The sequence below is a fragment of the Psychrobacter pacificensis genome (genome assembly GCF_018336615.1).
GTDB classification, from domain to species: domain Bacteria; phylum Pseudomonadota; class Gammaproteobacteria; order Pseudomonadales; family Moraxellaceae; genus Psychrobacter; species Psychrobacter pacificensis.
The window spans coordinates 1,441,786-1,557,128 of the sequence record NZ_CP048752.1 but is presented as its reverse complement, the minus strand read 5'-3'; the positions used below and the strand labels follow the sequence as shown (position 1 = coordinate 1,557,128).

At 43.9% G+C, this 115,343-nt stretch carries 84 protein-coding genes, 1 other RNA gene and 3 pseudogenes (1 of these 88 running past the window's edge); 37 read left to right on the top strand and 51 right to left on the bottom strand.

Annotated elements, in window-relative coordinates; genetic code table 11:
* Positions 1-72: 72 nt before the first annotated feature.
* The 6 genes from GYK50_RS06630 to yghU all read right to left on the bottom strand — a co-directional run bounded on the left by GYK50_RS06630 (position 73) and on the right by yghU (position 9,897).
* A complete protein-coding gene (locus GYK50_RS06630) occupies positions 73-828 on the bottom strand; it encodes a M90 family metallopeptidase (RefSeq protein WP_071001568.1) in 756 nt (251 codons plus the stop codon).
* Positions 829-1,206: 378 nt separating this feature from the next.
* Positions 1,207-3,774, bottom strand: coding sequence for an excinuclease ABC subunit UvrA (gene uvrA, locus GYK50_RS06625; RefSeq protein ID WP_071001569.1), 2,568 nt, complete (start codon positions 3,772-3,774; stop codon positions 1,207-1,209).
* A 236-nt stretch (positions 3,775-4,010) separates the two neighbouring features.
* Positions 4,011-5,255, bottom strand: a complete 1,245-nt coding sequence (locus GYK50_RS06620; RefSeq protein WP_212563545.1) for a DUF819 family protein — start codon at positions 5,253-5,255, stop codon at positions 4,011-4,013.
* Between the two features lie 264 nt (positions 5,256-5,519).
* Positions 5,520-7,166 carry a DEAD/DEAH box helicase CsdA gene (gene csdA / locus GYK50_RS06615; RefSeq protein WP_212563544.1) on the bottom strand — a complete coding sequence of 549 codons (1,647 nt, stop codon included), beginning with the start codon at positions 7,164-7,166 and terminating at the stop codon, positions 5,520-5,522.
* 565 nt (positions 7,167-7,731) lie between these two features.
* The gene (locus GYK50_RS06610) at positions 7,732-8,814 is read right to left on the bottom strand and encodes a DUF1176 domain-containing protein (protein WP_093071040.1); all 1,083 of its coding nucleotides are present in this window, start codon (positions 8,812-8,814) and stop codon (positions 7,732-7,734) included.
* Positions 8,815-9,057: 243 nt separating this feature from the next.
* Complete coding sequence (yghU, locus tag GYK50_RS06605) at positions 9,058-9,897, bottom strand: glutathione-dependent disulfide-bond oxidoreductase (protein ID WP_093071037.1); 840 nt, start codon at positions 9,895-9,897, stop codon at positions 9,058-9,060.
* Positions 9,898-10,401: 504 nt separating this feature from the next.
* On the opposite strand from yghU, the gene GYK50_RS06600 reads away from it, so the two are divergent.
* The gene (locus tag GYK50_RS06600; protein ID WP_093071035.1) at positions 10,402-11,778 is read left to right on the top strand and encodes a DHA2 family efflux MFS transporter permease subunit; all 1,377 of its coding nucleotides are present in this window, start codon (positions 10,402-10,404) and stop codon (positions 11,776-11,778) included.
* A gap of 156 nt (positions 11,779-11,934) precedes the next feature.
* Here GYK50_RS06600 and bfr (GYK50_RS06595) read toward each other — a convergent pair whose 3' ends face one another.
* From bfr (GYK50_RS06595) to GYK50_RS06585, 3 genes are all read right to left on the bottom strand, one after another.
* The gene (bfr, locus tag GYK50_RS06595) at positions 11,935-12,417 is read right to left on the bottom strand and encodes a bacterioferritin (RefSeq protein ID WP_071001574.1); all 483 of its coding nucleotides are present in this window, start codon (positions 12,415-12,417) and stop codon (positions 11,935-11,937) included.
* A 62-nt stretch (positions 12,418-12,479) separates the two neighbouring features.
* Positions 12,480-12,968 carry a bacterioferritin gene (gene bfr, locus GYK50_RS06590; RefSeq protein WP_212563543.1) on the bottom strand — a complete coding sequence of 163 codons (489 nt, stop codon included), beginning with the start codon at positions 12,966-12,968 and terminating at the stop codon, positions 12,480-12,482.
* 374 nt (positions 12,969-13,342) lie between these two features.
* Entirely contained in the window at positions 13,343-13,534 is a 192-nt protein-coding gene (locus GYK50_RS06585) for a (2Fe-2S)-binding protein (protein ID WP_058025142.1), read from the bottom strand.
* A gap of 306 nt (positions 13,535-13,840) precedes the next feature.
* Between GYK50_RS06585 and GYK50_RS06580 the strand changes: the two genes are divergently transcribed.
* Complete coding sequence (locus GYK50_RS06580) at positions 13,841-14,170, top strand: ArsR/SmtB family transcription factor (RefSeq protein WP_071001576.1); 330 nt, start codon at positions 13,841-13,843, stop codon at positions 14,168-14,170.
* A gap of 131 nt (positions 14,171-14,301) precedes the next feature.
* Here the strand turns inward: GYK50_RS06580 and GYK50_RS06575 are convergent.
* From GYK50_RS06575 to GYK50_RS06555, 5 genes and pseudogenes are all read right to left on the bottom strand, one after another.
* Positions 14,302-15,021 (bottom strand): annotated as a pseudogene (locus GYK50_RS06575) (sulfate/molybdate ABC transporter ATP-binding protein); the annotation flags it as partial.
* Between the two features lie 97 nt (positions 15,022-15,118).
* Positions 15,119-16,057: a sulfate ABC transporter permease subunit CysW gene (gene cysW, locus GYK50_RS06570; RefSeq protein WP_093071030.1), complete on the bottom strand. Its 939-nt coding sequence runs from the start codon at positions 16,055-16,057 to the stop codon at positions 15,119-15,121.
* A gap of 1 nt (position 16,058) precedes the next feature.
* Positions 16,059-16,943 (bottom strand): sulfate ABC transporter permease subunit CysT, encoded by an 885-nt coding sequence (gene cysT / locus GYK50_RS06565; RefSeq protein WP_071001578.1) that lies wholly within the window; start codon positions 16,941-16,943, stop codon positions 16,059-16,061.
* Positions 16,944-17,170: 227 nt separating this feature from the next.
* Complete coding sequence (locus GYK50_RS06560; RefSeq protein ID WP_093071053.1) at positions 17,171-18,262, bottom strand: sulfate ABC transporter substrate-binding protein; 1,092 nt, start codon at positions 18,260-18,262, stop codon at positions 17,171-17,173.
* 258 nt (positions 18,263-18,520) lie between these two features.
* Entirely contained in the window at positions 18,521-19,648 is a 1,128-nt protein-coding gene (locus GYK50_RS06555) for a sulfate ABC transporter substrate-binding protein (protein ID WP_286708328.1), read from the bottom strand.
* Positions 19,649-20,014: 366 nt separating this feature from the next.
* On the opposite strand from GYK50_RS06555, the gene GYK50_RS06550 reads away from it, so the two are divergent.
* Positions 20,015-20,533: a hypothetical protein gene (locus tag GYK50_RS06550; protein WP_212563542.1), complete on the top strand. Its 519-nt coding sequence runs from the start codon at positions 20,015-20,017 to the stop codon at positions 20,531-20,533.
* Positions 20,534-20,657: 124 nt separating this feature from the next.
* Here GYK50_RS06550 and sat read toward each other — a convergent pair whose 3' ends face one another.
* Complete coding sequence (gene sat / locus GYK50_RS06545; protein WP_212563541.1) at positions 20,658-21,926, bottom strand: sulfate adenylyltransferase; 1,269 nt, start codon at positions 21,924-21,926, stop codon at positions 20,658-20,660.
* Between the two features lie 355 nt (positions 21,927-22,281).
* Between sat and GYK50_RS06540 the strand changes: the two genes are divergently transcribed.
* Genes GYK50_RS06540 through GYK50_RS06530 form a run of 3 tightly spaced genes read left to right on the top strand, consistent with a single transcriptional unit; the run spans position 22,282 to position 25,240 of the window.
* A complete protein-coding gene (locus GYK50_RS06540) occupies positions 22,282-23,967 on the top strand; it encodes a nitrite/sulfite reductase (RefSeq protein ID WP_212563540.1) in 1,686 nt (561 codons plus the stop codon).
* On the top strand, positions 23,960-24,550 hold the full coding sequence (locus GYK50_RS06535; RefSeq protein WP_212563539.1) for a DUF934 domain-containing protein: 591 nt from the start codon (positions 23,960-23,962) through the stop codon (positions 24,548-24,550). The genes GYK50_RS06540 and GYK50_RS06535 overlap by 8 nt, the downstream gene beginning before the upstream one ends.
* A 51-nt stretch (positions 24,551-24,601) precedes the next feature.
* Entirely contained in the window at positions 24,602-25,240 is a 639-nt protein-coding gene (locus GYK50_RS06530) for a phosphoadenosine phosphosulfate reductase domain-containing protein (protein WP_212563538.1), read from the top strand.
* A gap of 2 nt (positions 25,241-25,242) precedes the next feature.
* Here the strand turns inward: GYK50_RS06530 and GYK50_RS06525 are convergent, their stop codons facing one another.
* A complete protein-coding gene (locus GYK50_RS06525; RefSeq protein WP_286708329.1) occupies positions 25,243-25,461 on the bottom strand; it encodes an SDR family NAD(P)-dependent oxidoreductase in 219 nt (72 codons plus the stop codon).
* A gap of 415 nt (positions 25,462-25,876) precedes the next feature.
* Between GYK50_RS06525 and cysG the strand changes: the two genes are divergently transcribed.
* The 3 genes from cysG (at position 25,877) to GYK50_RS06510 (ending at position 33,178) form a co-directional block, all read left to right on the top strand.
* A complete protein-coding gene (cysG, locus tag GYK50_RS06520) occupies positions 25,877-27,499 on the top strand; it encodes a siroheme synthase CysG (protein WP_212563537.1) in 1,623 nt (540 codons plus the stop codon).
* A 153-nt stretch (positions 27,500-27,652) separates the two neighbouring features.
* The gene (locus GYK50_RS06515; RefSeq protein ID WP_212563536.1) at positions 27,653-29,224 is read left to right on the top strand and encodes an exonuclease SbcCD subunit D C-terminal domain-containing protein; all 1,572 of its coding nucleotides are present in this window, start codon (positions 27,653-27,655) and stop codon (positions 29,222-29,224) included.
* Positions 29,225-29,302: 78 nt separating this feature from the next.
* Entirely contained in the window at positions 29,303-33,178 is a 3,876-nt protein-coding gene (locus GYK50_RS06510) for an AAA family ATPase (protein ID WP_212563535.1), read from the top strand.
* 135 nt (positions 33,179-33,313) lie between these two features.
* Here the strand turns inward: GYK50_RS06510 and GYK50_RS06505 are convergent, their stop codons facing one another.
* A complete protein-coding gene (locus GYK50_RS06505; protein WP_212563534.1) occupies positions 33,314-38,158 on the bottom strand; it encodes an NAD-glutamate dehydrogenase in 4,845 nt (1,614 codons plus the stop codon).
* A 567-nt stretch (positions 38,159-38,725) separates the two neighbouring features.
* Here GYK50_RS06505 and purD point away from each other — a divergent pair.
* Together purD and GYK50_RS06495 are read left to right on the top strand one after the other, a co-directional pair.
* On the top strand, positions 38,726-40,036 hold the full coding sequence (gene purD, locus GYK50_RS06500) for a phosphoribosylamine--glycine ligase (protein WP_093071009.1): 1,311 nt from the start codon (positions 38,726-38,728) through the stop codon (positions 40,034-40,036).
* Positions 40,037-40,427: 391 nt separating this feature from the next.
* Complete coding sequence (locus GYK50_RS06495) at positions 40,428-41,822, top strand: ABC1 kinase family protein (protein ID WP_212563533.1); 1,395 nt, start codon at positions 40,428-40,430, stop codon at positions 41,820-41,822.
* 86 nt (positions 41,823-41,908) lie between these two features.
* On the opposite strand, the gene GYK50_RS06490 is transcribed toward GYK50_RS06495, so the two are convergent.
* Positions 41,909-42,565, bottom strand: coding sequence for a class I SAM-dependent methyltransferase (locus GYK50_RS06490; protein WP_093071005.1), 657 nt, complete (start codon positions 42,563-42,565; stop codon positions 41,909-41,911).
* Between the two features lie 182 nt (positions 42,566-42,747).
* On the opposite strand from GYK50_RS06490, the gene GYK50_RS06485 reads away from it, so the two are divergent.
* Both GYK50_RS06485 and GYK50_RS06480 read left to right on the top strand, forming a co-directional pair.
* Entirely contained in the window at positions 42,748-42,939 is a 192-nt protein-coding gene (locus GYK50_RS06485) for a DNA gyrase inhibitor YacG (protein ID WP_093071003.1), read from the top strand.
* 41 nt (positions 42,940-42,980) lie between these two features.
* Positions 42,981-44,162, top strand: a complete 1,182-nt coding sequence (locus GYK50_RS06480) for an aspartate aminotransferase family protein (RefSeq protein ID WP_093071001.1) — start codon at positions 42,981-42,983, stop codon at positions 44,160-44,162.
* A gap of 108 nt (positions 44,163-44,270) precedes the next feature.
* Here GYK50_RS06480 and GYK50_RS06475 read toward each other — a convergent pair whose 3' ends face one another.
* The 7 genes from GYK50_RS06475 to GYK50_RS06445 all read right to left on the bottom strand — a co-directional run bounded on the left by GYK50_RS06475 (position 44,271) and on the right by GYK50_RS06445 (position 52,475).
* Positions 44,271-45,170: a LysR family transcriptional regulator gene (locus GYK50_RS06475; RefSeq protein ID WP_071001594.1), complete on the bottom strand. Its 900-nt coding sequence runs from the start codon at positions 45,168-45,170 to the stop codon at positions 44,271-44,273.
* A gap of 234 nt (positions 45,171-45,404) precedes the next feature.
* On the bottom strand, positions 45,405-47,480 hold the full coding sequence (gene dnaX, locus GYK50_RS12940; RefSeq protein ID WP_212563532.1) for a DNA polymerase III subunit gamma/tau: 2,076 nt from the start codon (positions 47,478-47,480) through the stop codon (positions 45,405-45,407).
* 158 nt (positions 47,481-47,638) lie between these two features.
* The gene (lysS, locus tag GYK50_RS06465; RefSeq protein WP_093070814.1) at positions 47,639-49,165 is read right to left on the bottom strand and encodes a lysine--tRNA ligase; all 1,527 of its coding nucleotides are present in this window, start codon (positions 49,163-49,165) and stop codon (positions 47,639-47,641) included.
* A gap of 83 nt (positions 49,166-49,248) precedes the next feature.
* A complete protein-coding gene (locus tag GYK50_RS06460) occupies positions 49,249-49,599 on the bottom strand; it encodes a helix-turn-helix domain-containing protein (RefSeq protein ID WP_071001597.1) in 351 nt (116 codons plus the stop codon).
* Positions 49,589-49,897 carry a type II toxin-antitoxin system HigB family toxin gene (locus GYK50_RS06455; RefSeq protein ID WP_071001598.1) on the bottom strand — a complete coding sequence of 103 codons (309 nt, stop codon included), beginning with the start codon at positions 49,895-49,897 and terminating at the stop codon, positions 49,589-49,591. Before GYK50_RS06455 ends, GYK50_RS06460 begins: the two co-directional genes overlap by 11 nt.
* A gap of 104 nt (positions 49,898-50,001) precedes the next feature.
* Positions 50,002-51,093 (bottom strand): peptide chain release factor 1, encoded by a 1,092-nt coding sequence (gene prfA / locus GYK50_RS06450; RefSeq protein WP_058024705.1) that lies wholly within the window; start codon positions 51,091-51,093, stop codon positions 50,002-50,004.
* Positions 51,094-51,329: 236 nt separating this feature from the next.
* Complete coding sequence (locus tag GYK50_RS06445; RefSeq protein WP_071001599.1) at positions 51,330-52,475, bottom strand: beta-ketoacyl-ACP synthase III; 1,146 nt, start codon at positions 52,473-52,475, stop codon at positions 51,330-51,332.
* 278 nt (positions 52,476-52,753) lie between these two features.
* Between GYK50_RS06445 and pnuC the strand changes: the two genes are divergently transcribed.
* The 3 genes from pnuC (at position 52,754) to GYK50_RS06430 (ending at position 54,451) form a co-directional block, all read left to right on the top strand.
* Complete coding sequence (pnuC, locus tag GYK50_RS06440) at positions 52,754-53,458, top strand: nicotinamide riboside transporter PnuC (protein WP_071001600.1); 705 nt, start codon at positions 52,754-52,756, stop codon at positions 53,456-53,458.
* Positions 53,430-54,008, top strand: coding sequence for an AAA family ATPase (locus tag GYK50_RS06435; RefSeq protein WP_240366416.1), 579 nt, complete (start codon positions 53,430-53,432; stop codon positions 54,006-54,008). The genes pnuC and GYK50_RS06435 overlap by 29 nt, the downstream gene beginning before the upstream one ends.
* A 140-nt stretch (positions 54,009-54,148) precedes the next feature.
* Positions 54,149-54,451 (top strand): inner membrane CreD family protein, encoded by a 303-nt coding sequence (locus tag GYK50_RS06430; protein WP_093070806.1) that lies wholly within the window; start codon positions 54,149-54,151, stop codon positions 54,449-54,451.
* A 109-nt stretch (positions 54,452-54,560) separates the two neighbouring features.
* Here GYK50_RS06430 and GYK50_RS06425 read toward each other — a convergent pair whose 3' ends face one another.
* Positions 54,561-55,244, bottom strand: coding sequence for a DUF421 domain-containing protein (locus tag GYK50_RS06425; protein WP_071001602.1), 684 nt, complete (start codon positions 55,242-55,244; stop codon positions 54,561-54,563).
* A gap of 287 nt (positions 55,245-55,531) precedes the next feature.
* On the opposite strand from GYK50_RS06425, the gene GYK50_RS06420 reads away from it, so the two are divergent.
* The 3 genes from GYK50_RS06420 to GYK50_RS06410 all read left to right on the top strand — a co-directional run bounded on the left by GYK50_RS06420 (position 55,532) and on the right by GYK50_RS06410 (position 57,624).
* The gene (locus GYK50_RS06420) at positions 55,532-56,446 is read left to right on the top strand and encodes a DMT family transporter (RefSeq protein ID WP_093070804.1); all 915 of its coding nucleotides are present in this window, start codon (positions 55,532-55,534) and stop codon (positions 56,444-56,446) included.
* A 176-nt stretch (positions 56,447-56,622) separates the two neighbouring features.
* A complete protein-coding gene (locus GYK50_RS06415; protein ID WP_083328816.1) occupies positions 56,623-56,994 on the top strand; it encodes an MliC family protein in 372 nt (123 codons plus the stop codon).
* Positions 56,995-57,294: 300 nt separating this feature from the next.
* Complete coding sequence (locus GYK50_RS06410) at positions 57,295-57,624, top strand: hypothetical protein (protein WP_071001605.1); 330 nt, start codon at positions 57,295-57,297, stop codon at positions 57,622-57,624.
* Positions 57,625-57,694: 70 nt separating this feature from the next.
* Here the strand turns inward: GYK50_RS06410 and hrpA are convergent, their stop codons facing one another.
* The 5 genes from hrpA to GYK50_RS06385 form a co-directional block, all read right to left on the bottom strand.
* Positions 57,695-61,909, bottom strand: coding sequence for an ATP-dependent RNA helicase HrpA (gene hrpA / locus GYK50_RS06405; protein ID WP_313907269.1), 4,215 nt, complete (start codon positions 61,907-61,909; stop codon positions 57,695-57,697).
* Between the two features lie 234 nt (positions 61,910-62,143).
* Positions 62,144-62,461 (bottom strand): hypothetical protein, encoded by a 318-nt coding sequence (locus GYK50_RS06400; RefSeq protein ID WP_186474445.1) that lies wholly within the window; start codon positions 62,459-62,461, stop codon positions 62,144-62,146.
* Position 62,462: 1 nt separating this feature from the next.
* Complete coding sequence (locus GYK50_RS06395) at positions 62,463-63,050, bottom strand: DUF1543 domain-containing protein (protein ID WP_071001608.1); 588 nt, start codon at positions 63,048-63,050, stop codon at positions 62,463-62,465.
* Between the two features lie 68 nt (positions 63,051-63,118).
* Positions 63,119-63,301 carry a hypothetical protein gene (locus GYK50_RS06390; RefSeq protein ID WP_071001609.1) on the bottom strand — a complete coding sequence of 61 codons (183 nt, stop codon included), beginning with the start codon at positions 63,299-63,301 and terminating at the stop codon, positions 63,119-63,121.
* A gap of 633 nt (positions 63,302-63,934) precedes the next feature.
* Positions 63,935-65,356, bottom strand: a complete 1,422-nt coding sequence (locus GYK50_RS06385) for an SLC13 family permease (protein WP_212563531.1) — start codon at positions 65,354-65,356, stop codon at positions 63,935-63,937.
* 388 nt (positions 65,357-65,744) lie between these two features.
* On the opposite strand from GYK50_RS06385, the gene GYK50_RS06380 reads away from it, so the two are divergent.
* Positions 65,745-65,909 (top strand): hypothetical protein, encoded by a 165-nt coding sequence (locus tag GYK50_RS06380; RefSeq protein WP_212563530.1) that lies wholly within the window; start codon positions 65,745-65,747, stop codon positions 65,907-65,909.
* A 64-nt stretch (positions 65,910-65,973) separates the two neighbouring features.
* Here GYK50_RS06380 and GYK50_RS06375 read toward each other — a convergent pair.
* Positions 65,974-66,686, bottom strand: a pseudogene (locus GYK50_RS06375) (YoaK family protein).
* 135 nt (positions 66,687-66,821) lie between these two features.
* Positions 66,822-67,631: an enoyl-ACP reductase FabI gene (locus tag GYK50_RS06370; RefSeq protein WP_071001612.1), complete on the bottom strand. Its 810-nt coding sequence runs from the start codon at positions 67,629-67,631 to the stop codon at positions 66,822-66,824.
* A gap of 384 nt (positions 67,632-68,015) precedes the next feature.
* Between GYK50_RS06370 and folE the strand changes: the two genes are divergently transcribed.
* Positions 68,016-68,612, top strand: a complete 597-nt coding sequence (gene folE / locus GYK50_RS06365; protein WP_212563529.1) for a GTP cyclohydrolase I FolE — start codon at positions 68,016-68,018, stop codon at positions 68,610-68,612.
* A 473-nt stretch (positions 68,613-69,085) separates the two neighbouring features.
* Here folE and GYK50_RS06360 read toward each other — a convergent pair whose 3' ends face one another.
* From GYK50_RS06360 to ffs, 11 genes are all read right to left on the bottom strand, one after another.
* Positions 69,086-70,390, bottom strand: a complete 1,305-nt coding sequence (locus GYK50_RS06360) for an iron-containing alcohol dehydrogenase (protein ID WP_212563528.1) — start codon at positions 70,388-70,390, stop codon at positions 69,086-69,088.
* Positions 70,391-70,573: 183 nt separating this feature from the next.
* Positions 70,574-72,241, bottom strand: a complete 1,668-nt coding sequence (locus GYK50_RS06355; RefSeq protein WP_252962453.1) for an ABC transporter ATP-binding protein — start codon at positions 72,239-72,241, stop codon at positions 70,574-70,576.
* A 16-nt stretch (positions 72,242-72,257) separates the two neighbouring features.
* Entirely contained in the window at positions 72,258-73,316 is a 1,059-nt protein-coding gene (locus GYK50_RS06350) for an ABC transporter permease (RefSeq protein ID WP_071003610.1), read from the bottom strand.
* A gap of 62 nt (positions 73,317-73,378) precedes the next feature.
* On the bottom strand, positions 73,379-74,449 hold the full coding sequence (gene yejB, locus GYK50_RS06345; RefSeq protein ID WP_212563526.1) for a microcin C ABC transporter permease YejB: 1,071 nt from the start codon (positions 74,447-74,449) through the stop codon (positions 73,379-73,381).
* Positions 74,450-74,550: 101 nt separating this feature from the next.
* On the bottom strand, positions 74,551-75,330 hold the full coding sequence (gloB, locus tag GYK50_RS06340) for a hydroxyacylglutathione hydrolase (protein ID WP_212563525.1): 780 nt from the start codon (positions 75,328-75,330) through the stop codon (positions 74,551-74,553).
* 145 nt (positions 75,331-75,475) lie between these two features.
* The gene (locus tag GYK50_RS06335; protein ID WP_212564511.1) at positions 75,476-77,308 is read right to left on the bottom strand and encodes an extracellular solute-binding protein; all 1,833 of its coding nucleotides are present in this window, start codon (positions 77,306-77,308) and stop codon (positions 75,476-75,478) included.
* Positions 77,309-77,603: 295 nt separating this feature from the next.
* Positions 77,604-78,740 (bottom strand): 3-phosphoserine/phosphohydroxythreonine transaminase, encoded by a 1,137-nt coding sequence (gene serC, locus GYK50_RS06330; protein WP_212563524.1) that lies wholly within the window; start codon positions 78,738-78,740, stop codon positions 77,604-77,606.
* 92 nt (positions 78,741-78,832) lie between these two features.
* Entirely contained in the window at positions 78,833-79,723 is an 891-nt protein-coding gene (locus tag GYK50_RS06325; RefSeq protein WP_071001618.1) for a DNA polymerase III subunit psi, read from the bottom strand.
* A 62-nt stretch (positions 79,724-79,785) separates the two neighbouring features.
* Entirely contained in the window at positions 79,786-82,674 is a 2,889-nt protein-coding gene (locus GYK50_RS06320; RefSeq protein ID WP_212563523.1) for a M48 family metalloprotease, read from the bottom strand.
* A 39-nt stretch (positions 82,675-82,713) separates the two neighbouring features.
* Entirely contained in the window at positions 82,714-83,310 is a 597-nt protein-coding gene (locus GYK50_RS06315; protein WP_071001620.1) for a LemA family protein, read from the bottom strand.
* A 209-nt stretch (positions 83,311-83,519) separates the two neighbouring features.
* An RNA gene (ffs, locus tag GYK50_RS06310) (signal recognition particle sRNA small type) lies at positions 83,520-83,616 on the bottom strand.
* A 314-nt stretch (positions 83,617-83,930) separates the two neighbouring features.
* On the opposite strand from ffs, the gene GYK50_RS06305 reads away from it, so the two are divergent.
* Positions 83,931-84,584, top strand: a complete 654-nt coding sequence (locus tag GYK50_RS06305; RefSeq protein ID WP_420070440.1) for an SIMPL domain-containing protein — start codon at positions 83,931-83,933, stop codon at positions 84,582-84,584.
* 105 nt (positions 84,585-84,689) lie between these two features.
* Here the strand turns inward: GYK50_RS06305 and GYK50_RS06300 are convergent, their stop codons facing one another.
* Positions 84,690-85,382: a DUF4124 domain-containing protein gene (locus GYK50_RS06300; RefSeq protein ID WP_071001622.1), complete on the bottom strand. Its 693-nt coding sequence runs from the start codon at positions 85,380-85,382 to the stop codon at positions 84,690-84,692.
* 222 nt (positions 85,383-85,604) lie between these two features.
* A complete protein-coding gene (gene glnA, locus GYK50_RS06295; protein ID WP_071001623.1) occupies positions 85,605-87,014 on the bottom strand; it encodes a type I glutamate--ammonia ligase in 1,410 nt (469 codons plus the stop codon).
* 810 nt (positions 87,015-87,824) lie between these two features.
* On the opposite strand from glnA, the gene GYK50_RS06290 reads away from it, so the two are divergent.
* From GYK50_RS06290 to GYK50_RS06270, 5 genes are all read left to right on the top strand, one after another.
* Positions 87,825-88,448 carry an anthranilate synthase component II gene (locus GYK50_RS06290; RefSeq protein WP_071001624.1) on the top strand — a complete coding sequence of 208 codons (624 nt, stop codon included), beginning with the start codon at positions 87,825-87,827 and terminating at the stop codon, positions 88,446-88,448.
* A gap of 100 nt (positions 88,449-88,548) precedes the next feature.
* Complete coding sequence (gene trpD / locus GYK50_RS06285; protein WP_071001625.1) at positions 88,549-89,670, top strand: anthranilate phosphoribosyltransferase; 1,122 nt, start codon at positions 88,549-88,551, stop codon at positions 89,668-89,670.
* A 72-nt stretch (positions 89,671-89,742) separates the two neighbouring features.
* Positions 89,743-90,618 carry an indole-3-glycerol phosphate synthase TrpC gene (gene trpC / locus GYK50_RS06280; protein ID WP_212564473.1) on the top strand — a complete coding sequence of 292 codons (876 nt, stop codon included), beginning with the start codon at positions 89,743-89,745 and terminating at the stop codon, positions 90,616-90,618.
* A 107-nt stretch (positions 90,619-90,725) separates the two neighbouring features.
* Positions 90,726-91,457, top strand: coding sequence for a Smr/MutS family protein (locus tag GYK50_RS06275; protein ID WP_186474426.1), 732 nt, complete (start codon positions 90,726-90,728; stop codon positions 91,455-91,457).
* A gap of 171 nt (positions 91,458-91,628) precedes the next feature.
* Positions 91,629-92,261 carry a DNA-3-methyladenine glycosylase family protein gene (locus GYK50_RS06270; RefSeq protein ID WP_212564472.1) on the top strand — a complete coding sequence of 211 codons (633 nt, stop codon included), beginning with the start codon at positions 91,629-91,631 and terminating at the stop codon, positions 92,259-92,261.
* Between the two features lie 40 nt (positions 92,262-92,301).
* Here GYK50_RS06270 and GYK50_RS06265 read toward each other — a convergent pair whose 3' ends face one another.
* Positions 92,302-94,173, bottom strand: coding sequence for a mechanosensitive ion channel family protein (locus tag GYK50_RS06265; RefSeq protein ID WP_420070486.1), 1,872 nt, complete (start codon positions 94,171-94,173; stop codon positions 92,302-92,304).
* Positions 94,174-94,670: 497 nt separating this feature from the next.
* On the opposite strand from GYK50_RS06265, the gene GYK50_RS06260 reads away from it, so the two are divergent.
* The 9 genes from GYK50_RS06260 to GYK50_RS06220 all read left to right on the top strand — a co-directional run bounded on the left by GYK50_RS06260 (position 94,671) and on the right by GYK50_RS06220 (position 110,197).
* On the top strand, positions 94,671-96,608 hold the full coding sequence (locus GYK50_RS06260) for a TonB-dependent receptor plug domain-containing protein (protein WP_212564470.1): 1,938 nt from the start codon (positions 94,671-94,673) through the stop codon (positions 96,606-96,608).
* 312 nt (positions 96,609-96,920) lie between these two features.
* Positions 96,921-98,345: an adenosylhomocysteinase gene (ahcY, locus tag GYK50_RS06255; protein WP_212564469.1), complete on the top strand. Its 1,425-nt coding sequence runs from the start codon at positions 96,921-96,923 to the stop codon at positions 98,343-98,345.
* A gap of 13 nt (positions 98,346-98,358) precedes the next feature.
* Positions 98,359-99,207: a methylenetetrahydrofolate reductase [NAD(P)H] gene (gene metF, locus GYK50_RS06250; RefSeq protein ID WP_071001631.1), complete on the top strand. Its 849-nt coding sequence runs from the start codon at positions 98,359-98,361 to the stop codon at positions 99,205-99,207.
* 297 nt (positions 99,208-99,504) lie between these two features.
* Positions 99,505-100,371: a 16S rRNA (uracil(1498)-N(3))-methyltransferase gene (locus GYK50_RS06245; RefSeq protein WP_071001632.1), complete on the top strand. Its 867-nt coding sequence runs from the start codon at positions 99,505-99,507 to the stop codon at positions 100,369-100,371.
* Between the two features lie 160 nt (positions 100,372-100,531).
* Positions 100,532-102,244, top strand: coding sequence for a putative bifunctional diguanylate cyclase/phosphodiesterase (locus GYK50_RS06240; RefSeq protein WP_071001633.1), 1,713 nt, complete (start codon positions 100,532-100,534; stop codon positions 102,242-102,244).
* A gap of 494 nt (positions 102,245-102,738) precedes the next feature.
* Positions 102,739-104,532 (top strand): acyl-CoA dehydrogenase C-terminal domain-containing protein, encoded by a 1,794-nt coding sequence (locus GYK50_RS06235; protein WP_093070758.1) that lies wholly within the window; start codon positions 102,739-102,741, stop codon positions 104,530-104,532.
* A 329-nt stretch (positions 104,533-104,861) separates the two neighbouring features.
* On the top strand, positions 104,862-106,646 hold the full coding sequence (locus tag GYK50_RS06230) for an acyl-CoA dehydrogenase C-terminal domain-containing protein (RefSeq protein WP_212564468.1): 1,785 nt from the start codon (positions 104,862-104,864) through the stop codon (positions 106,644-106,646).
* Positions 106,647-106,879: 233 nt separating this feature from the next.
* The gene (locus GYK50_RS06225) at positions 106,880-109,327 is read left to right on the top strand and encodes a site-specific recombinase (RefSeq protein ID WP_071001636.1); all 2,448 of its coding nucleotides are present in this window, start codon (positions 106,880-106,882) and stop codon (positions 109,325-109,327) included.
* 234 nt (positions 109,328-109,561) lie between these two features.
* Positions 109,562-110,197 carry a BLUF domain-containing protein gene (locus GYK50_RS06220; RefSeq protein ID WP_071001637.1) on the top strand — a complete coding sequence of 212 codons (636 nt, stop codon included), beginning with the start codon at positions 109,562-109,564 and terminating at the stop codon, positions 110,195-110,197.
* 194 nt (positions 110,198-110,391) lie between these two features.
* Here GYK50_RS06220 and GYK50_RS06215 read toward each other — a convergent pair whose 3' ends face one another.
* The 3 genes from GYK50_RS06215 to GYK50_RS06205 form a co-directional block, all read right to left on the bottom strand.
* Positions 110,392-111,228 carry a symmetrical bis(5'-nucleosyl)-tetraphosphatase gene (locus GYK50_RS06215; RefSeq protein ID WP_071001638.1) on the bottom strand — a complete coding sequence of 279 codons (837 nt, stop codon included), beginning with the start codon at positions 111,226-111,228 and terminating at the stop codon, positions 110,392-110,394.
* Between the two features lie 51 nt (positions 111,229-111,279).
* The gene (rsmA, locus tag GYK50_RS06210) at positions 111,280-112,134 is read right to left on the bottom strand and encodes a 16S rRNA (adenine(1518)-N(6)/adenine(1519)-N(6))-dimethyltransferase RsmA (protein WP_071001639.1); all 855 of its coding nucleotides are present in this window, start codon (positions 112,132-112,134) and stop codon (positions 111,280-111,282) included.
* A gap of 621 nt (positions 112,135-112,755) precedes the next feature.
* On the bottom strand, positions 112,756-113,589 hold the full coding sequence (locus GYK50_RS06205) for a cation efflux transmembrane domain-containing protein (RefSeq protein WP_186474716.1): 834 nt from the start codon (positions 113,587-113,589) through the stop codon (positions 112,756-112,758).
* Positions 113,590-113,760: 171 nt separating this feature from the next.
* On the opposite strand from GYK50_RS06205, the pseudogene GYK50_RS06200 reads away from it, so the two are divergent.
* A pseudogene (locus tag GYK50_RS06200) lies at positions 113,761-114,642 on the top strand (IS982 family transposase).
* Positions 114,643-114,847: 205 nt separating this feature from the next.
* On the opposite strand, the gene dsbD reads toward GYK50_RS06200, so the two are convergent.
* On the bottom strand, positions 114,848-115,343 hold the 3' end of the coding sequence (gene dsbD, locus GYK50_RS06195; RefSeq protein WP_212564467.1) for a protein-disulfide reductase DsbD. Its footprint extends 1,673 nt past the window's final position; only the last 496 of its 2,169 coding nucleotides appear in the window; the start codon falls outside the window, past its right edge; its stop codon occupies positions 114,848-114,850.

The window sequence follows — 115,343 nt, the reverse complement described above, 5'->3', positions numbered from 1 at the left end:
ATATATGAAGCACTGCCCTTTTTGTCTCTTTATCATATTGAATTATATTTAATTTTTGATATATATTTTACTTTATGCTTTTGGCTGAAGTGGACTTTGCTTAAAAAACTTCACCATAATATCGTAAATGTCAGGATAAGCATCCACTAGCTTTTGCGGCGTCTCAAAAAATACTTCGCTCAATACCGCAAAAAACTCGGCAGGATTGGTCGCACCATAACGATCTAAACCTGACTTACGATGCGTTTGAAAGTCTTCGAAATCTCGCGACATGATTTGTGTCCAACGTGCAGGATCCATGTCAGGCTGCATCGGTGGAAAGCCATTAGCGCGGCCATTCATCATATCAAGCTTATGCACAAACTCGTGAATCACCACATTGTGTCCGTCACGCTCACCTGAGTGCTTGGCATCCTTCCATGAGAGAATGACAGGACCTCGCTGCCATGCTTCCCCACTACGGTGCTGACTGCCCTCATGGACGATACCAAATTCATCTACCGTTGTACTCTCACTTTTGTACGAACCTTGATAAATAATAATAGATGACCAACCGCTATACCACTCAAGGCTGAGGTTTAAGATAGGCAAGCACGCCTGTAGTGCAATGGATTGTCTGACCGCATTAGTAATCTCAAAACCTTGTGCACCCACAATCGACTTATCATCCAAAAACAAAGTCGCCAAGTCAAACAAGCGGCTTAGCTCGTCTTCAGTCAACCTATCCAATATCATGATACACTCAGCCGCCCGCGCCCAGTCTTCATGCGTGAACTTGCTGTTGTCCAATATACGCTGCTCACGCCAGTCTTTTATGATGTCAAACATACACTTTATCCCTATTCTTCTTAGTATATAGGCCAGCCGTTCTACGTATATTATAGCGATAACCAGTAGCACGCCATGATAATTACTATATTAAAATGTATAAAAACGCCGCTCATAAATACATTACTGAGCGGCGCAGACTGTCATCCATACATTATGTTTTAAAATTGATATTGTAAGCCTAACTGTAATGACAGTTTAATCTTACCCAAAGGTCGCCGTATTGATGAGGGTGATGAGTACTTTAATACCATCCGTCATCAATGGTCAGATGCGTTGCGTCGCACGTTAGTTGAATTGCCCAAATGCCCTGATAATTATTGGGGATACCCTTCACTCTTAGACCCAATTTGAAAACTGGTCGTCACATCAATAAAATCACACCAATAAAAACGGTGCGGTGCGACTGTCTTCTGATTGGGCCACGTCTTCTGGCGTACCTTGAGCGACAATTAACCCGCCCTCATCACCTGCCCCTGGCCCCATATCAATCACCCAGTCGCTATTGCTGGCCACTTGCATATCATGCTCAACCATGATGACGGTGTTCCCCGCATCGACCAAACCGTTTAATTGCGTCATCAGCATGGATACATCAGCAGGATGTAAACCTGTGGTTGGCTCATCTAAGATATAGAGCGTATCGCCTCGTTGCGTGCGTTGTAGTTCAGTGGCAAGCTTAATACGCTGTGCTTCACCCCCTGACAACTCAGTGGCGGGCTGCCCCAAACGTAAGTAGCCAAGCCCCACTTGCAGCAACGCATCCAATGCGCGCAAGATAGGCGCTTCATCAACAAAGAACTCATGAGCCGCTTCAACGGTTAAATTTAATACTTCAGCAATGTTTTTATCTCGATACGTGATGGTAAGTGTTTCTTCATCATAGCGTTGCCCGTGACAGACCTGGCAAGGTGCATAGACACTTGGTAAAAATAGCAGCTCCACACTGACAAAACCCAAACCTTCACAATTTGGACAGCGGCCTTTTTTGGTGTTAAACGAGAAACGTCCAGCGTCATAGCCATGTGCTTTTGCTTGCTTAGTTGCGGCAAACAGCTTACGCACATCATCGAACAATCCTGTATAGGTTGCTAGGTTTGAGCGCGGTGTCCGCCCAATCGCCTTTTGATTGATATTAATAAGACGACGGACTTGCTCCATGCCAGCGACGATTTCACCACCAGTGACTGTCTCAAGCTCTTGCTCAAGCAAATCTGCCTCACCTACAGGCGCTTCAGTAACCGTCTTTTGCCCCAATACTTCACTGATAAGCTCTACCAATGCTTGGCTGATAAGACTCGACTTACCTGACCCTGAGACACCCGTGACACTAGTCATCACCCCAAGCGGAAACTCAACATCCAAGCCGATTATATTATTGCGCTCGATATTTGCGAGTTTCAGCCACGCTGTCGGTTGCCTTGTGTCAGATTTTGACTGATGATTCGCCGTGTCGTTAGCAAAGAGATATTGACCCGTATGCGACTGCGCAACCTCACGTAGCCCTTCTACAGGCCCACTATAGACAATCTCGCCGCCATGCGTGCCAGCCTGTGGCCCGACATCGACCACCCAATCAGCATGCCCAATCACACTCACGTCGTGCTCAACCACAAACACCGAGTTACCAGATGCGATCAACTCATCTAGCGCCCCAAGTAGCGCCTGCGTGTCAGCAGGGTGCAGACCTGCTGATGGCTCATCAAGGACATAAACCACGCCAAACAGTTGCGAGCGAATCTGGGTCGCTAATCGCAATCGCTGTAGCTCACCAGGCGATAGTGTTGGTGTGGTACGCTCAAGTGACAGATAACCGAGCCCAAGCCTTGTTAGTGCCTCAATACGAGAGAGAATATCACTGGCAATACGCTGGGCAACGATGGCTTTTTCGCGGTTTGGTGTATCATCAGCTATCTTGGTATGCGCTGTTTTCTCAAGTTTTTGGGCCATGTCCGTCAATGTAAGCTGTGACAGCTCACCGATATCGAGTCCTGCAAATTTAACCGACAGTGATTCTTTCTTAAGTTTTTTGCCGTGACATTCTGGACACTCGGATATCTGCATAAATTGCGACACGCGTTTCTTGGTGCGCGGGCTTTGAGTGGTGGCAAAAGAATGCAAAACAAAGTTTTTGGCACTGGTAAACGTACCCATATAGTTTGGCTTTTCCCCTTTCTCAATGGCCTCCCGTGTCTGTTCTATATCATACTCAGGATAAACAGGCACTGTTGGTGTCTCATCGGTAAACAAGATCCAGTCGCGGGTCTTCTTTGGTAAGGTGTGCCAAGGTTTATCAATATCATAGCCGAGCGTGGTCAATATACGGCTCAGGTTTTGACCTTGCCACGCTGGTGGCCATGCGGCAATGGCTCGCTCGCGAATGCTTTTGGTATTATCTGGTACCAGCAGATCCTCGGTGACCTCAAACACACGGCCGATACCTGAACACGTGGGACAGGCACCATCTGGCGTATTGGGCGAGAACGCATCGGCATACAGCATCTCTTGGCCGGCGGGATACTCTCCGGCTCGTGAATACAACATACGAAGACCATTAGATATGGTTGTTACACTACCGACGGACGAGCGTACTGACGGCGTACCCCGCTGCTGCTGTAAGGCAACTGCTGGCGGTAACCCTTCTATAGTATCGACATCGGGTTCATCAACCTGATCGATGAGCCTTCTGGCATAAGGCGATACTGAATCAAGATAGCGGCGCTGTGACTCGGCAAATAGCGTACCAAATGCCAGTGATGATTTTCCCGATCCAGATATACCCGTAAAGACCACTAAGGCATTGCGCGGTAAATCCACATCGACGTTCTTTAAATTATGAACACGCGCACCTCTGACCTGAATATTTTCTTGATTAGGGTTGTATAGAGCGTTCTTGACGATACTTGTCTTATTTTCTGTTGCTTCTAATTGTTTTGGATTGGCCATGACGCTATTTTTCCTATTGAGACACTATCTATTGCTAACGTATTTATTATTATTCATCTGAGTAGCAGGAAGGTTAACACGTACTCATGCAGGGGTGTGGCAATGCTTACGTATCAATAGCATAGATAGACAAAACGACAACTTAAGTCATTAGGCACCTTATAATAAAAAAACCCGCAATCATTGCAGGTTTTTTGAGGAAAAAAAATGCTATCAGAATATGGATAACCTAAATACTAACCCACTACCAAGCGCATCAATTGGGTACTGATATACCCGCCAAACGTACCCACCGCATAGCCCATAATACCCAAAAATACCCCAACAGGCGCAAGCGATGGATGAAAAGCCGTCGCGACAATCGGCGCAGAGGACGCACCGCCTGTATTGGCATTAGAACCTACCGCCAAAAAGAAAAACGACGCACGGATAAGTCTGGCAACCCCAAAGATAAGCACGACGTGAATACTCATCCATAAAAAGCCGATAAGCAATAGCCGCCACTGCGAGACAATACCCGCTAAATTAATCTGCATACCAATCGCGGCAATCAGCACGAAGATAAATACGGTACCCATTTTGGAGGCGCCCACATGGTCGAGTCTGCGAATCTTAGTAAAAGAAAAAATGACGCCTAACAGAGTGATAATGACCACCATCCAAAAGAATGAACTGGCAAAACTATATTGCACCGCCCATTTATATGGGGCAAAAAAGTCAGCAATTTGTCCACCAACAAAGTGCGCCACTCCTACCATGGCAAAGCACAAGCCGAACATCACCATCAAATCATTGATGGTGGCTGGGCGGGCATGATCGCGCTCATAGCTTTCGACGGCTTTGATAACTTTATCAATACTACTGGTATCCGCTCGCAAAAATCGATCGATCTTTTCGCTGTGTTTTGCCATCACCAAGATTGCGAGTAACCACAATGAGGCATTAGTGGCATCCACCAAGATCATCATGCCAAATAGATCATCACTGACCCCAAACAGCTCTTTCATTGCCGCTTGGTTAGCTGCACCGCCGATCCAACTGCCTGCCACGGCTGAAAATCCACGCCATAATGTATCATCGAGGAACATTTCAGGCGATACCCACTTAGCGATTCCTAAACTAATGGGACCGCTAATAACAATAGCGATACTGGCGGCAAAGAACATGGCAATCGCTTTCCAACCCAATCCTAGTATTTTGGGAACATCCATGGACAAGGTCATCAATAGCAAACTGGCTGGCAGCAGATACGTCGCGGTAAATCCATAAATCTGTGAACCCACCCCATCGGCGAACACCCCTAAGCTATTCAAAGTAGCAGGTATAAAGCAGCACAGCACAATACCGGGCAATACCGCATAAAACCGTCGCCAGAATTTACCCGGCAAACCTTGGGTATAGAATACTAGGCCAATGATTGCCATAATGATACCGAAAGCTAATGGCAGGCTATCAATTGCTAAAGTGGAGGTAGTAGGCATCAAGGCGCTCCGAGGCAAACAACTGGCAAAAGTGAATCAGTATAGACAAGCTAAAAAACTCGTGCAAGCAGCCATGTCAATGATCTTAATAACTGCTGAGTTCTAAACGAATCATAGTTAGTCAAGCCTGTAAAAGCTTAACTATACCATCAGCGAACAATGGGTCACACACAAAAAAGCCAGATAACAAGTATCTGGCTTTTTACTACTTTAGACGATTAATGAATTAGTAATTAGTAGTTTTAATCGTTCGTTATAGCGATATTATGAGTTTTTACCACGGTTGCCACCGTTTGGATGACCTTGACCGCGGCTGTCAGAACGACTTGCTGGGCGACCTTGGCTGCCACTTGGACGACCACGGCCTGTAGCTGCACGGTCACCGCGCTTGCCCTGATATGGTTTACCACCAAAACGGTCTTTTGGCTTACCTGATGAATCACGTGACTTGCCAGCACCTTGGCCTTGGTATCCACTATCATTGCTGGCGCGCTGGCCTGTTGCTGCGCGATCGTTTGAGCGACCACGGCCACCGCCAGTAGACTTGCCAGCATAACCACCGCTTGAGCGGCCACGGCCTTGACCACCACCGTTAGAGCGTCCGCGACCACGGCCACGCCCGCGTCCTTTGTTTTCGCTTGGTACGTAGGTTTTCTTAGGCTCCATGCCTTCGATAACGCACACTTCCATCTTGCGATCTAAGTAACGGTTGATGGCGGCCAATTGTGGACGATCGTCCATGCTGCATAGGCTGATAGCCACACCAGTACGGCCAGCACGGCCACAACGACCAATACGGTGGACGTAATCTTCAGTCTGACGTGGTAAATCATAGTTGATGACGTGCGAGATGGCTGGCACGTCAAGACCACGGGCAGCAACGTCAGTCGCTACTAAGATTTTTACCTTACCATTACGCAAATCTTGAACGATGCGGTTACGCTTGCTCTGTGGCAGGTCACCATGTAGGAAGCTTGCTTTATGACCCGCTTCTTGTAGTTGTTTTGCCAATTTTTCAGTGCTACGTTTGGTTGCAGCAAAGATAATGATTTGATCCATCTCTTGTTGGCAAACGATTTTGTCAAGCAAGCGGTTTTTGTGATCAAAATCATCACAGTAGTACACTTTTTCTTCGATGTGTGCAGATTCTACTTTGATTGATACGCGCTCAGGGTTCTTAGTGAAGCTGGCAGCGATTTTACCGACTGGGCCATCCCAAGTTGCTGAACACATGATCGTCTGACGATCGATTGGCGCGGCGCTTAAGATATCACTGATGTCATCAGCAAAACCCATGTCTAGCATACGGTCCGCTTCATCTAGTACCAACACTTCAAGGTTTGATAAATCCACACGGCCTGCTTTTATATGGTCAAGCAAACGACCAGGCGTGGCGACGATGACCTGTACACCTTTACGTAGGGCGGTGATTTGACCGTTGTAAGGCGCGCCGCCGACCAAGGGCACGCAGAACAAACCGCGCATGTCTTTTGAATACGTGCGTACGCTGTCATGCACCTGCTGAGCAAGCTCGCGCGTTGGCGTTAGGATAAGTGCTTTGGTCAGTTTATCAAAGCTGGTGGCACGGCTTAAGCGATCGAGTACTGGGATTACGAATGCTGCTGTTTTACCACTACCTGTTTGCGCTGACAATAAAAGGTCACGGCCGGCTAGTGCAAACGGAATGGCTTGTTCTTGGATAGGGGTTGGATTGGTATAACCGATGCGATCAAGCGCGGTCAAAATCGGCTTGGCAATATTAAGATCGCTAAAGGTTGTTTTGTCTTCTGAGGCCGCATCTGTTGCTGCTTGAGCAGTAGCGTCATTGTTAGAGGTGTCAGTGTTTGCAGTAGTGTCGTTGCTTTCGATGATACCGTTTTCAGCGGCAATTGCAGATAAGATGTCAGTCATAGGAATCCTTGGTAAGTATAAGCTGCTGTAAATTCAGCAAACTTGATGCATACCACTGATAACCGTTCATTACGCTGCTTTTATTAAAGGTTACCGAGCAACATAAAAGTGTCGATAATCAGAAACCAAGCCATTAGAGCTTAGCGTCTTTATAATAAATGCGTTCGTGCTGTCTGACGTATTTTGGTGGTAGTGCCGAGTGTCTTATCCATGCTTGATATACGCGCATTATCAATGCTTTGTCCAAAGCAGATAATCGCAAACAGCAACCAATCTAGACCCTATATAGGTCAGTAGATAAGATATGAGTCAAAAATAACTGATATGTTTAAGACGTTATTTAAGTACACAAAATCATCGGCAACAATTACTTATGGTCATCCTAGACCCAAAATCGCAGGCGATGTTATCAATCTCATAATTCACGAAAGCCTAAGCTTGCGTGGCGACGCAGTATAGCACAATAAAAAATTATGTGTAGCCATTTATTCAATTACTAAGTAAATAGCCCGAATAAGTCCTCTATTGAGCATGCTAAACGTCTCATTCAACAAAAAATCGGTGATTATTTGACTACTTTAACATCCGTGACATAAGTCGGCAGCTGCCATGCCCCGCCCGCTTCAATAAGACGGCACAGTCCAGTGGTGCTTTCATGGCTTTTCTCAAACGCGCGGCCCGTCCACACCCAATCGACTTGACTCATACAGTCGCCAATACCGCGACCTTTTTGTACTGAGCTAAGCTTACCTTTGTCGTAATTGGTGGCGCTAGTCGTGACCAATGTCGGCTTGTAAGGTTTGCTATCATTGATCACCCACACCCCACTACCCACATTGTAAGCAGCTGTCCAACAATCATGCTGTGCCAGCAGCTGTGAATCATTTAGGCGACTGACACGCCAAGGTGACTTGTCTGATAGATTTGGGCAGTCAGCATCGGCATCTTTCATCGTTCCTTTCATCAATGAGGCCAATTGAGAGGATCTCATGACAAACTTTTTATCGCTAGCAGCAGACTTACCACTAGGCTCTACAAAACGTAGTACAGGTACTGCTTTAGGGGGTAAGACATTACTATTAGATTTGGTCGCATTATCATGGTTCATCAGCGCACTTGGCGTACCCACGCGTCCTTGGACATCATCGGCCTTTAACATGACCGCACTAGCTCCTCTGTCTGAGAGTTGCCAGCGCGAGTTACGTAATGCGAATGTGATTTTGCTTGATCGCTGAAGGGCGCTAACTAAGGCGGTAACTTGCGCTTGGGTTAGCTCAGCACTGCCTGCGGCTGCAGAATACGGCTTGGTTTCACCATAATTTCGATCGTTAATAAATAGTGATATCCGGTGACGGTTACCTAATTGCATTAAGGCTTTAGAGGAGCTGTCTTTGGTACCACCAAGCTTGACTTTGCCATCTACAGCGGCGTTTGCCCCTGCACGGCGGGTCAATAAGACAGAGACAGGAAATTCACTATTATTTTCTGCTTGATAGCCTGCTATCCGACAAGTACGGGTATTATCACAGACCACCTGCCAATCTTGGCTGGTAAACTCAGTTTTGGCGTTCACCATACTCGCTGTACCAAACAAAGCCATACTAACTGCTGCAAGCATAGGTAAGCGCATTTTATTATTGTGTTTCATAATCCATTACTCATCAATCAAATAAGTATAAACACCTGTCTGTCACGGTGATAAGCGGTTATCTTAACGCTTTAATGTTTCTATCTGTTGTTCTAATGTACCATTATGTAAATACAAAAGAAAGTGGTCATCAATTTTATATTTATTATTTTAAATATAATAAAAATAAGCCGATAAGTGCGTAACTTAAACTTACCAGCCTAAATGTCATTGAAAATAATTAAATGATGCTCGTGCTAATAATTAATCGATTGGTTTTAACTCTAGCTCCACAGCACGCTTGACGGCAGGTCTCTCAGCAATTTTTTTCGCCCAGCGCTGTATGTGTTTGTAGTCTTGTACTTGCAAAAACTCTGCCGCATCATATAGCTTACCGAGTACCAACTGTCCATACCATGCCCAAATAATCATATCGGCAATATTATAATCAGCTTCATCATTACCGCATAAATACTCACTGTCTTTTAGATGGGTATCTAATACATCAAGCTGACGTTTAGTCTCCATGGTGTAACGATTAATTGGATATTCTAACGGCTCTGGTGCATAGGCATAGAAATGTCCGAAGCCGCCACCTAAAAAAGGCGCACTACCCATTTGCCACATCACCCACGACAGACAGTCTGCTCTCGCTTTTCCTAGCGATAAAGGTAGGAATCTATCAAATTTTTCTGCCAGATACATCAAGATAGCGCCCGACTCAAAAAGAGCAATCGGCTCGCCAGCGGTACCAGCAGAATGATCGACCAACGCTGGAATTTTTGAGTTAGGGTTAATCGCTACAAACCCTGAGCCAAACTGTTCACCTTGCGAGATATCAATTTTATAAGCATCGTACTCAGCACCGCTAATACCAAGCTCTGCCAGCTCTTCTAATAAGATATTAACTTTAACACCATTGGGTGTGTTCAGTGAGTATAGCTGTAGCGGAGCATCGCCTACTGGTAGCTCTTTATCATAACGAGCGCCAGAGGTTGGGCGATTGATGCTTGCGAACTTACCGCCGTTGTCTTTGTCTTGTGTCCAAACTTTAGGCGGTACATATTTATCGTTTTGTGTGTCACTGGTTGATGCATTACTCATAAAATATCCTTAGTTATTATTGCCATTATTTTTGGTTATATTAGCTTTTACTTATCTTAGTACTGTTTTTCTTGATATAGTCAATCCTAAATAAAACAGATACATTATATATCAAGGTGGGACTGGTCTAAATTTTCCTTGCGTGCTGTGCCTAGGCTGCTCGATGCTGCGAAAAATTTATCCCAGTCCCACTGTATCGTTTTTATACTGAATTCACTATAGCCATGCTAATTTCTCTATTAATTACCATGCTATTTATTAGCTAGGCTTTACTATAACGATAACCTCTGCTGATATTAAAGTCTTCTCTTGTAATCAATGTTACGATTTTACTGTGATTAATGACATACCACTCAATGACCCAAGCCCGCCATAATGCTTCGTTACCTTGAGGCACTTTAATTACCCTCTAAGCTTTCTTATACTACTCAACTTATATCGCGCAATCTGTTCGTAAAGACGCGAACCTCACGATTTTATAATAAGATATCCAATGGGATTGACATGCTGACGCTCACCCCAGCTCAAAATAAATACCTACCCTATGTGTTAGCAGTGGCGCTATTCATGCAAATTCTGGATGCCACTATCCTGAACACCGCACTGCCGCAGATGGCCTTGGCATTAGATGAGTCACCGTTAAAAATGCAGTGGGCCGTTATCAGCTATGCATTGACCTTGGCAATTTTTATTCCAATTAGTGGGTTTTTGGCAGACAAATACGGTACGCGCCGCGTTTTTCTCTCTGCTATTGTGATATTTTGCATCGGCTCACTGCTGTGCGCGATGGCCTCTACTTTAAATTTTTTGGTCGCATCACGGGTGATACAAGGTATTGGCGGCGCTATGATGACCCCAGTTGGGCGTTTGATTTTAGTAAAGTCCTACCCACGTAATCAGTTATTGACGGTAATGAATTTTGCAGTGATTCCTGCCTTGGTCGCGCCGCTGGTTGGACCCTTGCTTGGCGGGTATTTGGTCCAATATGCCAGTTGGCACTGGATATTTTTGATCAATATTCCGATGGGTGTGGTGGGGTTTGTCATTGGCAAAAAACTCATACCTGCGCTGTTTGGGGATAAGCAGTCTTTAGACTGGGTCGGTTTTGGGCTGTTTGCATTGGGTGCGTGCGCCTTAACCTTGGCAGTTGAGATGGGTTCAAAAGTGGGTCACGGTTACAATGCGCTATTGCTAGCTGCCGCATCGATTGGTTTTTTACTGGCCTATGTATGGCATGCCAAACGCCATGTTGCGCCGCTATTTTCTTTGACACTCTTTAATGTGCCCACTTTTCGTATTGGTATTACTGGCAATCTATCCACGCGTATTGGCATCAGTGCCGTGCCTTTTTTATTACCATTACTATTACAAGTCGTTTTTGAATACACGCCTTCGCAGGCAGGCTGGTTATTAGCACCCATTGCAGTTGGTGCACTTGGGATAAAACCCTTTGTCAGCAAAATTATCCAGCGTTACAGCTATCGCGTGGTATTGGTATACAACACCCTTATTTTGGGTTTACTGATTATTGTACTAGGACAGTTCTCAGATGCGGCGCAGTGGCCATGGATGATTCCGGTGCTGATTGTGATTGGTGTTTGTAACTCAATCCAGTTCAGTGCCATGAATACCATCACTATCGGCGATCTACAAGGGGCACAGACCAGTAGTGGCAACAGCTTAATGGCCGTCAATCAGCAAATGGCAATCGGATTGGGTATTGCCTTTGGTGCCGCACTGCTCAACTTGTTACGTGATCGGTTTCAAGTAGATACCTTACTTGCTTTTCAGGTCACTTATTGGATACTGGGCGGCTTTACTATTCTCTCAGGATTGGGCTTTTTACGGTTAAAACCAGAAGATGGGCGTGGTTTGTACTAACTACCTCGGTAAATACTTAAAAGCTGATTGCCGCATATAAGCCTTTAGTGGTTTCTAAACGTAAAAAGCCAGCGTGTATTTTGGTTAAAAACCAATCACACGCTGGCAAGTTTGTTTCATTGCTGATTGAGACGAATGCTAATTAAGACAAATTACTTATGGCTCGTCATCATCACTGATTTGTGATTGAATATAGCGTTCTGCACCCATACTTTCTATCAAATCTTCTTGCGTCTCTAGCCAATCCTGGTATTCTTCATTACCATCTTTTATCGTAACCAGTAGGTGACGAGACACATAGTCAGACTTTGTCTCGCATAGGGTAATCGCATCCGTAATGATACTGAATTTTTGTTTTTCTAAACGCAAGTTGCAATCAATCACTTCTGGCACATCCTCGCCGACCAATACCTTACCCAATTCCTGTAAGTTAGGTAAACCACCTAACAGCAAGATACGCGCAATCAAATCATCTGACCATTTCATCTCAGCGATAGACTGCTTATAAAGTGAGTCGTTAAGCGCTTCTAAGCCCCAATGACGGACGATACGTGCGTGCAAGAAATACTGGTTAATCGCAATTAATGATTGACCAAGTACCTTGTTTAATGCACGAATGACCTCTTTATCCCCTTTCATAATCTCTCTCCCTTTCTTATTTATATTAAATACTATAGTTTTTATTCGTATCTATGATGATATCAAACAAGATTAGGAGTGACTTCAGCCATCTGGGTCTGTAGATAATTATGCAGACCAATCATGTCAATTAAGCGTAACTGTTGTTCAAGCCAATGCGCATGGTCTTCTTCCGTATCTTTTAGCTGCTCAACAAGCATCTCACGTGTGACATAGTCGTGCTCTGCTTCACAAAGCGCAATGCCTTCTTTTAGATGTTTTTGTACTTTATATTCTAAATCAAGATCAATCTGTAGCATCTCAGGAACCGTGCTGCCGATATTGACCTGATCGATCGTCATGTTAGGTGTACCACTCAGCATGAGAATGCGACGAATAATTGCTTGTGCGTGTAGTGTTTCGTCTTCCATTTCATGATGGATACGATCGTACAATTTGCCATAATGCCATTCAGCATACATCTCTGAGTGAATAAAATACTGGTCACGTGCCGCCAGCTCGCCGCCTAACAAGAAATTTAAATAATCAATAACTTTTTGACTGCCTTTCATAATGCACACTCCTCTATATGTTTTTGCCGATCTATATATTCATATTTTTATATATAAAGATACCTAAATACGTAAACTGATCAGTAAAGGGTCAAATCAATAAAACGTCTTACAATCTTTGACAGATATAGTAGCATACAGTCGTCACCTGGCATGTAATGTTGTGAACTAAGAATAAGATGCTAATTGAGAATTGTAATTAGCTACAGTTGTCAGTTACGATACTTGATACATATTGATAGCAGCGATGTTGGCATATCTATGAGGTTATATGGACGCCTGCTATTTACTCCTTATGTATAATAAAAGAATAGATGCAATATATTGAATATATTTGGTTGGATTAGAGATAAGATCGACTAAGCTAAAAGTAGTTATACTGCATACGCTAAGACATCGAGTGCTGCGTGATGTTCGTCTAAGTAATCATTGACCATAGGCTCACAGCATCCACAGCAAGTTGCAACGTCGAGAGTGTCTTTTAGACCATCAAGGGTATCTACACCAGAAGCAATGGCTGCTTGGATTTGCTTTTCTTTGACGTTATTACAGATACATACGTACATGGATTGGCTCCTCTGATTACCACTATTTGATAGCGACTACTTGCTTAGCATCACGCTGATTACATGCAGTATAATAACGATAATTGTTATCATTTTCAATAACATTCGGAACTTTTTTGGTCGTGATGGTACAGTTGTATTTCGCACCATTCACCTATGTAAGTGGCTATAAGCGTCCATGTAACCGAATATTATAGAAGGTAGTAAATTAACGACGAACTGTAATTTTGCTTATTTTTTAATCGATTTTCTAGATAACTGCTATTATATTGAACCCCTATAAACGAAGTCCATTGGAATTTTCCTATGTCTGATAATAATTTTACGATACGACCTATCGATTTGTTCAAAGTCCTATCTGATCAAACACGCCTAAAAATATTTCAAATTCTTTTTAAAAAAGAAGCACGTTGCGTGGGTGATTTGGTAGACATGCTTGATCAACCGCAACCAACGATATCGCGTCATTTGAACCATTTGAAAAAACTGGGTATCTTAAGCTGTGTACGTGACGGTACATGGATGTGGTATGAAGTCGCTGATGACTTACCAGAATGGTGTCAAGACATCTTGAATATCACTTATGATCAACTCTCTCCAAGTGATTCAGATAAAGATGAATCGAGACTTGCTTAAATGTTATAGATAGACAAGTGTAGTTAATTGCATTCTGTATGATTCAACAAGCCAAAAAAAAATCCTACCTAAGTAGGATTTTTTTTGTCTCATCAGTTATGAATGACAGTGAGATAAAAGCTGAGCCGCTAAGCCAAATCTAAGAAGTCGCTGATAAAGGCATTAGCTGGCTGGTGTATCAGCTCCTCTGACGTTCCTACCTGCTCTACTCTACCTTGATTCATGACGACGATCTCGTCAGAGACGGCGCGGGCTTCTTCTTGATCATGGGTCACCATAATACTTGTGATACCAAGCTCGTGGTGGATATTCTTTAGCCAAGTGCGCAGCTCTTTACGTACTTTGGCATCTAACGCACCAAATGGCTCATCCAGCAATAGTAGCTTTGGCTTGACCGCAAGTGCCCGTGCTAGTGCAATACGCTGACGCTGACCGCCTGACAGTTGGTGCGGATACGCATTGGCAACTTGTGGGAGCTGTACCAGATCTAACAGCTCTGCCACGCGCTTATCGATATCCGCTTTGCTAGGACGTTCATTCTTTGGTAGTAACGTCAATCCAAAGGCAACGTTATCTGCGATGTTCTTATGACGGAACAACGCATAATGCTGAAACATAAAGCCAATATGACGCTTCTGTACTGGCGTATTGGTGACATCCATCTCATCAAACAGTACCTGTCCAGAGTCGGCATATTCCAGACCCGCAATGATACGTAGCAATGTGGTCTTACCGCAGCCTGATGGACCTAGCAAGGTCGTCAGCTTGCCAGTTGGCACAGTAATATTGATATTGTCTAAAGCCGTAAAGTCACCAAATTTTTTATTAACGTTGCGAATCTCAATGCTCATAATGGTATCTCTTATAATATCTTTTGTCGTATTGAGACTGATGTCTTAACGACTGTGTCAATATGATTGAACAATCCTGAATACTTACCCAAACAACTTATAGCTTACTAGCACTCTCAGCCGTTGACGTCGTCGCATTGGCACTCACTGGTAGCTCAGGGGCAGCCGCCAAACGTTCAGACTTAGCAAATTTTCGCTCTTGTACTTTGGTCATGACTTGCTGAATCAGTAGCGTCACTAAGGCAAGTGCGGCAAGTAAGCTCGATAAGGCAAATGCAGCGGTAAAGTTATAATCATTATAGGCAATCTCAACCAATAGCGGCATGGTATTAGTCTCACCGCGAATGTGACCAGATACCACACTGACCGCACCAAACTCGCCCATCGCACGTGCATTGGTCAAAATCAAACCATACAGCAGCGCCCATTTAATATTAGGCAATGTCACATGCCAAAAGGTCTGCCAGCCAGTCGCACCCAAGGTTAATGCGGCTTGCTCTTCAGAGTCGCCTTGTGTCTGCATCAATGGTATCAGCTCACGTGCAACAAACGGAAAGGTCACAAATAGCGTCGCTAGAATAATACCAGGTACTGCATAGATCACCTGAAAACCCATGCTCTCAAGCCAGCCACCAATCGTAGAGTTCATTCCGAATAGCAGCACAAACATCAAACCGGCAACGACAGGTGATACGGAAAATGGTAAATCAAGTAAGGTGGTGACCAGCTGCTTACCTTTAAACTGATAGCGTGTGACCAACCACGCAATCGCAATACCCATGACCATGTTGATCGGTAAAACAATCGCCGCTGTGATCAATGTCAGTTTGATGGCTTGTAATGCCTCAGGGTCAACCAATGACGCAAGATATAACTGCCAGCCGTTTTTAAAAGCCTCATAAAACACAGCCAATAATGGCACCACCAGCATTAAGACCATAAACAGCACAGCGATCACAATAAAGGTACGGCGTATCCATGGCGTGTCTTTGGTTGCAGCGTTGCTTTGGTAGTCGTAGCTATTAGATATTTGCATATTAGCGAGCTCCTACGCGGCGCGACAGTTTCCACTGCATGATATTGATGGTCAATAAAATCACAAATGAGATGAGTAGCATAAACAGCGCAACCGCAGAAGCGCCTTGAACATCGAACTGCTCAAGTTTACTGATAATGATGAGCGGCAAAATCTCAGACTGCATCGGAATATTACCCGCGATAAAAATAACGGAGCCATACTCGCCAGTAGCACGGGCAAACATCATACCTGCACCCATTAGTAGTGCAGGCAGTAGTTCTGGCAAAATCACTTTACGAAAAGTGGTTAAGCGATTGGCACCCAATACGGCTGCGGCTTCTTCAAACTCAACCGATAGCTCTGCGAGTACTGGTTGTACTGCACGGACGATAAAGGGAAAGCTCACCACAACCAATGCCAGCCAAATACCTATCGGCGTAAAGGCGACCTGAATATCGAACTTGGCAAACCATTGACCAATCAAGCCATTAGGCGCATATAGCGTCGCAAGCGAGATACCTGTAACGGCGGTTGGTAGTGCAAATGGCAAATCAACCAGGGCATTAATTAACGACTTACCCCAAAACTCATAGCGGACAAGTACCCACGCAACCAGTGTACCAAAGACCATATTGGTCAGCATCGCCAAAAACGACATCCATAAGCTGAGCTTAATTGCAGCAGTGACTTGCGGCTGGGTGATGGTTTCCCAAAAACCCGTCCAACCCATCTGAGTTGTGGTATAGGCCATCATGGCAAACGGTAGCACCACTAGTAATGACAAACTAAAGACAGTGATGCCCATGCTCAGACCAAACCCAGGTAGCACATTGCGCTGACGCAAGCGTGTCAACCACCCTTTTTTGTTGGTGGGTTTGCTGGCAGAAGAAGATGTTGCACTCATAGTGATGTCCTATTGCCTAACTGATGGTACTTAGCGAGGGTGCTCAACGTAAGACCATTATTATCACAACTGTTATTAAAATTATTATTGGTCGGCTTACAATATAAAGGACATAGTGCATACGACCATGTCCTTTATGGGGTGCTTAATGACTGACTGTACGATTAACTGCTTCAACCAGTTTTAGCGGTTAGCGCACTAGCAGTTCTTATATACGTAGCAGGCGATTACTGCGGCGCATTAACAGCCAACTGATCAAACACACCGCCATCACTGAAGTAGGTGCTCATGATCTCATCCCATGTGCCAAAGGCATCGTTCGGGCGGAAAGTCTCAACAGGTGGCAATTTGTCACTGTTTTTGTCAAGAACGCTCTTAACGCTAGGACGTAAGTATAAATCGGCTGCTAGTTGCTGAGCAGGCTCACTCCACAAGTAATCAAGATACGCTTTGGCCGCGTCTGTGGTACCTTTTTTGTCTGTTACCGTCTTCACAACTGCCACAGGGCTTTCTGATTTGATTGAGTATTTTGGATAAACGATATCTACTTGACCCGCACCAAAATCAGTCGCTGCAAGGTTGGCCTCGTTTTCAAAAGTGACCAATACATCACCGATACCGCGCTGTACGAAAGTCGTTGTCGCGGCACGTCCGCCGTTTTCATAGACTTTGACATTTTTTAGCATGTCTTTGACGTAGCCTTGAGCTTTTGTTTCATCTTGATTAAAAGCATGTAGACCATAACCGTAGGCGCCTAAGAATGCATAACGACCGTTACCTGTGACCTTTGGATTGGCCATGACAATCTCAACACCGTCTTTGGTCAAATCTTCCCAGTCTTTGATATTTTCTGGATTGTCTTTACGTACCAAAAATACGATCGTACTGGTAAACGGCACTGCGTTGTCAGGGAATTTGCTTTCCCAATCTGACTCAACCAAGCCTTTTTTCTCAAGTAGCTCGATATCAGAGCCTTGGTTCATGGTGGCAACATCGGCTTGTAGACCATTAGCCACAGACAATGCCTGTTTGCTTGAGCCGCCATGTGACTGCTTGATTAGAATCTTGCTGTCTGGATGCTCAGCTTTATAATGCTCAACAAACAAAGGGTTGTAGTCTTTATAGAAGTCACGTGCCACATCGTATGAGACATTGAGTAGCTCAATATTCTGCCCTTCTGTCGTCGCTGAACCGTCAGCTGCCGCCTCAGTCGTCTCACTGTTGCTACAGCCAGCTAGACCCAATGTCAGAGCAACGCCAGCAATGCTCAAGGCACTAAGGGTTTTACTCTTTTGTTGATAACGAGCTACGTCTGTCATAAATACCTCAAAGATGTCTGTTGTGTAATGCAAGTATGCTAACAGCGCCATCTTATTATGTTTAATGATGAATATGCGTATGTTATTGCCAAAAGGGAATAACAAGCAGGCAAAGCCAATCATATCAATAATTTATGAAAATTATATACACATAACCAACTGTTTTCTGATTTTAACATTGGATACGTCTTATCTATCTTGTCCGTGTTTCACTGATAACGGCCAAGACAGATCATTCTACAAGCCAGAAATTAACGACTACTTAGTACTTGCCAGCTGATCGAAACGACCACCGTCTACAAAGAAAGTATCCATAATCTCTGCCCATGGGCCAAAGACGGCGACAGGCTCAAACGTTTCAATATCAGGTAATGTGTCCTTGTGGGCGGCAAGTATTTGCTCATCACTCGGACGCATATACATTTTTGCCATCAGCTCTTGTGCAGGCTTGTCCCATAATCCTTTTAGATAGGCACTTGCCGCTTCGGTCTTGCCCGCTTGATCAGTCACTGCCGTGACGACTGCTACTGGGTTGGCAATCGTAATCGAGTAACTGGGATAGACAATATCGACCTGACCCATGGCAAATTGCTGAGCGGCCAAATTCGCCTCATTTTCGGTAGTGATGAGCACATCACCTAGGCCGCGCTGGGTAAAACTGGTCGTCGCAGCACGTGCGCCATTGTCATAAGTGACCACGTTTGCCAATAGCTTTTTGATAAAGTCATTGGTTTGAACTGGGTTGTCGCTACTGTTTTCTTTGAATTGGTGCAAGCCATAGCCGTAAGCCCCCAAAAAGGCATAACGCGCTGTACCACTGGTCTTGGGATTGGGCGTGACCACATCGATATCGTTACGGGCTAAATCTGACCAATCCTGAATGTTTTTTGGATTACCTGCACGAACCAGTAGCACCATAGTGCTGGTGTACGGCACAGCATTATTGGGTAGTGCCTGCTGCCAATCAGAAGCGACCAGACCTTTTTCCACCAACAGATTCATATCACTTTCTTGGTTAAAGGTGACCACATCTGCTTGCAAACCATTGGCAACAGAGAGCGCCTGCTTACTTGAACCGCCATGCGACTGATTGATATTTACTTTGCTGTTTGGATGCGCTTTTTGATAGTCAGTGCTAAATAGCGCGTTATATTCTTTATAAAAGTCGCGAGATACATCATAGGAGACATTGAGTAGATTGACATCCTGCGTCTCACCATTAGCGTTGTTTGCTGCCTTGTTTTGCGCCTCTTCGGTTGGGCTACAGCCTGTCATCATGATCGCTGCTGCGAGCATGCCGCTAGTGGTAAGTACCCGCGCTTTTATGTGTTTATTATTGGTTGGCTGGATGCTAGCCATGCGGAATTTTTGGAATTTTTTTTGCATGATGCTCTCGATAAAGGTGGTAGAAGCGTGTTGTCAAAATTTTGACCATCATCATAGGGCTTACAATCATTTGAGCTTGGTTCTTTTGACTTTTACTCTGTTGATTTCAGTTTTCGGATGATGAAAGCTATGCTAGCAGCATAAATAGCAAACGCTTAGTGACGAATCCGCTTATCAAGTCTTAATGTTGGCATAAGCACTTAGCATGTGCTCGTACGAGGTTATGATGAACGTGAGGTAAATCATTGCAGGCAGGCTTATTAAATAGGCTATAATTTAGCTAGGCTGTACCCTCATTCTATATGGTAGGGCCCATGCGCCAATGCTATATCCATTTTACCGTCTTATTTAACCAAAGGCCTTTTTATGACTCTTTCGTCCCATCGCTTTCATTCTATTGCAGCATTAACATTGATAGCCACTACCCTAGCTGCCGTAACGGGTTGTCATAATGTGACGCCCGCGGTGAAGAGTTCTGCGAACAATGCTGTAGCGGTTCATTCAATTCCAGTGGATGTTATGAAAGACTATATTTCTGGTGATTATGCTTCTGCAGATTATGACAAACGCGCACAAGGCTATGACTGGGTTGGCGTCATGGTGCGTGCAGAGAGTGACCAACAAATCGATATAAAAGTTCGCTCACGTAGCGATATCAAAAAACAGACTTGTCAGTTTGATGGTAAGGCGATATTAATGGGGCAAGACGCGGCACACGGTACAATTTTTCAGGCACAGGCAAATGACAGCACCGTCTTTTTTCAATTTAAAGACAATATGCTGACGATTGATAGCCCAGATAAATATGCGCTGAATTATTTTTGCTCAGGCGGTGGCTCACTTGCGGGAGAGTATCAAAAGCTGGTAGAAGATTTAGCGATTTGATAGCTCACGCTAACTGCGGTGAGAGATGCTAAAGATGATAAAAACAAAAAGGTGCCAGACCATAAGTCTGACACCTTTTTTATTATTAATGTAGCACTGATTTTTTATGCTGACACGCTAGGGTTTACACCGCAGAGGCGCCCGTGAGTTTGATCTCAGCACGTTCTTCACGAGCGATGCTACCGTAGTAGTTACGTAGTATCTCAAGCACTTCTGGACGGCTAAAGTTCTCTGGTACTTCCATGTCTTCTGACAGCGCTTTACGCAGCTTGGTACCTGATACTTTAACGTGTTCAGACGCGTCATGCGGGCAAGTCTTGTCAGATGCCATCGCATTACAAGCATTACACCAGAACGTCCAGCCAATTTTTAGCGGCTGGGTGATGAGATCGTCTTTGCCAACCTGTTCAAAAATGGTTTGCGCATCAAACGCGCCATAGTAATCGCCCACACCAGCATGATCGCGACCAACGATCAGATGACTACAGCCATAGTTTTGGCGGAATAACGCGTGTAATAAGGCTTCACGTGGACCAGCATAACGCATATCTAATGGATAACCTGCTTGAATCACCGTGTCTTGTTTGAAGTAATTATCAATCAAGGTTTTGATGGCTTCTTGACGCACTTCTGCTGGAATATCACCTGGTTTTAGTGCGCCGAGCAATGAATGAATCATCACACCATCGCAGATCTCAATTGCGATTTTGGCCAGATATTCATGTGAGCGGTGCATCGGGTTACGCGTTTGGAAAGCCGCCACAGTCTTCCAGTTTTTCTCTTCAAAGATTTGACGCGTTTGCGCGGGCGTTTTATAGATACCAGGATAACGCGTTGGGAATTCGCCCTCGCTCAGTACTTCTACGCTACCTGCAACATTAACCTCATCTTGATCCAATACTTGCTGGACGCCTGGATGCTCTGGATCTGTGGTGGTAAATACTTGCTGACACTCGTGTTCTTTATCAATGGTATAGGTCTCTTCTACTGTTAAGATGCCCATAACTTCGCCATCTTGTGCGACCAATGCGACTTTGTCGCCTTGACTCAAACTATCCGCCGTCGCTTTTGGTGCAGACAAGGTGATCGGAATGGGCCAAAACAAACCTTTATTATCCCCACTTTGCAAGCGCATGTTATCAACCACACCTTGCCAATCAGCTTTATTCATAAAGCCATTTAATGGTGTAAAGCCGCCAATACCGAACATGATCAGATCACCACGCTCGCGTGAGCTTAAGGTAATGGTTGGTAAGGTGCTGGCAAGCTCTAGGGCTTGCTCGCGTGCTTCGCCTTCTAACAACAGTGGCTTTAGCTCGGCACTACCATGTGGTGGAACCAGCTTTGCTTGGGTTTGAGTTTGACTTTGGGTCTGAATCTGGGTCTGAGACATATCGTTATTAAAACCTCTTATTAGAAAGAATGGTTGGAAGAGATGAGCAAAAATACGAAAGTGATTAAATATACAAAACTGAGAAGAAAGCCGTCGATAGATAAGAAGTAGCGTACTAGTGATCAGGCGTTAAATTTGATAAGCATAGGCTACCTAACTTTCGTTATGAAAATTTATGCTGTGTTTGGATATGGATATGTCTGAAAGGAATTTATGTTTATAGATAGAAGCTTATATGATGTGACCCTGAATTGTTTAAATTGCGATTTGTGGTAAAGTCTATCACCTACGAGCACAGATATTAGATTGCTGCCATCGCTGCTTTTAAGACCAAAAACAAAACTGAGATTACGTCATGTATCAATATAATTACGCTGACCAGACGTTAGTAGACGAACGAGTTGCCCAATTTCGCGACCAAACCGCACGATTTTTGGCAGGTGAGCTGCCAGAAGAGCAGTTTTTGCCACTGCGATTGCAAAACGGCTTGTATATCCAGCGTTATGCACCGATGCTCCGTATTGCCATTCCTTACGGCTTGCTTGCCAGCTATCAGCTACGCAAATTGGCTGAGATTACCCGCAAATACGACAAAGGCTACGGGCATTTCACGACTCGTACCAATATTCAGCTGAACTGGCCAAAACTAGAAGAAGTGCCAGACATTTTGGCAGAATTGGCAACGGTACAGATGCATGCCATCCAAACCTCAGGCAACTGTATTCGTAATACCACAACCGATCCTTACGCTGGTATCCATAAGGAAGAAATCGCTGATCCACGTCCTTATTGCGAAATCATTCGTCAGTGGTCAACCTTCCACCCTGAGTTTGCTTTTTTACCACGTAAATTTAAAATTGCAGTCATCGGTACCGAAGCGGATCGTGCGGCAACGCAAGTACATGATGTGGGTCTGCACGTCGTTACCAATGACGCAGGCGAGCTTGGCTTTGAAGTGATCGTTGGTGGTGGCTTAGGACGTACGCCTATTATTGGTAAAACAATTCGCAAGTTCTTACCGCGCGAGCATTTGCTCAGTTATCTTGATGCGATTTTGCGCGTCTATAATTTGCATGGTCGTCGTGACAATAAATACAAAGCCCGTATCAAGATTTTGGTCGACAGCTTAGGCGGCGATCAGTTTGCCAAACTGGTAGAAGCTGAGTGGGAGGCGCACACCAAAGACGGTCCGCTGACCTTGACGGATGACAATTTTGACACCGCTGCCAGCTACTTTAGCATGCCTGATTATCAATCATTTGATGCGCTCGCAGTACAGTCTGAGTTACAACAACAACTAAACGCTGATAAAGACTTTGCCAATTGGTATAACCAGAATACTGTGGCACATAAGGTGGACGGTTACCGTGCGGTCGTAATCTCTTTAAAAGCCGGACTGGTGGACGGTCGTTATGTGCCATCAGGTGACTTGAGCGATGCGCAAATGGATGCGCTTGCCGATTTGTCTGATCGTTATAGCTTTGGTGAATTGCGCGGTACGTATCAGCAAAATCTGGTATTCGCTGATGTGCAAACCAATGAGCTTTATGAATTGTGGCAGCAGCTATCAGACCTGCATTTAGCACGCGCCAATATCAACACCTTAACCGACATGATTGTCTGCCCAGGTTGGGATTATTGCTCACTGGCCAATGCGACTACGCACAATATCGCTGAGCAAATCGAAAAGCAGTTCGATGATTTGGATTACTTGTATGATCTTGGTGATATTCGCCTAAACATGTCAGGCTGCATGAATGCTTGCGCCCATCATCACACAGGTGATATCGGTATCTTGGGTGTGGATAAAAAAGGCGAGCACTGGTATCAGATTAGCCTTGGCGGTAACTCTAGTAATGACGCCAAATTGGGCAAAATCTTAGGAAAAGCGGTGCCAGCGGATGATGTGGCCAGCACCTTACAAACCATTTTAGATGTGTATCTCGATATACGCGGCACTAACGAACAAGATGTTGAGGGTTTTGGTGACGTGATTGACCGCGTTGGTATCGCCCCCTTTAAGGAGAAGGTCTATGGCTAATCATCATGTGCTCGATAGCCATGGCGCAGACATCAGTGGCGAAGATACTTGGCAAGCGCTAGTGACAGCGCAGCTGCCTGACGGTATCGCGTTATCAAACCTGACCTTACTTGAGCTGTTACACAAACAAGAAAAAGTTGATGTACTTGTCCCATTAGCAGATTTATTAAATGCTGATGGAAAACTGGCAAACGGTTTGCTCGCGCAAGTATTGGATATCCTCAAGCAGCACAGCAGCCGATTGGGTGTGTGGATCACGTCCAACACCGATGCTGATGATCTGCCTGATGTAAAAGACTTTTTATTGACGCAAGACTTGATCGTCATTCATGTCCCAAGTTTTGCGGACGGTCGCGGTTTTAGTTTTGCACAGACCCTGCGTCAGCTTGGTTATGAAGGTGATATTCGTATGGCAGGCGCGTTTGGTCGTGATCAAATTGCTTATTTGCTGCGCGCTGGTGCTACTAGCTTTGTACTCAATGAGCATGATGCTAAATCTGATATTAGCCAAGCCTTCACTGCCCTAGCCAGTAGCTATGATGGTCGAGACGCTTCAGCATTACCGATGTTCTCAAAAACCTAAACTCGATATTAAAGAACCATTTTTATATTAACAATTATTAAGGAATATATTATGAGCCAATTACACCCAAACCTAGATATCGACCAAGCAAACCAAGATTTGCAAGGTAAATCACCAGAAGAGATTGTAGCGTGGGCGCTGACGCAAGCCAAAAACCCAATCATCACCACCAACTTTCGCCCATATGAGTCTGCTATCTTGCATTTGGTTGCCAAGCAGCGCCCTGACATCACAGTATTGTGGGTAGATTCAGGCTATAACACCGATGCGACCTATCAATTTGCCAACAAATTGATTCGTGATCTTGATCTCAACGTTGTGACGTATATCCCAAAACAAACCGCTGCACACCGTGATTCAACCATGAATGGTATCCCAGGCATTGACAACCCGCAACATGGCGAGTTCACTGAACAAGTGAAACTTGAGCCATTCCGCCGCGCCCTTGCTGAGCTAAAGCCTGACGTATGGTTTAACGCGATTCGTAAAGACCAAACAGAATTCCGCCAAGGTCTTGATGTACTTAGCTTATCAAAAGATGGCGTATTGAAAGTAGCGCCATTGTTTGAAAAAACCGATGCAGATTTGGATGTGTATCTAGAAGAAAACAACCTACCAAACGAGCATGACTACTTTGATCCAACTAAGGTAGAAGAAAGCCGTGAGTGTGGTCTGCACACGCAGCTGTAATTTTAGTGTTTTCTGAATGAAAAAAGCCCTTTCTTTAATTTAAAAGAGGGCTTTTTTTTATGATTGACGATCATATTTGCAACTACTAAAGCTATTTGCGACCTAAATAATAGCGCCGCCACCTCATCGCGTCCTGTGACGACGACTTTAGCACCTTCATTAGCAAACGCCTTTGCCGTCGCCTCGCCCAACCCTGAAGTGCCACCAAATATAATCGCCACTCTGTCTTATAGTTTCATAGTATGCTTACTCTTTTTAAATATTGTGAATTATTGATATACGATTAATTATCTTAAGACATGCTAGCACACCCTAATTTTGGGATATGTTAGCGTGTATTAGAGAATTTATTGATTTAAGAAAGTCATTTAATCTATTCCTATTAGCAAGAAAAATATCAATTAATATTTCAAAAATGAATATACTAATGCCAATTCATTAGGTGAGAGTGTGTCTGTGATACCTCATAATGGCGGCATTCCTTATATCTTTTCTACTTTTATAGTCAATCAATATTAAAAGTGGTACAAGGCAGACGATTGCAAGTACTACAGTAGTAGGCTAAACGAGTCTAACGCTGTAACACTTTAATAGTGGTTCGACTATACAATAAATAATTCAATATATGGTGACACTATGAACACCTTCCCGCTATTTTTTAAATTAGAAGGCCGTAAAGTGCTCATCGTGGGCGGCGGCGAAGTGGCACTGCGTAAAGCGGACTTGCTCAGCCGTGCTGGCGCGTGCATTACGATTCTTGCGCCTAATATCAGCCACGAAATACGAGAGTTACTGAGTGACAATAAGCACGAGTTGATTGAAAAAAACTATCACAAATCCTATATGTCAGGCGTTCGCGTGATCATTGCCGCGACTGACGATGAAACGCTTAACCATGAGATTTACGCAGATGCGACTGAGCTAAATATCCCGGTCAATGTGGTCGATACGCCGCCATTGTGCGATTTTATCTTTCCAGCCATTATTGATCGTAACCCTATTGTCATCGGCATTTCATCAAATGGTAAAGCGCCTGTATTGGCACGGCTATTACGGGCACGCCTTGAGACCTTAATCCCGCAAGGCTATGGCAAACTGGCCAAGCTGGCAGGGGATTTTCGCAGCGAGGTAAAGTCCAAAATACCAACGCTGACTGGACGCCGCCAATTTTGGGAGCGTGCGTTTGAGGGTCAAGTCAGTCAGTTGATGTTTGCGGGTAATGAAACGGAAGCCGCTGCCCAGTTGCAAGCGGATTTAGATAGTACTGCCGCTGCTATTCATGATAAAGCCCATGCTGCGGAAAATACAACGCCTACGCTATCAGACGAGTCAGAAAAAAAATCACCCCCCGTAGGCGAAGTCTATATCGTTGGCGCAGGCCCTGGTGACCCAGAGCTTTTGACATTTAAAGCGCTGCGTTTGATGCAGCAAGCAGATATTGTCTACTATGACGCATTGGTATCTCCACAAGTGCTGGATCTTTGCCGCCGTGATGCAGACAAAGTGTTTGTCGGTAAAAAACGCAGTAACCATACTGTCGCGCAGCTTGGCATCAATGAGTTATTGGTCAATAGCGCCAAAGAAGGTCGGCGTGTGGTTCGATTAAAAGGTGGCGATCCATTTATCTTTGGTCGTGGCGGTGAAGAAATTGAAAGCCTGCGCGCTCATGGTGTGCCGTATCAGGTCGTACCAGGGATCACCGCTGCCAATGCCGCTGCTAGCTATGCTGGCATACCCTTAACTCACCGTGACCACTCACAGTCCGTACGTTTTGTGACAGGATTCTTGAAGGCAGGCACGCCCAACAACAACTTTAAAAACTTCTTGAACACCGATGAGACGGTGGTCTTTTATATGGGTCTGCATTCGCTGGCGCGCTTGACTGAAGGCTTGGTTGACGCTGGTCGTAGTGCTGATACGCCAATTGCCATTGTCTCTAATGCCAGTATGCCCAATCAGCAAGTCCTAACAGGTACGCTTGCCAGCATCGTCAGTCAGCAAGAAACCGCTCAGCTGCCGACGCCTGCCCTGCTTATTATGGGCGATGTGGTCAGCTTGCATCATGATTTGGCTTGGTACAATTTACAAAATCAGCAGCACAACCAAAGCAGCGATGACATAGCTAAAAACTGGTTACGTGAAGGTTCAAGAGGTGAAGCAGTCAAACAGCCCATAGATCAACAAGCTCATGCGCTATCGATGATTGCAAATCTTGCGACAAATTCAGGGGACGATCTAGAGCAGCTCATCATCGATTAATCTTCTGTGTTTTATTATTACCTGTACCGCAAAGCGACCCTGTCAATTATCTATTGGTAGGGTTTTCTTTTGGCAACAGAGAAAATCTCAACGATTCTTGCTAGAATGAAAGCTACCTAATTAATGTTCTGACGTTTAATGATAAGCCAAACTATGCCCCTATCTATTGCTTCTAAATATATCTCTGTTAGACCTTTAAAAATATTGCACACGTCCGATTGGCACTTGGGGCGCAGGCTTTATGGTCGTCTGCGTTATGAAGAGTTTGAGGCATTTTTGCAGTGGCTAAAAGACACCATTAGCGCACAGCAAGTAGATATATTGATTGTCGCAGGTGACATCTTTGATACCATGACGCCCAGCAATAAAGCCCAAGCGCTATATTATGAGTTTTTGGGGCGAGTCTCACGTTCCTGCTGTCAGCATGTGGTCATTGTCGCAGGCAATCATGACTCACCGACGTTTTTGGATGCGCCAAGCAATGTGCTCAAATTTTTGAATGTCCATGTGATTGGGACTGCTTGTGATGATTTAGAAGATGAGGTATTGGTCTTAGGTGATGATGATAACAATCCTCATTGCATTATCGCCGCTGTACCCTACCTGCGCGACCGTGATGTACGTAGCAGTAGCGCTGGCGAGTCTGCGGATAGCAAAGACGCCAATGTTATCAAAGGTATTCGCGCCCACTATGATGAAGTAGCAGCGATTGCTAGAGAACAGCAGGCCAAATTAATCGAGGTACATCAACGGCATATCCCTATCATTGCCACAGGTCATCTATTCGCCGCTGGTGGCAAAACAACCGATGATGACGGCGTGCGCGATCTCTATGTTGGCTCACTTGGCAAAATCTCCGCTGATATGTTTGATGAGGGTTTTGACTATGTCGCCCTTGGGCATTTGCACGTACCACAGCGCGTTGGCGGTCGTGAGAGTATTCGCTACTCAGGCTCACCCATTGCAATGGGCTTTGGGGAGGCAAAACAGCAAAAACAGGTATTGCTGGTACAGTTTGGTGCTATAGCTAATGTTGATAATGAAATCATAGAAGTAAACATCACATCTGATAGCGTTGTACCTCATCTATCTAATACGGTTACTAAGGTTGAAAAATCAGCAGAAAAGACTGCTAAGAAAATAGCGAGTCAAGCCACTGTCTATATGGATGACTTATTTGGATTTGACGCGCCAGCTGATAATCATGAGATAACAACAGCGGCTCCTCAAGCGAACACTGACGATCAAAAACAGCATAAACCCAAGCCTAACGACTCCATTACTTCTAACAAAGTTTTGCATCATGATGACCACAATCAGATGCAGGTAGTTTCTCTACCCATTCCAAAGTTCCAACAGCTAGCGCAGATATCTGGTGACCTAACCACAATCTCACAAACGATAAAATCACTCACACCAACGGATTCTGTTTGGTTAGAGGTGGTTTATACGGGTGACGAGATTGTCAGTGACTTACGTGAGCAAGTACAAGCGATGGTAGATGGGCTGACATGTGAGGTATTAAAGATTAAGAACACCCGCACTTATAATAAAGTGCTTAACCAACAGCAAACCTCGGAGAATTTGCAAGACTTGAATGAGATGGAAGTATTTGAGCGCTGCTTGACGATTAATGAGGTGGCTGAGTCACAAAAAGACTCGTTGCGTGATGCCTATGGTCAGATACTTTATCACTTACATCATGAGGACAAACAGGCAGAATAATATAAGTGTGAATCATTATCGCATTTCTATTTTCTAAATTTTTGCAGTTGCTGCTATCACTAATAATAAGATATATCCATGCGCCTAATCGAACTCAGACTCAAAAACCTCAATTCTCTCAAAGGTGAATGGCACATTGATTTTGCTGACACCGCCTTTACCAATGAAGGTATCTTTGCGATCACAGGACAGACTGGCGCTGGCAAGACCACCATATTGGATGCGATTTGTCTGGCGCTATATGGTGAAACACCAAGGATCAACAGTATCAGCAAAAGCAGCAATGAAGTAATGACGCGGCAAACAGCGGAATGCTTCGCTGAAGTCGTGATTGATTTAAATGGTGAGCAGTACCGCTGCCGTTGGGGACAGCGCCGTGCTTATAATAAGGCAGATGGCAATCTGCAAGACGCCACTCATGAAATTGCTAAGATAAACGTTGATGACTCGTCAAAAAAAGATGAGCTGTTAGAGAGCACGCTAAAACATACCAAAAATAAAATAATTAAACTGACTCGGATGGACTTTCAGCAGTTCACTCGCTCTATATTGCTGGCTCAGGGCAGTTTTTCAGCTTTTTTGAAGGCAAAAGCTGACGAGCGTGCCGATATTTTAGAAAAAATTACAGGTACTGATATTTATGCCACCATTTCAACACATGTTCATAATAAAAAACGCACTGAAGAAGAGATATTGAGTAAACTGCAATATGGTTTAGATGGCTTGGCACTTTTAGATACCGAAGAAGAAGGTCAATTAAGAGCCGATTTGCAGTTATATCAAAGCACCCAGAGTACGCAGCAGCGAGAAATTCAAGATTTGGTCGAAAAAATAAAGTGGCTAGATAGCGTCACAGAATCAAAAGAAAAACTGAACACTTATCAAAATGATCTAGCGCAGGCTCAGCAGGCTCAGCAAGACTTTATCCATGACGCTAGACGCTTAACCGCTGCCAATAAGGCGTTGGAGATTGATAGTCAATACGGAAAGCTTGCCTCTGACCGCAATAATCTAAAACGTTTACAAAATGAACAGCAAGGAATTAACGATACGCTGCCGCAAACACAGAATAACTTACACCAAGCGAACGTGCTGCTAGATACCGTAAAAACTCGCGTACAAGCCGCTGATGAGGCGCTGCGATCCACCTTACCTAATATTAGAGAAGCGCGTAGGCTAGATATCGACATTACGCAGCAAACGCAGGGATTAAAAGAAGCGCAGCAAAGGGAGAATACTTTATCGGACCATACTCAGCGCTTACGCCTAGAGATTGATCACCATCAACAACAAGCAGTACAAAATAAATCCCAATTAGCAGATATAGCGCGCAATCTTAATGGTGCAAATGACTTAAATGACATCGACGGCGATATTGCTAATTTTAAGAGTTATTGCACCAGTTTAAAAGCACTACTCCAAGACAATGCTGATTTAAATATCAACAAGGCCAACCAAAAACACAATACAGACCAGTATCAAAGCCATCTTAGAACCTTGTATCCACTACAAAAGGATCAAGCGGCTAAAGAAAAAGCTCTGCAAGCTCAGATCGAGGAATTACAACAAAAGCAAGCCGAATTAATTGAAAGACAGTCTCTACCTGAGATACACAGCGAACAAGAACAGATAGATGGCCTCGATCGTCAGCTTGAACAAATAGAGTCAAAAGCAGATAAGCTCAATGAGCTTCGCGCACAGATCAAAGATATAGACACTGAGCTACCAGTAATACAAGACGATTTGGTAGTGCTGGCTGATATCATTACTAATAAAGCATCCACTATCCAATCCACTAAAGACAAGCGGCAAGACAAACAAACACAGTTATATCTACTACAAAAAGTAGCCACTCTAGAAAGCCACATTGCTGATCTAAAAGACGGTCATCCCTGCCCGCTGTGCGGATCGCTTGAGCATCCTTATGGCGCAAACCACCCGCATTTGATATCAGATACCGAAGCAGATCAGATTCAGCAACAAATGATAGAGCTGGACACCACCATATCCGATTTGGAAAACAGATTATCTGTACATCGTATCAATCAAGCAACCAAACAGCAGCAGCTTGAGCGACAGCAAAATCAGAAAAACCTACTACAAGATCAAGCACAAAAACTAGCAGCTGATATCAAGCAGTCAGTGAGTTTAGTCCTGAAGGAAAACTACTCACCTTTTATCACGGCAATGATACAACCATTGCAGCAACTTGAGACACATGTAGATATAATACCGGTGTTAAAGAGCACTCAACATCAATTGACCGAACGTAAAGCATCACTTAGAGGCACGCTGTCCAATTATCAGAGGCTTGGCGAGAAGCTCGCTACCATGCGCGAGGACATTAGCGCATTAGCACAACAGCAGCATAAGCTGGCAAGCGATATTAATGGGATTGAGACGAATATCAAAATAACATCCGTGAGTATAGATAATACAGATAAACACATTCACGATAATTTCTCTGAATTAACCACCCTTAAAAATGACATCATTCAGCTCTTAGAAAGATACGCCGCTGGCACGTTTCAGTCAAACGCAATCGCGCAGATACGCGCCTCGAAGTCAACTTTACATCCCCTGATGGAAAGTATTGATAGCCAAGTTATCCTAAACGAGGCGGATTATCATACGCATATCACGACATTGCGTCAGCAGCACGCAGCGCTTATAACCATAAAAAATGGGCTTAATAATTATAAAGAGCATCAGCAAAAGCTAGCGACAGAACTAGGCGGTCTAGAAATACAGATCGATACCAAACAAACCCAGTTGGATAAAGACCAACAGGAGCTTGATAGTCTGGTTCAACTCGTGATTGAAAAAATAAAGGCGCTTGAGCAGCTACAAACACACAGAATCAATGTCTTCGCCGACAAAGATCCCGATGCAGAAGAGCAGCGTTTGCGCGCGGCATTAGAACAAGCGAAAACCGATCAGTCCGTTGCCCAAAGACAACTAGACAGTGCTGAATACACGCTCAAGCAGCTAAAAGACCAACGAGAGCAGATCACCCAGCAAATCAAAGCAGCAGCTGATACCGTGCAGGTTCTAGAAAACCAGTTCCAAACGGCACTTGCCTCCTCCAGCTTTGATACGGAAGCAGAATTTTTGGCGGCGCGCTTGCCTATGGATGAGCGTAATGCACTCAAACAGCAGCAAGAACATATTGATTATGCACTCAAGCAAGCGCAATCCTTATTGAATGAAACCGAGAAAGCATTAGAAGATAAGCAAGCTAATCCGCTGACAACAGACGATAAAGAAACGCTTATCCAGCAGCAAGCGCAAGTCCAAGAGAAGTTTAATAGCTGCATTGAGTCAATTGGTGCAATCAGTCAGCAGTTACGAGACAATGAGGATAAGAAAAGCACGCAACAGGCACAGATTAATGCCATCAATGCCCAAAAAGATAAGTTACAAGTGTGGCGACAGTTAAATGATTTGATCGGCTCAAATAGTGGAAAGAAGTTTCGTACCTTTGCTCAAGGACTTACCTTTGACATTATGATCAGTCATGCAAATACTCAGCTGCAAAAGATGAGCAATCGCTACCTGCTGGTTCGTGATGATGGCAACCCCCTTGAGCTCAACGTCATGGATGACTATCAAGGCGGTGAGATTCGTAGTACCAAAAATCTCTCAGGCGGTGAAGGCTTTATTATTAGCCTTGCTCTGGCACTAGGACTATCACAAATGGCCAGCCAAAATATTCGCGTAGACTCGCTATTTTTGGATGAAGGTTTTGGTACCTTGGATGAAGAGTCTTTGGATATTGCGCTAGATACACTGACCAATTTGCAGCAAGAAGGAAAATTAATCGGGGTAATCTCCCATGTACAGACGCTAAAAGATCGTATCTTAACCCAAATTAAGGTCGAAAAGCTCTCGGGCGGCTTTAGCCGAATTAGTGGTCAAGGATGTCACAAAGTTGTCAGTGAAAAAGCCTCGTAATTTAAGCTAGTCAGTTTGCTACTTTCTACTCTACTTTCGATTAAACGATTTTGTTTAGACAATAAAAGACCACCGAACATTAAGAACGGTGGTTTTTTTGAACTTACAGATATTTATTTCTTAATGAGTAACTGATTATTTAGTGACTAAACCACTCAGCTCACTCATCAATACTGACAGCGTTGACAGACCAATTTGACCTTCTTCATCGTTGCTATGCAGCTCATCTAACTTATTCATCTCTGTCGTGACTGCTGCAAGCTGATCGACGTGTCTTGCTTTCCATTCACTAAATGCCTGCTTGGCATCTGGTTTAGACAGTACCGCATCCATTAGTAGGCGCAAGCTACGTGACAACTCGTTCACTAACGCATGGCGTGCACGGCGATCCCAGTAGTCTTGCTGTGGTAAATTGGCAATATTGTCCATCATCCAATCTAACTGCAACACTTGATAGGCTTCAAAGTATAGGGTTGCAATCTCATCAACAGGACGCTCATATTGCTCAGCCAGCAATGCAGCATCAAGCGCATCGACATGATACGGTAGCATCGCAAATAAGGTAGCATCGTTGTCAGACAGATCTTTTTGCATCAAACGCTCGGTGTCTTCTTGCAAATATTGGGCAAACTGCTGCTCGATAAAACCACTTGGCTTAGTCAGTTTTTCAACACTATCGCTAAAGCGGCTAATCATATCAGCAACTTGCAAGTTTTGACCAAAGGCATTGATGAACCAGACCACACCGCGCTCAAGCGCATCACGTAGACGCAGCTCAAGATTCAGAAGTAGTGTTGCTTCAACTTGGTTATCCAATGCTTCCAATGCTTGCCAAGCGCGCGATACGTTGAATACATCACGGCTAATCGCATAACCACGCACGATAGTCGCTAGTGATTGATCGGTTTCCTCAAACAGACGGAATAGCGCTTCAATACCTAAGCGGTTGACCACACTGTTGGTCAAGTAAGTGCTGATGATTTCACGATGCAAGCGGTGCTCAGTCATCTCATCAAAAAAGCGTGACGCAAGCTCATCTGGGAAGTACTTACGTAGCTCGTTAATGAAGTACGGATCATCTGGTAAATCAGATGATAACAGACTGTCATAGACCCACATTTTGCCATAAGCCAAGACGACTGCGAGCTCAGGGTTGGTCAGACCAGTATCTGCTTTTTGACGCTTCGTAATCTCTTCGTTTGATGGTAGATACTCAATCGCACGATCCAGGCGCCCTTCACTCTCTAACATTTGGATGAAGCGCTGATGATCGCTTAGATTGGCTGCGGCGCGAATATGACTCAGTTCAATGGCTTGTGGTTGCAAGTAGTTCTGACGTAGTACCAATTCTGCTACGGTGTCAGTCATACTCTCAAGCAATTCATTACGCTGCTTCAGCGTCATATCGCCTTGCTCGACCACTTTGCCAAGTAAGATTTTGATATTGACTTCATGATCCGAGCAGTTTACACCGCCTGAATTATCGATGGCATCTGTATATATGCGTCCGCCCGTTTGAGCGTATTCGATACGACCTTGCTGGGTTAGACCTAAGTTACCACCTTCACCAACGACGGCTGCGCGCAGCTCATTACCATCGATACGTAGCGAATCATTGGCACGATCGCCAACATCGGCATGCGTCTCATTTGCACTTTTGACATAAGTACCGATACCACCATTCCAGATGAGATCGACAGGCGCACGTAATAACGCACTGATCAAATCGTTCGGTGCAAGGCTGTCTGCACTGATATCAAAGAGCGATTTCATCTCAGGACTGATAGCGATAGTCTTGTCTTGGCGTGAGAATATCCCACCACCTTGACTGATTAAGGAGTCGTTATAATCTGCCCATGATGAGCGCGGTAGCTCAAACAAGCGTGCGCGTTCCGCGTATGAGGCCGCCGTGTCTGGATTAGGATCAATAAAAATATGCAGGTGGTTAAAGGCAGCAACGAGCTTAGTATGCGTTGAGAGCAGCATACCATTACCGAATACATCCCCACTCATGTCACCAATACCGACCACGGTAAAGTCATCACGGTTTTGGATATCCATACCGCGCATACGGAAGTGACGTTTGACCGACTCCCAACCACCGCGCGCTGTAATACCCATTGCTTTATGGTCATAACCTACTGAACCACCTGAAGCAAAGGCATCATCCAGCCAGAAGTTGTACTCTGCTGCGAGCGCATTGGCGATATCAGAGAAAGTCGCTGTGCCTTTGTCCGCTGCGACAACCAAGTACGGATCATCTTCATCATGACGTACTGTGTTGGCTGGCGGGACGATGTTGCCATCAACGATATTGTCAGTCACATCGAGCATACCGCGTAGGAATGTCTGATAGCAGGCAATGCCTTCTGCTTGGAACGCTTCACGGCCATCAGCCATGCTTTTGGTTTTGACAATAAAGCCGCCCTTAGAGCCAACAGGGACGATGACGGCATTTTTGACCATCTGTGCTTTGACAAGGCCAAGTACTTCGGTACGGAAATCTTCCATACGATCTGACCAGCGCAAACCACCACGGGCGACTTTGCCACCACGTAGATGCACCGCTTCAACGCGCGGTGAATAGACAAATATCTCGAACATGGGCTTTGGCTTGGGCAGATTTGGAATGTCTGCTGCCAAGAACTTAAACGACAAACGATCTTTGCGTTGACCGTCGCAATCTACTTGATAGAAGTTGGTACGTACCATCGCATTGATCAAATCTAAGTACCAGCGCAAGATACGATCTTCGTCTAGGCTATCGACATCTACTAACGCAGCAGTGATTTTCTCTTGAATTTTCGTTGTTTTTTCTTGGCGCGTCTCATCACTATATTCAGGGTTCATGCGCGCATCGAACAAGCTACCCAATGCCACACTGATATCACTGTTTTTAACAACAGTTTGCTGAATATAAGCACTGGAGAATGGCGCACGAGCTTGTAGCATATAGCGAGACAGCGCACGTAATACGACGACATCGTAAGTGTCGAGCTTGGTCGTTAGTACCAACTCATTGAACGAATCGCTCTCAACACGGCCTGCCCAAATTTGCTTGAGACTATCTTCGAACTGACCACGCACGACTTGCATATTGACCGTATCGACATGCTCTAGCGTCAGCTCGTACTCTTGCATCCAAATAGGCTGCTCTGGCAAATCAAACTCATAAGTTTGTGCTGAGATAACCGATACACCAAAGTTTTCAAGTATTGGTAGTACTTTTGACAAGATAACAGGCTGCTCGCGACCGTATAGCTTTAGGTGAAGTTGGTTACGTGCATCGCCTGTCGAGTGGTATAAATGCCAAATCATTGGGTTTTCTGCGGTCAGTCCCGCCAGACGCTTCGTATCTTCGACTGCGGTACGAGCATCAAAACGCTCTTGGTAAGCTGCAGGAATATAGTCTAAAAAGCGACGAGTCAAAGCGTTGGCTTGTTGCTCACCCACATTATCGAGTAGCATTTTTTGATAATTGTCATCCCATGACTGCATAAGTGCTGACAATTTGGCTTCAAGTGTCGCGATATTGACGTCATTTACCTGACCTGGGACTGTACGCACATGGACATGGACGCGGGCGTGCGCAGATTCATTGAATTCAGTGGTAAAACCTGAAGACAGACCGTTATAAGCATCTTTTAGAACGTTTTGTACTTTGATGCGTAGCTCAGTGTTGAACTTATCACGTGGAATATAAACTAAGCACGAGACAAAACGTTGGTAATGGTCGATACGGCTAAATAAGCGTAAGCTCTTTTTGTCTTGTAATTGGCTAATACCTGAGACAATTGGGTACAGCTCTTCGACGCTGGCTTGGAACAGATCATCACGTGGCAAGGTATTAATCACATGCATCAATTTATGATGAGCATGACCATCACGTGGCAATTCTGCCATGGCCATAATCTGGTTGGCCTTTTCGCGTAGTAGCGGTATTTGCTGTACGGTAAGCTGATACGCTTGCGATGTCAGCAAACCGATAAAGCGATACTCACCAATCAATTTACCATTATCATCGAACTTATGGATACCCAAAAAGTCCATATATACCGAGCGATGTATCGGAGATACACGGCTTGATTTAGACAGCATCAACACGCGCGGCTCAGTTAATAATTGTTTTAGCCCTTTAGGCAGTTGATTGAAGCTTTCTGATATCTTGTCTTCTTCTGAACCGCGCAATAGACCAAGACCGCTATTACCAATGGCAAATAAATCCAAATTAGTAGGTTCGGCGACTTCGATTTCGTGACCGCCTTCTAAGCGGTACTCGCGATAACCTAAGAAGATAAAGTGGTCATCTAATATCCAATCTAAAAATGCTTGGATTTCTTGTTGTGAGTAGAACACTTCTGGCAGTGGTTTGCTAGACAGCTCAGCTTTAATGTCATTTAACTGCGCACGCATTTGTTTCCAGTCGCCAACGACGGTATCAAGCGTGTCAATTTTAGACATAAGCATTTGTTGTAATGCTTCCAAGTTTTCATTATCTTGATACGCAATTTCACAATGAATCAACGACATATGAGAAGTGGCACTTTCATGTGCGCCTTCAACATAAGTAATCTGGCCGTCCTCATCGCGTTTAACACTTACGATGATATTGTAAGTACGATGCACATCGATACCTTCAGCTTCAAGGCTCATCAAGATCGTATCGACTAAAAATGGTCTATCATATGCCACGATCTGAATGACCGTGTGCGAGCTATGAAAGTGCTGCTCTTCTGCTAAGGGATTCAATACTGCCAGTTGTGGTTTGCTGCAATCATAGGCTTTGAGCAATGTAAAGTGATGTAGCGCCATGCCCGCCAAATCAGCATTACTGATCGCCTCTGCAGTTTCTTGATGCAGCGGCTCATAGTAGCTATGGATAAAATGATCAAATAGCGATTTGTCTTTTTGTACATAACTGGTAGCAATATCGCTTATCTGGCTAATGCGCTCTTTTGCGATACTGAGGGAGTTTGGCATTGTCCTTCGTCCTTTTTATAGGTTTGGTTTATCTATTTATGTTTATCAATCTGTGTTAATTACCGTCATTGCATATAGGGCTTTATATAGTCAATCAATATTAAAAGTGGTATAAGGCAGACGAGTGCAAGTACTACGGTAGTAGGCTAAACGAGTCTAACGCTGTAACACTTTAATAGTGGTTCGACTATAACTTGTGATGCAATGGCAATATATCCAGTCACGCGACTTATTCTTTTATTATGACGTCTAAAGACTTTCTCCTTTTTTACTCTTATTTTTATGAATATGTAGCCATCAGGATTCAATGCCATCAATATAGTGAAGTTTAACGCACCTGCGGCGCGAGCTAAAGCGTACAACATCATTTCATGAATCAACGACATGTCGATAACCTTTGCTAATGAGACAATGATGTTCAATGCCATAGCATTAGCATTCGAGATTAGGTGCTGGCAAGTGGATACTCATAGTAATCAATACTGTTTTTTTGTTAGAATATGCCGATATATCTACGAGCGTACGAATAGCTCATTATTAACTTTAATGCTAAGGGCAAGAGGTATGATGAATATTTTGGTGATTGGTTCAGGTGGTCGTGAACACGCGCTGGCATGGCAGTGTGCAAAAGATGACAATGTCGAAAATGTCTATATCGCTCCTGGTAATGCTGGCACGGCCCTTGAACCTAAATGCCAAAACGTTGTCTTAACGTCTACTGATGCCAGTGAGCACAGCGCTGTTATCGAATTTTGCCAAAACAATGATATTGACATGGTCATCGTCGGACCAGAAGCACCTTTGGTCACTGGTATCGTTGATGCGTGCCGTGATGCTGGTATCAAAGCATGGGGTCCAACAGCCTACTGCGCTCAATTAGAAGGTTCGAAAACCTTTGCTAAAGAATTCATGGAACAAAACAATATTCCAACGGCTGCTTATCAAGGATTTACAGACGCTACTGCTGCCAAAGCTTACGTTGATGAGCAAGGCGCGCCTATTGTTATCAAAGCTGACGGGCTTGCTGCTGGTAAAGGCGTCATTGTTGCTGAGACTATTGAGCAAGCGCATGAAGCGATTGACGATATGCTAGCGGACAACAAATTCGGTGATGCTGGTAGTCGTGTGGTCATCGAGCAGTTCTTGCAAGGTGAAGAAGCCAGCTTTATTTGCATGATTGATGGTGACAATATCTTGCCAATGGCGACCAGCCAAGATCACAAACGTGCTTTTGAAGGGGATACGGGTCCCAACACTGGCGGTATGGGTGCTTATTCACCTGCGCCAGTCGTGACCAAAGACGTTCATGACAAAGTGATGTCACAAGTCATTCAGCCAGTCGTCGATGCGATGAAAGACGCAGGACACCCTTATACTGGATTTTTATATGCTGGTCTTATGATTGATAAAGCAGGCGATCCTTATGTCATTGAATTCAATTGCCGCTTTGGTGATCCAGAGACGCAGCCTATTTTGATGCGCCTGCAGTCATCAATGGTAGACTTGGTTGCACAAGGGTTGGCAGGTCAACTGCCTAGCGAAGCCAAATGGGACAACCGCCCTGCTCTAGGTATCGTAGTTGCATCGAAAGGCTATCCTGAAACATCATCGAAAGGCGATGTGATTGCTGGCTTGCCAGAGCTGGACACTACGAACGATAATGCTGTTAAAGTATTTCATGCTGGTACGGCATTCTCGAATGACAATGAGAACGAAGTTGTGACTAACGGTGGTCGTGTATTGTGCGTGACTGCTTTAGCAAATAATATTTCTGAAGCTCAGCAAGCAGCACTAGCAGTCACTGCTGCGATTAGCTTTGATGGTGCGCAATATCGCCGTGATATCGGGCATCATGCCATTGCTCGTGAAAATGCTTGATGAGTTAATCCTTGTCAGATAACGTGAGTTTTTCACTCCATATGTCTGATTAAGCAAATATGACTGATACGCTATACATTATTTGACCTAGCATCATGCATGCTAGGTCTTATTTTTTGACAGTCATTTTTAGGTCTATTTTTGATGAAATGCTCATAAAAAATGAGATGGCGGCTTAATGATAGACCAGACATGAGCACAACTCTCAACATTAAATCGGTAAAATATCACGCAATTATTTTGACTTACAAAGTAACTATCAACAGCCTGTGTGCGCTCATAAAACCCATGCACTTTATATGATACAATTTTATACCCGTGCATCACATCTCCCTTGTATTGTAGGTCTCGAACCCGCAAATCAATACCAACTGGATGAATGATTATATTTATGGCAAATGATACGTCTAAACCTTCTAACAATAAGCAATCAATCGATAGTCTAAAAACCTCAGGGTTTGATCGCCGCATGTCGATTGCTAAAACCTCCTTAAATATTGGTCGTCGTTGGGCGGGTAATAGTGTGTCTGGCATGTTTTTGAATAAAGAAGCACGGACCGCACGTAACCAAGCATTTATGGAAGCTCAAGCGAGTTATCTGGCATCAGAGCTTGGTAAATTGAAAGGTTCAGTTGTCAAAATTGGTCAAATGCTAGCCATCTATGGTGAACATATATTGCCACCAGAGATTACGCGTGCCTTGCAAACGCTCAATGATGATACGGCGACGCTTACCTGGCCGACAATTGAGCAAACATTGCGCCAGCTATTGGGTGAAAAACTAAATGAGCTCGATGTTGACCCTGTTCCTATTGGAACGGCTTCTCTTGCCCAAGTCCATCGGGCGACAGTATTAGCAACTGGTGAACAAGTCGTGTTGAAAATTCAGTATCCGGGGGTGGCCGATGCCATCAACTCTGATCTTGCCCTATTTAAGCGACTACTAAAGGTAAGTAACATCGTCCCCCAAACGCGCGCTCTCGATGCTTGGTTTGAGGAAATACGGGACCTACTCCACCATGAAGTCGATTATGAAGCAGAAGCAGCAACAACAGAGCGTTTCTACGATCGTTTAAGCAATGATCCACGTTATATCGTGCCTAAAATTAATCGTAATTATTCAAAAAAACGTCTGCTATGTATGTCATATGAGCCAGGTATCACTGTCGTGTCTGAAGCACTACAGCTATTGCCTCACGAGCGCCGCAGTGCAATTGGTCAAGCTGCCATCGAAATTATGATGCAAGAGATTTTTGTCTGGGGTGAAATGCAGACGGATCCTAATTTTGGTAACTATTTAGTTCGAGTTAGTGAAAGTACAGACGATATTGATAAACTTGTTTTGCTAGATTTTGGTGCAATTCGTCAATTTGATAGTAATTTGCTTACGATTGCCCGTGGACTATTGAGGGCAGGATATCACCACAACCATCAGGCAATGACTCTAGCGATGACGGGTTATGATTTCTTCGATAGTATGAGTGATAAAGTACGCTCTGATATTGCCTCATTGTTCCTATTGGCTACCGAGCCATTCAGTGATCCTGAGAAAAACGATGACATCCCTACAGATTGTTTGGATGAGCAAAATCGCTATATTTGGGCCAATAGCAAATTGCATTCACGCTTATCCACTAAAGCTACTCGTGCGATGCAATCTTTTGAATTTAACCTTCCTCCAAAAGAATTTATGTTTATTAGCCGCAAATTTATTGGTGCATATACTTTTTTAACAGTGCTTGACGCACATACCAACCCTAATACCTTGGTCAAACCTTATTTATAGTTTTTAGTAGTGCGAAATTTTGGCCGTCCTTTAGTGATGGCTTTTCTGATTTATATTTTTCTGCTTAGGCTATTTTTCGCCTATTATTAAGCTTGCCAATTATCAAACCGGGTTTTATACCATTTTGGCTTACGGATGCTTAACTCCCAGCATACCTCCTGCCGCGCTAGGTACTTCACTTCAAAATGCGTACGCTGGCTGTCGACAGGCACTCGGTAGCGATTATTTGGTAGGCACCAAAGCTTAGCTGCTTGATGCTCTGCATTGTCCATATAAGATTGAATATTGGTGGCCAGTATTATCTCTCCCCCTACTTGCAAGCGAGATAGTAGAAACTCAAAAAAGGGCATATTTAGCCATTGCTGATTGGGATTATGCTGTTCAGGATTGGGATAAAGAATAAATATTTTAGCCACACTATTGGGTTTTAGCGCATGCACCGTCCAAGCAATCGCATCTGCATGGATCGCATCTAGGTTCGATAGGTCTTGCAGTGTAGCCAGCTTTGAGAAAGCATCAAACTTATTGCGTGTGCGCTCAATGGCGATCAAATGCTTATCAGGATTTTGCAGGGCAAAGCTAAGTGCATGCTTGCCCTTCCCTGCTCCAATCTCCAAGATTAACGGCTTTTCGTCTTTATTATCACTGATGATTTTTGGAATCATAAAGTCGCGCGGTGCGGAGAGTCGTTGTGGTTGAAAGGCACGCGCTTGCTGATGTGTGAACTCGATATTGTCTATCATCTACTATCCTTAAAGCATTTGTCTTTTGTCATTATTCTGCCCCATGCTATTATATAGCCAATCTAATTGAATAGTAATATAACGACAACTAGTACTCCTCAATTCATCACAATTTATATGATAATAAATAACTATCGTGCGCAAATGATACTAATAACATCAAGGATACTCCCACCTTTATTATGACTGACTCTAATACCAACACTGCACCCAAAACCTACCCTTGCCCACGTTGTGGCACTCAAACTGCTTGGCAAGACAACAAATATAAGCCATTTTGTAGTGGTCGCTGTAAGCTGATCGACTTAGGTGCTTGGGCAAATGAAGAATACACGTTACCTGCAGAAACCACACCTTTTTCTGACGAGCTATAACCTACCTCTTTACTCAATTTATTATACCAAGGATGTTTTACATGTCTGCTACTTACCTAATGCCCACTTATAATCGTCAACCGATCAGCTTTACCCGCGGTGCAGGCAGTTGGCTCTATACAAAAGACGATACGCCATACTTAGATGCCTTAACTGGTATCGCGGTATGTGGATTAGGACATTGCCATCCACAAGTGACCGACGCTATTCAACAGCAGGCAGCGACCTTGGTTCATACCAGCAATCTGTTCGGTATCGACTGGCAAGAGCGCGCAGGAGAGAAACTATGTACGTCAGCTCAAATGGATAGTGTGTTTTTTGCCAATAGTGGCGCTGAAGCAAATGAAGCGGCACTAAAGCTTGCACGCCTGTATGCGTCGCAACAAGGCTTTGCACGCCCAAAAGTCATCGTGATGGAGCAGTCATTCCACGGCCGTACATTACTATCACTATCGGCCACTGCTAACCCAAAAGCCCGCGAAGGGTTTTATACTCTAGATGACGACTTTATCCGTGTGCCATTTGGTGACATTGCCGCGATAAAGCAAGCGGCGTTAGACCATGAGGACATCTGCGCCATTTTTGTAGAGCCGATCCAAGGTGAAGGTGGTCTTAATACTGCGGCCAATGGCTTTACCTATTTAGAAGAGCTACAAGCAGAGTGTGATGCTTATAACTGGTTATTCATGCTTGATGAGGTGCAAACCGGCAATGGTCGTACTGGTAAATATTTTGCCTATCAGCATAGCAATGCGCGCCCTGATGTATTGACGACTGCCAAAGGCTTGGGAAATGGATTTCCAGTCGGCGCTTGTATGGTACGTGGGCGTGCCAATGGATTATTTGGTGCAGGGAGTCATGGCTCTACTTACGGTGGTACGCCATTAGCCAGTCGCGTGGTACATAGCGTGTACGATGTACTTGCAAATAGCGACATCATGGAGAATGCGGTGACGGAAGGATTGTTTATCCGAGAAAGTCTCGTCAATGCACTAGGACAACACGGCGTAAGTAGCCGCGGTGCTGGTATGATGATTGGTATTGCGCTACCTGAAGACATGGATTGTAGCCAATTGGTAGATCGTGCCCGTGACGAGCAAAAACTTATCATCAATGTGACAGGTGGCCATGTGGTACGTTTGCTACCACCGCTCAATATGAGCCGTGATGAAAGCACACAAGTCGCTGAACGATTGATCAACTTATTAAAGCCAACATTCTAAAGCTTGCTTGAATATGTAGCATGTAATAAAAAAGCCTATGGACAACTCTATCCATAGGCTTTTTGCTGACCGATTATTGAAACAACCAATATTTAGTCTGCATAACACTTAGTTTGCATGAAAATATTTCTTCAGTACTTCTAGGCAACGAGTGATTTTAGCTGGTTGTTGGTCGCGGTTTAAGGTAACGGCATATAGTACAAAGCTCGGCAACTGATAACCAGTCAATACCTCTACCAACTCTCCACTCTCAAGCTCTTTTTTGATGTCCATTTCCATCATTCTCACCAAGCCATGACCTTCTTTAGCTAAGGTTGTCGCCATGAAGACATTGTTGGTGTAGATACGTGAGTTCATTTTTACACGCGTTTTTTTGTTGGTCTCTGTCTGAATCATATCAATCTGATTGGCATCTTTCATGATTTCAATACAAATTAATTGATGATCAGCCAAATCTTTTGGTGTATTAATCTTAGGATGCTGACGCAGATATTGGGGTGAAGCCACGAGTAACTGGCGCACATCGGTGAGCGGATAGCTACTTAGACTCGAGTCATTAATCGATGGACTCATGCGAATCGCGATGTCGATACGTTCATCAATCATATCGATATAATGATTGTCTGCGAGATAAGTGACACTCAGATCATCATGCGCAGCCATCCATGTAGAAAGCGCTGGCAATATATGATTTACGCCAAGCTCAGGCGTCGTCGACACCCGTAGACTACCTGCTAGCTCATCACGCAATTGATTAACTTTGATTCGACCTTGCTCAGCCGCGCTGACCACATCTTTTGCCGACTCATAAAAGCTCTCACCAGCTTCCGTTAAGCTGAGCTTACGAGTCGAGCGATGCAATAGCACAACGCCAAGCTCATTCTCTAGTGAACGAATTTGCTGACTGACTGCACTAGTAGTAATACCAAGCTCGCGAGCAGAACCACTAAAAGAGCCGTGTCCGACCACACTGGCGAACACAGCCATACCGCGTAAATTATCCAACATATTCTCACCTAAACTTCATTTCAGTTTTTAATATAACTTAACCATTATAACGAATTTTAATTTATATTATCGTTATTAAATATTTTTCATTTTTTAAGAAGGCAAATTGCTTATTCAAAAAAAACAAAAAAATATCAAGGCGATAGCACAATATCACCTTGATATTTTATATAAAACCATTGCTAAAACATATCTATATTTTTAAATGATGTTAATAACAGCTTTTTTTGAAACTTAATATAGCTGTACCTTACCCATTTTTCCTTCACCGCGCTCAGTCAAATATTGCATGACGGGTGTATGTCGCAACTTCATCTCAGCAACCGTTTTGGCTTGCTCCAAACGTTTTTGCTGGCGACGCTCTGGTGTTTTGTTATCGCTTTGCATAATACTACTATCAATTTTTAAATCAATCTCTGCACTTGTGAACTGTTGCTGCAGCTTAGCAGCTAACTGCTGGAAAGTCGCTTGTAAATGTCTACTATCGACACTGGTCAAAAAAGTGGCTGTGCCATTACATTGACCTACCATCGTACCTTGACGGGCAAGTGCCAGCTCGTCCTGTGCCAACACTTCTGCCTCACGAGCTGTCTGTAGCCAGTAATCCCATTTTTCCGAGTTCCACTCCCCTGTCAGCTCTTGAGGGGCGCAGCGTAATAAAGTACGAGGATCTTCATCTGATGGTACTGCTAACTGAGAATCATTTGCGTCAGGCTCAACAATTGGTTCAGGCTCAACAATTGGTTCAGGCTCAACAATTGGTTCAGGCTCAACAATTGGTTCAGGCTCAACAATTGGTTCAGGCTCAACAATTGGTTCAGGCTCAACAATTGGTTCAGGCTCAACAATTGGTTCAGGCTCAACAATTGGTTCAGGCTCAACAATTGGTTCAGGCTCAACAATTGGTTCAGGCTCAACAATTGGTTCAGGCTCAACAATTGGTTCAGGCTCAACAATTGGTTCAGGCTCAACAATTGGTTCAGGCTCAACAATTGGTTCAGGCTCAACAATTGGCTCAGGGCCAGTAGCCGCTGACAGTGTCACATCATTATCATCAATAGTGCTTTGAGGCTCATCTAGAGGCTGTGGATGGTAGTCAACATCGTAAGCCTCTAATGGGGCTGAGGCTTCATGCGTCATAGCATTTGGAACCGACTCTGCTGCTGCGATAGAGGCCATATTATTGCCATAGTTATCAGTCAACACTTCATCGACAGGCAAAGGGCGAAACGCCAGCAGTCGCAAAATGCACATCTCAAGCGCTTGCATCGGCGTACTAGCAAGCTTGACGCCTTCACGTGCTTGTACAACAATTTCATAGTATAGCTGTAGCACATCAGGGCTAATATGTTGGGCAAGTGTATAGATGTTTTTGGCTTGCGCCTCATTGACATTGAGAGCGACCTCAGGCAACAGTTGGGTCAATGCCAATTGATGGAGTAGCTCAGCAAGCCCATCAAACATACTCGTTGCATCAACCATTTGCGCGCGCATTTGCTCAATATGCGCGGCAACAGCGGTTTTGTCATGGTTATAAATATCTGTGATCAATCGTACCAAGTCGGCAGAGTCAATAAGACCAAGCATTGCATTGACAGTGGCATCATCAAGTGACCCTTGACCAAATGCAATGGCCTGGTCTGTCAGTGACAATGCATCACGCACAGAGCCTTTAGCCGCACTTGCCAGTTGCCAAATGGCAGGCTGAGTATACCCAACCTGCTCTTGGGTTAAAATATTTGCTAGATGCTCGCTAAGTAATGTTTGTGGTAATGGACGCAATACGAACTGCAAGCAGCGCGAAATAATCGTAATCGGTAATTTTTGTGGATCAGTGGTCGCTAGCAAAAACTTTACATGCTCAGGTGGCTCTTCTAACGTTTTGAGGAGTGCATTGAAGCTGTGGGTCGACAGCATATGCACCTCATCAATGAGGTACACCTTATATCGCCCTTGGCTTGGCGCATAAGGCACATTGTCAAGCAGCTCACGCGTGTCCTCGACCTTGGTACGAGAGGCGGCATCAATCTCAATAAGATCAATAAAACGTCCCTGATCAATCGCCACACAATTATCACAAACACCGCACGGCGTGCTAGTAATACCCGTATCACAGTTCAAGCATTTAGATAAAATACGCGCAATCGTCGTCTTACCCACACCTCGGGTACCAGTAAACAGATACGCATGATGCAAGCGATTATAATCAATTGCATTAATCAGCGCTTGCGAGACATGCGTCTGCCCAATCAACTCATGAAAGTTTTTGGGTCGATATTTGCGAGCTAAAACTTGATATTGCTGCGACATAGCTATCCATTGTGCCAAGTAATTAATATTCTTATTTTTAATACGATTTTTCGGTATTCATTATAGCAAAAAGCCAGCGCATTCGTCTGGCTTCTTGCTGATTTGATTATGACTCAGCCGCGCTTAATAAGCGGCTTTGGTTAACGACTCATTCATCATTAATCGTGTTTGCGGCGCATGTGTGGGAATAAAATCACATCACGGATACTGGCAGAGTCAGTAAATAGCATCACAAGGCGGTCGATACCAATACCTTCACCAGCGGTTGGCGGCAGACCGTAAGACAATGCTTCGATATATTCTTCATCAAAGTGCATGGCTTCATCATCGCCTGCATCTTTTTCGGCAACCTGACCACGGAAGCGCTCAGCTTGATCCGCTGGATCATTAAGCTCGCTAAAACCATTCGCCAACTCGCGACCACCAATAAACAACTCAAAACGATCGGTAATCTCAGGATTGTCATCATTACGGCGTGCCAATGGTGACGTTTCAGCTGGATATTCAGTAATAAACGTTGGTTGACGTAATTGATGCTCAGCCGTTTCTTCAAAGATGATGGTTTTGAGCTTGCCCACACCGAACACCTCTTTGACCTGCTGTTTAAGGGTCACTGAGGCGTATTGTGCCAGATAGTCACGATCGTCGATACGTGACATATCAAAGTCTTTGGCATATTTTGCAATGGCGTCAGACATGGATAGACGAGCAAATGGCGCTTTTAGGCTGATGGCTTCTTCTTGATAGGTAATCTCTGTCGTACCCAAGACATCTATCGCTAGCTGATTAAACATGCGCTCAGTCAAGTCCATCAAATCATGATAATCAGCATAGGCTTGATAAAACTCAATCATGGTAAATTCAGGGTTGTGTCGGGTTGAGACCCCTTCGTTACGGAAGCTACGGTTAATCTCAAATACTCGCTCAAACCCACCAACGACTAAACGCTTGAGATAAAGCTCAGGCGCGATACGCAAGTATAATGGCATATCCAAAGCATTATGATGTGTCTCAAATGGACGAGCCACCGCGCCACCTGGAATGGGATGCATCATTGGCGTTTCAACTTCCATAAAACGCTCATTCAGCATAAACTGACGAATGCCGCTGACGATCTGACTGCGAACCATAAAGGTATCGCGAGTCGTCTCATTGGTCATCAAATCAAGATGACGGTTGCGATAGCGCGCTTCTACATCTGCTAGGCCATGGAACTTATTTGGCATCGGACGTAGGGTCTTAGTCAACAGCGTAATCTCTTCAATATGCACATATAAATCGCCTTTACCTGAGCGACCAATATAGCCTGACACACCAACAATATCACCTAAATCCAAAGATTTGATGCTTGCACGCGTTTCCTCATCAAGCTCTTTACGTGCCACATATAATTGGATGCGACCTGTCATGTCTTGGATAACGATGAATGAGCCACGGTTTAACATGACACGGCCCGCCACATTGACCTGTGTTTTGTCACCATTCGCCGCTTTTTCTTCAATTTCTTGTTTTGACACACCATCAAAAGCCGTTTGCAAATCTTTTGCATAATGGGTGCGTTTAAAGGTGTTTGGGTACGGCTGTTTATCTGAGGCAGTGATATCATCTAGCTTGGCTTGAAGTTGCGCGATCAGTTCATTGGTGTCTTCTGGCGCTTGGGTTTGGTCTTGGTTATTTGTTGACATAAAACTCTCATAATACGATAGCCGTAAACTATCTTTAGTTAATATTTGATACTCAAAACAATAGTATCTCAAATAGAGGAGACCTAGTGAATAAGACTTTCATAAGGAATGTGCAGCCCTTCATGTAGTTTTCTTATCATTGGCAAACTCAATCGGCGTTTACGATTTAATACTTCAGATACTTTACTTGCCGATCCCAAATAAGGTGTCAAATCCTTTCTACTTAAATTTAGATTTTCCATCTGAAAAATAATAGCATCGACAGCTTCGGCATGTTCGATAGGATAATATTTGTTTTCGTAAGCTTCAATTAAGGTTACTAGCACTTCACGCTCGTCAGCCTCAGGTGTACCCTCATCAGCTTGAAACACAGCTTGTAGCTGAGCAAATGCATGTGCTAGATCTTGATCATTACGAATTGGTTTAATATTCATTGACAACCTCCACATCAATTTTATCGTATTCACTATGAGTACCGATGAACTTGACCCAAGCAATACCAGCCTGATACTGCATCTCAACCACCAATCGGTATTTATTGCCTGCAATATTAAAAACGACTCTATTATTAGCGCAAATACTCGCATTCTTAAAATCGTTTTTGATATCTTGCGGCGATTGCCAACTGGCTTTTAGTGCAAAATCATGCCAAGCTTCTAGCTGACCTTTTGCATCACCATTGTTAGGCTGTTCCCAGAATTTACGTAAACTGCTTTTGGCAATAACTCTCATATGACTTAGTGTATAGTATCCAATTATATTCCCAATTTGGGAATATGGCAACGCTAATCGCTATACCCCTTCTTAACCTCACTCGCATAGTTCACCGCTATGGCTTACATTTCGCCGCCGATGCTGGCCATCAAGTCAGCCTGATGCTCACGTAACAGTGCATCAAGAATCTCATCCAAGTCACCTTCCATGATGGAGTCAAGCTTGTATAAGGTAAGGTTGATACGATGATCGGTCATGCGCCCTTGCGGGAAATTATAGGTGCGAATACGCTCTGAGCGGTCGCCACTACCGACCAAGTCACGGCGTATAGAGTCCGCTACATCGACCTGCGCTTGTACTTTGGCTTGCTGGATTTTAGAGACCAGCATTTTCATCGCATGTGCACGGTTTTTGTGCTGGCTACGCTCTTGTTGACACTCTACCACAGTACCCGTGGGAATATGCGTCAAACGTACGGCTGAGTCAGTGGTGTTAACGTGCTGACCACCCGCGCCACTTGAGCGAAAGGTGTCCATCTTAATATCCGCAGGATTGATATCAACGGTATCATCGATTTCAACTTCTGGCATGACTGCAACCGTACAAGCTGACGTATGCACGCGACCTTGACTTTCGGTCTCAGGGACACGCTGTACACGGTGAGCGCCAGACTCAAACTTTAAACGTCCATAGACGCTATTACCCGATACGCGAGTAATGATTTCTTTATAACCGCCGTGTTCACCTTCGTTCGCGGATAGAACTTCAACAGTCCAGCCCTGGGTTTGCGCGTATTTTTGATACATGCGGAACAAATCACCAGAGAAAATCGCTGCTTCATCACCGCCCGTCCCAGCACGAATCTCCAAGAATGCTGGCACCTTATCGTTAGGATCTTTTGGTAGCATCATGACATTAAGCGCTTCTTCCATCTCTACAATGGTATCACGTGCCGTTTCAATCTCATCGAGCATCATCTCTTTCATGTCAGGATCTGTCGCGTCAGCTAGCATCGCTTCTGCATCGGCTTGATCCGTTTCTGCATTCAGATAGTTCTGCCATAAGGTCGTGATGTCCATCAAGTCGCTGTGCTCGACAGACAATTCGCGAAATTTATTATTATCACTGATGACACTAGGATCTGATAACAAGGCGGTGACCTCTTCATAACGGTCTACCATCTGGTCTAAACGCAGGCGTAAGGATTCTTTCATAAAAGGACTTTTAATTGGATAAGAGGAATAAGCTCGTGATTATAGCAAATTTTTTGGGGTAAATTAAAACCTCTAAGCATTCTTCTCAATATTCGCAGCAATCTTGTCACTATACTCTCAAATATCTCTACTTATTCTTAAATAAAGATACTTGGTTCTGATACCATTAGTAGACAAAAAAATAGCTAAGAAGACTCTTAGCTATTTTTATCTATCAAAAACATCGTATTAAAACGTTAGACTTTACGAACCAATACTGAGCCAATAGAATAACCGGCACCAAATGAGCAAATAACACCTAGATCACCTGACGCTAGCTCATCCTTATAGCGATGGAATACAATCATTGGGCTCGCTGAGCTGGTATTGGCAAATTCAGCAATCACGCTTGGTGCGATTGATTTGTCAGCATCTTTACCGATGACAGTGCGTAAAATCAAATCTATCATGTTGGCATTAGCTTGATGTAGCCACATCATCTTAACATCAGAGGTCGGTATATCATTTTCTTGCAGATGCTCAGTGATAACTTCAGACACCTTTGGACAAACTTCACGGAATACTTTGCGACCATTTTGCAAAAACAGTTTATCAGTGACCGGCGCTTTGATGTCTGGATACATCTCCGTTTGCGCGGCTAGATACTCTGAGCGATCCATAAAGCCATATTCGTTTTTGATGTTGGTCGAAAACTGAGTAAATAGCTTAGCGTTTAGAATCTCATAACCCTTTGGCGTGTCTAATTCTTCAACAATAGTCGCCGTTGCTACATCACCAAAAATAAAGTGGCTGTCACGATTGCGCCAGTTTAGATGCGCCGAGGTAATCTCGACATTGACCACAGCCACACGTTTGGCAAGACCAGAGATGATAGAACCATGCGCTTGTGATAGGCCAAACGTTGCCGCACTACACGCAACGTTCATATCATAAGCGAAGCCGCCAACCATACCAATGGCATTTTGGATTTCAATAGCAACCGCAGGATAAGTGCGCTGGAAGTTTGAGCAAGCAAGGATAATACCATCTAGATCGTTGGCCTCAAGTCCAGCATCAGCCAATGCGTCTTTTAACGCAGCCGCGCCCATTTCTGCCATCACAGACAGCTCTTCACCTAAGTTACGATAGGCAATGACTGGTGCCATGATTTCAGGGTCTAAAATACCGTCTTTTTCCATCACATAACGTGATTTGATACCAGATACTTTTTCGATGAAAGCAGCTGAAGAAGGCTCAAGTGCCGTCATTGTCTCTGCAGCTATCTCTTCAGCATGTTCGGTATTATAGTTTTCAACATACTGGTTAAATGACTCAACTAGCTCTTCGTTACTAATACTGTAAGGTGGAATATAAAGACCAGTGCCTGTGATACAAGTCGTCATGATACGCTTCCTTGTCTACTACTGTGGTGCTTGGAATAAGCATAAAAGTGGAAAATAATAGCCATTCAAATTCAGTGAATAACTGTAAACTTAAAATCAGTGTGTTTATTATGCCTGAATATTAAATTTTTTCTAATGCTTTGTTACAAATAATCTGTTTCTGGCGATAAATAAGCAAAGACTCACGTCATTCTTTGATAGCTACGTTATAATTAGCGCCATTTTGCTCTGTATAACCACCCAAACACATCGATACACGCTCATCTTTAGGAATACTAATGGCAGAACTTCTTACTTGGTTATTTGGTCAATATGCGGATTACTCCACGACATTTATCGTCTTAGAGTTGATTGCCGTGGTTTTTGGTGTGGCAAGTGTCTTGCTTGCCAGCAGAACCAATATCTTAGTCTTTCCAATTGGCTTAATCAGCACTGCGATATTTGTATATTTACTATGGAAATGGCAGCTGTTTGGCGATATGTTCATCAATGCTTACTATACGGTGATGAGTTTATATGGTTGGATTAACTGGTCAAAGAACAAAAAGAATCAGCCTATAGAGACACATGAGTCAAACAACGTCCGTATTGAGCATTTGCATGCAGGCGATGTACCTATCTTGTCTGCTTTGGCAATAGCAACCATGTCTTTTGTGGCGCTGATATACTATTTCCGTCCGGTGATTAATAACGGCTTTAGTTTTGATGGTGCCGTTCTTGGTGTACATTTATTCACTTGGGTGGACTATACTGACATGCTCACCACGGCTCTGTTTTTGATGGCCATGTGGCTTATGGCACGGCGCAAAATTGAGCATTGGATACTATGGATCATTGCTAATGCGATATCAGTACCACTATACTTTTATAAAGGCTTTACTTTTACCGCGCTACAATATGTAGTCTTCACTCTCATTGCAATCTGGGCCTATTATGAATGGCAACGACGCTACCGTGTACAACCTCGAACAGCATACGCCTGAATCTGTCATTACTGTCGCAGTTTTGGGCGCAGAAAGTACGGGGAAAACAACCCTGTGCCGTGATTTGGCAGCGCATTTCGATAGTCTGTGGGTGTCAGAATATATGCGTACTTACTTGCAAGCGAAGTGGGATGATGAGCAGCTTACTTGTACATGGGATGACCTGCTACCTATCGCACAAGGTCAGATTGCGTTAGAGAACAAACTGGCTAAACAAGTCACCCAAACGTCTAATGAAAACCGCTATTTGTTTTGTGATACCAGTCTGTTTGAGCTAATGGTCTACTCTCATTGGTATTATGGTAACTGCCCCACCGCTCTTGAGCAAGCAGCATTGGCACATCATTATGATTTGATACTATTGACTAAGGTTGATATACCTTGGGTGGCTGATGACCTGCGAGACAGTCCGTACCAACGTGATGAGATAAGCGCCTATTTTGCCAGTCAATTAAGCAAGCATCAAAAACCTTTTGTGCGTATTAGTGGCGATAGAAAAGAACGTGTCCGGCAAGTAATCGCGCAGCTCGCTCATCTCGGTAATCCCTAGAATGGTTTTCCACATACTATTCATCTTCCTTGCATATTTTCTCGCTACCTCCTCTCTATGATGTCTATTAACGCCGCAGCCAACTGTATCAGCAGCTGTGGATTCAAGACATTTAGGAGGCGCCAACATGCAAAAACACTATTAACCAAATTATTTTTTATGTCCTATTGCTACCACTTGCTGAGCAAATTGTCTTTTGGCAAGTATATACTATAGCCGCTAGCGCGTGCGTGGGACTTATTGGTTGGTATAGCTACTATGTATTTGGCGGTTTGAAACGGGCTTTACTCTTTACCGCAACACTTGCTGGACTATATGTTGCCTTTTTCGGCATTTTAATTACAGAAGATCTCAATCTATTACTGGGCGCGATATTCTGCTTTATGGTACTTGCCTGTGTCATGGTGATGACTCGCAAACTTGACTGGTACAAAGTCACATAAGCCAAGCGCTGTATAAATAAAGTCACATAAACTGATAATAGTTTGAATTAATGCTGCCTTAGCTTAGTTGATAAGGCAGCATTATCGTTATATTAGCCTAGTCGTTACGCTACTTGACTATCTGATTGTTTAACGCTTTAGCCCAATTATTGCAATCATCCTCACAGCGCGGGCAGCATTTATCAGCTTCTAATATTTGCTCGACATAACCACAATACATGCAGGCGTAATGAGCCCCTATCTCTACTTGCTCAACAGCTTGATATTGCTTGGGAAACAGCGGCATGCCGTAAACTGTATTTTCAGAGGAATGCAATAAAATACTAAAGTTGCCGTCCGTCTCAAGCAAACCGATGCGCACTTGACCCAAATGCTCAACGCCCTGTTGACGCATTTCAGCAAAAAACTCATCGTGAGACATTTTGCCTTTCTTAATTTTATCGAGCACCAGCATGCTATCTTCTACGATATAAAGTGACTTGCCTTCCAATAAGTCTTCAAAAGGCTGCCATTTCATCATAACCCACGTACAGATTCGGTAAAGAACAATGACTGAACCCATGATTAGTACGGCTTGAATAATCGGCAAATCCTCAGTAAACATAGGGTCACCCGCGATAGAGCCAAGTGATAGGATGATGGTCAGCTCAAAGATAGAAAGCTGACGAATGCCGCGCTTGCCAGTGAAGCGCAAGAACGTGATAATTAATACAAACATGACGGTGACACGTATTAAGATTTCAACGGCAAACGACCAAGTTGTGTCATGAATAAAAATACTTGCCCAATCCATATTCTCATTTCCAATTTATTTATCTGATGTATTGTGTTTAATGAATGATGTTCTAATAGTTCGTTTGATGCGAAGCACATCATCCCTATTTTCAGACCTTATCGTCAATACAACTATCGTTATTCGTATTTAAGAAAGACTTTTTGTCACAAGTACGACAAAATATACTGTCTTGTGAGACGGCAATTGTTTTTGCTCAAAAATACGTTATCGTTATATTCTAAATTCACCATTGAAACGCTATGCAAGCCTGTTTTATGCTCCCTTATTCATTGTAGGAATTATTTTTGAAAGCCATTGTTTATACTACTATTGCCTTGATCGCATTTGCTGCAAACTCCCTGTTTTGCCGGATGGCGTTGGCAGAAGGTTATATAGATGCTTGGAGTTTTACGGTCATTCGTCTGCTCAGTGCGACTGTTTGCTTAGTGTTTATTATGACGATTCACGCCTACAAACTACAGCGTCAAGTACTCGCCTCTGACAAGCCTTCTGTTGATGCTATCTTAAATGACAAAGGCAGTTGGCTTAGTAGTGTCAGCTTGGTCATTTACGCGTTATGTTTTTCGATTGCCTATGTAGAGCTTAATACTGGTACAGGTGCTTTAATTTTGTCTTCGGCCGTTCAGATTACGATGATTGGCTGGGGTATCTACAAAAAAGAGCAGCTTAGTGCTGTACAGTGGCTGGCATTTATCGTCGCAGTCGCAGGATTTGTGTATTTGATGTTGCCATCGGCGGCCGTTCCATCACCCAACGCTGCAGCATTGATGGCACTGAGCGGTGCGGCTTGGGGAGTATACAGCATACGCGGCAAATCATGCATCTCACCGCTACGAGCGACAGGGTTTAACTTTGTGCGGAGTTTGGTGGCCGTTCCGATATTACTACTGGTGGGCCTAATGTATCTGGATGAAATAGGTTTAAAAAACATCAGCTTAGAAAGTATTACCAGCGAAGGGATATTGCTCGCCTGTGCGTCAGGAGCGATCGCATCAGGGCTGGGTTACAGTATTTGGTATACGGCGATGCCATTGTTAAAAACCACACAAGCGGCGATCGTTCAGCTGTGTGTGCCTGTGATTGCGACTGTACTAGGCGTGATATTTTTATCTGAGCAGCTGACGCTCAACTTTCTGATCGCCAGTATAGTCATCTTAGGGGCGGTACTGGTATTTATGTTAAACAAAAAAACAGTGTAAACAAAAAACCAAATATCGCTCAATCACTTAAACGACCAGGACTTAGCAAATCACGAAAAAGACAGAAATAATTACCTTAGTAGACTCTAACCATAACACGAAATTACATTCGAACATGTATCATATTGCTCAGTATAACAACGCACATTCACTTACCAACTTGAGGAATATCGTTTATGAAAAAATTACTTGCTGTTGCTCCTTTTACCGTTTTGTTAGCCGCTTGTGCAACCAACGCTCCGACCACCACCGCCCCAACCACTGCTGCCAAACCAGTCGTTCAGTCATTTACCTGTGAAGACAACGGCATGATTACTGCCGCCTATGCAGCGGATGGTCAAGCGGCCAACCTAAACGTCACCTTGCCAAAGGTAGGTCTACAAGACGCAAAAATCACGCTAGAGCAAGCAGTATCAGGCTCTGGCGTACGTTATGTAAACAATGTAAACCCAAAGACCACCTATGACTGGCATACCAAAGCAGACTTTGGCATTATGACCATCGCCTCAGACAATGGTCAACAGTATCAAGTAAACTGCCAACTATAGTTATTGACTATAAATAATGTATTGACTAGTGTTTTTACACTTATGAATGATGAGAGTCAGTAGTGAAGCTACTGGCTCTTTTTTATTGTACCAACCGCAATCAAGACAATCCCAATGTTGGGAGATAATGACTGATACCTGACATCCACGCCCTAAAAAGACGTGGCTTTATGGTGCTTTTTGATAAAAAATGATTGACTTCTCTTATATATTCGATATATAACATATAATATATTCAAAATATTGGATATAGCGTAGTTTTTTATGCACATTTATCGAAAAGCTTGGGGAGGAAATGATATGATTCGTTTAAGCTACACTCTCAAATGCTGGGCGCTAGCCATTACTTATTTTTTAGTATTTTACTTTATGGTCGTTATGAGTGACCCAGGCTTTGGCAAATATATCTATATGCTGGCCCTCAGCACTCTACTCTTCCCCATTGCCAAGCGTGCAGTGGATGTGATGACAGATTTTTTTACCCCAGATCTCGAACTATTTAATGGATTGCTGCCGTCAATTCTGATTAACGTGGTGATTTGGATACTGACACCATTTATCGTAGCACTGACAGTGATTGCGTTCATGCTTTATAGTATGGGCGTGCTCACAGAAAAGATGAGTCATTAAAACCTACTTAAATAAAAGGCCGGAGTAGCAATTGCTGATCCGGCCTTAACATTCAAAGAAACTTTTAGTTCTAGCCCACCTTATCCCACATTTTACTAAGACGCTTGGGCGAAACTGCCACACGAGTTTTCATCGGCTGAGCAAATAGCTGGATACGATACTCCTCCACCATCCAGCGATATTCGCTAATAGCTTCTTTGTCCGCACGCCCTGCTAGCCGCTCCATATGCAAGTCAAGCGCGTAGACACCATCAAGGTCGGCATCCAAATTATGCTCAAGACGCTCTAAGCGAATCTCTAGTGCCTCAAGATAACGTGGATACTGCTGCCAATGGCTATAATCCATGCGGTAAACAAAATCAGCCAAATACAAATCTTCTAATTGATCTTCGATATCATCGATAGATTCCCCAAATATCTCGCGGTCTAACATCAACAGACTCTGGCGAATACGCTGCCAGCGCGTATAAACATTTTTCAGCGTTTTTATGACGCTTTGACCGGTCAATAAGAAGTTATTTAACACAACTTCTAGCGTCTGTGCATACTCTTCAGGCGTAAACGGTAACTCCTCGCTCAATCCAACTGCGATATCGTCAGCGCTCTCAGGCAGGCTCTCGGTATGATCAAATAACACATAATGCTCTTCAAGCGTAGCATCCAATGTAGCATCAATGACGATTGTTTTTAGCTTTTCCATATCACCAAGCGGTGCAAATGCCAGTTTGAATATTTTATCCACTTGACTGGTGAGCTGTTTTTTCTTTGCGCCAAGCTTCCCTTTGATCAAGGTCAATACGCCGATACGATGCGCTTGTAGTGCGGCATTGACATCGGTGTACTGATGGATCGATACCGCTTCGCCTGCTTCATCAGCCACGAGCGCCGCAAACTGCTTCATAACCACGCCTGCACTATGATGATTTTTGCTAAAGGTAAAATGCTCAGGGAATTCAGTATGCGCGCCTTGTTGCTCATTCACCGCTTGACTGGTCTCAGAGGCATGACGAATCTGTAGCGTTTGTAGATCACGACCTTTTTCGATAATGCGGTTTTTGTCATCGACCACACAGATTTGTGGCTGCAGATAACGATCAATCGTGGAAGGGCTAAAGCTCTCTGGCGTCACCGACATAATACCGCGGCGATTGAGCGCTTGGCACAGCTGTTTTAACAGCCCTTGTCCACCTTGCTGCTGCAGCTCATCAAACAAATTATCTGCGGTATCAGGTATCGGGACGATCTGACGACGGATATCTTTTGGCAATGATTTGAGCAACTGCAATACCAGCTCGTAGCGCCAACCAGGCACACCCCATAGTAGCTCAATGGCGTCGAGCTGTGGTAATGCAGCAAGCGGTACGCGTATGGTCACGCCATCATCATCACTTGCTGGATCAAAGACATAACGCAGTGGCAGCTTTAAATCGCCCAGCTTCCATACTTCTGGGAAATCGCCCGTGGTCGGTGCTTGACTAGTGAGTACATCCTCATCGGTAAAAAACAGATACTTAGCATCGTTTTTTTCTACCTCTGCGCGCCAGTCTTCAAACGTTTTGCGGCTGGCGACGTGTTCAGGAATCTTTTTGTCATAGAACTGATATAGCGTTTCTTCATCAACCAATAGATCACGGCGACGTAGCTTATCTTCGATGCGCTCAACATGGGCAATCTTGTCCATATTGTGCTGTAAAAATGGCGCATTACGACCGAAGTTACCAGTCACTAACCCATCACGAATGAAAATCTCTCGCGACTCGACCAAGTTTACTTGCTCATAATTGGTCAGCTGCTTGCTAATGATGATCAAGCCAAATAGACTAATCTGCGCGTATGCTTTGACCCGTCCTGTTTTTTTGGACCAATGCGGTTCAAAATAATGATACTTGAGCAAGTTTCCTGCCGCTGAGATGATCCACTCGGGTTCAATTTTGGCAACGGTACGCATAAATACTTGCGAGGTTTCAACCATCTCAAACGCCATCACCCAAGGCGGTATTTGTTTAAATACCGTACTCGCTGGGAATATTTTGGCTTTTTGCTGACGCGCTGCCAAATACTCACCGCGGCTTTCAGTCTTATGCGCAATAATAGACAGCAGACCCGTCAATAACGCTCTATGCAAATTAGCATATTTGACCGCTTTTAACGCTTCGTCTTCGATTGCAGTCGGGTCATTCTTAGCGACATTTTTATCAGACGCTTGTGCATCACTGGTATCTATCAGCTTAAGATCTGTCACCATTTGTAGCAATTGACGATGCGTTTGATGCCATTCACGAACACGCGGGAAGCTCAGATAGTTCTTTTTCGCAAACTGCTTACGCTGATTACCAGACAGTTTATTGCCGTCTTCGTCTTTTTCAAACAGTGCCTTCCATAGACTCAAATAAAACAAGAAATCTGAATCATCTTGACGGAAGACCGCATGCTTTTGATCCGCTTGCGTACGCTTGTTGGCAGGGCGCTCACGAGGATCTTGCACAGCGAGCGCCGCCACCACGATAAGCATCTCACGTATACAATCAAAGTCAGAACCAGCCACCAGCATACGTGCCAGCCTTGGATCGATTGGCATACGTGCCATTTTCTGACCTGTTGCGGTCAAGCGCAGGTGATCAAGCCCCTTTTGCCGTTTTGATGGGTTTCGTTTATCTTGAGTACTGTCCTTTTTGGACGTAATGGCTCCTAGCTCATCAAGCAACTTGTGACCATCTGTGACTAACCTACTATCAGGTGGCTCGATAAAATCAAAGTCATCGACACTGCCCAGACGCAGATTGGCCATCTGCAATATCACAGATGCCAAATTGGTACGTAGAATCTCAGGCTCAGTAAATTCAGGACGACCGTTGAAGTCCTCCTCAGAATATAAGCGAATACAGACACCTGGCGCGACACGGCCACAACGACCTTTACGTTGGTTGGCAGCCGCTTGCGAAATCGCTTCAATCGGTAGACGCTGCACACGTGAGCGATACGAGTAACGCGAAATCCGCGCAAACCCCAAGTCAATCACATAGCGAATACCCGGTACAGTCAACGCAGTCTCAGCAACGTTGGTCGCAATGACAATACGTCGACCTCGACCTGATGGCTGAAAGATACGCTGCTGCTCTTCATACGTCTGCCGTGCAAACAGCGGTAGCACCTCGGTATGACGTGGGCCATGGCGCTCAAGCACTTCTTGCATTTCACGAATTTCTGCTTCAGTCGCGGCAAATATCAAGATATCAGCCTGATCGGGATGGCCTTTATTTTGCGCGTCGCTAAAACATTCCTCGACAGCAGCAACCACCGCACGCGGCAGGTTCTCTTCAAAATCATCATAGCTGTCATCTTCTGAGCTGTTTACTGGCTCATCGGTCAGCGGACGATAACGAACTTCTACTGGAAAACTGCGTCCCTCGACGTTAAAGATAGGTGCAGGAACTTGCCGTTTTAGCTTGGCATCATAATGACTAAAGTACTCACTAAAGCGCGTGGTATCGAGGGTCGCTGAAGTGATAATGACTTTTAAATCTGGGCGCTTGGGTAGCATTTTTTTGAGATAACCCATAATAAAATCGATGTTCAAACTACGCTCATGCGCCTCATCGATAATAATCGTATCGTATTTACTCAAAAAACGATCGTGACCCAGCTCAGCCAGCAAAATACCATCGGTCATCAGCTTAACAATCGATTGCGCGGAGCCTTGCTCATTAAAGCGAATCTTAAAACTAACCGTATTACCTAAAGGCTCACCCAGCTCTTCGGCAATACGGTTTGCAACGCTACGAGCCGCCAATCGCCTTGGTTGCGTATGCCCTATCTGTCCGGTAATACCGCGCCCTGCCAGCATGGCAAGCTTAGGTAGCTGCGTTGTTTTACCAGAACCTGTCTCACCCGCCACGATAATGACCTGATTATCAATGATCGCTTGTACCAGATCTTCTGCGCGTTGACTAACAGGCAGGTCAAGATTTAATTTGGCAGGTAAGTCACTTGGGATGCTATCAATACGTGCCTGCACTGCTTTTTGAGAGCGCGTTTTTATCTTGTCGTATTGGGCACGCTTCTTGGTAAGGGCCTCGTCGTGATTGTTTTTTTGCTCAGAAACATGATTAGCTTTTTTGTTTTTGGACACCGCAGCGCGCGCCAGCTCTCGTTCGAGACGGCTTAAGTAATAGCTATCTTTAGCAAGTACTGGTAAATCATTCAGTAATTCCGCTGGTCGCTTTGCACTGTTAGTTTCATCTACGGTAGATGTTTTTAGACTGGTATTTTCAAAAGTATCAGACATATTTGCTTAGGCTATTTATTATGTATAAGTGGTTAGATTATGGAGGCAAATGCAGGGTGATTCAAGGTAGTTATGATGCTTGTATGATGCTTAGTTGCAAAGCTGAAGTTTTTTCTATGGCTATGAGGACGATAATGCCTCTATCTAATAATCAGTATTAAATCAAGACACACTTAGACCATAAATATTAAATTTCACACCATTAAAGGCATAGAAATGGTCTAAATGAGAAAACTAATGACTAACAGTATAAATAACCTGTTGGTGAGTCGCAGCCCCCACAAAAAAGGTATGCATTTTTTGCAGTGCCAGCCTAGGAAAAGGAAGATGTAGTGACAGTATCAATTTTTCAAACCCTAACATCTCGTTAGCTAACTCTTTCGCTACGTCAGGACGAATCTGCGGGTTTTCATAAATATTGTTAATTAACCACGTTAATCGTGGAAATTTTGCGTTATCGTGAATCTGATAAAGGATGGGCAGCATATCATCAGATATCTGACAGCGCGCTTTGCGGATTAGACCACTTTTATAATACATATCTAGTGACATATTAGGATAATTTCCTTAGATTTTTAATACTCAGATAACCCACATATTCTTTATCTTCTTTGATATCGACACCGCCTGCATCAACGATAGGCTCAATCAACAGCTGAGCATTTGAGAGCAGATCATTCACGTTATAGATATCATCTATATCGACCTCAAACTTATCATCAATATGTGAAGCGGCGTCGAACGGCGATGCATTATCTTTAAAAGTGAACTGTTTATAAAACTCGCTTTGTTTGGCTTGCTTAATGGCCTCGGCTTGACTGGGGGCAACGATCAGAAGCTTATAATGAAACTCTTCAAAACTTCCCTGCTGATAGCCGCCCAAATTGATAAAAAACAGCTTTAAGTTAGCATCTTTGCTTACCTGCTCACCTGATTTAACCAGTTTGATCGCATAGCCATCAACTTTAGTAATCGCTCGATACGAATCAATGTGCCATTTGTTTTTGACTTCTGGCCAATGCTGATTGATATCCTCTACCAGCTCGCTGACGTGATTGGCCACACCAAAAAAGATGTCATGCTGTTCAATCAGGCGACCTTTGGGACGGCCACCAAGTTGAGCCATATATAAAGTTAACATGTAACGCCGTCCTTATAAATTTTTCATTGTAGCTAATTTTAATTGAACATAATATCGAGCGCGTCTTATTACAATACCCGCCCTGTTTTTAAAGCAAATGCCCAATCTCTACGTTCATTTTTGAGCGCCAGTTCTGCTGCTGCTTCATGATCATAAGCGATCTTAATATGCTCAGTCTGCCAGCGTTTACCTCGCGGTGTCTCTATACAGGTTATCAGCGCGTAATTGCGCTTTTTGATATCGGCAAGCACAGCGTCAAGCGCAAAGACATTGATATGGATATCTGAAATATAGTTAGATTACTATAAAATCGATACAATAAGATTCAACGTTATTTTTCGCAGCCTCTGGAGACGCAGTCACAGCAAGCAAGAAAAATAGTGTTGAATCAAATGAATTTATTGTCCTGTATTGTTTTTATTTAGACTTGACTATAGCAGCGATTGTAATGCAATTTTTATTATTGAATGTCGTCATAATGTCTAGGGCGTGTTGAACATTCGACCATGGCACTGACAGCGACTATTTTTTAGGCGATTCGATGTTAAAAATAATAAGTTTAGTCATTCTAAGCGCTTATTTTTAACGATGAAGCGGCAAAAAAGAGTCCTGTCCCCTGCTTTTATCGTTGGGGCTGATGCTAAAATTGCCCCATACTGCGTTACAAATCTCGCTAAGGCATCTGCATTATCGTCGCTTTGTGCCTTGTCTGGAACAATTTTAGCGATCAGCAGTGCCTATTTGCGAATGTTCAACACGCCCTATTATCCCCATAAGTTATAATGTAATAAATTAAGAGAGTATAAAAAATAAAAACCTGATGCCTCATTAATATTGGGACATCAGGTTTTATTTATCATGGTAATGCTAATGGTTCGTTAGACTTATAATAGGAAGAAATACGCCCAACACCCAACGATAACAGTAGAGATAATATTAAGGATGACACCTGTACGTACCATCTCTGTTTGTTTGATCAAACCGGTACCAAACACGATAGCGTTTGGCGGCGTCGCAACTGGTAGCATAAAGGCACAGGATGCACCGATACCAATAATAAGTACTAAGACTTCGCTCGGTATACCCATATGCTCGGCAATTGCCGCAAATACAGGGACTAAGAGCGCAGCTGATGCCGTGTTTGATGCAAACTCTGTTAAGAAAATAATGAAGGCTGAGATTGCAAGCATCACAACCAATAGTGGCGCGGTTTGTAAGCCATTAGCAACCGTCTCACCCAGTACTAATGACGCACCTGATACTTTTAGAACATTTGATAGCGCAATACCGCCACCAAATAACATCAATACACCCCAATCTGTGTTGTCTGACACTTGTTTCCAAGACACCAGACCCAAACTCACGACCGCCACTGCTGCCAGCAATGCAACAACGGCATCTGTATCTTCGATACCAACTGCAGCACCAATTTGCTTAGAGAGTATCCAGCTCACCGCTGCCACAATAAAGACAATAATCGTCAGCACGCGCGGTTTGGTCCAATGAATAGTTTCATCTTGCTGTAGGGTCATCGTGCGGTTTAGATTAGGCTTTAGAAATAGGTACATCGCGCCCAACAATACTGGTAATAGTATCAGCATCATTGGAATACCAAATTTCATCCAATCAACAAACGCAATATCCAAGGCTTTTGCGGCGATCGCATTTGGTGGCGAGCCGACAATCGTACCCAAACCACCGAGACTTGCTGAATACGCAATACCGAGCAGTACAAACACAAATGTACCGCGATCTTCTTTACTATCAACTTGCGTCAAAATACCGAGGGCAAGCGGTAGCATCATTGCCGTTGTCGCCGTATTTGAGATCCACATTGACAAAAAAGCAGTCACGCCAAAAATCAATAGTACAGCGGTACTTAGCTTACCACCTGATAACGAAAGAATTTTTAGCGCAATCTTTCTATCAAGCTTTTGTACATGTAACGCGGCCGCCAAGGCAAAACCACCAAAGAAGAGATAAATAATGGGACTGGCAAAGCTTTGCAGACCGACTTCAGCATTAAAATCAGGAATGCCAATTAATGTTCCAACCACAACCACCAAGATCGCAGTGATTGTGACGTGTATCGCCTCAGTGAGCCATAGCACGCCGATAAAAAACAGCATTGCTAGCCCTTTGTTAGCACTGACCTCAAATGGCAATACACTGTAAATAATAAAACTAATGATTGCCGCAATGGCAACCACGATCAATCCTTTTCCCGTTCCCTTTGGGAATGTATCCGTAAATAAATACTCGTTACCATCATCAGGAATATGGCTATCCAGCTTTTTCTCTGACATAAATTATCCTTATCGCATCCAAAGTGAGTATGAAGTCAAAATTATTGCAACACACTTATTGTAAGACATCATGATATTCATATAGCGAACATTACGCGCGAAAATATCATATCAGAATAACTTATATATGAATACATTTTGATTATTTTTGTTTTTTTAGGATGTCTGTTTGATTCGTTGATGATAATCACCTCTCGACTTTGTGAGATTTTTCAATAGTAACTCTCTCACTACTTTGTTCTCACTGCTTTGAATGGACGCCTTGGTTGATAAAAATTACATAAAGCATTCAAACATTCATCATTTGGGGCTATACAAGTAAAAACCGATACCACATAATCTTAGGGTTAGATAGATAATCATCAATAAAAACAAGAGGAATGACACTATGGCAGATGCAAATAAAACCGATGCAACCACAAAAATGGCGCCAAAAGACATCAATCAAGATAGTCTGGCCAAAGAAGATCAACAGCGTACTGACGACTCAGCGCTAGATATGATGCAAGGTATGCATGAGCATGAAGATCATCAAGAAGAAGACGAAAAATAAAAGATGGCAGAACGGCAGATAAAGCCAGTTATCTAGTATTAACAGCAAAAATAAGAAGCGCTTGTCATGATGATGAGCGCTTTTTTAGTTTTGTTTCTCTTTGTTCTGGCAAGTGGTTGGAGACATAGTTATATATAAATGCTGCGGTTAGAACGATTGCGATGGGTACAAGCAACGCATCATAGCCAACTTTGGCAAACAAAAAAGCCCCTATTGTACTGCCACCGCAGAAGCAATACCAAATAACGGCCTGAAAGCCCAATGTCGGCTTACTAATGGAGCGACCCGCAAGCCAGTTACCGATTGCTGCACCCATATCGGATGTCAGTCCTGTCAAATGCGTCGTGCGAATAACTGCTCCACTATAAGTGGCTACCATCGCGTTTTGTAATCCGCAGGCCATCGCTGCTGCCAATTGTCCGAGATAATCATGCTGCTGATATGACCAGTAGGCAGCTATTAGTAATGCTGCTTCAAAATATAGCGCACGCCCGTAACGACGGCCTAGTGTTAAGGATGTCTGCCCAATGACAAAACCGCTTAATATTGCCCCTGACAAAAAAGACAATAGTAGCGCTCCGATATACAAAATACTATGAGAATCTGAGTAAGCGATAAGCGATAAGCGATAGCTGCTGCAAACAAGCTGACATTACCGGTGACATGCGAGACCGATAAATTGGCAAATCCCATCAATGCAGTTGTGTTCACGCAGCCAGCGCTAAATGCCAATACCGCCCCACCCCACAATATCCACTTTGGTAACTTGGTTATCATATTTGTCACCTAAAGGTCTACTGCCAAAAAGACTCATAGTATAACGAGAAAAGGCAGCCAATTGGCTGCCTTTTCAATTTCAATAGCTGAGTGAATCATTGATAATGACCATCAACGCAAAAAATACTTAAATGATTATTGCGCTGGCTCATCCAGCATCATCAACTGCTCACTGATAGCGACGGTATTAAAGCCTGCATCAACAAACATGATCTCACCCGTGATACCAGATGCCCACGGAGATAATAGGAATAGTGCTGCGTTACCTACTTCCATCTGATTGACATTACGTTGTAGTGGTGCGATTTTTTCGCTGATATCGAGCATTTTACGGAATGATTTGATGCCACTAGCAGCTAGCGTACGAATTGGACCTGCTGAGATCGCATTGACACGGATACCGTCGCCGCCCATAGAAGTCGCTAAGTAGCGCACGCTGGCTTCAAGACTGGCTTTTGCCATACCCATGACATTGTAGTTTGGCAATACTGAGATACTGCCTTCATAAGTTAATGTCAGCATAGAACCATGACGCATTGCAAGCAACTCACGAGCTGCTTTTGCCAATGCCACAAAGCTGTAGCTAGAGATATCATGTGCTATGTGGCTGCCTTCACGCGTGGTGGCACTCACAAAGTCACCATCGAGCTGATCCATTGGGGCAAAACCAATGGCGTGTACCACACCATCAATACCATCACCCCAATGCGCGGTTACTTGCTCAAAACAAGCAGCAATCGACTCATCAGAGGCGACATCACACTCTAGCACCAAATCCGCTTCGAACTGTTCGGCAGCCATGTCCACACGCTTTTTGATTTTATCATTCGGATAAGTCAGGATCAGTGAGGCGCCTTCGCGGTGTAGCGCTTCTGCAATAGCCCAAGCGATAGAGAGTTTACTTGCGATGCCAGTTACGACAAATCGTTGTCCTTGCAATAGCATAAGATTTCCTTTTGAATCAATCGAGATGATTTAGAATATAGGTTTATTTAGAGTAATCAGAAAGTGACGCGTCATGAAATGATGCAAATCAAAAGATGACTTATTATACACGAATTCATTTAAGTAAACAGTCGTAAACTGTACTTGGTTACTATCATTAGTATCGCAATAATACTAATGAAATATCATCATGGTCACCGTTCTAATTGCATCTCTGACAGCCCTGTAATGACTAAACTCTGAACTACTCACCACAGCAGTATGAAGTTCAGCAGATTTCGAGTATAATCACAGCCCTTCCCAGCTTGCACAATTTTATAAGAATCCTGACATGATAGGATTCAACGTTAAGCTACACCCACATTTTGGATGGCTGCCAAACTTATGAGTAACACCCCAATAATAACCCCAGATTATAAAGAAAGTACTGAATCCTATCGCCAACTGATTGGTTCGACTGGCGAAGACTTGAATCGTCCTGGTTTATTAGACACACCTGTACGTGCGGCAAAGGCTTTTGCTCACTTAACCAAAGGCTATCATCAAAGCATTGAAGAGGTGGTCAATGATGCTGTCTTTCCATCAGCCAATCGTGAGCTAGTACTGGTACAGAACATTGAGTTTTATTCATTGTGTGAACATCATATGCTACCGTTCCATGGTGTCGCGCATATTGGCTATCTGCCTGACGGCCAAGTACTGGGGCTGTCGAAGTTTGCCCGTATTGTCGATATGTTTGCTCGTCGTCTACAAATACAAGAAAACCTGAGTGAACAGATTGCACAAACCATCATGGATGTTACTGGCTGTCGCGGCGTGGCGGTGGTCATGGATGCCTCGCACATGTGTATGATGATGCGCGGTGTCAGCAAACAGCATTCGACTACACGTAGTACTGCGATGCTTGGTGAGTATCAGCACAACAATCAAGCCCGTAATGAATTTTTGGGTGCCGTCCCTAAGCGCCAACCGTCGTTTTAAACTATTAATATTTTAGGCTGTTATGAGTAACAACAAACAAAAAGGACGCTAATGCGTCCTTTTTGTTTTAGCTATACAAAGTAAGATTTCAAGTTTTAGCAAATCAAGCTCATAGTCTTTGCCGTATACGCCAGAGTCTTGTAATGATTGTTACGATAACTAGGTTAATCATTGTAGACGATAATATGCGATTCATAAAAATTTCCCAAACATAATATCATTTAACCATCGTAACGCTTATGTATCAATAAAATATTCCTGTATTGTTATATACTTGCAATTTATTAAGTCGTAGCACAAGATAAATTACAAGATGATTTGATCATGACACAGGCTTTAGGATAGTTAACATATAGAGACAAACTATTTTATTTCAATATCTTATATTGTTTTAAACGTGTTAAAAAAGCCTATCCTCAAAAGAGTCATAGGCTTTTTTTGTCTATCATAAGTCTATCAGTACAAGTACAATGCTATGATGCTTTCTGAGTGTCTTTATCAGCACTCTCATCACTTACTTGCTTAATTTTCGTTAAGATTTCCTTAATTTCAGCTGCTGAGAGATAGGTTGGTACGGCATAAGTATCGCTGACTTCTTTTGCTGCTGCTTTTGCAATATCATCAAAATCACTGGCCTGCATACCGCTAACAGTCGGATCAATATTTAAATTTGCGATAAGCGCTCTGACTTGTACGATGAGATGATCTGCTATTTCTTTATCACCATGACCAGCTTGGCCGTCTGCTACCATACCCGTTCTTTTTGCCAGTGCGGTCAGTCTCTGCTTGCTTGCTTTACGATTAACATCAAGCACATAAGGCAACACGATCGCATTAGCACGACCATGAGGAATGCTATAGTAGGCACCTAATTGGTGAGCAATGGCATGCACATAACCCAAGCCCGCTTTGTTAAAGGCGATACCACCATAATGGGCGGCAATTCCCATCTCTTCTCTTGCTTTTAGATTGCCACCATCTTTGTAAGCTAATGGTAGATAATGCATGACAGATTTGACGGCAGAGGCTGCATAGTAGTCCGTCTCCACGCTGGCATTGGCACTCATCCATGCTTCTAATGCATGGGTCAATACATCAATACCCGTATCAGCGGTGATGTGTGCTGGCATACCTTTCATGATAATGGGGTCAATCGCTGCGGCGAGCGGCACCATTCTTGGATCAATAGACAATGCTTTTTGGTGTGTTTTATCATCAGATATCACTGCACCAAGGGTTGCCTCTGAGCCAGTACCCGCTGTTGTAGGCACGCAATATAATGGCGCCGACGGCTTTCTTGCTTTAAGGATCCCAATCAGTTGCTGAGGCTTGCATTTATTGCCTTGAGACATAGCGATCATTTTGGCAGCATCGATCACTGAGCCGCCGCCGATGGCGATAATAGCGTCGCAATTTGCTGCTATAGATTGGCGCAGTCCTTCTTCGACTACGTTAAAAGTAGGGTCTGGTGTAATGCCATCATAGACATGATAGCTGATATTTTTTGCATCTAGATAATCAGTGACTTTTGCAGGGATACCGAGTTTGTTTAGCACGGCATCAGTGACGATAAAGACATTGGTATTGCCTTCATTGATGAGCATGTCGCATAGCTCATTACAGGCAGCCTCACCGACAAACAACATCGGTCTTCTGATAGGTATCACGTAAGAGATTGCTTTTAGCACTTTAGCGCGTGTCTTAGCCACTGCCAAATAACCAGCATACTGCAAGCTGTTATTCTTTACTAATTTAGTAATACTGTTTTGTTTTTTCATGGGTACAAAAATCCTTTTTAATGATGATTTTAACCGCGATAACAATAGTTTGAGCTAGTTGATAAAGGCTAAACGACGTTTGCCAATAGCAGAGTAGATAAGTATATGTACAGCAAGGATGTTTGAATAAAGCAAACCACTGTCTAGCATGATTGTACCACTGCCTTTTTTGGTATGTCGCTATTATTGTGTACTGCTCGCCTTTAATAACTGCTTGGCATACGGATGCTGTGGCTGGCTAAAGATATCTTCTGTGAGCCCAGACTCCACGCATGCCCCTTGTTTTAGTACCATAATATGCTGACATAGTGCGTGTACTACTTTGAGATCATGACTGATAAAGACATAACTTATTTGCAGCTTTTGTTGAATTTCACGCAATAAACTGACCACCGTTACCTGCGTGGTACTGTCAAGCGCAGAGGTAGGCTCGTCCAATATAAGTAGGCTCGGTTTCATGATGAGTGCGCGCGCCAATGCCACGCGTTGACGTTGACCGCCGGACAGCTCATGCGGATAACGCTGCGCGAATGCTAAAGGCAAATGGACGGTAGCCAAACTCTCCATCACCGCCTGCTGACGCGCGTCTTTATCCACGCCTTGTACCAACAGTCCTTCTTCCACAATTTGCATGACCGTCATACGAGGGTTGATACTGGCAAAAGGGTCTTGAAACACCATTTGAATCTGCGAGCGAAAGTTACGTAGCACTTTTTTGGACAGTGCTGAGATATCTTGCCCATTCACCACTATCTGTCCATGCACTCGTGCTTGATTGCCAAGCAGCTGACTCAGCGCCAGTGCAATGGTGGTTTTGCCAGATCCAGACTCACCGACGATCCCTAATGCCTGCCCTTTTTGCAAGGTCATATCAACAGCTTTGACCGCATCAAACCAACGTTTTGTACTCCCAAATAGACTTTTTTCGATTGGGAATTGTACGTTGAGATTGCTCACTTTTAATACAGTTGATGGTCCATCTGCATGATCTGCTACTGGCTGTAGCGCTTGACCGAAGTCTTGCTGAATGAGCGTGCGAGTATAATCGGCTTTAGGCTGATCAAATACCGCCGACGTTTGACCCTGCTCAATCGTTTGACCTTGCCGCATAACGATAATCTCGTCGCTATAACGCTTGACTAGATTGAGATCATGGCTGATTAATATCATCGCCATACTGTGCTTGCGTTTAAGATCATCTAGTAGGGCCAAAATCTCATGCTGTAATGTCACATCAAGTGCAGTGGTTGGCTCATCAGCAATCAAGATATCAGGCTGCTGAGCCAATGCCATCGCAATCATTACTCGCTGACGCTGACCACCTGACAACTCATGTGGATAACGATTCAACTTGTCAGAGGGATCCGTGATATTGACGTCATTTAGCAAGGCAATGCTGGTGGCTCGCCATTGTTTTTTGGGTACGCCGCTTAAACGCAGTGATTCAGCGATTTGTTTTGCAACGGTATGTAGCGGATTTAGCGCTGTCATCGGCTCTTGAAATACCATACCGATCCGCTGACCACGAATAGCACGTAGTGCGGCATTACGCGATTTGTCATTCGCTATCGGTAGTTGAGACATGCCTGCCGTGCTTGCCAGCTGAACCTCACCCTTAATCGTCAAATTCTCTGGTAGCAGACCTAGTAGTGCAAGACTGGCAATCGATTTGCCAGATCCTGACTCACCAACGATAGCCAGAGTTTGCCCCTGTCTTAGCTCATAAGATAATTCATCGACCAGCTGGATGCCTGTAGCAGTTGTGATACTTAGGCTATCTACTGTCAGCACGAGCTTGTCTTGCGCGCGATTAAGATTTTCAGTTGGCGCGTTGTATTGCTCGGTAGCCATAATATTATCGGTCATATCAAGAGCGCCTCGGATCAAACGCATCACGCAGTGCTTCGCCAACGAAGATGAGCAATGACAAAATAAAGGTCAAACTAAAAAACCCTGATAAAGCCAGCCAAGGGGCATCAAGGTTATTTTTTCCTTGTACCATCAGCTCACCTAAAGACGGCGAGCCAGGCGGCAACCCATAACCCAAAAAATCCAGCGCAGTCAACGCAATGATATTAGCTGTTAATATAAAAGGGAGCTGAGATAAACTTGAGGCTAACGCATTGGGCAGAATATGTCTGAGCATGATTTGGCTATCAGACACACCGAGATTGCGCGCGGCACGCACATAATCAAAATTACGAGCACGCAAAAACTCTGCTCTTACCAAACCGACCAGCCCCATCCAACCAAATAACAGCATCATGGCAAATAGCATGATAATACTGGGACTAAATAAACTGACTAAGATAATAATCATAAATAGCTGAGGCATACCGCCCCACACTTCCATAAAGCGCTGCCCTGCCAGATCTACCCAGCCGCCATAATAGCCTTGTATTGCACCGACAATAATACCGATGAGAGCACCAGCGAGCGTCAGCGCCAGACCGAACAACAATGAGACGCGCATACCATAAAGTATCCGTGTCAGCACATCGCGTCCCATATCATCAGTGCCAAGCCAGTTCTGAGCGTTTGGAGCCGCTGGATAAGGCAGACCAAGCTCGACATTGGGTGTCTGATCAGCAAACGGAATAGGCGGCATTATATAAAACCCTTGCTCATCAATCAGCGACTGCACTGCAGGATCTTTATAATTGGTTTCGGTCTCAAATACACCGCCAAATGTCGTTTCAGGATAGGCCTTTAATACCGGAAAGTAATAGTCGCCTTGATATTGCACCAGTAAAGGTTTGTCATTGGCAATGACGTTAGCTGCCATGCAAATGACAAATATCACTGCAAAAACAAACAGTGATATTACCCCAAGACGATTTTGGCGAAAGCGATTTAAACGCGCTTGCCAAATGGGGTTTAAGCGCTGCTTTTTCGGTAGCGCTACCTGAGGATTGTGCTCAGGCATTGGCGCTTTATCTGGTTCGCTATTAATAGTACTGCTCTTTGATGAAGATTGATTATTTGACATTAGCGCCCCTCAAAATCAATACGGGGATCAATTAAGTGATAGCTTAAGTCGCTGATTAATTGCAGTAGTAGCCCTACCAAGGTGAAGATAAATAGCGTGCCAAATATCACTGGATAGTCGCGTTGTTGAATGGCCTCAAAACCTAACAACCCCAACCCATCTAGTTTAAAGATAATCTCAATCAAAAAGTTACCGGCAAAGAAAATACCAACGATAGCGGCTGGGATACCTGCGATGATAATCAACATAGCATTGCGAAATACATGACCATACAACACCTGACCCTCACCCAGTCCCTTTGCGCGAGCGGTCAATACATACTGCTTGCCCAGCTCTTCTAAAAAGCTAAATTTGGTCAGATACGTCAAGCCCGCAAAACCACCTACGGTACTGGCTAGCAGCGGTAGTGCCAAATGCCAAAAGTAATCTTTCACCTTACCAAGCGCGCTGAGCTGGTCAAAATTTTCGGACGTGAGCCCTTGTAGCGGGAAAATATTCCAATAGGTGCCACCTGCGAAAAATACCAATAAAATAACTGCAAAGACAAACACAGGTATCGCATGTCCAATAGCCAGCAGCATGGCAGTGGCTTTATCAACCCCTGAGCCATGATGCATCGCTTTATACACGCCCAGTGGAATGGCAATCATATAAATAAGCAGCGTACTCCAAAGACCAAGCGATATCGAGACTGGCAGCTTTTCTATAATGAGATCGGTCACCGACTGCCCTTTAAAAAACGACTCACCAAAATCGAGCTGAGCGTAGTTTTTTAACATAAGCCAAAATCGCTCTGGAGCGGATTTGTCAAAGCCATACTGAGCATTAATAGCAGCGACCATTTCCTCAGAGAGACCGCGCGTTCCTTGATAAGTGCTGTCATTGCCACCTGCACTGCCCGCGCCAATATTACCACCAAGTGCGTTGTCTTTTGCCCCCTGCTCAATAAGCGCAAGCTGCTGCTCAACAGGTCCGCCTGGTGCCGCTTGTACGATTACAAAGTTGGCAAGCAATATCAAAAATAGTGTCGGTAATATCAGCAGGAGTCTTTTTAAGATATAACGACCCATAATAGCGACTTCCTAAATAAAGAGAGAGGGCGATGACGACAGCAGTATATTCTTTCGTGCTAAAGGTCTACACAAATATATCTATGTATTAAAAACTTGCATTAAAAATTATTTTTCAGCTCGCGTAACGCTGCAAATACCGTCAAAGAGTTATCATCGTCGATAGTTACTTTTGATTTAACCCCTGCAATCACACTTGGCTCTTGGGTACGCAAAAACACGTTGATCGCACGCTCATGCTCTAGCGTCACTGGCAGTGTCGGCACACCTTGTGCCGTTTGTGCCTCAGCTTGCGCTAATGCTTGTTGCATTGCCTCGTTGTCAGGTTCGATAGACAATCCAAAGCGTATGTTACTAGCCGTATACTCGTGCGCAGGATACAGTAGTGTCTCATCAGGTAATTCATTTAGACGTTTAAAACTATCATGCAATTGCTCAATCGTACCCGTAAAGACACGTCCACAACCTGCACTAAACAACGTATCCCCGCAGAAGCAGTGCTTTTGCCCATCAATATCTAAGATATAAGCCATGTGGCTGGCGGTGTGTCCTGATACGTCCCAGACTTGTGCAGAGCAGCCCCATGCACTCACCGTGCTGCCATCTTTAATAGTTTGATCCTCATCAACCCCATGCTCACTATGCGCAACCAGATGGGTCATCGGATACGACTCCTGCAATTCTGCGACACCACCAATATGATCATGATGATGATGCGTGGTCCAAATCGAGGTTAGCTCTAGTCCATGCGTCTCTAGATAATCGATAACCGGCTGGGCTTGACCTGGATCAATAACGATCGCCTGCTTATTATTTTCATTAATTAATGTCCAAATATAATTATCATTAAACGCTTTAATGGGGTGAATACGGATACTCATGTCAAATCCTTACCAGTAGTTATTTTTTTACTCGTTATTTTGAATTATTTCGTTTTGATTTTACTTCTCGCTTTTACTGCGTGGTAACAACCTATGCGTTTGGCAGTCAGCTATTACTAGACCAAATCCTGTCAAAAGGTACTGCTTACTGCTTCAAATATTTGTTGATGCGTCCTTCTGCTTCTTTGTCCACCCACCAGTAGTCGATGCCGACGGCGTTGGTCGGTAATGTGTCCGTATGACGGTATTGGTTCCAATAAGCAACATTGGTGCCAGACTTGCCATACAATGGTACGACATAATGACCCGCTCGCAACAACCGATCAAGCACCTGCGTATATAACACAATTTCGTCACGATTTTTGGCATTACCAAGATTAGCAACCACCTCATCGACGGCTGCATTTTTGATACCAGCACTATTGTGATTGCCAGGCTCATCAGCCGCCGCACTACCCCAAAATGCAGCCTGCTCAGCACCAGGCGATAGACTTTGGGCAAACACATCGACGACCATATCATAATCAAAACGGCGCGTTCGCTCATAATATTGCGGCCCATCCACTTGGCGCAAGGTTGCCTCAAACCCTAAGCGTTTTAAATTACGAATATAAGGCAACAAGACACGGCCCATGGTCTCGCCTGTCATCAAAATCTCAATTTGGGCGGGCTGACCATTCGGCTGATATAGCGTCATATCATCATAATAAAATCCAGCATCTAGCAATAACTGCCGCGCTTTTAGTAATCCTTGTCGATTAAAGCCATTGCCATCACTGCTGGGTAGCTGCCATTCTGCTAAGACGGCTTTACGCTGAATCGGTTCAAGCTTAGACAATAAAGGCGTTAACACCTGCATCTCTTCACTAGACGGTGTACCAGTTGCCGCAAGCTCCGACCCGTGAAAGAAGCTCTGCAAACGTTCGTACTGTCCATGAAATAATGTCTTATTCATCCATTCAAAATCATAAGCAGCCGTTAGGGCTTGGCGCACCCGAATGTCCTGAAAGATTGGGCGGCGCAAATTCATCACCAATGCCTGCATGGGCACTGGGTTTTGACTGGTTATGGTCTCTTTTTTGATAAGACCTGCTTTCACTGCAGGAAAATCATAACCACTCACCCAATTTGATGCTTTGTTTTCGGGGCGAAAACGGTACTGGCCAGATTTAAATCCTTCAAAGGCAATCTCATCGCTTTGATAATAAACGAACTTAATCATGTCAAAATTATAACGACCACGATTGACCATCAAATCACGACCCCAGTAATTGGGATCACGTATGTAGCTTACTGAACGCCCCGCATCGACACGTCCCAGCTTATAAGGCCCACTACCCATTAAGGGTGTCAGGCTGATCTTTTCAAAATCAGCCTCAATTGAGGATTTGGCAAAAACAGGAAACTGCCCAACCGTCAGTAGGATTTCTTTGTTTTCAGCGGAGGCAAAGACAAATTTGACTTGCTGCTCGTCGATGACTTGAACGGCTTTGATATCAGCCAAATAGCTACGAATAGACATCGGACCTTTGTTTAATATTGCATCAAAAGTCGCTTTGACATCATGACTGGTCACAGGCGTCCCATCCCAAAAACGGGCAGCAGGATTGATGTGATAGACAATCCAGCTGGTATCGTCTGGATCATAGGTTACCTTACTTGCCAGCTGTGGATACATGGTAAACGCTTCATTTAACGAACCTGTCATCAAGGTATCATACAGATAGTCGGTGCCGATCATTGGCACGCCCGTGGTCATCCACTTATTGGCACTATTAAAGGTACCACGCGCATCTAGCGAAAGCGTGCCGCCTGAAGGCGCTTTTGGATTGGCATAGGGCATGTAAGGCGCATTGATGTATTTCGTAGGACTGTTATGTCCAAGCGCTGTCGTTGTGATAGGCGCCGCAATACTGCTCGATATCCAGCTGACAGTGATGGCTAGCAAAACAGCTTTTAGCAGAGCATTTTTTCTTATCATAACGTTATAACAAACCTCTATGCTAACCAATGCGAGTATCAAAAATTAAGCGCTGACGGCAAAATAGCCTGATAGCAAAATTTCATCATAACAAACTTAGGTTTTTTAACCTAATATTTTGCCATGTTACGCGGCGTCAGTGCGACATCCATCAGTATGACATCATTGGTATTAGATATAATGATGGTAGATATTGAACGCTTTTTACTCAAACTGTGCATCGATAAATATACTCATAAAAAAAGACGCAACTTATAAAAGCGGCGTCTTTTATTTTAAAGTCTAGTATGGCCTATGCATGCTTTTTTTCAAACGCAATCATAAAATCAACCAACTGCTGTACCCACTCAAGTGGTACGGCGTTGTAAATACTGGCTCGCATACCGCCTACGTCACGATGACCTTTTAGATTTAACAAACCAGCTTTTTCTGACTCTTCTAAGAACACTTTATCAAGGCTGCTGTCTGCTAAAGTAAATGGCACGTTCATGATAGAGCGATACTGAGGATCGACTGGGTTGTGATAAAAACTACTCTCATCGATTGTCTTATAAAGTAAATCGGCTTTTTGCTGGTTGATTTTGCCAATAGCAGCCACACCACCCTGCGCTTCCAACCAATCAAACACCAGTCCTGCTAAGTACCAAGAGTACGTCGCTGGCGTGTTAGACATAGACTCTTTGTCTGCTTGGTGCTCATAGTTCAGTAGCATAGGACACCATGCGCTAGCCTGCCCCAACAGATCATCACGGATGATTGCAATGACCAATCCTGCAGGACCGATGTTCTTTTGGGCACCTGCATAGATCATACCAAATTTAGACACGTCTATCGGCTGTGACAAGATACAAGATGACATATCGGCAATGATTGGCGCGTCTACTTGTGGTGGCTCAAATATCTGTAGACCATGGATAGTCTCATTGGCACAGTAGTGAAAATAAGCGGCATCGTCACTCACAGTCCACTCACTTTGGGCGGGTACAGTCGTAAAGTTGTCCTCTTTGCCAGTCGCGACCAAGTTTATCTTACCCAGACCAAGTGCTTCATAGCGCTGGGCTTCTTTAATCGCCTTACCTGACCATGCACCCGTCGTCAAATAATCGCCGCGTCCGCCATTTAGCAGGTTCAATGGAATGGCAGAAAACTGCAAGCTAGCGCCGCCTTGCAAAAACAGCACTTTATAGTTGTCTGGTATCTCCATAAGCGTGCGTAGCTTAGCTTCTGCTTTGTCAGTAATTGCCATGTACTCTTTACTACGGTGGCTGACTTCCATGACCGATAGGCCGCGACCTTGCCAGTCGAGCAATTCGCTCTGAGCACGCTCCAATACGGATGTTGGCATGGTGGCAGGGCCAGCACAGAAGTTTGGCAGACGATGCGGCGTACTATTATTAGCAGTGGGTGTAGACGTTTGGGTTATAGACATAATCACAGTCCTAGGTATGATGAAATAAAGAAGCGACCTTTATTTCAGTTTGTTGATAAAAAAATTTACATCGATATCAGTTTTAATATCACTCAATGAGATATGCGCTCCCACAGCTGACGTTTAGCATCACTATCTGCAATCATGTCATCTAATGTAGGCACAGTCATAAGGTTGGGGTGCTGAAGACCTTCAGGTAGTACTGTTAAAGCAGCAACTTTTATCTCTTCGCGCAGACCAATTCTAAAGATATATCCAGCAAGGCTGGCATTGGCAAGCTCTACTGTGTCCATACCGGCGCAAATCGGAAATGAGGTCGTCTCATGAGTCATTGAGAGTGCTTGAGTGATATTATTCCATAGCTTTTGGCTATCACTATTAAGTGCCTGAATATCAACCAATATCACCCAATCTCCATAGCGTCCACCTTGTAAGCTAAATGGTGCTACCTTTTTCAAGCTGTCGTCATTTACACTATCACTATTATGACTGCTTTGAGATAATTGCTGTGGCGCAATAGGCGCAGTTGTTGACTGCACCACTTCATCTATAAAAAATGCGGCGGTTTGGTTTGATTCGATATCTGGACTATTGTGAAGACGAGGTGCATCTGAAGTAGCAGATATCTCATTGCCCATACTATCAAAACTATAGGTGACTGGGCTTTGCTCGGTGGCTGCCTGTTCATGAATACCTAGACCATGAGCATCGTTATTCACATTGTCATGGTTGCTGCTATAAGAGTCATTCGTATCATAACCACTGGTCGGCTGAACGACTGTCTCTATAGCAGCTCCAGCACTCGCGGATTCAGTATCAATAGAGCCAGTATTTGAGTGTTCAACCGAATCTATCGTGATATCCGCTATATTTACGGTACTTGACTCAGGCCGCACCCATTGATTGATACCCATCATCGCTAGGATTTGGCGCTGCTGCACACGGCGCTGCAATACATTTAGCGGGTCTTGGATATCACTCATACGACTCTACTATCCTAATTATGTTGTCTATATAGTTTTTTAGATGATTTTGGTAGTTCTTATCAAAAAAGCTGCCGTACGCCTAGCCAACGCTCTGACATTGCGATCAGGCAATCATATTCATCTTGGCTGATTATCGTATCGTGTAACATCACGGTATGCAATGTACTTAGCCATTGTCGATACTCATGATGAGCAGGTCTTATCGTGCTATCGTCATTATAATCTATTTGACTACCATCCTGTTGTCTCTCTGGATAATTAGTACTACCCAAAGTATTTATGGGCCGCTTGATAGAATGAATAGTAGAAATAGGAACCGCAGCAATAATCGCTAATAATTGAATACTATTTAAGTGTTGTGCCGTTAATAACAACCATTGCAAGTTGACATCGCTCACTGTCGTCAAATCAATATCAACCAAACGCGCATGACGTCTTAAATCTACAATGTAATGCGCCACACTCTCATCACCTTCACTCAATAATGAGCGCTCATATATTGAGATCATCTGGCCTTTAGCGTCTTTTGATAGCCGATACGCCAGTAAAACCACCATCGATATCTGAGCATCGCTCAGTGCTTCAAATACTTGCCCTGAAGGATCTAGCTGTACCCTTACGCCTTCTATACCAGTTTTGAGTGTCTGTGATGATAGAGCTTGCGTATCCGTATCGTGTAAAACCTCAGACAATATCGGTAGTAACTGCTGTAATTGTAACGCTTGCCATAATGACAGTATGGATGATTTTTGCCTCTCTACAGCTAATGAATGATTAAATGAATTCGCTGCCGAGTAAGAGCGATCACTCGATATTTTTTGATCTACAGAATCACAAGCTAAGCTTTTAGTTAAGTCAGATGTCAGCTGTTGGTGAAATAACTCAACCATACCTTGTTGGTAACGCAACAACATCGTACGGCATTTTGCTTGTTTTTTATAGTACTGATCGCTTTCGTGACTGTGTTCGCTGTCACTTCTAAGCTTTAATTTTTTGATATGTATTTCAGATAAGTCATGACGACGTAACTGGGCTAATGCGAATACAATCAAAGCACTGTCCAAACGTCTATCCAAATTGGCCACTATGGCCAGTAGCTTAGCATCTATCCTATGGGGTAATACTTGCTTATGACTAGTAGAGTCACTTTCAATAGAAAAGCCCTCACCCCAAATATCTGCCAAACCATATAATGCATTTGTTGATAATGGTTGATGCTGATGGCAAAGCATGACCGCTTCTATTAGCGCTTGTGCACCAAGTGGATGATAAATATGATCGAGTACATATTGCGGGAGTGACACCTTTTGAATATCGCTCGCTTCAATTAATGTATCTTCTGGTAGGTCAGCGTCAGGTTTGGCCTGCCAAGGCTTCAGCAAATTATCGGTATCTATAGGTGCTATTTCTACCTGCAAGCGACCATTGATAATTGTATCTACCTCTTTAGTGAACTCGAGACCTTTATCTGTCTGGCTTTCACTGTTACTTGCAGTGTTATCAAAAATAGCGTTCTGCTTATGGTTTTCTTCTGCATCAATATCGAACAATGATCGATGCGGCAATTGAGACTTTTGAGACTTTTGAGACTTTTTCTGTGAATTTTTGCTTAGGCTATTTTTTATTACAGCTCCCCAATCACCTAGATGGCGCTGCCGATATATTTCTTTTATCTTCTGCTGATTGATCCGCTTTTCTTTAACGACTTGTACGGCAAACTTACGATAGGCATCAGCATTAATAGCACTCATACGCTCCGTCAAGCTTGGATGAGTGGCAAACCAAGACACATCCCCCAAGTCCGTGCCACTACTGGCAAAGAAAAAATGGCTGAGTCCGTTGATATCAGCAACACTCGATAATCGTGACCCAATCGGGTCCTGATGAATGGCTTTTAAGGTTTCTAGGATCGCAGGCGAGCGCGTTAATTGTACGCTGGTTGCATCAGCAAGTAACTCACGCTCACGATTAAAGCTATGCTTAATCAACTGAGCACTGGCCATACTTGAGAAGCTCAAACCATGGAGCAGTAGTGTCCAGACACTACGGGGTGCTCTGTGAGGCATCGCTGGTGTATTTTGTACCCATCTAGACTGATGCTGGTGAGACTGCTGTTGCCAGTACGCTACCCACTCGCTGTGGGTCGTAAAGTGAGTAGTCTGAGCTTCGGTATTGCGCGCGCGTCCATCAACGTGTCTCTGTGATAGTAGCTTATGCGATACATTGTGATTATCAGCATAGCGAGTATTAGGAATGGGATCGCTCCAATCATATAGTATCTGTAAACCAGCCAGTACCACCATCAGCTGTAGATTGAACGTGGCATCCCCATGCAAGATATGACCATACTCATGACCAATCAGCCCATATAATGCTTCATCAGACAATTTATCTAGCGCGCCTTGGGTCACGATAAGCACCATATCTTGACGATGGCGACCAGCGACAAAGCCATTGATTCCTTGCTCATTGGGTAGTACGTATAAGAGAGGCGCAGACAAACCTGATGCAATCGCTAACTGATAGGCAATCTCATAATAACGACGATAGACTGGTGGGAAATCACGCTCGCTTCGTACTGCTATATGATGTGAGCGATAGTGAACTTTTTCTTTGATTTCATATTGATGCGCGACCCCATGACTGTGCTCCCATGGTTCCTGACTGTTATCAATAAACAGTCTGACCGCCCCTACTCGCTGGGCAATAGCGCGTCCCCCCGCTCGCAAGCGCCGATATTCTAAAAAACTCCCACCAACGAAACTGCCTACTATAAAGAGAATGACTAGCATCAATACCCAATGATATATACCACCCGTGAATATCGTTAACAGCAGTCCCATGATAGCCAGTGCCACCACGATATGGGCGAGCACAATAAGGAAAAACAGCCCATACAGTAATAGACTGCGCCGTGTACGTATCCGCTGTTCACCAAAAAAATCCATTAACTGGGCTGCCTAACCTTGGCCAAATTTATCTAAATCTTAGCCCAGATTAACATTCGGTGCTTTAGCAATGACATCTCTGTCTGCAAATACCAAGGGGCTAAGCGGACGAAAACCAAAGGTTGTACTGACAAGATTGTTAGGGAACACTTCACGATCATTATTATAAAACATCACACTATCGTTATAGTGCTGACGAGCAAAACCGATTCTGTTTTCGGTATTGGTCAGCTCATCCATCAACTCTTTGATCATACTGTCCGCTTTAAGCTCAGGATAGGCTTCTACCACTGCCGAAAACTGACTCAACGCTTTGGACAACATGCCTTCTGCTTTGGCAAATAGTGCCATGTGCTCTTTTGAGTCTGGCTGATGCTTATGCGAGTCTTGTAGGTTTTGAGCATGATTACGTGCGCTAATAACTCGTGTCAGTGTCTCTTCCTCATGAGTCAGGTAACGCTTAGCTGTTTCGACTAGATTTGGAATCAAATCATGGCGACGTTTGAGCTGCACATCTATCTGCGCAAAGCCGTTCTTTGCTTGGTTACGTGCACGCACCAATTTATTAAATATGGACACCCCAAACATAACGATTAGCACCACAAATATAATGAACAGCCAAACAAACATCTTCATAACCAAACCTCAAAGTGTCTAGAATGTTATTAAAACTTAATACATTGTATTTTAACGCATATTAATCAATGACGCTTTTAATTTAAATAAGAAATCGAATGAAATTTTAGACAAAAAAAAGCCCTTTACAATGAAGGGCTTAATACAGAATACCGGTATATTAGGTACTTTATTAGAATATCTATAAATTTTTAGCAAAAAAAAAGCGACTCCATCAGCACATCCTCGGCACACATCAAATCTATTACCGTTGCTACCTTCCGGTCCTGGCGGGATTCATAGAACAATGTTGCGAGGCTACCAATGGAGCCACCGGATGAGATTATACAAGGATTTTTTAATTTTACAACCCCTATCTCAAAACTGTTTGTTTTAATCGAAAAATAACCCAGTAACCTAGCTCACAAAATTCTCACAGCAACTTATACAGATTTTGTTATTTTAGTGAATGAAGTTGCACACATGTCAACACTTAAAAATAAGAGGTACAACTTCCTTTGTAAATACCTTTTGAAAGTATTCATATGAATACCCTTAACATTGATTTAGGAGATAACCATGAAAAATGCTCTATTGAATAAACTGGCCATCGCTCTGGTACTGCTTGTTTAATGACAGCCATGATAGGTAGCGCCCATGCAGAGCCAACAGGCTATGACCAACTGACGTTTCAGACAGAAGTAAAAGAAGAAATCCAAAACGATGAAGTACGTGCCAGCTTATATAAAAAGGCTCAGGCAACGGATGCCAAAACTTTAGCCACGATGCTTAATACGTCAATCAATAATGCCATGAAAATTGCCAAACGCTACCCAAGCGTGACTGTGAGCACTGGGCAGCAGCGTACCTATCCACGCTATGACAAAAACGACAAAATCATTGGTTGGACAGGTCAAGCAAACATAGACTTGAAAAGTACAGACTTTGCAGCAATCAGTCAGCTGATTGCGGATTTACAAGAAACCTTAGTCATGGATAATCTTAATTTTGGGGTTTCAGACACCAAAAAAGATGCATTAGAGCAAAAACTAATGACAGAAGCGTCTCGCGCCTTCCAGCAGCAGGCCAAAAACCTGACGCGCGCTTGGAATGCACGCGGCTATCGCGTCGTGAATGTTAATTTGAATACCGGTAGCAACTATCCACGCCCAATGTATAGCGCTATGAGCATGAAATCAGGCATGGCAGACGAGTCGGTACCAAGCCAAAGCTTTGAGTCTGGTAATAGCACTATCTCAGTGACTGCCAATGGTACCATTGAGCTGACCAAATAAGTAAATGACAACAGGCTTATTTAAAGCTCAGTAGAAGCAATACATAAAAGGGCAGACGCGATGATCACGTCTGCCCTTTTTATTTATATATTACTAATGACTTTGCTATTGAGATACAGCGTCATTACCGCGCATTTTTAACAAGACCTTTTGGTGCCATGGCAAGCGCTCGTAAGCAAGCAGCTGCTCGGCAAGCTTCTTTTTCTTTTGTAGAATCAAGGTGTTTTGAATGACATGTACCGTACGATTGACTTGCTGACGGGTTTGTCCTGATACTGTTTTTACGACAGCGCGAATACTATGTGGGCCTGGCTGCAGATCAACTGTCGCAACAGAGGCACTCAGACCTTGAGCAATTTCTTTATCATCCAAATATATACTCACTTGATCGCCATTTTGTAATGCAGGCTTTACGTCAAGCGCGATGACGATACTCTGTGCAGGGCGCTGATAGGCACGCTCTGTACTCGGCTCAATCATACTCAACTGATAGTTGATATTCACCGCAGGTTTGGTGGCAGCGGCAGCTGGAAGATCAGTATTGCCTCTGACCTCACTTGGCATTCCTTTGGGGGCGCTACTTTCGCCGGTATTAACGCTGGTCTGGCTGACTTGTTTTCCTGCCTGCTCCTCATAAGACTGCGGACGATCGGTAAAGGTGATTTGCCCTGTTTGCTCATCAATCACTTTATAGATGGGTGCTGCGTTGCTGAGAGGCGCACAAAGACTAGCCATGATAGCCAATGCTCCTAACTGTATATTACCTCGTAACAAATCTCGCTTTGATAACAAACTCATAGTCAGTCAACCTAATTAGTATTTACTATTAATATACTTTTATAAGAACTATTATGCGACACTTTTGGTGCAAAATCAGTAGGATTTGATGTGAAATCAATGGTATTTAAAAAAATATCATCCATTTATACCACTATCTTTTCCAACAGGTACAAAAAAACCAGCCAAAATTCACTTGACTGGTTCTTTTTTATCGAATTAACTTAACGGACTAATTCGTTATTAGCAGCTGTAGTACATGTCAAACTCGACAGGGTGTACAGTCACGTTTAGGCGTTGTACTTCTTCTTCTTTCAATGCAATAAACGCTTCTAGCATGTCTTTAGTGAACACATCGCCTTTTAACAAGAAGTCATGGTCATCTTTTAGTGCTTGTAGCGCAACATCTAGACTCTCTGCAACCGTTGGGATTTGCGCTTCTTCTTCTGGTGGCAAGTCATATAAGTTCTTGTCAGCCGCTTCACCTGGGTGCATCTTGTTCTGGATACCGTCAAGGCCTGCCATCAATAGCGCAGCAAATGCCAAGTATGGGTTCGCCGTTGGATCAGGGAAGCGCGCTTCGATACGTACCGCTTTCGGGCTGCTCACATGTGGCACACGAATAGACGCCGAGCGGTTAGACGCTGAATAAGCAAGCTTGATAGGTGCTTCATAATGCGGTACAAGACGCTTATAGCTGTTCGTTGATGGGTTGGTAATCGCATTCAGCGCACGAGCATGCTTGATGATACCACCGATGAAGTACAATGCGGTCTCAGACAAACCAGCATACTCATCACCAGAGAACGTGTTTACGCCGTCCTTTGAGATTGACATATGCACGTGCATACCTGAACCGTTGTCACCAACGATTGGTTTTGGCATAAAGGTCGCTGTTTTACCAAACTGGTGCGCCACGTTATGGACAACATATTTCAATTGCTGAACTTCATCCGCTTTACGTACCATCGTGTTGAATGCAACACCAATCTCAGACTGGCAAGAAGCCACTTCGTGATGATGAACTTCTACGCGGCCTTCACCAACGATTTCTTCGATGCGTTCACACATGACAGAACGCATATCGTGTGAGCTATCGATTGGTGGTACTGGGAAGTAACCGCCTTTGACGCGTGGACGGTGAGCCATGTTGCCCCACTCATAAGTCTCATTAGTTGACCAAGCCGCTTCTTCAGCCGTGATCTTGTGGCTGACGCCAGACATGTCAACTGACCATTTTACATCGTCAAATACAAAGAACTCAGGCTCAGGACCGAAGTAAGCCGTGTCACCGATACCAGTCGACTTCAAGTACTCTTCAGCGCGGCGTGCGATAGAGCGTGGGTCACGATCATAGCCTTGTAGTGTTGATGGCTCGATAATATCGCAAGTCACGACCACAGTAACCGCATCAAAGAACGGATCAACGAACGCCGTTTCTGGATCAGGACGCAAGATCATATCAGACGCTTCGATACCCTTCCAACCAGCGATAGATGAGCCGTCAAACATTTTGCCATCTTCCATGACATCTTCATCGACAGTCGATGCTGGGAAACTGATGTGCTGCTCTTTACCGCGCGTATCAGTGAAGCGAAAGTCAACCCATTTAGCATTAGAGGATTGAATAAGATCTAATAATTTGTTCGACATACATAATCTCCGTTGTGTTGGTCACGTTATTGCAATTTAAAATTGTTGGTGCCATTTCTTGTGCAAGAATTCCAGATGTCCTTCCAATACCAAACAGCGCATTCGATATTATGCTTATTATCAGCACTATTTGTCGGATTAGTCAAGACACTCACCTAAGACGCTTTCTTAATTAGCCCAATAGTCATCTCAATGGTCTACAAACATCTTAAGTCAATTCTCATATCATTCTAGCAATATATAACTCGTCATGCTGAACTCTTCTGGCACTTATGAATAATTATTTTTAGACCCGTTTTTATGGTCATCAATAATCATACCAACTTCAATGCAAAGGCTATGCCAATATCTCAAATAAATTACTATTTACCTCACTTAAAACAATATTTTACAATAATTACAGTGACTTACGCCAAATAATTTTTATATAAAAATATATTTTTGCTAACAACCTTTATGTTGAGAGGTTATTCGACGCACTAGTTGTGATAATTTTGCACTATATTGGTGCTAAGAAAATCTTATAATTATTATATTGTTCTTTTACGGTGCAATAATAAAATATCGATTTGCTGATTTTTCTCTGCTCGTGAAATCATTATGATGAGAGAAAACTATTTTTATGTAATGCTTATTTAGCTAGCCCATGCTCTGCATTTGATAGAGGACAAAATAGTGGTAAGATAACCGCGCGCCATAATGCCCTCTGTCGTTATCATAGCTGCTTTTGTTTGGTAACTAAAGCCTTGAACAACGGTAGGCGTATATCCCATATTACAAACAGAATAAAACTGATAAGTTGAAACCTTCATGATTTTGATGATCGATAATTACGACAGCTTTACGTACAATATCGTACAATATTTTGGTGAATTGCAGCAGGACATCACCGTTTGGCGTAATGATCAAGTTACTATCGAGCAGATTCGAACGTTAGCACCGGACGTGATTGTTATTGGCCCAGGTCCATGCGACCCTGATCGTGCGGGTGTTTCGCTCGAAGTTATCGAGACATTCAAAGGCATTATTCCGATACTTGGTATTTGTTTGGGTCATCAAGCGATTGGGCAGGCGTTTGGTGGACAAGTCGTCAAAGCGGGCGAAGTTATGCACGGACGGTTATCAGCCGTCTATCATAATGACCAAGGCGTATTTGCCGGACTACCAAACCCATCGCAAGTCACACGCTATCACTCACTTGTCATTGATAGGCATACCCTGCCAGATTGCTTTGAGCTGACCGCATGGACGCAGAACGTTGATGGTAGTATTGAAGAGATCATGGGTATTCGCCACAAGTCACTTGCCATAGAAGGCGTCCAGTTTCACCCTGAGTCCATTTTGAGCGAAGCAGGTTATCAACTACTTAATAACTTTTTACACACTTATGGCTTGGCAAAACTAGCATCAGATGCGCTACCACAGGTAGGCTAGTTTTGACTTAAGAACCTGCTTTCATTACTCTATCTCAAATCATAGATAGATTCACATAAAAAATAGATTCACATAAAAAACAATCATAAGCGAGATCATCATGAGTACGACAAAAACAGAAGAAGCTCACACGCCAGAGGATATTGCAAAACTGTCTGATGCCCAAATACATCAATTATTGACGACGGCTTTGAGTAGAATCTTTCAGCACATCGATTTGACCTTTGATGAGATGTATCAAGTGATGCTGATCATCATGCAAGGTAGATGTAGCGACGCGATGATGGGCGCTATCTTGACAGGTCTACGTATGAAAGGTGAATCTATCGATGAGATCACCGCATCAGCCAGTGCGATGCGTGCGCTGGCTGCCAATATTGAGCCAAAAAACTGCGACTATTTGGTCGACATCGTTGGTACTGGCGGTGATGGTGCCAACTTATTTAACGTATCGACTGCATCGGCATTCGTTGTCGCGGCGGCTGGCGCACAAGTTGCCAAGCATGGTAATCGTGGTGTCTCAACCAGATCTGGTAGCTCAGATTTGCTTGAGCAAGCAGGCATCAGTCTTGCGCTGACTCCAGAACAAGCAAAAGATTGTATCGAGAATGAAGGGGTTGGATTTTTGTTTGCGCCCAACCATCACAGCGCCATGCGTTATGCCAATCCTGTACGTCGTGAGCTAAAAGCGCGTACCATCTTTAATATTTTAGGCCCATTAACCAACCCTGCTGGTACGCCCAATTTAGTTATTGGTGTCTTTACCGCGCAGCTGTGTGAGCCAATTGCCAAAGTCATGAAAAACCTAGGCGCACGGCATGTCATGGTCGTCGGCGCAAAAGATGGTTTGGATGAAATCAGTCTAGCAACCTCGACCACAGTTGCTGAACTAAAAGATGGTGAAATATCCGTTTATGAGATGATGCCAGAAGATGCAGGTATCGAATCGCAAACCCTGATTGGTCTCGATGTCGACTCTCCTGAACAAAGCCTTGCACTGATCCGCGCTGCTCTATCTGGTGCTGATACCCATGACCGTGCTGTACTTAAAGCCCGCGATATGATTGCTTTGAACGCAGGTGCGGCAATATATACCGCCGGACTTGCCAGCAACTATCCTAATGGCGTTAGCCGAGCTCAAAAAATTATCCAAAATGGTGATGCTTTACTCAAGCTTGAGTCTTTGGCCAAATACACGCAGCAGCTAGTGATTGAGGGTTGATTTATACGCACCAATACAGTGCAAAACTATATATCACTACCTATTTACCTTTAACAATATTCGGATAACAGCATGACCACAACTCATTCAGACATACCTTCGGTACTACAGTGCATTGTCGCAACCAAAGTAGAAGAAGTAAAAGCAGCTCGCGCGGCGCTATCTCTTGCAGACTTAAAAGCGCAAGTCGCAGCTGCTAACAAACCGCGCCGAGGTTTTGCTGCTGCCCTACGTGCTGCTAGCCCTGAAAATAATGGTGTTGGCATTATTGCTGAAATCAAAAAAGCCTCGCCATCTAAAGGCGTTATCAATCATAATTTTACCCCTGCTCTATTTGCGCAGCAGTACGAGCAAGCGGGTGCCAGCTGTCTATCAGTGTTGACTGATCGCGATTATTTTCAGGGCGATGATACGTACCTTATTCAAGCGGCAAATGTCTCAAGCTTACCAATACTTCGCAAAGATTTTATGATTGATGTCTATCAGATATATCAATCTTACTTAATGGGTGCTGACTGCATCTTACTCATCATGGCCTGCCTAGATGACACACAAGTACAAGAGTTACACGCGCTCAGTATTGAGCTTGGTATGGATGTGTTGATAGAAGTGCATACACAGTCTGAGCTTGATCGGGCGCTACAGCTACCACGCTCAGCGCACAATATTTACGGTATTAACAATCGTGATTTAAACACGTTTGATGTAGACCTACAAACCACGCTCGATTTGAAAAATATCTTAATCGAAGCACTCTCTGCTGATGCTGATAATGCCGATCAAAAACCACTGATCGTGACCGAGAGCGGCATTCATAGCAGTGATGATATTCGGCTTATGCTAAGTCATGATATTCAGCACTTTTTAATCGGTGAACAATTTATGAAAACCGATCATCCGGGACAAGCGTTACAATCCTTACTTGCGGGCGTCGCAGTAGACGAGTAAAGTAACTCAATAGTTCAAGCCTCAATAGAATCAGATAGCTTGAATAAAATATTTACTCTATAAATGACTCAACCTTTCATTCATCAACCAACGATACGTTAACTTTTATGTCAAACTCTCTGTTTTCAAAAGAAATGCAAGACCAACTTAAAGAATTAAAAGGCCAATTGAGTAAAGGCCGTGATACCAATAGCCCTGAAGGTGAAAACCAAAAGCCCACTGAGCCTGTCGCTTTGCCAACGCAAAAGCAAGTGAAAAAGACCGTCAAGCAGCTAGACAGTGAACATGTTGACGATGACAAAGTACTGTTCATGCAAGCTATGCATGGTGTCATTCAGCTAGAAGACAAAAACGTACGCTCACCTACTAGTACGGCAAGAGTAGGCAAACCTGATGCCGCAACACTATCAAAACGTGCGGCCGCTCAAGGCAGTGAAGCCAGCGATTTAGGCGCAGGCTTGTCAGACATGCAAGCCCTACTGAACCCTGTCGCCGCTGAAGCCTATTTGTCATATAAGCAGCCAACCTTGCAAAATAAAATCTTTGATCAGCTCAAAAAAGGCAAGCTGCGTTGGTACGATGCGGTAGACATCCATGGTTGTACGATAGAAGAAGCACGTGACGCCATGACGCAACTGCTAAGCCAAGCGAAGCAAAAAAATGAAACCATGGTAAAAATTGTCCATGGTAAAGGCTCTGAGGCCATCTTAAAGACTTGCGTTAATGGTTGGTTACGTCAATTGCCAGAAGTATTGGCATTTTGCTCTGCACCGCCAAAAGACGGTGGCAATGGCGCGGTATTGGTACTGCTCAAAAAGCCTAAAACAGATGGCGAATAGAAGTCATCGCTTATGATAACTCTATTAAATAAAAAAGGACTGCTTACTTGCAGTCCTTTTTTTATCGATTATCCACCTGTCAATCCTTAACGATTATTCCTTTGATATTCGCCTATCAGCCTTTACTATTGAATTATCCACTCACTATTTAACTGCCAAAGTGACATCAATATGAGCATACAAACCATTGAGACACCCCAAGAGCTATCCGAAAACATCAGCGCATTGATTGCAATTGAGCCAAAATTCGCGGCTATCTACGAGCAAGTTGGTCTACCTGATCTTAGGCACAATGCAGGTGGGTTTGAGCAATTAATGAGAGCAATGGTCGGTCAGCAGTTGTCTGTTGCGGCGGCGGCAAGTATCTGGAAGCGGTTGGTTGATGCTGCGTTGACAACGCCGTATAAAATCGGTGAAGCAACTGACGAGGCTTTAAAAGCTCAGGGATTGTCTAAGCAAAAAACTCGCTATATCCGCTCCTTAGTGGATCATAATATCGATTTTGCAGCTTTAGAAAATATGCCTAATGAAGAGGTAATAAACACACTTACCGCGGTTACGGGCATCGGACGCTGGACCGCTGAGATGTACCTGCTCTTTTCTTTAAAACGCGCAGATGTGCTTGCTGTTGACGACTTGGCCATCAAGGTTGCGGCGATGGAGTTATTAGGCTTAGCAGAACGACCAACACCCAAGCAGCTTAACAACCTCACTCAGCACTGGTCACCGTATCGCAGCGCTGCCAGCTTACTGCTCTGGTCATACTACGGCTTATTACGCAATAAAACCGCAGTACCTTTATAGCTGACCGTGTAGAATAATTGCCTATATGGAAAAATCACTTCTAAGGCTGATTCCATATAGACAAGCTAAATTTGTTTTTAGTATGCTTAAATTTGCTTTTTCTTAGCATACGACTTTTGTGTTTGAGCGCTTTGAGCGCACCCTTTCTACTGACAGTTGCCATAGATGACTTTTGGTTATTTGCCATATCATCGTTAGCATTGTCGGGGTCTTTGTTGATAGCCACACCGTTAGAATTATCATCATTGTCTTCTAAACTGACATTTGTTTCATTGCTATTCTTATCGCTATGGTCTTCTGAGGCGTCACCCTCTGTTTTAATAGTATTGTTTTCCATATGATGTTCAAGCTCAGCTTGATTGACAATCAGCTGCTGGGTTGGCAATGCATGTTCGACATCATATTTTGCGACTTGGTTTAATACATCAACGAATACCACGTTTTGCTTATCATAAAACTCCATCACATCATTGGCATTGATATATGCCTGTAGCTGAATGACATAGCAGTCTTGGCGTAGCTCTAAAATATTAACTTGATTCCACTCTTGGTTGGTCATCTCATGCTCTTTTAAAAACTCATCTAAGTCTTTGACCATTTTGAAGACCACATCGATATCCGCAGTACGCTTCAGATATAACTGATGAAAGAAGCGGAACATATCACGCGAGGTAAAGTTTTCAATCTGCATCGATGAAAAATCACCGTTTGGCACCGTGACAATGGTCCGTGTCAATGTGCGCACACGTGATGAGCGAATACCGATGTCAATAACAGTACCTTCATAAGTGCCAAATTTGCAATAATCACCGATACGTACTGGTGAATCCGCGACGACTACGACACTACCAACAAGGTTTTCAATGGTCTTTTGTGCACCAAGTGCCAATGCCAAACCACCCACACCCAGTGCAGCAATACCTGTGGTTAAGTCAAAACCCAAATTACCAAAAATGACAATGACCGCAAATATTAAGAGTAGCGCTTTGACGACTTTTCGGAGCAGTCCCAAGATTGAGACACGCTCAGTATAGTTTTTCTTATAGCTTAGGTTGACCGCTCGAGTAAATATGGCATCAATAACTCGTAATAGCAGCCAAGTTAGCGCAAGCCAAGAAGCAATATCAGTAAAGCGATTAACTGGTTCGCGCAGCGTGACGGACACGCCTGCATAGACCATCACTTCAGATAAGATCAGCGCCATAATGACCACAGAAAGCGGCAGTATCACTTTGTCAGGTAATGGCAAAGGCACGCCGCGCACACGAGGATAAACAATCCTCAATAGATGGTATAACAGCCATACTGCGATATAAGTGAGGACAAAGCTACTCACAATCATGGATAGCGCAGCGACCAAATCAGCCAGCTGATAACCAAAGAGCTTTTTGCCATCTAATGAATCCACCGTATAGCGCGATACCAAGGTCGGCTCTGAGTTTTCTATCACTTCCGGTATAGAACTCAGCGTCTCACTCGAGAACTGCCAATACTGCTCGTTCTCTTTAGAGACCACTCTTTCTAGTAACAACGACACACTTTTTTCACCGATGTTAATCACACCGACATTTTCTTGACTTGGTGGTAGTTGATCGGTGAGATTACCCTCAGGGGTATTACTGATTTGCAAATCAGGTTGGAATCGCCCACCCGCATCGAGCGCTTGTTTAAACTGACGTACGACAGTCGTTGGGTTATCGGACTTGGATAAATTTAGATAGTTACTTGCCAGCAAGTAGTCGTTTTCGCTCAGCGCACTGATAAAACCCTGTACAGTATGACGCGGCGTATCTCGCCCAAATGAATCAGGTAAAGGTGTAGTTACTGTCTCCTCACTACTATCACCACCAGCGCCAAGCGAACCAGCGTCAACAGCAAAAGCGGTTCTTGGCAACACAATACTTAATATCATCGCCAGCAAAAGCACTACGACCGCAAATGGTAGCTTAAGAGTAGATTTCGATGAAGGGGATGCGGTACTGGGAGTCAGATTATGCTGAGTAGACAAAACAAACCTCTTAACTTTATGAATGGCACAATGAAGAACACATAATATCGGCACTATGATAACAATTATTTATAACAGCAGTGCTTTTGATTATAGGTTTTTGTCGCTAACTGTGTGAGTCAGTTGTTTTTAGCGCTCTGTGCAATCTATTCCGCTTACTAAAAATGGTAGGCGTTAATAAAAAAGTAGCTTTCCAATAAATGAGTAGCATCTCATCATGAATTATATTCATCCTACCGTGAAGAAACATTAGGTTAAAGTGGTTTATAAAGGCGGAACTTTTGTAGATAATGAGCGCAGTTTTGCTTATATACTGTTTTTTGTAACTTTTGACACCTTTTACGTCTTAATAGTTATTTTTTATGTCTGTATTTTTTAATTTGATTATTTTGGAATCGATCATGTCTTTATCACGTTCATCTTCACGTACCTATCTTCGCCTAAGTATTTTAAGCGCACTTGGTTTATTTGCAGTCAACACAGCAATGGCGGCGACCCCTGAGATAATCAATACTAACGATAGCGAGATGCCCCAAGTTGAGCTTGACAAAATTGTCGTAACAGCCACACGTACGCCCACTAAAACCAGTAATGTGATTGCACAAACTCGCGTGATCGATAAGGAAGAGCTGCAGCGTTATCAGGATCAGACCGTGGTCGATGTATTAAAGAATCAGCCTAGTATTAATATCACACAAAGTGGCGGCATGGGCACAGCCAGTAATTTTTATATGCGCGGCTTTGATAGCAAGCAAGTCTTGGTGATTATCGATGGGATACGTTATGGCTCTATTTCTTTAGGTAGCCCATCTCTGAACTTGTTGGCCGCAGACCAAATCGACCGCATCGAAGTTTTGTATGGTGCGTCAGGCTCTAGCATCTACGGCTCTGACGCCATGGGCGGCGTTATCCAGATTTTTACCAAAGGCAATAACGTAGAGCAATCCAATGTTTCTACAACTGTGGGTTATGGTAGTAACAATCACTACCAAGTCGGCATCACAGGTCAACTGAAAAATGACAAGTCATCCTTGAGCTTGGGTGTCAGTCGTAACGAAACAGATGGCTTTAACGCCATTGCCAACTCTGACTCTTATGATTTCAACGCAGACGATGATGGCTTTAAATCTACCAATGCCAGCCTAGCATTGCAGCATAAACTATCAGACTCGCTAAGCGCGGGAATAAGTGCCTTGTATACCGACTCTACCACTGATATTGACTCAGCAGGCAACGCCTTTCCAAATGCCTATTCAGACCAAAAAAACGGCAGTGCCAATGCTTATCTTCAATACAAAACGCCTTTGACAGTCAGCAAGCTTAGCTACGGTCAAAGTATCGACAAATCGACTACTCATGACGCCAATTCTATTGATTATCAAAAAGGCAGTCAGTACGACACCACGCAAGAGCAAGCACGTTTAGAGACCAGTATCAACGCGCAACCTGGTACTGTGATTGTTGGCGCAGAATGGTTGTCACAACAGCTAGACGCCTCAGATGTTTTAGATTTTTCAGGTTATCCTGATCCAGCTGTGCAAACCCCTTATAACCCTGATGACAGAACGGTCAAAAGTGCCTTTGTTGGTTATCAGCTGGCAGACACTTATTATGACGTGCAAGCCAACTACCGCGTGGATGACAACTCGCAGTATGGTCATGAAAGCACCTACAATCTAGGCGCGGCGATACGCCCGTTGGCTGGCATGCGAATCGGTGCCAACTATGCGACCGGATTTCGCGCCCCGACATTCAATGACCTATACTATCCCGGTTATAGTAATCCTGACTTAAAGCCTGAAACCAGTAAAAATACTGAAGTATTTGTTGAATACGTAAATGATGCCCAAACCTCACGATTGACAGGCTATTACACCGATGCAGAAGACCTGATTTCTAGTGCAGCAAATATCAGTGAAGCGAAAATCAAGGGGTTGAGCCTGACCTCCGACTGGAATATGAATGCCTTTATATTTGGTCTCGGTTATGACTACTTGGATGCCAAAGACAAAACGGCAAATAGCGCAAGCTATAATCAACAGCTTGCCTATCGCCCTAAAAACAGCGGTATGGTTTATGTGGGCTATCAGCAACCAATGTTCGATGTTCGCCTCGAAGCCAAACATACCGATGATAGATTGACAGCGGAAAACAATAAACTTGATAGCTATACCCTGCTGAATTTGAGCGGCGCTGCTTATATCACTCCTAATCTTCGTGCCAACTTGCGGGTAGACAATATTACTGATGAGGATTATACCCTCGCCAGCCAATTCGGTAATGAATACGCCACAGAAGGCACCAGCTACTTCGGCTCACTTACCTACGATTGGTACTAATACTGACACAAAACTTAAATTGTAAACAAATCAAGGTCACCCAGCGGTGGCCTTTTTTTATGACGACAACACTTACGATTTTCCGCAGCCAATAGGTGACAATCACAGACTCATCTATTACAATAACGACCTCCGAGAGGTGTTGCGCCATAATGACGGATGGCGGTGTTTATGTTGAAGCACTTGCTATTCAACCCTTATGTTAGGCTCGGTTAACTGTTGGCTACCTATTCTTGGTCATCAACAGCGCAAACAACGGCACCTGCGTTTTTATTCTTTTTATCATTCGTTAACCACTGATAGGAGCATATTATGGACGCAGTGTCTACTACACCCTCTGCCCATACGATCGATCCCTCTTTTACTGACTATAAAGTCGCTGACATCAGCCTTGCTGATTATGGCCGCCGTGAAATTACCCTTGCCGAAGCTGAAATGCCTGCCCTAATGGGCTTGCGTCGTCGCTACGAAGCAGACCAGCCGCTAAAAGGCGCGAAAATCGCTGGCTGTATCCACATGACTATTCAGACTGCTGTCCTCATCGAGACACTAGTCGCACTAGGTGCGGAAGTCCGCTGGACCTCATGTAATATCTTTTCGACCCAAGACCATGCTGCTGCTGCGATTGCTGCTGCTGGCATCCCTGTTTATGCGTGGAAAGGCGAAACAGAAGAAGAGTACGAATGGTGCTTGCGTCAGCAAGTACACGTTGGCGGCGAAGCCTCAGGTCAGCTGTGGGATGCCAACTTAATCTTAGATGATGGCGGTGATTTGACTGCTTTGATTCATGATGAGTATGCTGAGCTTCTTGACAACATCCATGGTATCTCAGAAGAGACCACCACTGGTGTACACCGTTTGGTTGAGATGTTGAATAAAGGTACATTAAAGGTGCCTGCCATCAACGTCAACGATGCAGTTACCAAGTCTAAAAATGACAACAAATACGGTTGCCGTCATAGCTTAAACGATGCTATCAAACGTGCTACCGATATGTTCCTTGCTGGCCGCCGCGCTTTGGTTATCGGTTACGGCGATGTGGGCAAAGGCTCAACCCAAAGCCTACGCCAAGAAGGCATGATCGTCCGTGTCTCAGAAGTGGATCCTATCTGTGCCATGCAGGCATGTATGGATGGCTTCGAAGTATTATCACCATACATCGACGGTGACAACACTGGCAGCGCGGACAATATCAATAAACGCTTGCTTGAAGACACAGACTTGATCGTCACCACGACTGGCAACTATCACGTTTGTGACCGTCATATGCTAGCTGCCCTTAAGCCTGGTGCGGTTGTATGTAACATTGGTCACTTTGATACCGAGATTGATACTCAGTTTATGCGTGATAACTGGCGCTGGGTTGAGATCAAGCCACAGGTGCATCAAGTATTCCGCTCAGACGATGAAAACGATTATTTGATCTTGCTTGCTGAAGGTCGTCTAGTGAACTTAGGTAATGCTACTGGTCACCCATCACGCGTCATGGACGGCTCATTTGCCAACCAAGTATTGGCTCAAATGTATCTGTTCGAAGAAAAGTTCGCTGATCTGCCGACTGATGAGCGCTTTGATAACTTATACGTAAAAGTATTGCCTAAGAAGTTGGACGAAGAAGTGGCCGCTGCTATGGTTGCAGGCTTTAACGGTACATTGACTAAGCTGACCCAAAAGCAAGCTGAATATTTGGGTGTGCCTGTCGAAGGTCCATTCAAACCTGACACTTATAAATACTAAAAGGAGCCTGACTGTGAGTAAGCCTGCTTTCTCCTTTGAGTTCTTTCCTGCAAAAACTGAGCAAGGTCACGAAAAGCTTCTTAGCACTTATGATGAGCTAAATAAGTTGTCACCGGCGTATTTTTCGGTGACCTACGGTGCGGGCGGGTCAACTCGTAGCCGTACCTTAGACATCGTACAAGCACTAAGTGCGCGCAGTGAGACTGAAATTGCGCCGCATATGTCTTGTATCGGCGATGACAAAGCGCAAATCGCTGAGTTACTTGAGTTTTATAAAAGCCTAGGCATCAGACGTCTTGTCGCACTACGTGGCGATTTGCCATCCGGTCAGGTGGGTATGGGTGAGCTGCCATTTGCAGTAGATTTGGTCAAGTTCATTCGTGAGTACTCAGGCGATCACTTCCATATCGAAGTGGCGGCCTATCCTGAGATGCATCCACAAGCGCGTAGCTTTGAGTTTGATGTTGACAACTTGGTGAATAAGTACCGCGCTGGTGCCAATGCATCAATTACGCAGTTTTTCTACAATGCAGACAGCTATCTGTATTTGCGTGACACGTTAGAAAAACGCGGTATCGATACCATTGCCCAGCCATTGGTAGCTGGCATCATGCCGATCACCAACTCTAGTAACCTGATACGCTTTGCTGATAGCTGCGGCGCTGATATTCCGCGTTATGTGCGCAAGCAATTGGCGGATTTTGGCGATGACAGCAAATCTATTCGCGAGTTTGGTTTTGATGTGGTGTATCGCTTATGTGAGCGCTTAATGAGCGAAGGCGTGCCAGCCATGCATTTTTATAGCATGAACAAAGTTGAGCCAAATAAACGCTTGGTTGAAGCATTAGGACTTACTGTTTAATACTTGATAATCTTGATAATTAAACAAGTATATAATGAATTTATAACTAACTGGCGCTCTTCGGAGTGCCAGTTTTTTTATTGGAAAATTTTATCTACTGGACATTCATGTATCAAAAAACACATTTCATCTTAATGTATTTCTTAAATTTTTCTGACTATATGATAATGTCGTTTATCCGTTGAGCGCTGTTATCTGGCAGTAAGTATCATAAAAGGAATGCCTTTCGTGGCATCAAGTGATATTCTATTGGGTCAATAATAACCACTCACAATCAAATAATAGGAATAAGACCAAGTGCGACGTTTTTTTTATGCCATTAATAACGACAATATTGATGCTATGCCTTTACCTAAGTTGGGTGACCTACCTCTAGGGAGCCACGTTGAGTTGCCAGACAGCATCGTCCATCATTGGTGCCGAGTGCTGCGTGCAAATATCGGTGATCAAGGTATCTTGTTCGATGGATTTGGTGGTGAATATAAAGTAGAGCTAAAAGCAATCAGTAAAAAAAACGCGACGGCTACCCTCCTCACTCATCTAAAGGATGATCGTACGGCGCCTATTATTAGTAAAATCGGCTTAGTAATGAGTCGCGGCGAGCGTATGGATTATGCGGTACAAAAAGCAACCGAGCTTGGCGTCACGGCTATTCAACTGCTTAGTAGTCATCATGGCGAGGTCAATCTGAAACCTGCACAAATCGAGAAAAAACTGGCTCACTGGCAACAAGTCGCTATAGCAGCCTGCGAGCAATGCGGCCTGAATCGCCCACCTCTGATACTTGCCCCACTATCTATCAATGAATGGCTGAATCAACCTGCGTCTGATGCGTTGAATACAGCAACATTGGTCAGTCCTATCGTCTCTATACTCAGCCAAGACACTTATTATCAAGTGCTACGTAGCGCTGCAAATCTACGTATGCAGATGAGTGTGCCAGCAGCAGGACAACCTGCAAAACCCGAGAAACTGGCCTCAGTTCTCAAGCAAGAGTCTCCCTATATTGAACTATTGATTGGTCCTGAAGGAGGTCTCAGTGACGATGAATGTCAAAAAGCCGAATCTGTAGGTTTTATGCCTTGGCAAATTGGCAGTAGGGTATTACGTACAGAGACAGCACCCGTGGTTGCATTGACTACTTTACTCGCTTTGTATGGTTAAAATCAGTATTATTAATGAGATTTACTATCATTTATAGACACTTTAAAATAGAACTTTTGTTTTATACTCTGTAGAATCAAAAGTGATCTTAGTTTTAATTTAGTAAATTGAATCACAGTACTTATTTTTTATAAGCCTTTATTTTTTGTGAAACATTATTATGAGCAACTTTGACCCCATTCCAGTATCGATTAAACAGCGACTCATGGCCCAACTGTGTGAGCAGATCGAAGATGCTATTTTTGTGCTAGACAGTAATTTACGCTATCTATCTGTCAATGCCAGCTATGAGCTTATGATTGGCTATAAAGAATCCTTTTTGGTCGGTCGTCCACTCGGTATTTACGCGGCTGAATTTTTGTCAGAAGAAGAGCAGCTTATCCTAAAAGAGATTAAGGATAATTTAAGAGAGTCAGGTTTCTACAAGTTGGATTTTTCCATGGCCAATCGCTATGGTGAGACGATCGATTGCCAAATCACCTATCGTAAAATTTGTATCGACCAAACGGTGTTTCATGTAGGTATGCTACGTGACATGTCTGCCGTCGTTAAAGACAAAAAGCAGGTTGCTCATTTACTCAACTACGATCAACTCACTGGATTGCCCAATCGCAAAGTGTTTTTGAGTCAGGCCAGTGACGTTTTATTAGACACCTATCAAGAAGTTGTGATTGTACGTCTCAATATAGACCGCTATCGCAATCTGGCAAGCTTGCTGGGATCTGAGGGAATAAACACTTTAATACAGAAGTTTGTGAAACGTATCAAAGAGCTCCATTTAGAGCATTTACGCTGCTTTTCCCACTTTGGCGGGGATGACTTTGCGTTATTGTTTGAGTGTCAAGATGGCAATATGGTACGTCATCAATTAGATACGCTCATGCAGATGTGCGAGATACCCTTCACAATGAATGGAAACGCGGCCACAAATTCAAATATCTACTGCCATATTTCTGTAGGCGTCAGTTACTTTCCCAAAAATGATGCTCAGGTAACAGGACTGTTGAGCAAAGCAGAAAAAGCCTTACAGTATGTCAAACAACACGGCGGCGATGATATCCGTTGGTATGACAAAACGATTGAGGAAGCCACTTCAGGTAGCCTACAGTTAGAAGCCGATCTGAGAGCAGCATCGGCTGAAGGACAGTTCATACCGTATTATCAACCAAAATTCTTATTGGATACGGGGATTATCACAGGGTTTGAAGCCCTAGTTCGCTGGCAACATCCCACTCGCGGTCTACTAAAACCAAAACATTTTATCGATGCTATTTTGACCCATAAGCTCTCGTTTGAGCTGTTTTCACAGATGGCTAACAAGATTGCCAAGCAGTTATCTGAATGGCAACAGCAAGGGTTTTGTCAGCATATCTGCATCAATGCCGATGCGGCCGAATTTAGTCATCCTGAATTTTTTGACATGGTGAGCGGCCTATTGGTAGAGCACAATATTGCGGCGTGTCAGTTGCATATCGAAGTGACTGAATCCTCTTTGATTCAGCGCCATGATGATGTCAGAAAACAACTCAACTCTCTCAAAGAATTGGGCGTCCGTCTTGCCTTAGATGATTTTGGTACGGGCTATGCATCCTTGAGTTATCTGCAAGACTACCCCTTTGACTTTATCAAAATTGATAAAAGTTTTATCTCAAAAATTGATACCGACCGTACTCAGCATGCCATTGTAAAAGCCATTCTAGACTTGGCAGATGCTCTAAACATGCATGTGGTGGCAGAAGGTATAGAAACCGAACAGCAGCGCGATGTGTTGCTCGATATGGGCTGCAAAAACGGTCAAGGCTATTGGTTTGGCAAACCTGTGCCCGCTGATGTGGCCACTGAGATGCTGGTCAAACAGTATGCCACCGAATAGCTCTTGTTTTCTGGGTATCATAAAACCGCTTATTGGCGCCTTTGCCTCTAAAGCGGTTTTTCTTTATGTGAACGTTATTTTTATGATGAAAATTGGCTGATATAACTCTGAATCTTTGATCTGTCCTGTTGTATATCGGTCAATGTTTCATAGGGTTATTAATGATTCAGATTGAGGCCTAACGTTGATTGCACAATCGATGCAAGACAGGTTCATGACTTATCAGTGCTTTCACCAAACTTGTATAATCGCTAATGAAAGCCTATCTTTTATAGTGAATTTGTTAGAGCACATTTAATCTTTCTTTGACTCTGACAATCACCACTCTTTTCAACACTATTTTATGTAATCGATAGCATGGTTGACCTGCTTCACTGTTTATCATTTATTTAGATTTCCAGACTGGCTAGGTAAGAATAACGCACTAGAGGATAGTGCGACCATATGCTCATTGTTGGCTATGATCGGTTACATTCTAAAAAGGACAGGAAGTTATGCAATACAAAGCGCCCTTACGTGATATTCAGTTCGTGATGCATGAGCTACTCGATAGTGAAAGCCATTATAAAACATTACCAGCGTTCCAAGAAGCTGACCGCGAGCTAATGGACAGCCTATTTGAAATGGCGGCAAGCTTTGCCGAAAACGAGTTGTCACCACTGAATCAAAGCGGCGATGCAGAAGGCTGTAAGTTTGACAATGGTAAGGTCACCACGCCAAAAGGCTTTAAAGAAGCTTATAAGCAGTACTGTGAGCTTGGCTTCCCTGCTTTATCTGCTGAAGAAGAGTTTGGTGGTCAAAACATGCCGTTCTCACTATCAACGGTCATCAATGAGATGGTCGGTACGGCTAACTGGTCATTTTCTATGTATCCTGGCCTATCGCATGGCGCAATTCAAACCATCGAGCACCATGGCACTGATGAGCAAAAACAAACTTACCTAGAAAAAATGGTCACCGGCGAATGGTCAGGCACCATGTGCTTGACAGAAGCCCATGCGGGTTCTGACTTGGGTATTATCCGTACCAAAGCTGAGCCAAATGATGACGGTACTTATAGCATCACCGGTCAAAAAATCTTCATCTCAGCAGGCGAGCACGACCTCACCGACAACATCATTCATATCGTTCTAGCCCGTCTACCAGGCGCGCCTGCTGGCACCAAAGGCATCTCACTGTTTATCGTACCTAAAGTGTTGGTCAATGAAGACAACAGCCTTGGCGAAAACAACAACGTCGTCTGTGGCTCTATTGAGCACAAAATGGGTATCAAAGCGTCTGCGACTTGCGTGATGAACTTTGATGGTGCAAAAGGCTACTTGATTGGCCCAGAAAACCGCGGTTTACAGTGCATGTTTACCTTTATGAACGTCGCTCGTATCGGTACTGCTGTTCAAGGTTTGACCGCAGCAGAGTACGCGTTCCAAGGCTCATTGACTTACGCAAAAGACCGCCTAGCGATGCGCGCGCTATCAGGTGCCAAAGCGCCAGAAAAAGTCGCTGACCCAATCATCGTTCATCCAGCGGTTCGCAACATGCTGTTGACCGAAAAAGCCTTTGCCGAAGGTGGTCGTGCGCTGGTTTATTACCTCTCACACTTTGCCGATACCGTTGCCAAAGGCGAAGGCGATGACCTGAAGTTTGCTGACCAAATGCTGTCACTATTGACACCGATTGCTAAAGCATTCTTGACTGAAACGGGGCTCGAAGCTGCCAATCACGGCGTCCAAGTGTATGGTGGTCATGGCTTTATCAGTGAATGGGGCATGGAGCAAAACGTCCGTGATACCCGTATTGCTTGCCTATACGAAGGCACCACTGAGATCCAAGCTCTTGATCTTCTTGGACGTAAAGTGCTGGGCTCGCAAGGCAAACTGCTTGCAAACTTTGTCAAAATTATCCAGACGTTCTGCCAAGAGCACAAAGACAATGACGAGATGGGTCAGTTCATCCGCCCGCTTGCCAAACATGTCAAAGAATGGGGTGATCTAACATCACGTATTGGCATGCAAGCCACCGAAAACCCAGACGCTGTTGGCGCTGCCGCGGTTGATTACATGTACTTTAGTGGTTATGTAACTTTGGCTTATTTATGGGCGCGTATGGCATTGGTTGCTCAAACCGCTATTGCCGACGGCACTGGTGAAAAAGCATTCTATGATGCCAAGGTTAAAACGGCTCAGTTCTATTTCACTAAACTACTACCACGCACCACGACCTATGTACAGCGTATCAGCACAGGCGTTGAGCCATACATGAGCATGGATGTAGACCAGTTTGCTTTTTAATTAGCCCCAAATCCCTCTCATATCGTATTTTTATCGGCAACATACCAAGCTGTGTTGCCGATTTTTTTGGTATGGGTCTTACTATGCTGATTATGATCGTTGATAGCAACCAGTCGCGTGCTTTTTATAAGTAGTTGCTCTGTCCAAAACCTACTCAATGACTGCAATAGTGGCTGCTAACTTTTGGTGCACGCACAATTCACGAAGAAATACACCCGCCTACAAGCTTATTTGTTAAACTTTGAACATGAATCGCTAAGGTTACATCAAGAGAACAGTTGATAATCTTAACAACTCCAATTTTATCTATTTAAACCAAAGGAATGTTTATGGCTGTTTATAACGCCCCTCTTAATGACATGCGTTTTATATTAAATGATGTATTTAAAGCGCCACAATTTTGGCAAAATAACGAAAACCTAGCTCATGTCGATACCGAAACCGTCGATATGATTTTAGAAGAAATGGCAAAACTGTCAAAAAACGTTTTGTTGCCTATCAACCGTAGCGGTGACGAAGAAGGTGCAACCTTTGAGGGTGACGGCGTTGTTACTACGCCAACAGGTTTTAAAGACGCGTACAAACAGTATGCTGAATCAGGCTGGGTTGGCTTAAGCGGTAACGCTGAATACGGCGGTCAAGGCTTCCCGAAAATGGTTACCATGCTCACCGAAGAGATGGTTTTTACGGCCAACCAATCGTTTGCCCTATACCCTAACCTAACCGTCGGTGCAACGCTGTGTCTGAATGCCGCTGCCTCTGAAGAACAAAAACAGACTTACTTAGAAAAAATGTATAACGGTGAATGGTCTGGTACCATGTGCTTGACAGAGCCGCATGCGGGTACTGACCTCGGTATCATCAAAACCAAAGCCGTGCCAAACGATGATGGTAGCTATAATATCTCTGGTACCAAAATCTTTATCACTGGTGGTGAGCATGACCTCACTGACAATATCATTCATTTGGTATTGGCAAAAACCCCCAATGCGCCAGAAGGCTCAAAAGGCATTTCATTGTTTGTCGTGCCAAAATTCTTGGTCAATGAAGATGGTAGCTTGGGCGAGCGCAACACCTTGGCGGTTGGCTCTATCGAGCACAAAATGGGTATCAAAGCGTCTGCCACTTGCGTGATGAACTTTGATAACGCCAAAGGCTGGATGGTTGGCGCAGAAAACACCGGATTATCTTCTATGTTTATTATGATGAACTATGAGCGTGTGACCATGGGTCTGCAAGGTCTTGGTGGCTCTGAGCTGGCTTATCAAAACGCAGCATTATACGCCAATGACCGTGGTCAGGGTCGCAGTGACACTCAAATCCAAAGCCCAGAAAAACCTGCCGATGCCATCATCCACCATGCTGATGTGCGCCGCATGCTGCTAAATGCCAAAGCCAACACCGAAGCGTCACGCTGCTTTGCCATGTATGTCGCCAAAAACCTTGACGAAGAAAAGTTTAGTACTGACCCAGAGGCCGCTCAAGCCGCGGCGGCGCGCGTTGCCCTACTGACGCCAGTTGCCAAAGCCTTCTTAACCGACAAAGCACTAGAAGCCACGGTTGATTGCCAGCAAGTATTTGGCGGTCATGGTTATATCCGCGAATGGGGTATGGAGCAAATCGTTCGTGATACTCGTATTGCGCAGATTTATGAAGGCACCAACGGTATTCAGGCACTTGATCTGTTAGGCCGTAAAGTGGCAAAAAATAACGGCAAATATGTCACCCATTTCTTGGGTGAGATTCGTGATTTTGTTAACAATATGCAAGCGGATCATGGTATCAAACAAGCTACTTTAGATGCAGCGGATACGATTGAAGAGCTCACCACAACGGTGCTGAACAATATTGGCGAACGCAAAAACGAAATCAATGGCTGCGCGGTTGACTACATGCATGCGTTTGGCTACCTTGCTTACTCATACATGTTTGCGTTGATGGTCGAGGCCGCCAATGGCAAAGAGGGTGAGTTCTACACCAACAAAGCCAAGCTTGCTGATTATTTCGTTGGCCGTATCTTGCCACGTATCAATGCGCATGCACAGATGGTCAAAGCTGGTAGTGACCCGATGATGAACTTTGATCTTGACTACTTTGATGTACCAGCCAGCTAAATGCTCATTATGAAGACCCGATAAAACCATGAAAAAAGGACAGTTCAATGACTGTCCTTTTTTTTGGCAAAATAACTGCTAACAAAATAATTCACTATCGATGCGTGGTTACGATTAAAATAGCGCAAGATAAGGTGTCACTTAAGTGCCATAAAAAGCCATGATTCCTAACAATATCATGCACAGTGTTAAATAATAAAAACGATTGAAACAACCACAATAAAGGGTGCGACGTGTCAGAATTAAAACGCATATTACAACAGATTACAGCCCTAAGTGATGTGCCCGATCCTGCGGTGCTCAAACGCTTGATCGATGAACTACGAGTCAGCGACAAAGAACCTGCTTTAGCCAACCAAAACATTCAAACCCTTATTGATATTCTCCATCAACATCCAGAATACGGCGATGGACTCTCTAGCTTTGTCCTGAAATTGATTATCCAATATCGTCAAATCTCGCTATATACCGATACAGGTATTATGTCGGATCAAGGATTCTTTAATAGCTTAAGACGATTGGTCGGACATCGGTTTTTGCCGATACTCCCTCAAGATGACTCCGTCGTTGAACTGGTTGGTTACTTGTTTGATAAGCGTACTGATGAGCGCTGGCTTGCCAATATTGAGACAAAAAAATGGGACGAACTCGTGCAGCTTCTGAGGGTGGAAGAAAAACACCTAGACTTGGTTGCCACGGCAAAAAACAGTATTTTGAATGCGATTATTATTTTGTCTTATCGCATCAGCGGTCTTGGCTTACATCCTGATTTGATGGATTCTTATCCGCAGATGCTCAACTACTCTGCTTCTTTTGTTGCTCAAAACCAAGAAGCGGTGCTCTTTGTTAATCAATATAGACAAGCGCACGAGCTTGATACCTTAACCGACATTACCCCAGAGCAAGCCGTTGATCCAGCGCCATTGCTGGTTATGATTGAGCAATGCGAAGATATCGTTGCGACTATCCGCAAACGGATCTACAAAACAGGTATTTCTATTCGTTTGACCAATATGATGCTGCGCTTAGATCAAAGCTTGCAGCGCATGCGTATCTTGACAGAACTTGTCACAGACGACAATCAAAGAAGAGATCGCGCCGTCATTGAGTTGATCCAGACCCTGATCACCACTACCAATCGCCGCTATAGCATTGGCCATTTGATTGATAACAACACAAAACTGCTGTCACGTAAAGTCACTGAAAATGCCAGTCGCGTGGGTGAACACTATATCAGCACCGATAAGACTGGCTATCAAAAGATGCTCAAAAAGGCCTCTATTGGCGGTTTTGTCATTGCCTTTATGGCCACCATAAAAATACTGGCTTACCAATTGGCGCTCGCACCGATGGGTCGAGCATTTATTAACAGTATGATTTATGGCTTGGGCTTTGTGTTCATTCACGTGATTCGCGGAACGGTCGCTACCAAGCAACCAGCCATGACCGCTGCTGCTATTGCTTCTACTATATCTGAAGGCTCTGGCAAGAAGTCTCATCAGCTAAATAAGCTATCAGAGTTGGTCGTTGATATTTTACGTACTCAGTTCATCGCTATCATGGGCAACGTTATGTTAGCGATACCCGTTGCACTTATCATCTCTTTTGCTTGGTTACAGTACACAGGCGCACCGATGATTGGTACCGAAAAAGCAGGTCATCTACTCCATGACTTGGATCCATTTCACTCATTAGCGCTTCCTCATGCGGCTATCGCTGGCGTATATTTGTTCTTAGCGGGTTTGATCGCCGGTTATTACGACAATTTAGCGGTCTATAACAAAGTAGGTGCGCGTATTCAACGCCATAAACTACTACAATATATACTGCCTGTATCATGGCTTAAGCGCTTAGGCGGCTTTATAGAAGCGAACTTGGGCGCTATCATGGGTAACTTTTTATTCGGGGTTTTCTTAGGTAGTACAGCAACCATCGGCTACATATTCGGCTTACCAATTGATATTCGCCACATTGCTTTTGCATCAGCGAACTTGGCACACGGATTGTTCAATATATCTGCTGATGACATCAGCTGGAGCCTCATTCTGATTTCTATATTGGGTGTGGCGCTTATTGGTATGGTCAACTTGATAGTCAGTTTTTCGCTGGCGTTATTTGTTGCTTTACGTTCAAAAGAAGTGCGTTTCTTTGAATGGAGTCGTCTCACAAAGCTAGTTTTTGGACATATCATTAGCCATCCTTCTGACTTTTTCTGGCCACGCGACAAGCCAATGAAATATGCACGAATCGATAGTCAAGGTCACATGATATTTGATGACACTTCAGCACAAAAAAATGGAAAAGCCATACCAAGCAATTATGTGGTACGCCGATTGTCTGATGTCAGAATATTACCCGAGTCTAAGCAAGCAGTAGCGCAAAACGCGGAAGCGAGTACAGACATATACTATGACAGTCAACCACAAGGCGATCACACCCAACCTCACAACTCTCCTAAGAAGGTTGTCAATCTTGATGATGGTCTGGCAGATGAAGAGCTAAATAGCACGCCTTATACCGACGATATCCAATATGACAAAGTCACCAAGACGCTCAATACCATCGATAATGAGGATACTGTTGGTCACAAGTCAAATCATGCGGATGCTGACGGCAAGTCTACTGTCGATGCCAAAACACCTTTGCCAAAACCTAAAAAGCCGCCAAAGCTGCCTGATTAAAAGGCTCGCTTGGGCGGCTTTATGCTTGGTGAATTATTGAGATTAAAACTATTTGGTACAAGGCCTGAAACACTCACACAACTTAGCTAAAGCTTTTACCCCTTAATCTTGAAAATATGGACGTAGAAGCAAAACTCTCGCACAGCTCAACAAACTTAGGATTCAAAAATCATCTAAAATAATGAAGAGCGGGCTCAATAAGATATTGGGATAGATCACTAAACAAGGACAAGAATGAATATAGCCAGCCATAGCAAACTGGAAGAATCTATGAAGGACGTTGCATCAACCTCCCTTGTAAGACTCATCTATGTTAGTAGAGTTAATACCACCGATAGATCTGTATTTGAGCATATCCAAAGACACTCGCATGTCTACAATAAAAATAATAAAATTGCAGGTTTTCTATGCAATGATGAAAAAAGCTTCCTTCAATGCTTAGAAGGCGCAAAAGACGTTGTATTTTCTCTTATGCAAAGAATATTTAAAGATAGGAACCATAAAAAAGTAGACGTCGTTGCTGTTGAGCAGGTCAGTCAATGCCGCTTTGAAGATTGGCGTATGCACAGTCTTAACTTAAGCGCCAGCAATTGGCATAGACTGTCTGATCATGCGCAGTTAGGAGAGATCTCACCATTCAAACCAGAACACTGGCCATACTGGTTTATTGAATACTTTATTGAATGTGTGAGGAAGTTCGAATACTCTAACATCAGTCATGACACAAACTACATCACCTTTGATGACTTAGGTTACTCTGAGCTTGAAGAAAAGTTAACTCAAGATAATATCTTATTATTTATATTTCTTGGGCTACTGGTCGCGTCAACCGCCGCTGTCCTATTATTCAGGTACGACGTTATTCCTTAATGACTCAGTTAGACACCTTATGAATCATTTGAGCATAACTCAATCATCTGAGTATATCTCAGTAGAACCATCAAAACAGGGCTGTTAATTAATCAATAGCCCACTTGAAACAGACGGCTTTTGCGGACCTATTTAAAAAGATTATTTAGGCTTTTATACTAAGGTATTTGTAGTCCGGGTATTTGTAGCCTACGTTATGAACTCGGGCACTGTGCACTTGAGGCTATTACCTTGCCGTCGCTGAGACGATACGCCAACAGACAGTTGCCCCATACACACCCACCATCGAGTGCACGCGCATGTGGTAAATCAATCTCGCCTTGTAGCGCGGCCCAATGACCAAATAGTATCTTACGCGTGCGCGGTACTTGCCACTCAAACCATGGTAAAAAATCGGTTGGCATAGGCTCATCTAGCCCAGCATTAAAATCAAACTCAAGCAAACCATCCTGCTGACACAGGCGCATACGAGTAAAGTAATTGGCAATTGCTCGCATTCTGGTAAAGCCTTCAATACCTGAATGCCATTTATCGGCTTTTTTACTATAGAGATTTGGCAGTAGTTCATCAAGCTGCTCTAAGCTCCCTTGCAGCTGCGATTCTAGCTCTTTTGCATATGTTGCTGCTGCCTCAATACTCCAATGTGGTGGAATCCCTGCATGTACCAACACCGTATGCTCATCTGGATACGCCAATATCGGCTGCCTGCGTAACCACTCAAGCAATTCATCACAGTCATCCGCTGCAAAAATTGGCGCAGTTTTGTCTTTGCTCTTGAGTTTTGCAGCGCCGCGCCAGACTGCAATTAAATTGATATCATGATTGCCTAATACCGTTGCTGCAGCGCCCTGCTCACACAACGCTTTGACGTCGCGTAAGGTATTTAATGAGTCCTCACCACGCGCTACCAAATCACCGGCGAACCATAACTTGTCTTGATTAGGATCAAAATCTAATGTCTTTAGTAATTGTAGATAAGCCGCGTGGCAACCTTGTAGGTCACCAATGACATATTGATGGCGAAAACTCATAATCCCTCTATGATTTTTATATAATAATTGGTCATTATTTACATTAAACGTCTATTGACGAGCCTGATTGCTTAGATTGACAAAATCTGTAACGCTCAACGTCTCAGGACGTGCCTGTGGGTCGATACCGCAAGCGGCAAAATCATCCTCACTCAGCGTCGGCAGCAAGGTTGATTTTTTGAAGATAGCGCGAAGCGTCTTGCGACGATGGTTAAAGGTCTCACGTACCACAATGGCAAAATACTCTTCATCCTCTGCTACTATCGGTTTGTCAATATGCGGCGTTAGGCGAAAAACGGCACTGGTGACTTTGGGCGGTGGATTAAAAGCGCCGCGAGGCACAGTCAGCAAATAATCTGTATCACAGTAATACTGCATAATCACAGACAGACGACCGTAAGTTTTGCTACCAACGTCGGCTGTGATGCGCTCAACCACTTCTTTTTGTAGCATAAAGTGCATGTCTTGAATGACATCAGCAAACTCAAGCAAATGAAACAAAATAGGCGTTGAGATGTTATATGGTAAGTTCCCGACGACACGTAGCTTACCGCGCTCCTCGCTGTAAAGCTCACGATAGTCCACATGCATGGCGTTATCTTTAATAATCGTAAAATTTGGATGGCTATTGGCACCAATACGAATGCGCAAGCTGTCTGCCAAATCGCGATCCAACTCTACGACTGTCATCGCATCTACTTCTGCCAATAAAGGCTCGGTCAATGCGCCCATACCAGGCCCAATCTCAATCAAATTGTCATCGCGCTCGAGACGAATGCTTTCCACGATTTCGCGAATGACGCTGGTATCATGCAAGAAGTTTTGACCAAAGCGCTTACGCGGTTGGTGCTTGGCTGTACGTAAACTGTTAGAAATGGCTTGAGCATCAAATGTAGAGTTGGACATAAGAGAGTCTTAATGGATAAAAGATAAATGAGAGATGATAGCAATGTGCTGGTGTTATAATGGCAAATTATAACACAGCTCATAATTAGGCTGTGTTTTTGAGGTAGTTTATCTATAAGTCATCTAAAATGTATCACAACCGACATGGCACTTTTTTGTTCTCGAACCATCTAGCATAAGACCCATAATGGGAATAAGGATGGCACCCTAATGAGGACTTGAACTCTTGGCTGTGAGCTAATGGTATTAAGGTTTCAACTTGCTGAGATAGCCACAGTGTACTTCATGATGTACTTACCATAGATATTCTATCTATGATCGGTGCGCTAGTGAGGACTTGAAGAGACCATCCCAGATTCTGTGTAACTGACGTTTAGATTAAATACTTACACAAAATTTAGGAAGGTCTCCCAGATTCTTATCAAAGACTTCATCATCTATTATTCGCCAAACGGCAACTTGCTGATGGTCTTTGGTGGTGACTAGATTTAAAGTTTGTTCAATCATTGCTTGAGGTCTCATATCCTTATGATGTTTATTTGCTTCAAACCCAGTTACTTTACACTTAGCGGTTTAATTAAGCTACTTACTTGAGCTATTTGCTTCAGTTATTAGGCTTGGCTACTTACTCAACTTCAATATTCTAAAGGCGCCCTGAATAACTACAGCAAATACGATGCTACCAATAATCAAATCAGGCGTACTAGAGTGTAACCAATTAACCAAAATCCCTGCAACAATTACCCCTAAATTGATAATCACATCGTTTGAAGTGAAAATCATACTGGCTTGCATATGGGCTTCTTCTTCTTTGCTTTTCGATTTTTGTAGTAAATAGAGGCAAATCAAGTTTGCAATTAGCGCAAGAATCGATATGACTATCATGGTAGAAAAGTCAGGTAACTGCTCATTGCCAAAGAAACGTCTTAGTACTTCTAAAAAACCAAGAATCGCTAGCGTAATTTGAAAATATCCGGCAATTCTAGCAATCCGTTTTTTCTTAATGACCGTTCCACCGACCGCAAATAAGCTAATTCCGTACACGAAGCTATCTGCTAACATATCTAAGCTGTCGGCGACCAACCCCATCGAACGAGAAATCAGTCCCGTGCTCATTTCAATAATAAAGAAAGCAAAGTTAATGACCAGCACTATCCATAGTAGCTTTCTTTGCTCAGCATCTTTTTTGTGACTAGAGTCAGCATCAATTTTAAAATTATTGTTGGGATCAGAGGGGTCAATGGTTTCGGTCGAGAGTAGGGTGTCTCCTAATTTTAGGTCATGAATAGCAGTCTCTATCCCTTCTATATTGTCATGATGAAACACAGTTAATTGACGGTTAGGAATGTCGAACTCAAGATGTTCAATATTCGAGTGGCCCTCTAATTTCATTCGGATTAGGTTTTCCTCCGAAGGGCAGTCCATCTTCGATATTTTAAAAGTTGTTTTATTCATAGTTACATTTATATCCGGGTGGTGGTTCAAAAAGTAGGCTGAAAAAAACAGGCTGAGAAATTGATAAATAACCCCAGTTCGGGATAAGCGCTCAAAAAAAAGATAAAAAAAGAAGTCCGAAGTTGCTAAAGTGAGTTTACCAAGACAAACTTCACAACAAGGACTTCTTACATGGACAACCTAACCGAACTCTACTGCCATATTGACGACTTTTATTAGCAATTCAAACCTGAGTTTGACGCTCATTTAATCGCAACGGGACACCAAAGGTTAAGAGCATGCCAGATAAGTGTAGCAGAAATGATGACCATCTTGGTACTGTTTCATCAACTGCGGTATCGACAGTTTAAGTCTTTTTACTACCACCATATGCTTGGCATGATGAAACGGGCGTTTCCAAATCTGCCGAGCTACTCGCGATTTATAGAGCTTGTGCCGCGCAGTATCATGCCACTGTGCAGCTACTTGCAAAGCATGATGGGCGACTGTACGGGTATCAGCTATATTGATTCAACCAAGATAGCAGTTTGTCATAACAAGCGTATCTACCGTCATAAAGTCTTTAAGGGACTTGCAACCCGAGGCAAAAGCAGCATGGGCTGGTTCTATGGCTTTAAGCTACACGCCATTATCAATCATAAGGGCGAGCTTGTATCTGTTAAAGTCACTGCGGGTAATACGGATGACAGAGTGCCTGTTAAGGATATGGCAACGCCTGTGTTTGGCAAGGTGTTTGGGGATAGAGGCTATATCAGTAAAGCCCTAAACGAGTGGCTCACAAAACACAATGATACCACGTTGATAACCAAACTTCGGCGTAATATGAAACCCCAATTACTTGAGCCTATGGATGAGGCACTACTCAATCATCGCTCTTTGGTTGAAACGGTGTTTGGAGAGCTTAAAAACTTGTGCCAAATCGAACACTCACGCCATCGTAGTGTCACGGGGTTTATCACAAACTTGCTGTCAGGTTTAATTGCTTATTGCTGGTTTCCCTATAAACCCACCATCAAAAATATGCCTCAGCAGGGACAGGTAGCAACATTGTAAATAGTATCAATGAGTTACAATGTGGCTTATCCCGAACTGGGGTTAAGTAGTTAAATGAATAGTAATAAATAACGTTAAACCAAGGATTTAGCGTCTATATTAAAAAGGCTATTTAGTAAGATTGAAAAAGCCAACGTCCTATTATCAAAGGACGTTGGCTTTTTAATGGGTAGAAATGATGTGGAATTTATCTACATTTAAACGATTAATTTAGCGCGGTTAAGGTTTGCTCAAACGCTGCGCGCCCGATTTCACCCACTTGCTGATTGACCAATTGCCCGTCTTGATAATACAGCAATGCTGGCGGACCAAATAGTTTATAACGCGCTAAGATTGCTTTTGAATCCGCTGTTGTCTCCGTGATATCAAGTCTGACCAATTGCCAATCTTGCATTTGCGCAGGGCGATTATGAAATAAGTTTTTCTCCATAATCCGGCATGCAATACACCATTCGGCGGTGACATCGACCAGCACTTTAGGATTGGCGGCGACAATGGCATCTAACTCAGCCAGCGTCGTGACCGTCTTATCGGTTGCATTACTGGTGGCTGGTTGACCAGCAGTTGTCTGCAGCACCGGAACCGCAGTTAGGGAGGCAAGCGGATGCAAGCTGTCGTCATTGCCCAATGCGGCGCCGACGATTAAACACGTCGCCCAAATACCAGCGATTAAGCCTAGCGCTTGGGTCAGCATCCGACCT

Excerpts from the sequence above, each read along its gene's own strand:
- GYK50_RS06600 (WP_093071035.1), top strand. The coding sequence starts at position 10,402 with ATGCTGACGCTCACCCCAGCTCAAAATAAATACCTACCCTATGTGTTA.
- GYK50_RS06395 (WP_071001608.1), bottom strand. The coding sequence starts at position 63,050 with ATGTTAACTTTATATATGGCTCAACTTGGTGGCCGTCCCAAAGGTCGC.
- hrpA (WP_313907269.1), bottom strand. The coding sequence starts at position 61,909 with ATGTCTGATACTTTTGAAAATACCAGTCTAAAAACATCTACCGTAGAT.
- GYK50_RS06270 (WP_212564472.1), top strand. The coding sequence starts at position 91,629 with ATGAGCATACAAACCATTGAGACACCCCAAGAGCTATCCGAAAACATC.
- GYK50_RS06480 (WP_093071001.1), top strand. The coding sequence starts at position 42,981 with ATGTCTGCTACTTACCTAATGCCCACTTATAATCGTCAACCGATCAGC.
- gloB (WP_212563525.1), bottom strand. The coding sequence starts at position 75,330 with ATGAGTATCCGTATTCACCCCATTAAAGCGTTTAATGATAATTATATT.
- GYK50_RS06610 (WP_093071040.1), bottom strand. The coding sequence starts at position 8,814 with ATGAAACACAATAATAAAATGCGCTTACCTATGCTTGCAGCAGTTAGT.
- rsmA (WP_071001639.1), bottom strand. The coding sequence starts at position 112,134 with ATGTCCAACTCTACATTTGATGCTCAAGCCATTTCTAACAGTTTACGT.
- GYK50_RS06415 (WP_083328816.1), top strand. The coding sequence starts at position 56,623 with ATGAAAAAATTACTTGCTGTTGCTCCTTTTACCGTTTTGTTAGCCGCT.
- cysT (WP_071001578.1), bottom strand. The coding sequence starts at position 16,943 with ATGAGTGCAACATCTTCTTCTGCCAGCAAACCCACCAACAAAAAAGGG.
- cysW (WP_093071030.1), bottom strand. The coding sequence starts at position 16,057 with ATGCAAATATCTAATAGCTACGACTACCAAAGCAACGCTGCAACCAAA.
- cysG (WP_212563537.1), top strand. The coding sequence starts at position 25,877 with ATGAACACCTTCCCGCTATTTTTTAAATTAGAAGGCCGTAAAGTGCTC.
- GYK50_RS06410 (WP_071001605.1), top strand. The coding sequence starts at position 57,295 with ATGATTCGTTTAAGCTACACTCTCAAATGCTGGGCGCTAGCCATTACT.
- GYK50_RS06535 (WP_212563539.1), top strand. The coding sequence starts at position 23,960 with ATGGCTAATCATCATGTGCTCGATAGCCATGGCGCAGACATCAGTGGC.
- GYK50_RS06580 (WP_071001576.1), top strand. The coding sequence starts at position 13,841 with ATGTCTGATAATAATTTTACGATACGACCTATCGATTTGTTCAAAGTC.
- purD (WP_093071009.1), top strand. The coding sequence starts at position 38,726 with ATGAATATTTTGGTGATTGGTTCAGGTGGTCGTGAACACGCGCTGGCA.
- bfr (WP_071001574.1), bottom strand. The coding sequence starts at position 12,417 with ATGAAAGGGGATAAAGAGGTCATTCGTGCATTAAACAAGGTACTTGGT.
- GYK50_RS06300 (WP_071001622.1), bottom strand. The coding sequence starts at position 85,382 with ATGAGTTTGTTATCAAAGCGAGATTTGTTACGAGGTAATATACAGTTA.
- GYK50_RS06320 (WP_212563523.1), bottom strand. The coding sequence starts at position 82,674 with ATGGATTTTTTTGGTGAACAGCGGATACGTACACGGCGCAGTCTATTA.
- trpC (WP_212564473.1), top strand. The coding sequence starts at position 89,743 with ATGACCACAACTCATTCAGACATACCTTCGGTACTACAGTGCATTGTC.
- prfA (WP_058024705.1), bottom strand. The coding sequence starts at position 51,093 with ATGAAAGAATCCTTACGCCTGCGTTTAGACCAGATGGTAGACCGTTAT.
- GYK50_RS06455 (WP_071001598.1), bottom strand. The coding sequence starts at position 49,897 with ATGAGAGTTATTGCCAAAAGCAGTTTACGTAAATTCTGGGAACAGCCT.
- GYK50_RS06460 (WP_071001597.1), bottom strand. The coding sequence starts at position 49,599 with ATGAATATTAAACCAATTCGTAATGATCAAGATCTAGCACATGCATTT.
- GYK50_RS06505 (WP_212563534.1), bottom strand. The coding sequence starts at position 38,158 with ATGCCAAACTCCCTCAGTATCGCAAAAGAGCGCATTAGCCAGATAAGC.
- pnuC (WP_071001600.1), top strand. The coding sequence starts at position 52,754 with ATGGCAGAACTTCTTACTTGGTTATTTGGTCAATATGCGGATTACTCC.
- GYK50_RS06530 (WP_212563538.1), top strand. The coding sequence starts at position 24,602 with ATGAGCCAATTACACCCAAACCTAGATATCGACCAAGCAAACCAAGAT.
- GYK50_RS06620 (WP_212563545.1), bottom strand. The coding sequence starts at position 5,255 with ATGCCTACTACCTCCACTTTAGCAATTGATAGCCTGCCATTAGCTTTC.
- folE (WP_212563529.1), top strand. The coding sequence starts at position 68,016 with ATGAGTAACACCCCAATAATAACCCCAGATTATAAAGAAAGTACTGAA.
- lysS (WP_093070814.1), bottom strand. The coding sequence starts at position 49,165 with ATGTCAACAAATAACCAAGACCAAACCCAAGCGCCAGAAGACACCAAT.
- GYK50_RS06360 (WP_212563528.1), bottom strand. The coding sequence starts at position 70,390 with ATGAAAAAACAAAACAGTATTACTAAATTAGTAAAGAATAACAGCTTG.
- csdA (WP_212563544.1), bottom strand. The coding sequence starts at position 7,166 with ATGACTGACATCTTATCTGCAATTGCCGCTGAAAACGGTATCATCGAA.
- GYK50_RS06490 (WP_093071005.1), bottom strand. The coding sequence starts at position 42,565 with ATGATAGACAATATCGAGTTCACACATCAGCAAGCGCGTGCCTTTCAA.
- GYK50_RS06425 (WP_071001602.1), bottom strand. The coding sequence starts at position 55,244 with ATGGATTGGGCAAGTATTTTTATTCATGACACAACTTGGTCGTTTGCC.
- GYK50_RS06585 (WP_058025142.1), bottom strand. The coding sequence starts at position 13,534 with ATGTACGTATGTATCTGTAATAACGTCAAAGAAAAGCAAATCCAAGCA.
- ahcY (WP_212564469.1), top strand. The coding sequence starts at position 96,921 with ATGGACGCAGTGTCTACTACACCCTCTGCCCATACGATCGATCCCTCT.
- GYK50_RS06400 (WP_186474445.1), bottom strand. The coding sequence starts at position 62,461 with ATGTCACTAGATATGTATTATAAAAGTGGTCTAATCCGCAAAGCGCGC.
- GYK50_RS06260 (WP_212564470.1), top strand. The coding sequence starts at position 94,671 with ATGTCTTTATCACGTTCATCTTCACGTACCTATCTTCGCCTAAGTATT.
- GYK50_RS06350 (WP_071003610.1), bottom strand. The coding sequence starts at position 73,316 with ATGCCTGAGCACAATCCTCAGGTAGCGCTACCGAAAAAGCAGCGCTTA.
- GYK50_RS06370 (WP_071001612.1), bottom strand. The coding sequence starts at position 67,631 with ATGCTATTGCAAGGACAACGATTTGTCGTAACTGGCATCGCAAGTAAA.
- yejB (WP_212563526.1), bottom strand. The coding sequence starts at position 74,449 with ATGGGTCGTTATATCTTAAAAAGACTCCTGCTGATATTACCGACACTA.
- GYK50_RS06550 (WP_212563542.1), top strand. The coding sequence starts at position 20,015 with ATGACTCTTTCGTCCCATCGCTTTCATTCTATTGCAGCATTAACATTG.
- yghU (WP_093071037.1), bottom strand. The coding sequence starts at position 9,897 with ATGAGTAATGCATCAACCAGTGACACACAAAACGATAAATATGTACCG.
- GYK50_RS06325 (WP_071001618.1), bottom strand. The coding sequence starts at position 79,723 with ATGAGTGATATCCAAGACCCGCTAAATGTATTGCAGCGCCGTGTGCAG.
- GYK50_RS06220 (WP_071001637.1), top strand. The coding sequence starts at position 109,562 with ATGAATATAGCCAGCCATAGCAAACTGGAAGAATCTATGAAGGACGTT.
- bfr (WP_212563543.1), bottom strand. The coding sequence starts at position 12,968 with ATGAAAGGCAGTCAAAAAGTTATTGATTATTTAAATTTCTTGTTAGGC.
- GYK50_RS06495 (WP_212563533.1), top strand. The coding sequence starts at position 40,428 with ATGGCAAATGATACGTCTAAACCTTCTAACAATAAGCAATCAATCGAT.
- GYK50_RS06485 (WP_093071003.1), top strand. The coding sequence starts at position 42,748 with ATGACTGACTCTAATACCAACACTGCACCCAAAACCTACCCTTGCCCA.
- GYK50_RS06510 (WP_212563535.1), top strand. The coding sequence starts at position 29,303 with ATGCGCCTAATCGAACTCAGACTCAAAAACCTCAATTCTCTCAAAGGT.
- GYK50_RS06275 (WP_186474426.1), top strand. The coding sequence starts at position 90,726 with ATGTCAAACTCTCTGTTTTCAAAAGAAATGCAAGACCAACTTAAAGAA.
- uvrA (WP_071001569.1), bottom strand. The coding sequence starts at position 3,774 with ATGGCCAATCCAAAACAATTAGAAGCAACAGAAAATAAGACAAGTATC.
- GYK50_RS06380 (WP_212563530.1), top strand. The coding sequence starts at position 65,745 with ATGGCAGATGCAAATAAAACCGATGCAACCACAAAAATGGCGCCAAAA.
- GYK50_RS06475 (WP_071001594.1), bottom strand. The coding sequence starts at position 45,170 with ATGTTGGATAATTTACGCGGTATGGCTGTGTTCGCCAGTGTGGTCGGA.
- serC (WP_212563524.1), bottom strand. The coding sequence starts at position 78,740 with ATGTCTATAACCCAAACGTCTACACCCACTGCTAATAATAGTACGCCG.
- GYK50_RS06205 (WP_186474716.1), bottom strand. The coding sequence starts at position 113,589 with ATGAATAAAACAACTTTTAAAATATCGAAGATGGACTGCCCTTCGGAG.
- GYK50_RS06305 (WP_420070440.1), top strand. The coding sequence starts at position 83,931 with ATGATAGGTAGCGCCCATGCAGAGCCAACAGGCTATGACCAACTGACG.
- GYK50_RS06515 (WP_212563536.1), top strand. The coding sequence starts at position 27,653 with ATGCCCCTATCTATTGCTTCTAAATATATCTCTGTTAGACCTTTAAAA.
- GYK50_RS06240 (WP_071001633.1), top strand. The coding sequence starts at position 100,532 with ATGAGCAACTTTGACCCCATTCCAGTATCGATTAAACAGCGACTCATG.
- GYK50_RS06555 (WP_286708328.1), bottom strand. The coding sequence starts at position 19,648 with ATGCAAAAAAAATTCCAAAAATTCCGCATGGCTAGCATCCAGCCAACC.
- GYK50_RS06560 (WP_093071053.1), bottom strand. The coding sequence starts at position 18,262 with ATGACAGACGTAGCTCGTTATCAACAAAAGAGTAAAACCCTTAGTGCC.
- GYK50_RS06290 (WP_071001624.1), top strand. The coding sequence starts at position 87,825 with ATGATTTTGATGATCGATAATTACGACAGCTTTACGTACAATATCGTA.
- GYK50_RS06235 (WP_093070758.1), top strand. The coding sequence starts at position 102,739 with ATGCAATACAAAGCGCCCTTACGTGATATTCAGTTCGTGATGCATGAG.
- GYK50_RS06215 (WP_071001638.1), bottom strand. The coding sequence starts at position 111,228 with ATGAGTTTTCGCCATCAATATGTCATTGGTGACCTACAAGGTTGCCAC.
- GYK50_RS06230 (WP_212564468.1), top strand. The coding sequence starts at position 104,862 with ATGGCTGTTTATAACGCCCCTCTTAATGACATGCGTTTTATATTAAAT.
- dnaX (WP_212563532.1), bottom strand. The coding sequence starts at position 47,480 with ATGTCGCAGCAATATCAAGTTTTAGCTCGCAAATATCGACCCAAAAAC.
- GYK50_RS06315 (WP_071001620.1), bottom strand. The coding sequence starts at position 83,310 with ATGAAGATGTTTGTTTGGCTGTTCATTATATTTGTGGTGCTAATCGTT.
- GYK50_RS06355 (WP_252962453.1), bottom strand. The coding sequence starts at position 72,241 with ATGGCTACCGAGCAATACAACGCGCCAACTGAAAATCTTAATCGCGCG.
- glnA (WP_071001623.1), bottom strand. The coding sequence starts at position 87,014 with ATGTCGAACAAATTATTAGATCTTATTCAATCCTCTAATGCTAAATGG.
- sat (WP_212563541.1), bottom strand. The coding sequence starts at position 21,926 with ATGTCTCAGACCCAGATTCAGACCCAAAGTCAAACTCAAACCCAAGCA.
- GYK50_RS06265 (WP_420070486.1), bottom strand. The coding sequence starts at position 94,173 with ATGATATTAAGTATTGTGTTGCCAAGAACCGCTTTTGCTGTTGACGCT.
- trpD (WP_071001625.1), top strand. The coding sequence starts at position 88,549 with ATGAGTACGACAAAAACAGAAGAAGCTCACACGCCAGAGGATATTGCA.
- GYK50_RS06630 (WP_071001568.1), bottom strand. The coding sequence starts at position 828 with ATGTTTGACATCATAAAAGACTGGCGTGAGCAGCGTATATTGGACAAC.
- GYK50_RS06540 (WP_212563540.1), top strand. The coding sequence starts at position 22,282 with ATGTATCAATATAATTACGCTGACCAGACGTTAGTAGACGAACGAGTT.
- GYK50_RS06445 (WP_071001599.1), bottom strand. The coding sequence starts at position 52,475 with ATGACGACTTGTATCACAGGCACTGGTCTTTATATTCCACCTTACAGT.
- GYK50_RS06385 (WP_212563531.1), bottom strand. The coding sequence starts at position 65,356 with ATGTCAGAGAAAAAGCTGGATAGCCATATTCCTGATGATGGTAACGAG.